Raw genomic sequence first — 108,002 nt, forward strand, 5'->3', positions numbered from 1 at the left:
ATGACCGACTACGAGGCCAGCCTAGGCATCGTAACCAGCGTTACCCAGACCGGCAACCCTCTCCACAACGCTATGGCTGAGCGACTTAACGGAATCATCAAGAACGACTGGCTCTACAACTTCGAGGATAAGCCCATAGATCAAGTTCGGGAGATCCTCTCGCAAACGATTGCTCTCTATAACACAGCGCGTCCTCATCGAGCCCTCAACAAGAAGACTCCGATGCAGATGCGCATACCAGATTACCCCAACCCTCTAACCACACAACCCTCTAAGAAACAGACATCTAAGAACAATTCCCCAACAGCTCCGAGCCTCAAAACTCCGAGTCCATGCCGCCTAACTCCCAACAAAGAGCTATCTTTGTGTACCTCCGCAGTAAAGACGACCACAAGTCGTGTACCCCAGCAGGAGCAAAACTAACAGATGAGTACACTCACAGGACTAACAAAAATAACCCGTGTACCATCTCAGTAACACCTCCCCAACTGTGTACTTTTTTCAGGAAGAGGACACAATTCCTCCGAACTTTGATTTCTTTCTTCCGAAGTTTCATTTCGTTCTTCCGAACTTTTATATCCCGCCTCCGTGGAGATTTTTCGTTTCCTCCCTGACGAATCCCGATTTCCTCGGGAGCTTCGCTAGTTTAGTGAGATCTGCCAGCTGAAAAAAGTGATAAAACGAATCTTCTTAACATGTTTCCAAAAACTTTCCAGCCTTGGAAAATGAAATTTCCAAGGGAGGAAACTTTCCTTTCCACCGTTGGAAAGTTTTGGCATCGGGTGGACAGCGCATCAGCCTTGGGATAGATCATATCGCTACGTCCGCCCACGAAGAAAAAGGGCACCCCCCTAACGAGGAGTGCCCTATATTCAATAATACCTGCTCTCATACGAATAGCTGAGCGACGTAGTGGACGATTGGTATTAGTATGGAGGTGAAGACACCCATGATACCGATAGCCAAGCCTCCGATAGCGCCCTCGAGGGCTCCCATCTGGATGGCTACCGAGGTGCCCACGCCATGCGCTGCTGCACCGAGTGCTAGTCCCTTGGCGATGCTACTCTCTATGCGTAGCCACTTGAAGAGTGGAGGTCCTATGACACCACCGATGATGCCAGAGATGACGACCACGACTGCTGTCAAGGCTGGAATACCGCCCGACTGCTCTGAGAGTGCTATAGCGATAGGGGTCGTGACCGAGCGAGACTCCATCGAGTGGGCTATGGGGGCTCCAGCACCTAGCGCATAGGCTAGCCCGACAGCACTGAGGATGCCGATCAGCGAGCCTACAAAGAGCGAAAACATAATGGAGACAACGCGACCACGGAGATACTTAGACTGTTCGTAGAGGATGTAGCCCAGCGATACGACCGAAGGCCCTAGGAGGAAGTCAATCAGCTGGCTCCCCTCCTTATAATCCTCGTACGAGGTTCCCGATAGGTAGAGCATCAAGATGATGAGTCCTATAGTAACGATGAGCGGGTGAAAGAGCCCGATCCTCACCTTGCGGTATAGGAGTAAGCTGAGGAAGTAGATCCCTATAGTGAGTGGCAAGCAGTAGATAGGCTTGCTCAGGAGCAGTGTGATGAGGTTTATCATGCGTTGTCGTTAGTTTTTTGCTCTTTATGGTGCCGCTCGAAGCGGTGCTGCATCCGTCCCACGACCACCAATACCAGTGCTGTGCTGACGACCATAGAAATAATGATGGCAGCCCAATACTGCTGGATAAGATCGACTTGGGTGATCAGCCCCACGCCAGCTGGCACGAAGAAGAGCCCCATATTGAGCGTAAGAAACTTGGCGACGCTGTCCACCTTGTCAGGCTTGATCAGCTTCGTCTCTAGAGCTAGAAAGAGGAGGATCAGGCCGATCACACTCCCTGGGAGAAAGTGCCCAATCATCATGCCGATCAGTTCACCCACGGCAAAGAAAAAGAGCACCCAAAAGCATTGTACGAGAGACTTCATCTATAAAATCAACATGAACTCAAAAGGAATTGCCTGCAAAGGTAGTAAACTTCACATTACTAAGCTTGCACCTCCTCTGCCATCCGAGGAACTTCGTAGGAACTCTCGTGAGAGGTGTTGCAACATTTACTTTTACAGATCGTCTATAAGACAAGAAGCGAGCAGACCTCTAGCTTCTTTTGGCCGACTAAGCGCTGCTTTAGCCATCCGCAAACGACTATTTAACCAACCAACAACTTATAGTATGAGACGAATCAAACTACCTCTATCACGACTCCTTGCCATGCTACTGGCACTCACGATGACGCTAGGTGCTGTGGCGCAGACTAGCCCCTTCAAGTATGTAGATGCTGAGGCTCTACCCACGGCAGCGGATGGTGTGCAGATCTTCTCCTTCAATGAAAACATGCTGGATATGATCCCTATGGAGAGTATCACGAAGATGATCAAGAAGGATGGTAACTCCTCTGTCATGGCTAACGTCAAGACGCTCCTCAAGAAGCTGAAGTCTCTCAACGTATATATCGCCTCAACGCCTGAGTCTATTGACAAGCTCCAAAAGGCATTCGCTCCGATGCTGACACCTGGGTTGCATCGCTCCATCAAACCACTGCTTGTGGTCAATCAACCAGAAGATAATCTCAAAGTACAGATTGTCTCTCGAGAGTCAGGCATCTGGTGCTGGCGCAAGTGTCCTGAGTTGCTCATCTCTGTCCTAGATGAAGATGAGTACTATGTAGTCGGTCTGACGGGCGACTTTGCCCCGAAGGACATTCAGAAGCTCGTCTCCTCAGCTTTTCCCTCGGGTAAGTAAGCCTAGCGCTAACGCACTTATATAGAAAGAGAGCTCCGCAAGTCAAGGAAGACTTACGGAGCTCTCATCGTATCTATAGCTGTCCTCCAGCTAGTAGGGGCTTTTACCTAGATGAATTGCTGTGCATCACGAGGATAGGTGTCCCTGCGTGGAAGAGCATGCGCCGAGCCATCGTCGGGTTAAAGAGCTTGGCGAGTACACGTCGCTTGTAGGTATTGACCACAATGAGCTCGACTTGATGGTTTGCGACAAATTCCTCTAGAGCGGCATAGAGCTCTCCTTCGCTTAGCTTGGACCACTCGATGTGTGCATCGGGATACTGCTGCTTATTGTACTCCTGAATGGCTTGCAACTGTACGTCTCCCCACTTGCCCTCAGAGCGTGACACGTTGAAGAGTCTGTACTCTGGCGCTAGGGGCTTCATCAGTTGCATCATCTGATCGAAGAGTACGAGGTCTCTCTGGTCGAAGCTGGTCGCCACGCCTACATGCTTGACCTGCATGAGGTCGTCGATAGCAATCTTCTCAGGGACTACCAGGACGGGAGCTTGGGCACGGTCAATGATTTCGGCAGCGACACTACCGACGATGTAGTCGCTATCCTCTGTCTTGCCTCGTGTACCCATGATGATGATGGCTGGGAGGTTGCGCTTAGCATAGCGTAGGATCTCGTCGGCGGGGATGCCGTCACGGATGGTGGTGCGGTAGGTGACCTGGGGTAGTGAGCCGTCAGCCATCTTGGCATCGATCTCCTTCGAGAGCTCAGTCATCTGCTGCTCAGCTTTTCCAGCTTCTTGCTGTGAAGCTTCCTGTATCTGTGGTAGCAGTGCCGTAAAGTCACCATAAGGGAAGTTCATCTGAGGCATTGTGCCCGTATATACGTGCATGAGTAGTACGTGTAGCTCTCGGCGTGCTGCAAAGTGAAAGCCGAGCTTGACGATCTTGTCCGTATAAGAGCTGAAGTCCACGGGGATGAGCACGTATCCCTTGTATGCTGCAACGTGAGCCGTGTCGGGAGATTCGTTGGCTAGGTCAGACTTCTCCTGCAGGACATCGTACGCCTCGTCTAGATCCCACTTGAGATCCTCTATATAGGCTAGTGCGCGAGGTAGGTCACGCTCTGCGATACGTACTCGTACGCCCGTCGAGAAGACTGGCTGTACGGTATTGACATTGTGTAGGGTAGCTGGTATGCCTTGGCTTTGGAGCAGGCTCTGGAGTATCTGCGCCTTTTCGTAGGTATGTATAGCTACAGTCACCAGCTTGGACTGGTCTTTGTCTTGTGGCATAGATGTAGTGATAATGGTTAATGTAAGCGTGGGGTGTCGCTCGGGTGTCGACAACCTTGTGATAGGGTTAAGAAGAGCAGTCAGTGACTGGTCGGCCACTGACTGCTACGAGCTTTTTTCTTTAGAGGACAGGCTCCTCGCCTATGATGGTACGAGCCTGATTGAGGATGGTGTTGTCATCAATGACTACGATACCTCCATCGGGACCTGCCTCGATGTGTACTCCAGCACCACGACCATCTTCGTAGTTAGCACCTCCGAAGTAGTTCCTGACGGTGTCTACGCGGAGACCCAGTTGCTCTGCGATCTTGTGCATGGAGCCATCGGGTAGGCTATCCTTGATGCGTCGCAGTTCGTTGAATGAGATTGTTTCCTTTGCCATAACTGTATGTACTTAGTGATTTGTATTAGTTTCCTTATTCCGCCACTAACTTACAACATTTCTACTAGATATGCAAGGGGTCGAAGGTTCAAGTGGTCAATTGTCCGCATCGGAGAGGAACATTGAGATGGTGCCACCGCCTGCTATCTGGCTGTGCTTGACCCAATAAACGGTGTGTGGTCGCCCTCCGAGGGTAAGGTCTGAGATATACTTATTGACTTGAGAGGCTCCCTGCGCTTTGATCGTCAGATGGCGCCCGCCTCCCATATCAACGTTGATCTCGTTGAAGGAAGGTGCGACGATCGAGTAGCCGTTTATGCCTGGTGCTACAGGGTATAAGCCCATCATGGCGAAGACCAGCGATGCGCTCAGAGAGCCGTAGTCGTCAGGCCCTGGATAGCCGAAAGAACCGACTCCAAAGAAGTAGTCGATGGTGTGACGGACAAACTTCTGCGCATAGTGTGGACGACCCATCAAGTTGTAGGTAAAGAGGAAAGCGAAGAGATCGGGATTGACATTGAGCGAGTGTAGCGAACTACTGAAGAGGCTATCAATATTGATCTGTCCCTCGGGTAGTAGTATAGGAGCCGAGTCACTCGGATGCTCTAGGATAGAGGCGACTTGCTGTGCCGAGAGCCTGCCAGCCACTGGCACATAAGTATCGCTCAGCTCTGAGTACTCTCTAGCAAGAGCCGTGTAGCCCAGACTATTGGCAAGCTGTGAGAGACACCAAAGCTTGTAACCAGAGCGTCGCTCAGGGTCTGCATCGATAGCGGTGCGAAGCACTTCAAAGGCTTGTCTGATATCCTCGTCGAGGAGCCCCTTGGCGAGTGCATCCGTGAGGAGGAAGAGCAGTGGCGACTCCTCCGTGTAGATCACACTTCCCAGGTCAAGCGTCTTCAAGAGTCGTCCTCCAGAGTCACGTATAGCTCGGAGATAGGAGACGATAACTTCATGCATCATGTCTGGCTCATAGAGCATCAGTAGAGGATAGTTGGTCTCATAGGTGTAGCTTAGGTCATCTTGGCTGTACTGAGTGATCCCCTCGTCGCTATGCACCGAGTCATCAATAGGGGAGTAGTACCGCCCATCCTCAGAGATGCTGACGGGCCATAGGTGCGAGCGGTATAGAGCGGTGTAAAACTTACGCATGTTCACCTCTGTACCGCCAGAGACCTCCACTTTGCGCAGGCTCTTCTGCCATTCGTTGCGGGCAGCCTTGACCAGAGGAGCGTACTCGAAGCTTTGGATCTGTGTGGTTAAGTTTCGCTTAGCTTGCTCGCAACTGATGAGCGATATGCCATACTTGGCTACGATACGCTTATTGGGCTTCTGTAGTCGTAGCGTGAGGCACTCATAGGTCGTGTCTCTAGGTGATATGGCACTCGTCATCTGCTCTATATTCGTATTGAGCTGCAAGTATAGGTAGATGCGTGTCGGCGTAGTGCCCCCATAGGAGACCTCAGCCGTGAGCGCATCGTCGGCCACTTGCTCCCAGGTGGTCGAGTCTCGGCGGTCTATATATAAGGAGAGCTGATGCGCATCGCTACCATTGTAGTCGCGTGAGGAGAGGTCATAGAGACCACTCATAGAGGTAAGCGAAAAGTCCACATTGACCTGTAGCTCATCAAGGTAAAGGTGGTAGCTGTACGGGGTAATCTCCTGAAAGTCAAAGCTGAGCCTCCCCGAAGGGTCTTGATTGGCGTGGGCACTCTCAGGGATTAGGTAGAAGAGCGGGCGACCATCTATGTCTGGCGTGTAGAGCGGTAGTCCCTTGATACGAGCCGACCGCAAGCTCTCTTTGAATGGGATGATACGTAGCAGACTATGAGGGAGCTGTACGATGGGAAATATCTCCTCGCTATGCTCAGCGTCCCACGTGCCTTGATGCACATCCACATAGTCTACAAGAAGTGGGGTAGAGCCAAAGACCCCCTCTCCGACCTTGCTACAACTACTGCTGAGGAGTAGCGGGAGCAAAAGTAGCGTAGTCAGGATCGTCCGTCTGGTAGTGTGTAAGAAGTAAGCGAGTCTCTGCTTCATCGGATTATGATTTCGTCTATAAGGTCGTACTGTAGGTGCGCATTGATCTGCTCTAGGAGCTGCTGCTGCGTGAGCCGTATCTCTTGTCGCAGGCCAGCCGAGGTGATGCGCATCCGCAGGGTATGGTCTGAGATCGATAGCTCACGTATCTGTCGTCTGAGCGGGTAGAAGCGTGTGCGCAGGTATTGGAGCGCCTTGAGCTCGAGGAGCCCTTGGTCTACCTCTGGGCTCTCGGAGAGCCAGTCTGATAAGATTTCCCCTAGAGGCTTAGGATCTTTGCGCTGCATGTGAGTTGTCTATCGTTTGCTAGGTGCAAATATAAGAAGAATGCTAGAGATTAGACTTTAGAGGTTAGACTTTAGAGATTAGAAGTTAGAGAGCGAAGGCTAAGTGGTTGACTTGACCGCTTAGCCTTCGCTCTTACTACTGTGCCCAGAGCCGGGATCGAACCGGCACAGGTTTAACCCCATCGGTGTTTGAGACCGACGCGTCTACCAATTCCGCCATCTGGGCGATGCCTCTCGCTAGACGGTTGCAAAGGTACGAAAAAAGAATTTAGAACCACCAGTACCGTAGGAAGGCATACGGCCTCCTCCGCTGTCCGTACGTGGGGTCGTCCTGGTGGTCGTAAGCCTCCTGCTCAAACGAGATAGAGCGGTAGGCTCTATCGGCATTGCGACAGATAGCAAGACGCACCAGCCACTCCATTATATATAAGAGGTAAAAAGGAAGCACTAGTAGCTCCAGCATCTGACGGGTGTGGATACGCTCGTGACGCACGATGGTCTCCAGCCAATGCGTATTCGTCAGGTACTCTTCGGGTAGATCCTTGCGAACGAAGATGACCCCAAAGAGATTGATCGCCGAGAAGCCCCTAAAGGGGATCCACCTACTACGCACTACCCTCATAGCTCTCCTCTGCTTGTGTAGCCTGCCCCCTCGGTGAGCGCATCGGTAGAGAGAGGTCTCGGTGGGAACTGGAGGTTATGTATTAGTGTGGCGGTCGGCATGGGCATTGGGCGAAATTTCTTTCGTGTGAGAAGTGTCTACAGCCTCGTGACACTTTCACTGTGCGAAGGTAGCACTTTTCGCTCAACCCCATTGACCTTTTGCCCCCCACAGGATCGATAAGAGTTTCTTTCCGATGAAACTGGAGTTTCCTCCGTATGAAACTGGAGTTTCTTCCGTATGAAACTGGAGTTTCTTCCGTGTGAAACTGGAGTTTCCTCCGCATGAAACTGGAGTTTCTCCCGTATGAAGATACTTTGTCAGCGCGAGGTGCATACGAAGAGTGGGGTGGTTTGCTGTTTGCGAGGCGGGGGAATGACCGTCTCCGATACCTTTTTTTGTACCTTTGTGGCGGATCTGGGGTGGTCAGCAGGGCGGAAGCCTTGATTTTTGTCCATCGTAGACCACATACAGAGTAGGGTAGTGCCCTCCTCGTAACTATTTGCTCCTAGTATATTCATCTATTTCATAGAGTGATATGATCAATCGGTCTATCGTACGCATCCGCGTCTTCCAGCAACTTTACCAGTCTATCTCTAGCGGTCGTCTAGATGTGGCTCTGGCGGACAAGTCGCTCACGACCTCCCTACGTCACACCTACTATCTCTACTACTATTTACTAGATCTGATACGTGCGCTCGCAGCCTATCAGAGGGAGCTCTTGGAGATACGTGAGCGACGCTTCCTCAAGTCGTCGGACGAGGTGACTCCTCGTAGGCTCTCGGATATGACCCTTGTCAAGGAGATAGCTCGCTGCACGGAGATACAGAATCCGCTAGACGAGATGCAGAGGCGCTGGGAGCAGGATGAGCAGTTGCTCCGTACGCTCTACAATATGGTTGAGACAGACCCTTCCTACAGCGCTCTACCTGAGGATGTCTCCACGCTCTCTATGCAGGAGCAGTGTGACTATTGGGGTAATCTACTCAAGCAACTCTTTCGCACAGCGGAGCTCAATGAGCATCTCGCAGCAAACTCCTTCTACTGGGCCGATGCGACCGCTATCTGCGAGCGCCTAGAGGTCGAGGAGATGCCTACTGTGGATCAGGTGGAGGCGACGGTAGAGCGTCTCAAGGGATCGGACGATTATCGTGTTATCCCCTTCACCAATCAGCCCGTGGTGACGATACAAGACTTTGCGCTGAAGACCTTGCGCCGTGGTGCTAAGGATGGCTTAGAGCTACCAGGCGACCTGCTACCGATGTTTCACAGTGATCGGGATCGTCTCTATGCGCATCAGCTACTCTCGGAGACGCTCCTACATCGTGAGGAGTATGACGCCATGCTGACGCCACGACTAGATAACTGGGAGCAGGATCGTGTGGCGCTGGTCGATATGATCCTGATGGAGATGGCTGTCGCGGAGGCGCTCAGCTGCCCTGACATAGCGCTTGTCGTGACGATCAATGAGTACATCGAACTGGCTAAGGTGTATGACAACGCTAAGAGTGCCTCCTTTATCAATGCTGTGCTAGACAGACTTTTTACAGACCTGAAGGGCGAGGGCAAGCTCCTAAAGTAAAGCTTACAGCTACCTAATCCTACGATCATGCAAGTAAGAGGTATGCGTCTGCGACCGAAGATCATGTACATCTTTATGGTGAGGTCTTTCTTGCCTCTCCTACTGATGACCATCTTGATCTGTTGGTTTGTCGTCTTGATGCAGTTCCTCTGGCAGCATATTGACGACTTGGTCGGCAAGGGTATGGACGTGGGGGTGCTGCTGGAGGTGATCTTCTACGCAGGGCTCTATGTCTTGCCTACAGCTGTCCCGCTGGGAGTCTTGCTGGCATCGCTGATGACCTTCGGCAATCTAGGCGAGCGACTGGAGCTCCTTGCGATGAAGTCGGCTGGAGTGCCTCTGAGCAAGATCATGAAGCCACTGGTGATCCTCGTGACCTGCATTGCTCTGGGGCTCTTCGTCTATCTAGATAGAGGCGTGCAGAAGGCTAGTGTGCGAGTTTATCAGATACTCTTCTCGGCACGCTATGCGCGTCCAGAGCTAGAGCTACCGAAGGGGATCTTCTTCAACGGTATCGATGGCTACAGTATCTACGTAGGGGACAAAGATGTGGCAACGAGCACGCTCTACAATGTGATGATCTATGACCTCTCGGAGCAACGTGCACCACGTATCATCCTAGCCGATACGGGACGCCTGCTGATGGACGACAGCAAGCTCTACCTTATTATGTCGCTCCGGAGTGGTGAGAGCTTTGAGCAGCTCAGTAGTCAGACGACGCTGATCCCTGGCAGCCAAGCTTCGGATGAGCGTCCCGCCTCCTACATTAAGGAGCACTTTACGGAGAAGGTGATCTTCATCCCCTTTGATGCCAACTTTGAGATGATGGGCGATGACTACCTCAAGTCTCAGTTCGTCGGCAAGAACCTTCGAGAGCTCATTAACTACAGCGATAGTACCCGCATGGCGACCGATAGTGTGGGGCGTCAGGTGGGGAGCGACGTACTCTTTGATATACATAGCAAGCTTCAGCCACCTGGACAAGCAGATCTAGGCACGATGATGCCAGGCGCTAATCTGCAAGCTGCTGCTTGGCTAAAGCAGGATCAACTCTCGCATCTTCCCTTTGCGATTGTCTCCGCACGTCGACTGGACCACGACGAGCTACTGGTGTCAGGGTATAGCGACGCTGCGCCAACGCACTACACGCTGGATACGCTAATGGATAGAGCCTCCGATCAGGATAAGTTGATGGGCTACAAGCAAGCCCTAGAGTGGCTCGACAACCTCTCCTCGTCGGTGCAGATAGCGGACACTTACTATGACGATGCCGCCTCGGACTACCGTGTCAATGCGCAGGAGATGCACCGCAAGTTTACCTTCCCAGTGGCTTGTCTGCTCTTCTTCTTTGTAGGCGCTCCGCTAGGAGCCATCGTACGCAAGGGAGGCGTGGGGACACCGATGGTCTTGGCAGTGCTTATCTTCATCATCTACTACGTCATCGATACCTTTGGCCTGAAGATGATCAATAGCGGACAGATCCCCGTCTGGGCGGGTATGTGGCTATCAAGTGCCGTGATTCTACCGTTAGGAGCTTTCCTAACTTACAAGGCTTCGCGAGACTCAGCTACGCTCAATGCCGATGCCTACGTGGTCTTCTTCCGTCGCTTCTTCCACCCGAACTACGCAAGACAGCTGGAGTACAAGGAGATTATCATGGAGCCTGCCACCACAGAGGAGGTGCTACATGATATAAGTCAGCTACAACGTCAGATGGACGCACTGCGCGGTATGACCTATGCGCGGAGTAAGGGTCTAAGACTGGACTGCTTGCCCGACTTTGCCACAGCCTACCAGCAGCTTTACGAGCAGCTAGAGGAGACTGTAGAGACGCTCCACAACTATCCCGACAAGTATGTCTTCGCACAGCTCATCAACATCCCTCTCCTAGGGAAAACATTGGCAAGTAGCCTCTGGCAACGCAAGCTATATGTCTGGATTTGTATACCTTTGCTACCAGTCTCCCTGCCAGTGATGCTATACTTAGCTATCGCTCTACGGCGCAACGAGAGACAACTGAGGCTGATGTCTCCTATACTGAACCATATTGTCAAGCAGATCAAGTCACAGACAGTGTGATCTGTACCTTACACATACTATTCCTGAAACCATGAATCAAGACTTCAAACTAAACTCCATCGAGGAGGCTATAGAAGATTTCAAAGCTGGCAAGTTTGTCATCGTTGTCGATGACGAGGATCGTGAGAACGAAGGCGACTTCATCACGGCTGCCGAACTGATAACGCCCGAGAAGGTCAACTTTATGATGCGCTACGGGCGTGGAGTCCTCTGCACACCTATCACTGAGGACCGTGCAGCCCAGCTTGAGCTTAATATGCAGGTGCATGAGAATACATCGCTACACGAGACTCCCTTTACCGTGACGGTCGACCTCATCGGCCACGGCTGTACGACGGGTGTCTCCATGTATGATCGTGCTATGACCATCAAAGCGCTAGCAGATCCTAATACCAAGCCGACAGACCTAGCTCGTCCAGGTCACGTCAACCCGCTGCGGGCGCGCAATCGTGGCGTGCTACGTCGTGCTGGCCACACAGAGGCAGCTATTGACCTGGCGCGTCTCGCTGGTCTTCAGCCTGTCGGTGCGCTCATCGAGATCATCAATGAGGATGGGACGATGGCGCGTCTCCCTCAGCTCGTGGAGATCGCTAAGCAGTGGAATATGAAGATCATCTCCATTGAGGATCTCATCGCTTACCGCCTCAAGACCGATTGCATCGTCGAGGAGGGCGTAAGGGCTAAGCTTCCGACCGAGTGGGGGATGTTTGACATCATACCATTTCGCCAGAAGAGCAACGGTCTAGAGCACATTGCCCTCATCAAGGGTGACATTTCAACCAATAAACCGACCCTCGTACGTATGCACAGTAGTTGCGCTACGGGCGATATCTTCGGTAGTCTGCGCTGCGAGTGCGGAGAGCAGCTGCATAAGGCTATGGAGATCATCGAGCAGGAGGGTGCTGGTGTCATCGTTTACCTCAACCAAGAGGGACGTGGCATCGGATTGATGGACAAGATCAAGGCATACAAGCTTCAAGACGAGGGACTCGACACAGTCGATGCTAACCTGCACCTCGGGCACAAGGTTGACGAGCGTGACTATGGTGTCGGCGCTCAAATACTTCGTGCTATTGGTGTGACCGAGATGCGCCTGATGACCAATAATCCAGTCAAGCGCGTTGGTCTCGAGGCTTACGGACTGAAAGTTGTGGAGACTGTGCCCCTAGAGATCAAGCCTAATCAGTACAATGCCCACTACCTGCACACCAAGAAGGTGCGTATGGGGCATGATCTGCACAACGTCAAGTAATCACATACAACCAAACCACAATAGAACTATGAAGAAACTCATCTTATCCACCCTGCTACTACTCGGTGTGATGACCTCCGTCTTCGCACAGGAGAAGTACGATCTACGTCTGAACCTCAAGAAGGGACAGACCTTTACCTATCAAGTGACGGCCAACAATCCTATGACCATCTCTATGATGGGGCAGCAGATGGAGATGAAACAAACCCAAACTATCACCTATACCTATAAAGTGCTTGATGTCAAGGATGGAAACTACCTGATGGAGATCAACATCAATCGTGTCCAAGCAACTTCAAGTACTACGGGAGAGGCGATGAATATGAATGTGGATACAGACTCAGACGATAAGGACGAGATGACCAATCAGCTACGTAAGATGGTCAATCAGAAGGTTACTCAGTGGGTGGACGCTAAGCTTAAGCCCCTAGGTGAACCTGAGGGCGAGGCTGTAGATGACCTAGTCAAGAAGGGCGTCATCACTATGGCGATGGTTCCAGCATTCTTCCCTGCAGAGCCGATAGCACAGGGTGAGTCCTTCACGGTCAATAGTCCGCTCTTCTCTGGTGAAGATGCTAGTACAAAGTATGAGGGTGTCGTCACGCTGGTAGCTGTATCTGACACAGACTATACATTCCGTGCCAATGGTAAGACAACCGCCAATTTCGAGGGCTTGGTCATCGAGGGCAATGCCATAGACAATATCATACTTGATCGCAAGACTGGTATGATCAAGAACACCTTCGGGACAGTATCACTTAGAGGTAGTGGTAACGTGCAGGGAGCCCAGACAGAGATCTCTTCAAACACGATCACCTCGATTCGCCTACTCTAGCGCTGCGCTACAAGCTACAGGCGTCGACGCCTCTCGTGGCGTACCTATATAATAAGGAAGGCATCTGCTCCTCGTCTGGGGCAGGTGCCTTCTCTCGTTACGCTGTGTAAGTCTAAAGAAAACATTACCTTTGCAATACCATATGAGGCTGTTACAGTCGACGGCCTCACAAGATTGCAAGCCAAGCCTGCACGCAGAATAGATTTAAGAGACGAGATATGCAATTTAACTACTATTCGGACAACGAAGTGCTGATGCCTCCCATTAGGCGACAGATCGCCAACCGTTGGATGCGTCGTGTATGCGACGAGATGAATCGGACGGTCGGGGAGATCAACTTCCAGTACACTGACGATGAGGGTATTCTGAAGGCAAATAGAGCATTTCTCCAGCATGATTACTATACAGATGTCATAACCTTCCCCCGAGAGAGTGAGCAGGAGGGCGATGATGCCATCTATGGAGATATACTCATCAGCATCGACACCGTTGCGACGAATGCGCAGGAGCTGGGCGTGCCGTTCAAGCAGGAGCTGTACCGTGTGATGATACATGGCATCTTGCACCTCTTGGGCATTGATGACCAGACCCAATCGGAGCGGGAGCTGATGCGCATGGCCGAGGATAGAGCGCTCATGCAGCTCGTTGAGATGCTGGAGGGACGAGACTACTTCCTTGAGCAGGGTGGATCAAAGTTCTTCAAGCATGTCGACAAGGTCTGCGCTGAGGACAAGGCTCGCTAACTAATCTCACGACACAGCATCATGACATCTTCATCTTCTCTCATCTTAGGTATCGAGAGCTCGTGCGACGATACCTCGGCAGCTGTGCTACGGGGCGGGCTCCTCTGTAGCAATGTGATCGCAAGTCAAGAGGTACACAGCAAGTATGGAGGCGTGGTGCCTGAACTGGCGTCACGAGCCCATCTGCAGAACATCGTCCCTGTCGTACAGCAGGCGGTAGCGCGTGCCGGTGTCACGCTGGCCGACCTTGATGCGATCGCCTACACACGTGGTCCAGGGCTTCTCGGTTCGCTCATCGTCGGGACCAACTTTGCCAAGGGGCTGAGCTTAGCACTCCACATCCCACTCGTCGAGGTCAATCACTTGCAGGCTCACGTCCTCGCACATTTCATCGCTAAGCCTGAGGAGCCACACACGCCACCCCCATTTCCCTATCTCTGTCTACTCGTCTCGGGCGGTAACTCACAGATCGTGCAGGTCAATGCGCCTGATGATATGCGCATACTGGGGCAGACGATCGACGATGCGGCTGGTGAAGCCTTTGACAAGTGCGCCAAGGTGATGGGCCTCGGCTATCCTGGAGGCCCGATCGTCAATAAGCTCGCCAATGAGGGCGATGCTGAGCGCTTTCACTTTAGCAAGCCTCAGGTACCAGGGCTGGACTACAGCTTTAGCGGGTTGAAGACCTCGTTCCTCTACACGCTGCGGGATGAGCTTGCCAAGGATGCTGACTTTGTTGCGAAAAACAAAGCGGATCTCTGTGCCTCACTCCAAAAGACGGTCATCGACATCCTCATGAGCAAGCTACTACGCGCCAGCAAGGAGACCGGCATCAAGCACATCGCTGTGGCTGGTGGCGTCTCTGCCAATACGGGGCTGCGTGATGCTTACCACGCTTATGCCGAGCGATACGGCTGGCAGGTCTACATACCGCCCTTTGCCTTTACGACAGACAATGCCGCTATGGTTGCCATGGCGGGAACCTTTGCCTATGAGCGAGGAGCCTACGGATCGATAGATGCCGTTCCTTTTGCCAAGACAACGATCTAACCCACGCTTTATGCCCACTCCTCAGACGACAGAAGAGCAGCTACAGCGTCTCATAGCGCATTGGCTAGAGCAGCACGAGAGCGTCTCAACCTGCGAGAGCTGTACGGGTGGCTATATAGCGAGCCAGCTGACATCTCATGCGGGCAGTTCGCACTGGTTCCAGGGAGCCCTTGTGACTTATCAGATAGAGCTCAAAGAGCGACTAGCCCATGTGCAAGCCGCCACCATCGAGCAGTATGGCGTCGTGAGCCGAGAGGTTGCTGAGGCGATGGCTAGTGGCGCACGTCAAGCTTGTCGTAGCACCATCGGCATAGCGACCACAGGCGTGGCTGGACCAGCTGGCGGTACGGCAGAGACACCCGTCGGGACTGTCTGCATTGCTATAGCGACACCTCAGGGCATCTACTCGGAGCGCTTGCAGCTCACAGGCTCACGGCAAGAGATCATACGGCAGACCTATTGCGAGATTATCAATCGGCTCTACCACTTGGAGCTGGAGTAAACCTTTTCACCAACACACTCAAAGAACAGACTACAATGAAGCGACTATACCACACCACTTTGCTACTCATCCTAGCACTCTGCTCCTTCGCCCTGACAGTGCAAGCTCAGAAAGCTTACGTCGGGCTGGAGTACCAGATGAGCTACAACGACAACTGGGGCGCTAATCGCCCCGTCATCCTGACCGTCTATCCCAATAGCCCCGCAGCACAGACTGGCCTGCGTGAGGGCGACATCATCGAGGCGATCAATGGACATGAAACCATTAAGATGTCCGAGGAGGATATGATTCGCGAGTTGCAAGGCGAGGGGGAAGTCTCTGACGACTTACTCCTAGTTGTTTCCAACTTTGCTTACCACCGTGTGGTGCGTCATCTCAAGTCTACGGCTCAGCCTGCCGATGCGCTCACGGAGCGGGACATGGCTCGTGCCTTTGGCATGTACAGCCTAGAGGACGAGTCCGATATATTGATCTCTTACCCCATCAGCTCAGGCACGGAGGGCAAGACAGACTTGATCAACTATGAGACCTTCGGCTTCGTGCGCACCAACAAGCAGCACACCAATCGGGACGTCCTCATTGAGCAGCAGATCACCGAGGCACTGCAAGCCAAGGGGCTTACCTACGATCCGAAGAATCCTGACCTCCTCATCGACACCTATTATAGTATCTCCGAAAACAGCGCCTACGACGCTGCCGAAGCTCGTCGCTCTGCCGTGCAAACGTCGCTACGCATCGACCCCAAGGCGCGTAAGCTCGTCGAGCTGCCGATCCTACCGATGGGGAGCGACAAGACGCTGGCTCGTTTCTATCTGAAGTTTGGCGTCACCATATATAGTGGTGTCAACGAGCGCAAGATGCTATGGACGAGCGAAGCCGAGGAGCTACTCTCTGACGACTATACACTGACCGACTACACCGCTCTGACGGTGCCAGTGATGCTCTTGCAGTTCCCCTTCACACGTTACTTCAATTCGCTCGTCGTGCGCTTCGCCACCCATAGATATCTGTCGCTGGGGATCAACTATAAGGCAAACAACATCTCGACCATCCACTCGCTCCCGCTACACTCACCAGCTGCTGAGGCGGGGCTGCGTGCTGGAGACGAGATTGTCGCCATCAATGGTCGCCCTCTAGGCACTGCCGATGAGCTCTCTAAGGGTTATCTAGCCTTTGTCAAGAAGAGCATGTCCTACCGCAAGCACGACCATCCTTTTGCGATCAAAGATGGACCAACCAATTGTCGCTATTGGGACTCAGAGGACTACGCTCGAGTTGCTAAGCTCCTGGACAAGGATAAGTACTTCGGAGGCTTTAGCTACCTCTTTGCCTTCAATCCCTGGATCACGACAGCACCCCGCACGGGTGTCACCATCGACTATCTGCGTGACGGTGTGATGCAGCGTGTCGTCGTAGAGCCTAAGCTACAGGAGGCTTGCTACGTGACGCTTGAGTAGTCCTGCAGAGCTAATCAAAGGATCAAAAGTATGTGTGACAAGCCTCATACGCAGCACTGGGTCGATATAGACATCAACGACTACGACTACCCGCTCCCCGACGAGCGTATCGCAGCGCATCCGCTGGCGGAGCGTGACCAGTGCCGGCTCCTCCTGAGCGATGCTACGGGGAGGCTGGAGGACCACACCTTTGCCGAGCTACCAAAGCTACTCCCGCCCCATGCGCTCCTCATTCGTAACAATACGAGAGTCATCAAGGCGCGCATCTTCTTTGTCAAAGCCACGGGTGCCCGCATCGAGATACTCTGCTTAGATCCCTACAAACCTGTCAGCTACGAGGAAAGCTTATCTTCGCTCGGCTCATGCTCCTGGCACTGCCTCGTGGGCAACTCGAAGAAGTGGCGCCCCGAGCAAACTATCTCCTGTACACTCCCGTTAGCTGGTGGACAAACTATCACGCTACAAGCGAATAGGGAGGCGGACACACCAGACGTAGTTACCTTCAGCTGGAGCGACGAGACCAAGAGCTTTGGCGAGATACTAGAGCTGTGCGGTCAGCTACCCATCCCTCCCTATCTCAATCGAGAGACCGAGAGCAGCGACCTCACCGACTATCAGACCGTCTACGCTCGCATTGAGGGCTCCGTGGCGGCACCGACAGCGGGACTACATTTCACGCCAGAGCTAGATGACCAGCTCCTCGCCGAGGGGCACCGCATCACCGAGCTAACGCTCCATGTCGGTGCAGGCACCTTCCTACCCGTCAAGGGTCGTCAGGTCGCTGATCATCAGATGCACAGCGAGTATTGCAGTGTGCCGACAGCAACGCTGGAGACGCTCCTAGAGCATATCGACAGCCCCTTTGTACCCATTGGGACAACTTCTGTACGCACCTTGGAGAGCCTCTACTGGTTTGCCGTTGCGTTGCAACAAGCAGAGCAAGAGGGCAGGGACGTGGCAGAGCCCTTTCACCTAGATCAGTGGTATAGCTACCGAATGCATCAGAGCTGTGGAGCAAGCTTGCCGTCACGTCGTGAGGCTCTAGAGATATTGCTCCGCTATGTTCGCCACAAAGGGCTTGATCGCCTTACCTTCTCCACAGCGCTACTCATTGCCCCTGGCTATCAGTATCAGATGGTAGACATCTTGGTGACCAATTTTCACCAGCCGAAGAGCACGCTCCTGCTACTCGTCTCGGCACTCATAGGACCCCACTGGCGCACGCTCTATGAGCATGCCCTTGCTGATGCGCACTACCGCTTCCTCAGCTATGGCGACGCCTGCCTGCTCTACCGACGGGAGCTATAAATCGAAATCAAATCATACACACCCTTTTCAGCATATCACACACAAATGAAAGTCATCACAACGGTTGCTGCACTACAGCAAGAACTCTCTAAGCTACGCCAAGAGAACCCCTCAGCCCGTGTCGGCCTAGTGCCTACGATGGGTGCCCTGCATGCGGGACACCTGAGTCTAGTGGCTGCTGCTAGAAAGCAGTACGACATAGTCGTCGTGTCGGTATTTGTCAATCCCACGCAGTTCAACAATCCCGAAGACCTGCGCACCTACCCCCGCAAGCCAGAGGAGGACCTAGCACGCCTGCGTGACGGTCAGGTAGACATCGCCTTCCTGCCCACCGTTGAGGAGATGTATCCCGAGGCGGACACCCGTCAGTTTGACTTCGGCTTCCTCGGAGAGACGATGGAGGGAGCGCATCGTCCAGGACACTTCAATGGTGTAGCGCAGATCGTGAGCAAACTCTTTATGCTTGTGCAGCCCGATGGCGCTTTCTTTGGCGAAAAAGACTTCCAGCAGATAGCTATCATACGAGAGATGGTTCGCCAGCTCGCTCTGCCCGTAGAGATACACAGCTGTCCCATCATCCGCGAGGCTGACGGACTAGCGCTGAGCAGTCGCAACCTCCTCCTCACCAGCGAGCAGCGTGACGTAGCGCCACGCATCCACGACACGCTGGTAGCCAGCCAAGCGCTCATCCCTGAGCACTCGCCACGAGAAGTCGTTGACTTCGTCGTCTCACGCCTCGCAGAGCATCCGCTCCTGCGTCCAGAGTACTATCAGATCGTCGATGGCAAGACGCTTCGTCCCCTCGAGTCGTGGAGCGATAGCAGCGACCCCGTCGGCTGCATCGTCTGCTACTGTGGCGAGGTTCGTCTCATCGACAACATTCACTACAAGACCTCAGCCAACTAGCTGACTAACCTACATACGTATCGATAGGGGCGGACCTCGCGGGGTTCACCCCTTTTTTCAGCGTCCTTTGAGCTAACTATCAGTACCACTTGGGTGAAACTTTTCTTCCATCCAGGTGAAACTCCAGTTTCATGGGAATGAAACTCTAGTTTCATACGGGAGAAACTCTAGTTTCATACGGGAGAAACTCTAGTTTCATCAAGAAGCGTCGCTGGAAGGGTGGGGGAATAGACAAAGATAGAGGGCTGAGTCCGTTGTGATGGACCCAGCCCTCTTGTGTTTGGTTGGCGACTTAGTCGCTAGAAGCGGTTGCGTACGGAGCGTGTGGTAGTACTCTTCGACTGCTTCGGTTGCTCTGCCTTGGCAGCTTTGGGAGTAGCCTTCTTGGTGGTGCGACTCTTCTTCTTCGCTTTGGTCACCTTGGCTGCTTTACGTTGGCTCTTGCCCTCGCGAAGCTCTTGTGAGCGACGGGCACGGGCTGTGTCAAGCTCACTGTCGTCCTCGCCGTCACGTCCCTCCTGAAGGTCGCTATCGCTAGCCTCTGGTTTGGTGTACTCGGTGCCGTAGAGGCTCTCCTCAAACTGCTTGAGCTCGCCCTCGATCTGGTTGCTGAAGGCTTGACGCGCAGCCATCGCAGTCGAGTCGCTCATCTCGCTATTGAGCTCAGCGGTCTCACCGCCTAGCGTCATCGAGATCTGTCCGCGGTACAGGTTGAGACTGAAGAAGTCGTCCATCGTGGCGGTCGTGGCGTTATTCTTGGTCGAGAGCATGATAGGTTGCTGCGAGAGGTAGGGCTGCACGTCGGAGTACTTGACCCAAAAGAGCGGTATGCGCACGCTACCCTCCATCGATATCTCGTCGTCCATCACGGGGCAGATCGCTATGATCTGACTGCTCACGTCGCTGGTCTTGACATCGTAGTAGTACTCCTCCTTGACATAGTAGTTGTGTATAGACTGCGTGGGGATGTCTACGGGGAGGATCTTGAAGGCCCGGTTGCCCGTCTGGCTGGGGTCTTTGTCATATACGATGCCAAAGCGGTCGAGGAAGTCTTCAAAGCGTAGCTGTCGCTCTGGAGTTAGGTTTTCGTAGCCTAGGTCTTCGTACTCATAGACGGTGATGCTCCCGTCGTTGAAGCGCTTGAAGAGGAGCGAGAAGAGGCTCTGCAACTGTCCCGACGGACGTACAGGACGGAAGATAGGAGCATTGGCGAGGCTGTCTATCGAGAGCTGTCGGTAGATGACTCGGCGCCAGGGGGCTGTCTCGGTATCTTTGACCTGCTGGTCGGCGTAGTTCTTGGCGCGTATGGAGACGCCATCGGTCTGTGTCTCCTGCTCCTTCTGAGCGCGTCGCTGACGTGCCGTGGGGCGCTGACGTGGTAGCTCCGTGGCAACTCGTGTTGAGTCAGTAGTGGTGGCGGAGAGCGGGTCAAAGTTTTGCGCCTCAGCGGTCAGTGTGAGCGTGAGGGCTAGGAGCACTATGAGTATAGACTGGATGCGTTGCATAGTATAGTGAGATGGGTCTATTCTTAAAGCTGTGAAGACTATCGTACGATTACTTCGATGGCTGGGATCTGTCGCTCGATCCCGTCGGGACCACGAGCAGTCACTTCGCTTACGAAGAAGCGCTTACCCTTTGCCATATTGCGGATCTTGTCTCGCTGTCTAGCGGAGAAAGTGGGGCCATTGGACACCTCGGGGATAACGCCACCGACAGAGTCAAAGAAGAGGAGCTGGAAGCGCACTACCTGGTAGGGCACGTCTAGCAGATCGTCGTCAATAGCAGCTCCGATACCGTTGGCAGTGAGGAGGTCACGCTTGGCGATGCGCCCGCCCTTAAAGCGTTTGGTCGCTCCATTGGCATCGGTGTACTGTATATAAGGGAGTGGATCGGGGAGAGCTCGTACACGTAGCGAGGTCTCGGCCATCTTGAGGTTTCGACCGTCAGCCTGCTTGGCCATAACGGTGATGACGGCGGGAGTGCCTATCTTAGCGGGCTTAGCCATCCAGCTGTTGCCTTTGCGGGTGAGCGTTCCGTTGGTCATCGTGGCGGTCACATTTTGCGAGGGGACACCAGGCACGGCAATACTAATTGGGTTGTTGATGCCCGCATAGAGGACATTCATCATGGTAGGAGCGACCGTCGCAAAAGGCTCGGTGACATAGTACTCCGACTGGAAAGGCTGCTTGACAGCGGTGCCGTCGGGAAGCTCTGTCTCGATGTATCCTGAGATGGGGAAGGTACCTGCTTTGGTCGCTGTGACACGGTAAATGCCCCCAGCGCTCTCAGGAAGGGTGGTGCCATTGACCACAATCTTGGGAACTCGTGTCGAGTCGTAGCTGGAGAGGACGATGCTCGCCTCGTACTGGCTACCCTGCATGACGAGCTGACTGCGTGGGATCACTTGCGCAGCAATCTTATTGACGCGGAGGTCGCCACTGTCGATGTTTTGGACAAGGTCATTCAGTACATCGCCCTCGACGGAGCGTATGTCGCTCTGAAGTTTCGTGAGCATCGTGAGCGAGGCAATGGTGGGGATATTCTCAAAGATCTGCTGCTCCCAGCTGAGCCCTCCCGAACGCTCCGTGCTGAGCATCTCAGAGATATGCTCACGACGGCTGTCGCTACGAACCATCTGCGTGGTGTATGTACGGAAGGCCTCAATCGACTCGCGTAGCTTAGCGCCTCGCCGAGTGATGGGATTGAGCATGACGGTAGTGGGGGCATTCATATCGTCCTTGCGAGCCACATCGTTGGGATTGGCATCCTTACCGTCAGCCTCTTGAGCTATGAGGAGGCGCAACTGGTCTATCTCGTTGTAGAGCGAGTCTGCATAGGCGGTGAGCGCTAGCCCTTTGCGATACCAGGGCTCTGCTTTGCTAGGGTTTTTGGCATAAGCAGCTGAGAGCCCCTTCATGATATTGTCATTGCTCTGCTGAGCTCCCTCGATGGTGTTCGTCAGACTGCGCTCCACGAGGACAAAGCCCGAGAGCACCTCCGAGGAGACATTGAGTGCTACCATCGCAATGAAGACGAGGTACATCAGATTGATCATCTTCTGCCTATTGCGGTTGCCACTGCTTCCTGCTGCCATAATGCCTAGATTGTATTAGATGAATAGCTATCGAGTAGGTGAGGGGAGAGCGATCTACTCTTGTGGCTCTTGTGGTGCGCCCGCATTGCGTGGTGCTTGATAGGGCTGAGAGGCATAGTAGTCGGGACGTGCCGAGGGGTACTCCTGCCGTGGAGCGTAGTAACTAGGCTCGTAGCCTCCCTGATAAGGACGACCCGCCATGCCAGGGGCTCCCATATTGACCGTCAGCGCCTCCAGAATGCGAGCGTAGACACGGTTTAGCTCAGAGAGCTGCATGGTCAAGCGCTCATTTTGCGTGCGGAAGGTGGTACTGTCGATAGCGGAGTCTTGGTACATATTCTTAATATGCTCCAGCCCTTGGTTGATCTGGTCAATGGTAGCGACCTGGCCTGTGATACTAGCCAGCTGCGACTCGTAGATCTGGTTGAGACGAGCCAAATGCTGCGAGGTCGTGTCCATCTGCATCTGATACTCGACGGCGCTCTCACCGAGGGTGCGCCCGTCTTGCTGCATAGCGACCCACTGATCAGTCATTTGTTGAGAAAGCTCGCCCAGTCGGCTGAGCTGCGAGGCGGCATTGGCTAGCTGATCGATGGCTGCGGAGAGACGCTCCACTTGAACTTCCGAAGCTGGTGCACCGTAACCACCCTCAGGGGCAACGTAACCCGCCTGAGCTTGAGGCTGAGGAGCGTAACTGCTAGGTTGCTCGTAGTGTTGCTCCTCTGGATAGGCGTAAGAGGGCGCTGGCGCTGCAGCTGCCTCCTGAGCTTTGCGGAGGAGGTACTGACGGCGAGCCTCCATCTCCTGCTTGTCCATCGGGTTCTTAGAGTCTAGCTCAGGAAAGACCTGCTCCCACTGGTAATGCTCCTCAGGCTGCTCGAAGCCTGAGATGAAGAAGACGAGAAACTCGGTAATCATACCGATGAAAAGCATCTCATTGCCGAAGGGGAGGTGGAGCAACTTAAAGAGAGCTCCGAGGATTACCACTGCGGCACCCCAGCTGTATGCGAAGTTGAGCACTCTGCGCCCTTTCTTGCTGGAGAGATACATCTCCAGCCCATTCTTGTAGCGTCTATATTTCTTTGCCATGAGTCTATCTATCTGAAGGGTAAAGCCGTCGTTAGGGCTATCTGTTGCGTTGCTTATTTGGAGTTGTTGATGATGCTACGCACACAGCGGAAGCCGATGTAAGAGTGCGCCTCATCTTGTGGCGCGTAGATGCGTCTTGTGGACTTGATGAAGCGGAGGACGTCCTTCCACGAGCCACCCTTGGCGACCTTGCGCCGTAGCATCGTGTTGTCCTCGCGAGCTGCGTTGTAGCGCATCTGCGGATTGACATCGTCCATCATCTCGTAGCTAGAGACGAAGTAGCTCGAGCTAGTCCACTCCGCTACGTTGCCCGCCATATCGTAGAGCCCGTAGTCATTGGGCGAGAAAGTACTCACCTGCGAAGTGATCACCTGTCCGTCGGCTGCGTAATCTCCCTCGAAAGGCTTGAAGTTTGCCAAGAAGCAGACATCCTCCGAATCTAGGTCTTCGCTATTCCACGGGTACTTCGTATTCGTCCGTCCAGCACGCGCTGCGTACTCCCACTCCGCCTCTGTGGGCAGTCTAAACTCAGGGATGACGGCTCCATTGGGGAGGTTCAATCCCTTGCGATAGTTGTCCGTGCGCCAGTGACAGAAAGCGGTCGCTTGCTCCCACGAGACACCCACCACGGGGTGATTGTCGTAGCGAGGGTGGTTGAAGTAAGTGCGAGTGTAGATCTCATTCTTAGAGTTGGGGTAGTCGTTGACCCAGACCGTTTCGTCGGGATAGATCGCCACGATGTAGGTATTGAGGAAGTCGTACTCACTAGCGAGCTGACGTGTGATCGTCTCACGGATCACCTCGCCACGGTCATTGACGTAAGCTGTGTCCTTAGAAATCATCACTGGTTCCTGAACACCCTTGCTGGCGCGCACATCCTTTTGTAAGTTGTTGCGGTAGAGCGCCGCTGCGTGGTAGTCGTAGACCTCATACTTGTAGAGCATCTGCTTAGGATCGAGCTTACGCTCGCCCGTCACGGGGTTCGTGTAGTAGACGCTCTCCATCGCCTCCAGCTCCTGCTCTAGTGCACGCTTAGGATTGGGCAGTGGCTGAGACCAGTCTAGATAAGGCTTGACAGGATCCCCATACTTGTCCGTGGTAATCTTGTAAAGCGGGTTACCTCCGTATAGCGGGTCTGCAAGGCGCTCGCGAATGATCGAGTCGCGCACATAGAAGACGAACTGTCTCCACTGCGCATTTGTCACCTCCGTCTGATCCATCCAGAAGGCATCTACCGAGATAGCTTTGTACTCAGCGGGGAGTCCCCACACCGTGTCCGCATCGCGCTCGCCCAGTACGATATGTCCTTGCGGTACTTGCACCATGCCATAGGGGGCTGGCTCGCTCCACGAGGAGAGCCCCACGCCCACCAGCTCGGCACTCACGCCAGAGCCACGCTTGGGAGCGCAGCCCACCATGCTCAGCACGGAGATGAAGAGTAAGAGTAGTGCCAAAGCACCTAGTAGGGGCAAGGCTCCAGCTCTGATTCTGGTCCTAAGCCTTTGTGCGGAACGTGCGTCATGCGCGCTCTCGGATGGACTGCAGTATGTCGGCAAAGCTTCTTTCATAGCTTCTAAGTTGTTTCAGAGTTCTATTTAATAGTGAGACGCATAGGCTAGAGAAGTCGGATACTCTTGTAGCTGTTGGTCCCTTTCTTGTGGCTAGACATCGGGAGTGCATAGGTTATCACCAGTTCGTGACTGCCCCAGTTGCCCCTCGCCAACTGACTCGTAGGCATCTCAAAGAGGTAACCCACGTGACACTTGCCAAAGAGCGCTCCCAGCCGTAGCCCCGCAGCTTGCAAAGGTCGGTACATCAGACCAGCCTCCCATCGCTGAGCCAAGCGTACGTCTAGGTTGACATCCACCCGCCACGACGTTAAGTTTGTCGAGGCAAATAGCGAGGGGTGCCACGATAATAACGCACCCCGTGGTGTAATATTGTACCCACAGACCGCATTGATATGTATCGGCACTTTCTGATAGTAGAGCCTATCGAGCGTGATGCGCGGCACCGTGAGGTGACGCCCCGAGAAGCCGATGAAGTACCGAGGCGTGTGCCATAGGACTCCTGCTGAGAGGTCAAAGGTGCGCCCCGATACGGGTGTTTGTGGTAGCGAAGGGTCATTTGGCGTCATCGCTCCGCCGTCTGGTATGTGCGCCTTGGTGCCGTCATATAGGAGGTTGATCATGCCTAGACCCGTGCCGATGGAGAGGATTTTGTCGCCCTTCCAGCGAAGCTGAAAAGCATACTCCGCCTGCGCCTCTGTGCGGGTGAAGAGTCCAGCACGCTGCGCTGCGACCACCACGCCCACACCGTGGTAACTCTTGCCCCACTGCTGCTCCGTATGAGCCGAGACAAAAAGGTTAGCCGGTGCCCCCTCTATGCCGATCCACTGCTGATGATAAGCAGCTGTCAGGAGCAGATCTTTCTGCAAGCCGATCGCTGCTGGATTGTAGTAGTTTTGTAGTCGTCGGTAGTCCGAGAAGAGCGGATCCACCTGCGCCAGCGAACGCATCGGCAACCAGCAAGCCACAATAAGCAGACATAGCAATAGCCTCCCGAGAGACTTACGCACCCACCTCTCCGTAGCGCATACGCCCCCCTCCGACTGGTGCTCTCTTGGCGCAAGCCGTATAGCGCAGATCCGAAGTGGGCGCGTCTCTTTCATCCTAGGTGGTGTGTAGTCATAAGCTAATAGCTATGCAGAGAGTCTCTGATTATGAGTCAGGGGCTATAGTGGCGAACTAGTACTCCTCCTCGTTGAAGAAGAAGTCCTCCTTGCTAGGGTAGTCTGGCCATATATCCTCAATGGTCTCGTACTCCTCGCCCTCGTCCTCAATCTCCTCAAGGTTTTCGATCACTTCGATGGGCGCACCCGAGCGCTGAGCATAGTCGATAAGCTCATCCTTGGTAGCGGGCCAAGGAGCATCCTCCAGCTTTGAGGCCAATTCTAACGTCCAGTACATAGTAAGTCTATATAAGTGGTTATATAATAAGGTGTATCCTATCGGACAAAACGGCCGTGTCGCTCGATTATTGCACACTTCCGCCGACTTGCCCCAATAGGTAGTCTCCTACGAGCGTGCAAATATAGACAACCTAGACCACATTTACAACTCTTCAGATTCCTAAATCCGAAAATATTACGACCAGCCCGCAGGAAAGTATGAGACGGGTAGCCCCGTGTACGGGCACACGGCTAGTGTCTAGCGGGAGGGCACCCGTTGTATCAAAGGTTACAGCGGCGTGGTTTTAATGGGGACGTACGCACGACCGTATCTTCCGTCAAAGGTTGCCCGTACGAGCTCTCCGATTGCTCTGACACCTTCGATGCACTCCGAAACCCTTCGATACCCTAGACCCCACACCTCCGAGGAAATCAAAAATGCCTCGGTAGAAAACGGAAATCCTCCACGGAGCAATCAAAAAATTCATCGGAACTTTGATTTGCTTCTTCCGAAGTTTCATTTCATTCTTCCGAACTTTTATTTCGCCCCTCCGTGGAGAATATTCGTTTGCTCCCTGGAGATTCTCGATTTCCTCGGTAGACGAGACGAGTAGAGGAAGAAGTTAGAGATTAGAAGTTAGAGAGTAGAAGCTAGAGATTTGAGTAGTTTCTCGAATAGAATTGAGTAGTTTCGCAGAGAGAATTGAGTAAATCTGGAGCCGGAATTGAGTAAAATGCATTAGCGGGTGGAATGTACGGCGGAATTGGTGCTGACCGAAAGGTGGCGTAAGTAAAGTAATTTGTATAACTTTGCGACATCGGTCAGATCCCGTTGCACTCGTTGCTCTCAGCTGGAGGACGAAGTGGGGTGGGGGAATGCCGAGAAACGTGGCGCACGAAGTGGTGTCACGCCTCATAGTGAGACTACTACAGATGTGGTAGTCGTTGCTAATGTGTAACGCAGTAAAATTGTAGTATGTCACACCTCCTACGATAGGGGGTTGGCGCAGTATGATGTCGGATTTGGTGTCGCCCTTTAAGGCTTTTCTCAAGCAGCACGGCTATCAGCTGACTTCTGAGCGAGTGGAGATTGCTCAGGTAGTCGGTACGCAGCGTCGTATCTTTACGACAGAGGAGCTGATGGCTCAGCTTAAGGAGGCGGGTTGTCACCAGAGCCGTGGCACGGTCTATAGTACGGTGCGCCTGCTGGCCGAGTCGGGGCTGATCTTGCAGCTCCCGCAGTCGAGTGAGGCGCGTTACCTGACGAGCGAGCAGGCCAGTCTCTACGCCGTCTGTCGCTGCCGTTGCTGTGGCGCAGAGGTTCTCTATAGACAGCCTCGACGACTCAAGGCTCTCCATCACGCTACGACCTATCGGTATCGACTGACACAGCCACTTCTGATATTTTATGGGGTGTGCCACCGCTGCGAGAGTGATACTGAAAAGACGAATAATAAGAGGTTAGTAAACCAAGCGGGTAGGCTACAGCAAGCCCCCACGAGGCGCTGACCGATAGAGATATATTAAGACATGAACAAGAAAAAGGTAGACGTCCTACTCGGACTACAATGGGGCGATGAGGGCAAAGGCAAGATCGTTGACGTGCTGACCCCAGGCTATCAGATGGTAGCACGCTTTCAAGGTGGCCCTAATGCAGGGCATACACTGGAGTTTGATGGACAGCGCTACGTATTGCGTTCGATCCCCTCAGGTATCTTCCAGGGCAACAAGCTCAATCTGATCGGCAACGGTGTCGTCCTGGACCCTGTCCTACTACGTGAGGAGGCTGAGCAGTTGGCTCAGAGCGGTCATGACATCAAGAAGCGCCTCATCATATCCCGCAAGGCGCACCTTATCCTTCCGACGCACCGCCTGCTGGATGCTGCGCAGGAGCTCTCCAAGGGCGCTGCTAAGATCGGCACTACAGGCAAGGGTATAGGTCCCTGCTATACCGACAAGGTGGCTCGTACGGGACTACGCATCGGTGATATAGAGCGAGACTTTGAGGCTCGCTACAAGGCTGTGCGAGATCGCCATGTGGACCTCCTGCAGAAGATGGGTGCTGACCTATCCAAGCTCCCTGAGATGGAGGAGGCTTTCCACAAAGCCATTGAGTACCTCAAGGACTACCAATTTGTAGATAGCGAGATCCTGATCAATGAGGCACTAGAAGAGGGCTTGAATGTCCTAGCAGAGGGTGCGCAGGGTTCGCTACTGGATGTGGACTTTGGTACCTATCCTTTTGTAACCAGTAGTAACACGGTAAGCGCTGGCTGCTGTATTGGTCTCGGCATCTCGCCCAAGGCGATAGGACGGGTATATGGTATCTTTAAGGCGTACTGTACGCGTGTCGGGTCGGGTCCCTTCCCCACAGAGCTACAAGATGAGGTCGGGCATCTGATGGCAGATCGTGGACATGAGTTTGGCGCAGTCACGGGACGTCCTCGTCGCTGTGGCTGGATAGACCTTGTAGCCCTGCGCTACACAATCATGCTCAGTGGCGTGACTCATCTGATCATGATGAAGAGCGATGTGCTAGATACGCTCTCTACGATCAAGGCTTGTGTCGCCTACCGCATAGGTGATAAGGAGTACAAGCATATGCCGTACTCTCTGGATGCAGATATAGAGCCAATCTATCAGGAGCTACCTGGCTGGCAGACCCCTCTAGATGGTTGTCGCTCGGAGCAGGATCTCCCAGATGCCTTCCGTCACTATGTAGCCTTCCTAGAGGCTCAGCTACGAGTACCCATCTCGATCATATCTGTAGGGCCAGACCGCTCGCAGACTATCATGCGCAAGCTCAACAATGAACTATAAAGAGACGGTAGACTATCTCTACCAAGCGACCCCTTGCTATCAAAATCAAGGGGGCGATGCCTATAAGCCTGGTCTGGAGCGTATGCAGCAGATGTGCGATGCTATAGGTAATCCTCAGCGATACATACGCACTATCCATGTGGGTGGTACTAATGGTAAGGGATCAACCACTTCGCTCATAGCCTCCGTGCTGACAGCTGCTGGCTATAAGGTGGGACTCTTTACCTCGCCACACTTAGTTGACTTCAGAGAGCGTATACGGATCAACGGTGAGATGATCTCCGAGGAGGAGGTGGTCTCTTTTGTGGAGCGGACACGTCCGCTGATTGAATCTGTCGGTCCCTCGTTCTTTGAGTATACGACCCTGATGGCATTTGAGCATTTCCACACCCATGAGGTGGACTACGCTGTCATCGAGGTGGGGCTAGGAGGACGACTAGACAGTACCAATGTGATACTGCCTAAGCTCTCGATCATAACCAATATAAGTCTGGACCACACGCAGTATCTCGGCAACACGCTCGAGGCGATTGCCTACGAGAAGGCGGGCATCATCAAGGAGGGTGTTCATGCGGTCATTGGCAATGCTGGTGGCTCTGTGCGTGAACTCTTTGAGCAGGTGGCTGAGGAACGACATGCTCCGATCACCTTTTGCGAGGATGAGCACACGATCAAGCGATACGATGAGTTACACCCAGGCATGCGACTAGACACCGTCGACTATGGTCTCCTAGAGACACCGCTCTCGGGTGATGCGCAATTGGAAAATGCCCACACAGTCCTGACTGCGCTACGCATCTTGGACGACAAAGTCCTCGACAAGCCTTTGACTCATGATGAGGTGGCGCGAGGCTTCGCTGAGCTATACAAGCTCTCGGGGTTGCGTGGCCGCTGGGAGACGATATCAACCAATCCTCATATCGTCTGTGACACGGCTCACAATCCCGCTGGTATAGCAGTCGTGGCACATCAGCTTGAGGAGGCAACGTATGATCACCTATATATAATAGTAGGTATGAGTGCCGACAAGGATATAGATACCAACTTGGCACTCCTGCCCTCGTCAGCTCGCTACTACTTCTGCACGACAGCGTCACAGCGTACGCTACCTGCCGAAGAGCTACAGCAACGTGCGGAGGCTATCGGCCTGAGGGGTAGAGCTTATCCCTCGGTAGAGGAAGCCCTCCAAGAGGTCTTAGCACATGCCAATGCTGGAGACTTGATCTTCGTCGGCGGTAGCAACTTTATCGTTGCCGAGCTACTCAAGAGTTATCCCATGACACAAAAAGAGCGTCCAACCCATCAATGAGGGCTAGACGCTCTGTCTATAAATACGCATCAACAAATCAAACATACTACATAACGTAATGACTGAATCTACACAACTAAAGACCCTGCGAGACAGCGCAGGAATGAGATGGCTAGCGCTCGCGCTGGTCGCACTCACGATGTTCTTTGCCTACATGTTTGTAGACATCCTCTCACCTGTCAAGACGATGGTAGAGTCAGAGCTTAACTGGAGCTCTACTGTCTTCGGCACTTATGGAGGTAGTGAGTTCTTTATCAATGTATTCTTCTTTTTCCTCATCTTCGCTGGTATCATCCTAGACAAGATGGGGGTACGCTTTACCTTCCTCCTATCAGGCTCTCTGATGGTGATCGGAGCCTTGATCAAGCTGTACGCATTGAGCCCCGCCTTTAATGCTGGAGGCTTCGGATACAGCTTCTTCAATAGCTTCTGGACATCTGTGCCAGCTTCAGCTAAGCTCGCTTGTGTCGGCTTCGCTCTCTTCGGTTGCGGTACTGAGATGGGTGGTGTGACAGTCTCTCGATCCATCGTCAAGTGGTTTGAGGGCAAGGAGATGGCTCTAGCTATGGGTATTGAGATGGCTGTGGCTCGTCTTGGTGTCTTTGCTGTGTTTTGGCTCTCCCCAATGATCGCTGAGCAGTATGGTACTGTACGTGCTTCAGTATTCTTTGGCACTTGTCTCCTTGTAGTGGCCCTACTACTTTACGTAGTTTACTTCTTCATGGATAAGAAGCTCGACCAGCAGCTAGAAGCAGCCCATGCAGCTGTGGAGAAAGAGGAGGAAGAGCCCTTTAAGTTTAGAGACCTCGGTCATGTCTTTGGCAACTCAATGTTTTGGATCGTTGCCATCCTGTGCGTCCTTTACTACTCAGCTATCTTCCCCTTCCAGAAGTTTGCCACGGAGATGCTCGTGAGCAACGTGGGCTTCGAGCAAGATGTGGCTGCTAAGATCTTTAGCCTCTTCCCAGTGGGAGCTATGGTTATAACCCCAATCTTGGGCTTCTACCTAGATGCACGTGGCAAGGGTGCGACGATGCTGATGATCGGTGCTATCCTGATGATTGTCTGCCATGGTACGTTTGCTTTCTTCCCATTCAGTAGTGTCTCTCATGGTCTGGCTACTACTATTGCTATCATAGCCATCGTAGTACTGGGTATCTCCTTCTCACTGGTTCCTGCAGCTCTATGGCCATCCGTACCTAAGATTATCCCAGGTAAGGTGCTAGGCTCTGCTTACTCAGCTATTTTCTGGATCCAGAACATCGGACTAATGTCTGTCCCTATGCTCATAGGCGCCATCCTAGATGCAAACAATCAGAATGTAGCTCCTGGACAGCCTAAGGACTACTTCCAGGCAATGCTTGTATTTACCGCCTTTGGTGTCGTAGCTCTCATCACGGCTATACTTCTCAAGGCTGCTGACAAGAAGAAGGGCTACGGCCTTGAGTTGCCAAACATTAAGAAGTAACTTATCCATCGGAGGAGGGGTTCTTTTGGAGTGTGCTATCACCTCTTTTAGTGAAGACTTAACTAGGAGGTGTAGGCTACTCGCAAAAATCTTCGTACATTTGTGCCGAGAGAGCTAGCTACACGTGATAGCATGCTCCGAGAGAACTACCATTCCACCGAAGAAATAAGATAACTCGCTATATGGAAATCAAGAAATCACCCCACGCAGACCTAAGAAGGACGATACCTTTATCGTTGGCCATGGGTTTGGTCTTAGCTCTAGGTATCCTTTATACCGCTCTAGAGTGGACCTCCGCCAAAAAAGACAATGAAGACGAGAATACTTCGCTCAACATTGCCGACATGGAGGATGCCCTCATCATCAATGAGCAGCAACAAGAGCAACCCGAACCAGAGCCTGAGGCTCCACAAGAGGTCGTAGAGGTTGCACTACCAGAAGAGTTTAAGGTGGTTGATGACAATAAGGAGGTTGCTAAGATTTCAATCGTCTCTGCAGACCAAGATCGTGAGCTACCACCGCCACCTGTTATTGTCCAGCCTGCACAGACAGTTGTTGAGGAGCCTGAGGATCAGATCTTCGAGATTGTTGAGAACCCCGCCGTTCCTCCTACGGGAGATATACCTTCACTGCTTAAATGGATTGCTAGTCACATCGAGTACCCACAGAGTGCTCTAGATAACGGCGTCCAAGGTAAGGTCGTACTCCGCTTTGTCGTGGAGAAGGATGGATCTATCGGAGATATACTTGTAGCTCGCAAGGTAGACCCCGCACGTAGACAAAGAGGCTGTTCGCGTGCTTAAGTCTATGCCTAAGTGGACTCCAGGTAAGCAACGCGGTAAACCTGTACGCTCTTACTTCACACTACCTATCTCCTTTACCATCGGTTAAGGCGAAGAGAGGTGACTACGTACTAAAGAATAAGAACTGTGAGATGGTATAGATGCCTCTCTATACTGCTAGTCGTAGCGAGGCATTTATACCACTCTCATACTGATCAACGAGGAATGTCTAATTCGTCAAAAGCCACGGATCTGAGCGCATATCGTCAGATGGTGCCAGGAGACTCTGCAACGTCTGCAGCTAGATAAGCGCACGCCTCAAGCTCTCTATGCTCCGATACGGTATACGCTGGAGCAAGAAGGAGCTAAGCGAGTGCGCCCCGTCTTGGCACTCTTGATGCAGGCATTTCTTCGTCTAGACGCTCCTCTGGTAGTATCTCCTGCAGTAGCGCTAGAGGTCTTTCACAACTTCACGCTACTCCATGATGATGTGATGGACAACTCTCCCGTACGACGTGGCAAGCCGTCAGTCTACGCTAAGTACGGACTGACCCCAGCCATTCTCTCGGGAGATGCCATGCTGATCCTTGCTTATCAGATGCTTACGGAGGATGTCTCTCCAGAGATGCTCGTCTGACCTGATGCGAGACTTCAATAAGATGGCAACGCTCGTCATGGAGGGACAGCAACTAGACCTCGAATATGAGAGGCTAGACAATGTCTCCAAGGAGCAATACCTAGAGATGATCGGCTACAAGACAGCGGTACTGATAGCGACAGCAACGCGATTTGGGGCAAATCCTCTCAAAGGTGGATACAGAGCAGGTAGAGCACGCCTATAAATTTCGGCTGGAATCTAGGAATAGCTTTTCAGCTTCAGGATGACTATCTGGATCTATACGGGGATAGTGAAACCTTTGGCAAGCCTCTCGGAGGTGATATCCTAGAGGGCAAGAAGACTATCCTTCATACGCTCGCCTATGCTACTGCTTCACAAGCTCAGCAACAAGCACTCACAGAGGCGATGCGGAGACCCAACGAGCAGGCTGATGAGAAGATCTCAAAGGTCAAAGCTCTATATGACGAAATGGAAGTTGCGATTCAAGTGCAAGCACTCGTGCGAGACTACTTGGCGAAAGCGCAAAAGGCTCTAGAGTGTCTAGAGTCATTTACAGGTAGAGAAGCTACGTTGTTGCGAGCATTTGTGAGCAAACTGGCTGAGCGCAACACTTAAGCGTCACGCCCTTAGCGAAGGGGGTGGCAATCTAGAGGCAGATAGGGGAGACCCTATGGCTATACGGAGTAAAGATGCTGATAGATACCCACACACATATATACGGTACCGAGTATGAGGCAGACAGAGACGCTGTCATCTCAGCGGCTCACGAGGCGGGGGTTGGCTATTTAGTCATGCCCAATGTAGATCTCACGTCACTCTCGTTACTAGTCGATACACACCGCTCCTATCCAGATCGCACAGCGATGGCTCTAGGTCTGCATCCTACCTCGGTGGGGACAGACTACGCAGAGCAACTACGTCAGCTACGCCAATACATAGCAGAGTCTAGCGAGGAGATAGTGGCGATAGGCGAGATAGGCCTGGACTTCTACTGGGATCGCACTTATGTGGAGGAGCAACAACGAGCTCTTATTGAGCAAGTCGGATGGGCTATAGAGCTTGACCTGCCAGTGATACTGCATGTACGCTCTGCACTGGATGAGACGATAGATCTATTGCTCTCTCACTTCGCTTCGGATCAGCTCCGCGGAGTCTTTCATTGTTTCGAAGGCGAGGAGGCACAGTTGCAGCGTATTTTGGAGCATTTGCCACTGATGATGATAGGGGTCAATGGCAATGTGACTTATAAGCGCTCTCGCACTGCTCAGTTATTGTCTCAGATACCTCTAGATAAGATGTTGCTAGAGACAGACGCACCCTATTTGGCTCCCATTCCCCAGCGGGGGAAGCGCAATGAGCCAGCATATTTAGTTCATACAGCTAGTTATGTGGCTGATCAGATAGGTATCTCACTAGAGAGCTTGGCAGAGCATACAACAAGCAATGCTATACGGCTCTTTTCGTTGGACTTAATTGCCTAGAAAGGTCTAGACCTCATCGACTGATTAGCTTGTGAAGATGTAGAGATAGTGACCGTGGTACCCTCGAATGTGTGCTAAGTCACCAAAATTCTTTAGATTTGCACTGGTAAACGGACAGTAGGCTCCACGAGATAGGAGATATACTCGGAAGATATAGTTATAAGGACTACGTATGACAGACTGACATATTAAGGAGAGATGCTCGAGTGGCTGAAGAGGCACGCCTGGAAAGCGTGTAAACGTCGAAAACGTTTCGAGGGTTCGAATCCCTCTCTCTCCGCAACAATAATAATCAAACTAGAAATAATCAACTAACACAACTATCGCAATGAAAAAGTTATTTGCAACGTTATCATGCATGGCTCTACTCACACTGGGCCTCACACAGATGACCTACGCACAGGAGGCTGCTCCAGCAGCTGGAGACTCTGCAACCACAGAGGAGGTAACTCCATCTACCGTTGATGAGGCTGTCGAGGCTGACATGGCAGTTGTTATGGAGCAGGATGCTACAGCAGACCAGGATCAAGGCTTCCATCAGGCTCTCAAGAAGAAGTTCATCGAGGGTGGTGCAGACTTCATGGCACTCATCGCACTAGTGCTCATCCTCGGTCTTGTCCTCTGCCTAGAGCGTATCATCTACCTCAACCTAGCAGACAACAACTACGAGGCCTTCCTACGCAAGCTCGAGGAGGCACTCAATCGTGGTGATATGAATGGTGCTAAGGAGATCGCACGTAACACTCGTGGTCCCGTTGCTTCTATCGCTTATCAGGCACTCATGCGCTTTGATCAGGGCATCGATGTTGTTGAGCGCTCTATCGTCTCTTACGGAGGTGTACAGGGTGGACTTCTTGAGAAGAACCTCTCATGGATCACGCTCTTCATCGCTATCGCTCCTTCACTCGGATTCCTTGGTACCGTCGTTGGTATGGTCATGGCATTCGATAAGATCGAGAAGGTCGGTGATATCAGCCCAACGGTCGTCGCAGGTGGTATGAAGGTGGCTCTGATTACGACCATCGGTGGTCTGATCGTTGCTATGATCCTTCAGATCTTCTACAACTACATCCTATCTAAGGTTGAGTCTATCCTCAATCGTATGGAGGATGCCTCTATCACGCTAGTAGACTTTGCTATCAAGTACAACCTCCATAAGTAATACGCAACCATGGCAGTAACCAAAATTCGTAAGATCTCTAGCTGGACGCTACTAGTACTCATAGTAGTCTCCGTTGCGGTCTGCCTTGCGTTTTTCGTCGGGGGAGTCGAGCTAGATGCTTCGGGCAATAAGGTCTATGCCAATACAGACTTAGTCTTGTATTGGGGCTATGCTCTCGTTGCGCTGACGCTCATAGCGACGCTTGTGTTCGCTATCGCCTCCCTAATCCAAGGATTCCGCACTAATCCTAAGAAGGCTCTACAGGGTCTCTTAGTCTTTATCCTATTGATAGTCATACTGGGTGTTTCCTACGCTATAGGTGATAGTACTCCCATGTCTGTCAATGAGGACTCAGCACAGTATAATACTCCAGGGTGGCTCAAGACCATTGATATGTGTATCTACACAGCCTACACGCTCGTGGTTCTTATTATAGTAGGTGTCATCTGGGGTGGTATCCGTAAGAGTCTATCCAAGTAAGTAATCAAACATCAGTAAAGAGCAATGTCTAGAACTAAAAAGAAGGTACCCAGTATCAATGGGTCATCCATGGCCGACATCTCTTTTATTCTTCTGATCTTCTTCTTGATTACTACTTCAATGGACACCGATCAGGGACTAAAGAGGCGCCTACCGCCGTTGGTTCCCCCCGAGCAGCAGCAACAGGATATTGAGATACGTGACCGTAACGTATTGCGTATCCTTGTGAACCGCTCGGATCAGATAGCTATCATCAAGAAAGATGCGTCAGGACGTGACGATATGGCTATCGTACCTCTAGATAGGCTTAAAGATCGTACTGTCGAGTTCATCCTCAACCCCCAGGATCTGCCACATCTCCCAGAGAAGGAGACACGCTACATCGCTGGACTAGGGGATCGCGTTGTGACGACATCATCGTATGCTATCTCGCTCAAGAACGAGGTCGAGACCAGCTACCAGATGTATATCGATGTACAGAACGAGCTACTCCGAGCTTACAATGAGGTATGGGATATCGTCGCTCAGAAAGAGTTTGGTCAGCCATATGATGACCTGACACCTGATAAGCAGAAGATTGTTGTCGACTGCTATCCGATGCACATCTCTGAGATGCCACTCAACTCGTAAACTTCAACTTATAGCGCATAATTATGGGAAAGTTCAAACAAGCTGGAGGGCGTACGATGCCTGAGCTGAATACCTCCTCACTGCCAGACTTGATTTTTGCCTTTCTGTTCTTCATCATGATGGTGACGAGTATCCGAGAGGTGACTCCTAAGGTTGCCTTTCAGAATCTCCCCACAGCGACTGAGCTCACCAAGTTGGAGGAAAAGTCTCTTGTATCCTTTATCTATGTAGGTAAGCCTATCCCTGAGCTACAGGCTAAGTTTGGTACAGCACCAGCTATCCAGCTCAACGATCAGATTACCACAGATCCCTCTGCCGTCTATGGCTTTGTCAAGGACGAAGAGGCTCAGATACAGGATGAGCGTCGCAAGCTGATGACCGTCTCTATCAAGGGCGATGCATCTACCAAGATGAAAATCATAGCAGATATCAAGAATGAGCTACGTCGTGCTGACGCATTGAATATATCATACTCAGCAAGACCTAAGCGAGACAATTAGAAGAGACACATTGCGCTAAGCAATAGACTCTCTCACTCAATAGGAGGAGGGTGCCACTGAAATAAAGCTGGCATCCTCCTCTTCTTTTTCTACTTGCTGTGAGCATCCCGTTTCCAAAGCTGAAGCGTTTTTGGAACTTAACAAATAGGGGAGGAGGGGGTAGGGAGGCTCTGACTTTCTACCGAAGAAATGAGAAATCGCTACGGAGGCGGCGGCAAATTCTTCCGAACTTTGATTTGCTTCTTCCGAAGTTTCATTTCATTCTTCCGAACTTTTATATCCCGTTTCCGTGGGGAATATTTACTTTCTAGCCAGTTATTTCGTCTTTCCTCACTAGAGATCTGGGTGTAGAGGTATCGTTGACCAGCTCAAGTCACTAGCTCCTGATAGATCAAGGAGTGGAAATTCGCTTTAGAGAGCGGTGGATAGGAAGGATAAAGCGCTTTGTCCATCGCTTTTTGCTATCTTTGTGGCATGATTGTAAAGAGTCGGTATGAGGCACCTTGAGAGCCTGTGCACGACTATACGAAACGAAATGACATTGCTCTGAGTAAGCAACAGACAACAATAAAGGAAAAACAGGAATGGTTCGAGTTAGATTTGCACCTAGTCCCACGGGTCCACTACATATAGGTGGCGCACGGACAGCACTCTTTAATTATCTCTTCGCGCGTCATCATGGTGGCACGATGGTGCTACGTATAGAGGATACGGATAGCAAGCGCTTTGTGCCTGGAGCTGAAGACTATATTATCGAGGCGCTACAGTGGCTAGGGATAGAGATCGACGAGGGTATAGGCAGTGACAATCAGCCTTACGGTCCCTATCGCCAGAGTGAGAGACGGGAGATCTATCGTGAGTATGTGCAGCAGCTCATAGAGCGTGGCGCTGCTTACTATGCTTTTGACACTGTTGAGGAGCTGGAGCAGGCACGGCAGGAGATGCCCAACTTTAGCTATGATGCTGCGACTCGCTCTAAGATGCGCAATAGCCTTTCGCTCCTTAGCGAGGAGGTGACTCGTCTGCTAGAGTCTGGTGCGGAGTATGTGGTGCGCTTTAAGGTAGACCCAGACCGAGAGGTTGAGGTCGACGACTTGATCCGTGGCAAGGTGGTCATCAGCTCTACACAACTAGACGACAAGGTCCTCTACAAGAGTGCCGATGACCTGCCTACCTACCATCTAGCCAACATTGTAGATGACCACTTGATGCAGATTACGCATGTGATCCGTGGTGAGGAGTGGCTCCCTAGTGCTCCGTTGCATGTCTTGCTCTACGAGGCTTTCGGCTGGCAGGACTCGATGCCACAGTTTGCCCACCTGTCGCTCCTCTTGAAGCCTCAGGGGAGTGGTAAGCTGAGCAAGCGTGATGGCGATAAGCTAGGCTTCCCGGTCTTCCCATTGGAGTGGTGCAGTCCTGAGGATGGCTCTATCTCGATGGGTTACCGCGAGCAGGGTTATCTACCAGAGGCTGTGAGCAACTTCCTCGCTCTACTGGGGTGGAATCCTGGTACCGATCAAGAGCTCTTTGCAGATCCGCAAAAGGCTATTTCGTCTGAGCTGATCTCCGCTTTTTCGCTAGATCGCTGCAGTAAGAGTGGCGCACGCTTTGACTTTGAAAAGGCCAAGTGGTTCAACCACCAGTACATACAGATCGTCCCCGTAGAGCGTCTCGTTGCATACCTTCGCCCTGCTCTGAGTGAGCGTGGCTTGAACCCTACCGATGAGCAGCTACGAGACGTACTCCTGACGGTGCGAGATAAGGCGCAGCTACTCCCAGACTTACTTCCTGAGGTGCTTTACTTCTTTGTGGCGCCTACTGAGTATGATGCTAAGGGGCTCAAGAAGCACTGGAAGGCGGAGACGCCTGGCTACTTACAGCAGATGATCACGCTCCTGGAGGGACTCCCTAGTGATGCTTCGCTAGAGACGATCGAGCAGGCTCTTTACGACAAGATCAATGGTGATGAGCTTCCCATGGGCAAGGTGATGAATGGTATACGTATGGCGCTCGTGGGCGAACCGCGTGGAGCGCGTATCCATGAGATCATCCACTTGCTGGGTATCCCCGAGAGTGTGCGACGTATGCAACGAGCTATAGCGGAGATTCAGCTATCGCTTACCCGTACGGCAGTAATCAATGAACTAAACTTTAGATATAACGACTGAATCATGAGTTTGCGTATCAACAAACTTCTGAGCGATGCTGGCATCGGATCGCGCCGTGAAGTGGAGAAGTACATCGTCGCTGGACGTGTCATGCTCAATGGCGAGCGAGCTGAGCTAACGGATATCGTGGTAGAAGACGATATCGTCACGCTAGACGGCGAGGAGCTCCCTGTCAATGACATCCTGCGTGAGGCTCTCTCGATGAAGCACTACCTAGAGGCTCAGCAGGAGGACCGAGAGTCTAGAGAGGCTGCTCGAGAGTACTCCTCACGAGGTGGAGGCCGTCCCAATCGCCCTGCTAAGTCTGGTCCTAAGAGAATGAGATCAGACCGATATAGCGATGAGCCTAGAGAGCCTAAGGGACATGCTAAGGGCAATAAACCTTACAAAGCTAAGGGGGGTGATGCCCATGGCCGTCGACGTGACAATCGAGGCAAAGACTTTAACGGTGACGATAGGTGGTGAGACCCATCAACTATCATGTCGCTGGATATGAATAGGTAGAAAAGAGAAGAGTACGAAAGGATGCAGATCACGTTGGTCAGACATACGGCAGTGGCGCCCGAGTGGCAGGTCGTTTGCTATGGCAATACAGATATACCGCTGGCAACTACATTTGAGGAGGAGGCTCCTCGTGTGGCTGCTCAGATAGATCTGTCTCTCTATGACCGCATCCTCTCCAGTCCTCTATCTCGTGCGCTACGGCTGGCGCGCTATTGCGTACCCGAGGGTACCCATATAGAGGTGGACGATCGCCTGAAGGAGATGAACTTTGGCGATTGGGAGGGGCAGCCTTGGACTAGTATCCTGGAGACCGAGCAGGAGGTGTCAGCCTTCTTTGAGTACTTCATTGATCGGCCAGCCCCTAGAGGTGAGTCGCTCCGTGACTTGGCTCAGCGTGTTGCTGATCTACTTGATGAGCTCTACAGATCAGGTGCTCAGCGGGTACTCCTCTTTTCGCATGGCGGTGTCGTCAACGCTGTGCGATCTATGGCGGGGCGCATCACGCTGCAAGAAGCTTTTGCCCAGATCCTACCCTATGGGAGTGTGACAACGATCGAGCTAGATGACCTTATTCATATAGACCAGATAAGGCTCTGATGAAGGTCTCTTGCTTGTGTGCGAAACTAACATCTAGAGGAGGTAACTGACATGGAGAAGCGAATCATCTCGACCATGATCGTCTTGCTTGTTGCTATTGCGACGGTAACTATACTGTTGCAGTTGCGCAACTTCAAGTATATTGCCGATCTCTACAACGAATACTTCGAGACTTTGGCTCAGCGAGCTCTGAGCGAGGTGTCTCGTTCGTTGGAGCAAGATGAGGTGGAGCGTCAGTTGCGCATGCTACTCACGCAAGACGATGTGCAGCGACTAGGACTGAGTGATGATACGCTTCAGTCTCCTGGTGTCGCCTCTAGCGCCTTCTCGTCAAGCTATATGTCCGATGGTAGCGAGGTGTGGAATGGTTACGGCAATGCTGAGCGTGCCACCTGTCCGCCATGGGCCGAGGCTCGTGTGAAGGGGCAGAGCGAGGAACATACGAAAGTGTTGCAGAGCAAGCTACTCAACACCTACTTCTACCATCGTAGCCTCCTTGATGAGACAGTCCTGCGTACCATCCTCCAGCGCAATAATGAGCCCCTCCGTCAGCGCGTCAGTGTGAGCTTTCTGCAGAGAGCACTAGCGCATGAACTGGCTCAGGTGGGTATCACAGAGGCCTTTGAGTTTACCCTCTATGACAGTGACGGTCAAGCGGTCTATACGACGGTCTCTGACAGATATGAGCATTCGCTCAGACCGCCTCTAGTAGTGCGTAAAGACTTATTCGCAAGCTCCAGTGCCTATATAGAGACGGAGTCTGGAGAGTTGGATTTGCCCTATATTGAGGTGACTTTTCCAGAGCACAGCCGGCATATAGGCACGCTCATCTATACGTTGCCCTCGGCGGGTACACTGCTCGTGATTATCGTCCTCAGTGTGCTAGCTGTTACGATCCTCTTACGACACAAGCACTACCTGCGGGAGCGCAAAGACTTCGTCAGCAATATGACGCATGAGCTCAAGACCCCCGTGAGCTCCATACGTCTAGCGTGTGAGATGCTCGAAGACCCCTCACTCGAGCAGTCGGAGGAGCGACGCAAGCGTATCACCCAGACGATGCTTAAGGAGGTAGATCGCCTCACACTACTAGTGGATCAGGTCTTGCAGTCATCTATGATGGAGCGAGGTGTGCTCAAGAGCTACCCTGTAGAGCTTGACGCTCACGAGGAGATCAGAGACCTGAGCAGTGCCTATGCCATGAAGATCAACAGTGCTCATGGCGAGCTGGTCCTGGCGCTGGAGGCGGAGCATCATATGCTCATGTGTGACAGGATAGCCTTTCAGAACGTTATATCTAATGTGATAGACAACAGTCTGAAGTATCGCAAGGAGGACACCCCGCCGATCATCACGCTCACCACGCATAGCGACAATGCCAATCTTATCATTGACATAGAGGACAACGGTATCGGTATCTCTCGTCAGGATAGAGGGCATATCTTCGATCAGTTTTATCGAGTCCATACGGGCGACCGTCATGATGTCAAGGGCTTTGGTCTCGGGCTCGCTTATGTGCAGCGAGCTATCCAGGCTATGGGAGGCGAGGTCAAAGTCTTTAGCAAGCTCGGTGTAGGCACCAAGATGTCGCTACGCATACCTTACCTCACGAAGAGTAAATCAAAGATAGTAAACAAGTAAAAGTAAACTATTCTTATTCACGAACATCTAACTAACTACAAACTAGAGAATTCACAACAAATAAATAAAACCCTATGAATAACAAAGAGATTAGAGTATTCCTCTGTGAAGACGATGAGAGCTTAGGCATTATGCTTCAGGAGTATCTTATAGCTAAGGAGTATGAGGTAGACCTCTTTACAGATGGAGAGATGGGACTAGAGGCCTTTCGCCAGAAGAAGTACGATCTATGTCTCATTGATATTATGATGCCAAAGATGGATGGCTTTGAGCTAGCCAAGGAGATTCGTACCCTTGAGCCCGAGATCCCCATCATCTTTGTCACTGCCAAGGATCAGAAGAAGGACATCCTCGCAGGCTTCAAGCTAGGAGCTGACGACTACATCACGAAGCCCTTTAGCATGCAAGAGCTAGAGGCTCGTATGGAGGCTATCATGCGCCGTATCATCGGTGATGGACATGAGCATCAGCAGTTCTATCAGCTAGGCAAGCTCCTTTATGATACCAAGAAGCAGTCCCTAACGACTGAAGACGGACAGGTCTTCACACTGACTACAAAGGAAAATGAGCTACTGACGCTCTTCTGCGTTTACGCCAATGAGACCCTCGAGAGAGAGTATGCGCTGAGGACGATCTGGTCTGACGCCAACTACTTCAACGCACGTAGCATGGATGTCTATGTGACCAAGCTCCGTAAGATCCTCAAGGTCGATCCCTCACTGGAGATCAAGAACGTACACGGCAAGGGCTATCGTCTCGTCACGCCTATCCAAGAGATAAGCGAGGACCAGATCAAGAGAGTTTAGTCCCCCAGCCAGGTCATCACAAGAGAAGTGGCGACGGAGGTACCCGCGAGTACCTTCGTCGCCACTTGCTTTTTTTTGGGGAGGGGCGAGCGCTTAGTCAGCCCGACTAGTTTGCTTGTTTAGCTTTCCGCCGTTGGTGTCTATTACCCACAGCCAGCACCGTGATATAGCCCACGATACCAGAGATAAGGCTACCCGTCAGGATGCCCAGCTTAGCCTCGCTGAGCCAGTCCAGATGAAGGTGCACATCGTACGACAGGCTGGCGATAAACATGGAGACCGTAAAGCCGATACCGCCCAATATAGATACCGCAAAGAGCATCGCTGGGTAGACCCCATCGCTCCACTTATGTTGCGTCAGTAGGATATAGACATAGGTGAAGAGGAAGATACCCATAGGCTTACCGATGAAGAGCCCCAGCATGACCGCAAAGGGGAGCGTCGAGATGTCACCCATACTGAAGGTTGAGAAGTCAATGCCCGCATTGACAAACGCAAAGACAGGCAGGATCAAGTAGTTCACCCAGCCCGTGAGCGCATGCTCTAGGCGCTGTACTGGAGGGATAGCCGATGCCGCCGCATGGCGCAGACTATTGATCATCGCAATGTCAGCACCCTCTAGATGAGTCGTCTGTCCCTTCTTAGCGCTCTCTTCTGTTGGTAGCATCTTAGAGATAGCACCCGCGAGGCTGCCCAGTTGGTGACGAGATACAGACGTGGTCATAGGCATCGCCAGAGCCACCATCACGCCAGCGATAGTCGTGTGTATACCGCTCTGTAAGAAGAAAAACCATACGACGAAGAGCCCGATCATATAGAGCCCAATGTGGCGTACCCCCGCACGACCTAGGAGTGCTAGGATAGCAACGACAGCGAGGCCCAGACCGAGCATCAGCAGGTTGATCCCTGTAGAGTAAAAGAGCGCTATCACGATGATACCGCCTATATCGTCAGCCACCGCCAGCGTAGTCATAAAGACACGTAGCGAGACTGGCACATGATCCTTGAGCAACATCAGTACAGCCAGTACGAAGGCTATATCCGTAGCCATTGGGATAGCTGCACCTCGGCTCGCATCGCCCGCAGGAGCAATCAGCCAGAAGAGGATGATCGGCATAATCATACCGCCTATAGCCCCCACGACAGGCATCATAGCCTTCTTGACCGAGGAGAGCTCACCCACGAGTAGCTGCTGCTTGATGTCTAGTCCGACGACAAAGAAGAAGAAAACCATCAGGACATCATTGGCAAAAACCAAGAAGCTCATCGGCTCGCCATGAGCCTGGAAGATGTCCAGCCCTAGGACGTTCAGATTGATCGGTATAGCGAGCAACGTGTGGTATAGCTCTCTGAGCGGGCTATTTGCCACGATAAGAGCCACGATGGTTGCGAGAAAAAGTACGACAGACGAGTCCACCTTACGAATGGTAAACCGCCTGACAGGTCTTAAGATACCACTAGATTGAGACATACACTATAGATTACTTAATAGATTACTTAGTTGTTACGACCTCAAAGTTACGCCTTTTTTGCGCACTCAGCAAGATTTAGGTGTGCACGAATTGCCACGTACCTCCCGCCCAATTTCTGTTCCCTCTAGGTGGCAAAAGATTTTCATGCCCATGAAAATCCATTTTCTCCCCCATGAAAATCCATTTTCTTCGGTATGAAACTCTAGTTTCTTCGGTATGAAACTCCAGTTTCTTCGGTATGAAACTGGTGGAAGTGGGGAGGGGACGGTCAAGGAGTGGGGGCGAAGGGCGGGGAGCATGCACATCAAAAGAAAGGGCGACCCGAGCATCCTCAGATCGCCTTCTTCGTTGTGTAGCGCCACCCTAGGGGGGGCTTCGTTTAGTGGGTAGTAAATGCTACTTTAATCGCCATTAACTAGGGGATTAGTAGCCGTATCTGCTCAGCTTCATCAGCTATGCTAGTCATGGTGCGGTGACTAGCGCCTAGCTCTTTGCAGTAGTACTGTAGTAGTCGTGGATGAGGCGCTTTGCCGTAGCGAGGTCGGCCTCTTGGTTGCCTGTGATGCCTACGCTCTGCGGCGAGGGTATCTTGATCTCGGTGCCGAGAGGAATATTGTCGGGGTCCTTGATCTGCTCCTTATTAGCTAGGTAGATGTAGATCCAGTACTCACTACGACCGAGGTAACGATGGGCGTAGCGCGCTAGATAGTCGCCATTGCCAAGGATCACGGTGGTGAGTATCTCCTGCTGGGCGGTCGTATCGGCTACTGGCGCGACACTATCGATGGGTGCGACGGTGTCTATCGTCGGAGTCGCCTCGACGGGTATCATCGTGCTGGGCGGGGGCGTGGTGCGGGAGCTCGGCATCTCTTGCTTGCCGAAGGCGAAGAACCATAGCAACAGCGCCATCACTAGGACAGCGACTAGCGGGATGACGATCCAAAGCCATAGCTTGCGGGGCTTGCGCTCTTGTGGCTCTTCTCTTCGATAAGGTGGTGGCGTGGCGATGACAGCTTCAGGTTCGTTGCTTTCGCTAGCTGGAGGAGGTGGCGGAGTAGTTGCTTTAGCCGTGGGGAGGGAGCTTTCGCTAGCTGAGAAGGGTGGCGGTGTCGGCGTAGCGGGAGTCACGGCTTGAGATTGAGGTGTCCAGGCGGGCGGAGTGCTTGCTGGTTGGGGCGTGGCTGTGCTCTCGGCGATACGACTGGAGATGATGGACGGGCAAGCCTGCTCGAGGCTCTCGGCTGGCTGCTCCTCGACATCGGGCCACTGGACACCCTCCTTGAGTAGCGTGGGGGCAAACATCTCAAAGGGCTTGTTGACCTGTCGGAGCAATTCATCAGAAGGGGTGAAGGCGTAGCTGGTCTCGCTGCTCTCATCTTCGCCAGTTATGGACTGTGGTGCGAAGGTGCCTAGGGGAGTCCACTCGAGGGTGTGTCCTAGTCGCTCGTGCATCTCAAAGAGCTTCGTGACACTGTCGTAGAAGCTTTGGAGGGTCTGCGGTATCTGGATCGCCCCTTTTGCTAGGAGTTCGCCAATCTCCTCGGCAGAGAGCGGTTGCTCTTGGTTGGTGATGCGTGGCATGACGCTTGGGGGCATCAAGTAGCGCTCGCCACTAGGCAGTAGGGCGATGCGGGCGCTGTGGCTCTCGGCGGACCATAAGCCGACGCTACGCATATAGCTACTGCTCCCCTGAGTGAGTCGCCCGATGAGTAGCGAGGTGAGGTCGCTCCATAGTTGCTGGCAGGTGGTCTGTGCGAGCTGGCTCTGCTCGGCGACCTCGAGGAGCCACTGTTCGGTCGTAATCATAGGATGAGATGCTCTGGGGATGTGGTTGCGATGAGGTCGTACTCCTCTACGCCTGTGATTTCAGCTCGGTAGAAGGAGCCTACATGGAGCGGACGGTCGCTGCTGAGTATCACTTCGCCGTCCACCTCGGGAGAGTCGTACTGGGTGCGACCAACGTAGTAGCCTTCTTCCTCTCGGTCAACGATTACCTCCAGCGAGGTGCCGACCCTACGGCTATTGACGCTGGCAGAGATGTTTGCTTGGAGAGACATTAGGGCGTCGTAGCGCTCCTGCTTGACCTCTGGCGGGACATCGTCTTGGTAGTGCTTGTAGGCATAGGTGCCCTCCTCGTGTGAGTATTGGAAAGCGCCAAGTCGCTCGAAGCGCATCTGGCTAACGAAGTCAAGGAGGTCGGCAAAGTCTTCGTCTGTCTCTCCTGGATGCCCGACCATCATCGTGGTACGCAGGGCGATGCCAGGCACTTGCTCGCGGATACGCTCTAGCAGAGCGACGGTCTCCTCACGGGTTATCTGCCGACGCATCAGCTGAAGCATATGATTGCTGCTGTGCTGGAGCGCAAGGTCGAGATACTTGCAGATGTTGTCATGCTGTGCCATCACATCTAGCAACGCAAGGGGAAAGTGGTTTGGATAGGCGTAGTGTAGTCTGAGCCAGTGAACGCCATTTACCTGAGCAAGGCGGTCCAGCAGGGGAGCGATGGCTTGCTCTTGGTAAAGGTCTACACCATAATAAGTGCTATCCTGAGCGATGATCTGAAACTCCCGACAGCCTGCGGAGACGCGCCCCTCGACCTCTCGGACTATCTCCTCCATGGGACGGGAGTGATGACGGCCTGTGATGAGCGGGATGGCGCAGTAAGAGCAGGTGCGGTCGCACCCCTCGGAGATCTTGATGTAGCTGTAGTGTCGAGGCGTGACGCTAGGCGGAGGCGTTCGGTAGGATAGTGGCGTAGCGCTGTCTGCACTGAGTGCCGGTCCTAGATCGCTGATGAGTTGCTTCCAGTCATACTTGCCATAGATCTTGTCCACCTCGGGGAGCTCCGCGGTTAGCTCCTCACGAAAGCGTTCGCCTAGGCAACCCATCACATAGACGGAGCGAATGCGCCCCTCTTTCTTCGCCTCAATGAGAGAGAGGATGAGGTTGATCGACTCCTCCTGAGCTGCCTGTATGAAGCCGCAAGTGTTGACGACGGCTATCTCGCCAGTCAGCTCCTCGGGGTCGTGACGTAGCGTGTAGCCGAACTGTGCGAGCCGACGCATGAGCGCATCGGAGTCAACGAGGTTCTTAGAGCACCCTAGACTGATGACATCGATTTGGTTGGCAATCATCACGGAGCTACTACTGGACTAAAGCTCATCGCCAAAGATGGAGTCGACGAACTCACGCTTGCGAAAGACCTGCAGGTCCTCAATCTTTTCGCCTAGTCCGATATACTTGACTGGTACCTTAAATTGGTCGGAGATACCGATGACGACACCGCCCTTTGCCGTTCCATCAAGCTTCGTGATGGCGAGGGCAGAGACATCGGTGGCTGCGGTAAACTGCTTTGCCTGTTCGAAGGCGTTCTGACCCGTGGAGCCGTCGAGGACGAGGAGTACTTCGTGAGGCGCATCGGGTACTACCTTCGCCATGACACGCTTGATCTTAGAGAGCTCATTCATCAGGCTCACTTGGTTGTGCAGACGACCAGCCGTGTCGATGATGACTACGTCGGCATTCTGAGCGACGGCCGACTGTAAAGTGTCAAAGGCTACCGAAGCGGGATCCGAGCCCATCTGCTGCTTGATGACTGGCACGCCGACACGCTCTCCCCATATCTCTAGCTGCTCGATGGCGGCTGCACGGAAGGTGTCCGCAGCGCCCAGTACGATGCGCTTGCCCTGCTGCTTGAACTGATAGGCGAGCTTGCCGATGGTGGTTGTCTTGCCCACGCCGTTGACACCAACGACCATGATGACGTAAGGATGCGCCTCGGCAGGGAGTGTGAAGCTCTCCCCATCGGTTGTGCCATTCTCCGCAAGGAGCGCTGCCACTTCGTCACGCAGGATGCTTTTGAGCTCGCTCGTGCCGACATATTTGTCCCGAGCCACACGCTCTTCGATACGCTTGATGATCTTGAGCGTCGTGTCCACGCCCACATCACTCGTCACGAGTATATCCTCGAGATCATCGAGGATGGCATCGTCAACCTTGCTCTTGCCAGCTACGGCACGAGTCAGCTTGTCTACCATAGAGGTCTTGCTCTTTTCTAGACCTGTGTCGAGTGTCTCTTTCTTCTTCTTTGAGAATAGTCCGAATAGTCCCATAGTTGGTCTCTTTCTTCTAGGTTAAATGATTAGTCCATGCGAGACTTGTAGTCCGAGTAGTCAAAGCTACGGAGCGTCTCCACGGAGCCGTCGAGATGACGCAGCGCAATGGCGGGATGCTGTACACCATTGAACATGTTGGTCTTGACCGTCGTGTAGTGTAGCATATCCTTGAGGACGAGCGTCTCGCCAATCTCCAGCGGATGGTCAAAGGTCCAGTAGCCCATGTAGTCGCCACTCAGACAGCTGTTGCCCCCTAGGCGGTAGCTGTGCGTGCCAGGCTCGGGCGTGTCGCATTGTGTCGCCCCCTCCACGACTGGATGGTAGGGCATCTCAAGACAGTCAGGCATGTGACAGGCGAAGGAAACGTTCATAATAGCCGTCTTGATGCCATCGTTGGTGACAATGTCCACCACCTGAGCGTAGAGGTCGCCCGTCTGCCAAGCGAAAGCACTGCCTGGCTCCATAATAATTCGCAAGTTGGAGTGCCGCTCACGGAAAGCTCGTAGCAACACTACCAGATGCTCCGTATCGTACTCCCGATGCGTCATCAAGTGTCCGCCCCCGAGGTTGAGCCACTGCACCTTATCTAGGATAAAGCCAAAGCGCTCCTCGAGACGCTCCAGCACTAACTCTAGTTGCTCGTCATCGCCTTCGCAGAGGACATGCAGATGCACACCTTCTAGTCCTATCAAAGCACCCTCTTGCTCCATCTGTTGTAGCGTCTCGGCACTCACGCCGAAGCGTGTTCCTGGCAGGGCGGGGTTGTAGATCTCCGTCTTGACAGGCGAGTAAGCTAAGTTTAGCCGCAGACCGTAAGAGATATGCTCGGCTGCGTAAGGTGAGGCGGGTCCGAAGCGCTGCCACTGGGTGGGCGAGTTGAGCGTGATGTGACTACTGTAGCGCACGAAGTCCGCAATATTCTCCTCACTGTAGGCTGGTGTGTAGGCATGCACGGGCGCTCCCATCTCCTCGTAGCCTAGGCGAGCCTCCCACGGAGAACTAGCCGTACTGGCGTGGATGTACTCCTTAAATATAGGGAAGGTGCGCCAGAGAGCGTACGCCTTGAAGGCTAAGATAATCTCCACGCCCGCCCGCTCTGCTACGGATCGTATCAGCTCTAGGTTACGTCTCAGGAGAGACTCCTCTAGTAGGTAGTAGGGTGTGGTAATCTTGTGGGGTTGCATAGGGAGCATTGTACTTAATCTCCTGCAAAGGTACTAAATAGCAAGAGTAGCACCAAAAAGCGCCCCGACATCGCTCCTGATGGCTATGACGATAGGTTGCTTTTTTGTACCTTTGCGACTGATTCAAGAGGAGAGGTGCAATTCCTTACCGGTGGTATAGTCCACAACTCCCATAGCGGGACTGATATGGTGTAACTCCATAACCGACGGTGATAGTCCGGATGGTATTCGAATCAAGATGCCACTGACCCTGTCGGGGCTTCGGATCTACAGGTCGATGCATCTACTTTTGTGTACCACAGATCCTCGTGCTTTTTATATAAACTCAAAGTAACAAGGAAATGGGACAGACCAAAACAATTTCCCCAGCCGTAGAGGCTCGCATCCAAGCTGCCGTCCAAGCCCTCAGAGATGGGCGTGGCATCCTACTCGTAGATGATGAAAACCGTGAGAACGAGGGCGACATCATCTTCTCCACAGAGAGACTTACTCCACAAAACATCGCACTGATGATCCGTGAGTGCAGTGGCATCATCTGCCTTTGCCTCAAGCCGAAGAAGTGCCAGGAGCTCAACCTCCCTCAGATGGTACAGCACAATACTTGTGTGAACAACACTGCCTTCACAATCTCTATAGAGGCCAAAGAAGGGGTCACGACAGGTGTCTCGGCACATGACCGCTACGTCACCATCACGACGGCAGCACGAGCCGATGCCAAGCCAGAGGACTTAGTGCATCCAGGACACGTCTTCCCGCTACAAGCCAAAGAGGGTGGCGTGCTCGAGCGTCGAGGACATACGGAGGGCAGTATAGATATAGTCTCCATTGCGGGGCTAGGCGATACGGCCATCCTCTGTGAGCTAACCAACGAGGATGGGACGATGGCTCGTATGCCAGAGATTCAGAAGTTTGGTGCAGCGCACGATATGCCAGTCCTCACGATTGAGGATATCGTCGCCTACCGCCAGCAAAGCTAAAACAACAATCAGCAAGACCAATAGAAAAGGAGACTACCGCCCACGAGTGGTAGTCTCCTTCGCTCTGTTTAATCACGCTCCGTATCAGTAGATGCGGTAGGCGTTGCTAATGCCTGGAGCCTGCTTGAGCGCTGCGCAGAGTTGCTCTACCTGCTCAGCTGAGTGTACCTCTAGTCCCACCTTTCCTCCGAAGATACCGTCTTGCGTCTGGAGCTGTACGGAGGCGATATTGATCAGGAAGTCTTCCGTAATCACCTGCACGATCCCATTGAGGATACCCTTAGAGTCGATACCTTCGATCATGATCGAGCCCGTGAAGAGCGTATCTCCCTGATCGCCCCAGATGGTCGAGAGGAGCTTATTGCCCGTGCTACTCTTCAGACGCATAGCCTCGGTGCAGGTGCGCTGATGCACCACTACCTGGTTGTCTATGACGAAGGCGACCACCTCGTCGCCAGGGAGCGGATGGCAGTCGTCAGCCATGACGTAGTTGCTCTTGATAGCATCGCTCTGGAGGAGGTAAGGCTTCTTGTAGTCTATCTCACTGATCTGAGAGATAGATTCTGTAGGCTTGGGCATGGACTCCTGCTTGCCTATGAGAGCCTCCTTGACCGACTTGAAGAAGCGATTGCTCTTGCTCGACTTGATACGCTTGTAGAGCGACTCCACTAGATTGACCGTGCCAGAGCCTACAGCGTAGAAGAGGTCCTCACGCTTGTGAAAGCCAAAGAGCGCTGCCACAAGATCCATATGTCCCGCATCAACAGAGAGATCGTGCTGCTCGAAGTAGTTGATCACGCTCTCCTCGCCTTGGCTGATGAGCTTGCGACGCTCCACACGGAGGAACTCATTGATCTTGCTCTTAGCCTTAGCCGTCTTGACATACTTAAGCCATAGCGCTGAGGGCTTTTGATTATTGCTGGAGATGATCTCCACCTGGTCACCACTCTGTAGCGGATGGCTGAGAGGCACTAGCTTGTGATTGACCTTGGCACCGATACAAGTCTGTCCAAGTGTTGAGTGAAGTGCATAGGCAAAGTCCAGCGGGGTACTCTCGTGAGGGAGCGTGATCGGATCCCCCTTGGGAGTAAAGACCATAATATCATCTCCATAGAGATTGAGCTTGATCGTGTCCAAAAAGTCCATGGCGCTCGAGTCCGGATTCTCCAGTAGCTCGCTGATCTGGTCGAGGAACTTCGTAATCTCTTGATCCTCCTCCACACCGTCCGACTTGTACTTCCAGTGAGCTGCTAGTCCCCGCTCATCTATCTCATCCATCTTGCGGCTACGCACCTGTACCTCGATCCACTTGCCCGTGGGGCCCATGACTGTAAAGTGTAGTGCGCGGTAGCCATTGCTCTTGGGCTGAGCGACCCAGTCACGCGTCCGCTCATTGTTGACACGATAGAGGCTCGTGATGTCGGTATAGATACCCCAGCAAGTCTCCTTGACATTGAGCCCTGGGGTTTCCTCAAAGATAATGCGTACGGCGTAGAGATCGTATATCTCCTGAAAGGGGATCTGCTTCTTCTGCATCTTCTTCCAGATCGAGTAGCAAGACTTGACACGCGTCTTCATCTCGTAGTCCAGCCCACGAGCCTTGAGCAGGGGGTGCACAGGTGTGCTAAACTGCTTGAAGAGCTCCGCACGAGACTGCTCCGTGTCAATAATCTGGTTGCAGATATCCTCGTAAGCCTTCGGGTGCTCATGCTTGAAGACCAGTTCCTCGAGCTCTGTCTTAATAGCGAAAAGCCCTAGACGGTGAGCTAGCGGTGCGTAGATGTAGAGAGTCTCGCCCGTTATCTTGAGCTTCTTATGCTCAGGCATAGAGCTCAGGGTACGCATATTGTGCAGACGGTCGGCAATCTTGATAAGGATCACACGAATGTCTGCATTCATCGTCAGGATCAGCTTGCGAAAGTTCTCCGCCTGTAGGCTCTCTATGTTTCGCTCGGTCAGTATCTCGCTACTAATCTTGGTTAGGCCTACGACTATCTGAGCCACCTTAGGGCCGAAGAGCTGCTCTATATCCTCCTCCGTGTACTCCGTGTCCTCGATCACGTCGTGGAGTAGGGTAGAGACGATCGATGTAGAGCCTAAACCTATTTCACGGCACACGATACGAGCCACTGCGAGCGGGTGCATGATGTAAGGCTCTCCGCTCTTGCGTCTGACCCCCTCGTGAGCCATCCGTGCGAAGGTAAAGGCGCGCTGTATCACCTCCACCTTCTTGCGGTGATTCGAGTGCTCATAGTCATAGATCAGCGCATCGTACTCTCGCTGTATCATCTCCTCGTCGGAGAGTGTCGAGTTACTATAATCTACGGGGTAAATGTCTTCCATATCTTAGGGGAACGAAAAAAGGGGTTAGACAGAAGCTCTATACTATAGGCATCTTCATAAAGAGACACGAGGGCAGATGCTCCTCGAGCCATCCCTGGAGATAGGCAATGGTCTCACGCTCTATCGTCGCGTCCTGCTCAGGGTATACATTATATATAAGGTAGCGCACCTCAATGCCTCGGTGCATGCAAGCATCAATACTGAGTAGCGTGTGATTGATGCTGCCTAGCTTGCCATTGGTGACGAGAGCTACCTGTGGATCTTCCTGCTGAGCTATGTAGTCTATCGTGAGGAGCTGCTCGGTGAGTGGCACCATCAGTCCTCCAGCGCACTCTACAAGCAGAGGCTTAGCGCCCAGCTCTTGCAGATGGCGGGTAGCCTCGTTGAGTCGCTCGGGGTCTATCTCCCCACCATCCATACGTGCTGCCAGGTGAGGTGAGCAGGGGTAACTGTAAAGGTAGGGGCAGGTGAGCCCCTGGCGGTCCCACTCCGAGAGAGGCTCTCCGAGTAGACGACGATGCGTCTCTATATCCTCACTGATCTCATGGCATCCCGTCTGGACCAACTTCATCGAAGTGCAGGCTGTATGACCCGCCTCTCTGAGCGTACGTATGAGGAAGGCAGTCCCATAGGTCTTCCCTATATCGGTGTCGATACCACAGACATAGATCCGATTAGGAGGAGAGACCAATTGCATTGCATCACTATTCATAGCGTTATCTACTAAGTGGAGGAGGGCAATCTCCTCTATCTACAAAGGTACAGAATAGCTATCAATTGGCGAACATGGCTGACGCATTATAATTGCTCCGTTAGGAGTTACACATTAGCGACAAGCGAGACTTGGATGAATTCATTATATAGTATTGCTGTCCGACTACTCAACTTCGACCAAACTACAGTTTTCTTCGTAGGAAACTCTAGTTTCATACCTAGGAAACTCTAGTTTCATACTTAGGAAACTTTAGTTTCATGCCTAGGAAACTTTAGTTTCACCCAAGTGGTACTGATAGTTAGCTCATTTCTGCAGAACGATCTACCCGATGCCCCCTCAAAAAGCTTTCACTGGGCAGCAATAACTATATATAATGCGTCAGCCCTGAATTGGCGAACGGTCGGCCGTTCCTCCCGAGGAATTTGCCTATAGCTCGCTGGAAAACGATTTTTCTTCACGGAGGGCCGAAATAAAAGTTCGGAAGAATGAAATGAAACTTCGGAAGAAAGATTTCGAAGTTCCGAAGAATTTTTTCGTTCCTCACTGAGGAATGAGAGATATCCACGGAGTAATTCTTGATTTCCTCCGTGGTGGCATAAATGAGCCCGCTGAGTACGATGCGTTTGCTAGAATATGGAATAGACAAAATTGTCTATGTCAAAAGATTAGATTAACTTTGTCATCGCAGAGGGGGCTTGTACCACTAAGAAGTCCCCGACGCATGGCTGTTAAGCCAACATTTACGAACTATTAAACACTGAATACTATGGGACTACTTTGGAGTTTGCTAATAGGTCTTGCGGCAGGAGCTATCGCAGGCTGGATCATGCGAGGTCGCTCACTGGGTTGCCTATGGAATATAATCATCGGTATGCTCGGAGGTCTTGTCGGAGGCTGGGTCTACAGCTTCTTCGGAGCCACGGCAGGTGACTCGTGGTGGGCGCAGCTAGTCTGTGCCGTCGTGGGTGCCTGTGTGATACTTCTAGTAGTAGGACTCTTCAATAAAAGGAAAAGGTAGCCCCCGTTCTAACTAACACTCTATTACAAAGAAAGAATTATGAAAAAGTACGTTTGCGATGTATGTGGCCATGTATATGACCCTGCAGAGGGCGATCCCGATAGCGGTATAGCTCCAGGCACACCCTTTGAGGATCTACCTGATGACTGGGAGTGCCCACTCTGTGGTGTCTCCAAGGATCAGTTCTCTCCAATGGAGGACTAAGCCTGTGCCACGTCATCACTAGATGACACAACAACTAACAAAGAGGTGCCCTATGACCAATTACTTGGTTGTAGGGCACCTCTTCTGTTGAGGAGCTAATGACTCCTGCGGCAGGCGAACAGGAAGACGTGGATGAAGTAACTATTTAGCAGTCTCAATATGGGAGGTGAGCTGCTGGAGTGCTTTCTTGAGCGTGATCGGGAGTGCTAGCCACTCGCTCTCATCGTGTAGCGGTACCCACACACCGCCATCGGGCAGCCGTGGGGTGCTACTGTCAGGGAGTATGGTGTAGTAGCAGTCGATGTAGAGCTGTCGGTGCGTGAGCCGATGCTTATATCGTCTGAAAGGGCGTAGCGGGCAATGCGCTAGTGCTGCAGGTGGCTCAGGGAGAGGCTGTAGGAGTAGCTCCTCTTGCGGAGCTACGGGCTGGTCGTATAGTAGTGTGGGCTGGTAGAGCTTGGCCCATATGTCGCCTGTGGGGCGCTGGTAGAGTATCGTCTGCCACTGGTCTAGTCCTCTCTTGAGTACAAAGAGATAGCCTAAGTGTCGGGGCTGGACGGAGAGCTTGAGCGCTTTGCGTGGTAAGCTGGCTCGCTCAGGGCTATCGGCAGAGGGGCATTCGCTGCGGACGGGACAGCGGGTGCAGTCACATAGCTGAGGGGTGCAGATGAGTGCGCCTAGCTCGATCATCGCTTGGTTGTGTAGTCCTGGATGTGGCGCTTTTTCGACCAATTGTCTGGCTAGAGCGGTGTAGTACTTCTTTCCCTGGGTGGTGTCTATCGGTTCCTCAGAGGCATAGAGCCGACTCAGTACGCGGAGCACATTGCCATCGACGGCGGGGTATGGTTGATCATAAGCAAAGGAGAGGACGGCTCCAGCGGTGTAGTCGCCAATGCCAGGGAGGGCGCGGACTGACTGGTAGTCAGCGGGGAAGGTGCCGCCCAACTCATGGACGATGAGCTGAGCTGCACGATGTAAGTTGCGAGCACGGCTGTAGTATCCCAGCCCCTCCCAGAGCTTGAGCACCTCATCAAGCGGTGCTATAGCAAGGTCTGAGACGGTGGGGTAGTGCTCGACAAATCGTAAATAGTAGCTCGTCCCCTGATCTATCCGCGTCTGCTGTAGGATCACCTCACTGAGCCATATACGATAGGGGTCGTGTATGTCTCGCCAGGGGAGCTTACGATGATTCTCTTGGTACCAGCTGTGTAGCTTGGTGAGCAGTGTACTCAAGTGTGGAGCTTCTTTAGATAGAGAGCATGTGTAGCAGGTCGATGAGCTCGGGGTCGATGCGCTTTTGCTTTTTGGTAGCCTTGACAAATGGTACGTAGACGATCTCATCGTTGTCATACCCAATCATCACATTGCGCTGCTCATCAAGGAGCGCCTGCACGGCGGCTGCACCCATTCGGCTACCCATGATACGGTCGGTAGCACACGGTATACCACCTCTCTGTAGGTGCCCTAGGATGGTGACACGGATGTCAAACTTAGGGTAGCGACGCTTGAAGTCATCTGCGATGAAGAGTGTCTGCCCCTCGCGCTCCCCACTCTCGGTGACGAGGATGATGCTGCTGCTCTTGGTCTTGCGGAAGCCACTCTCGATCATCTTCTTGAGCGACTCGGTACTGGTGGGGTCTTCGGGGATGAGAGCGCCCTCAGAGCCAGTAGCGATAGCGCCATTGAGTGCGAGGAAGCCAGACTCACGTCCCATCACCTCGACGAAGAAGATGCGCTCATGGCTTGAGGCGGTGTCTCGCAGCTTGTCAACAGCATCCATAATGGTATTGAGAGCTGTCGTATAACCTATCGTAAGGTCGGTGCCAGCGAGGTCGTTGTCGATGGTGGCTGGGATGCCTACGGTGGGGAGGTTGTGCTCATTGGCTAGTAAGCGTGCACCAGTGAGAGAGCCGTCGCCTCCGATGACGACGAGCCCATCGATCTCATTTTCCTGGATGACTTGGTAGGCGCGAGCACGTCCTTCGGGAGTCTCGAACTCATGGCTTCGGGCTGTCTTGAGGATTGTACCTCCACGCTGTATGATGTTGCTTACGTTCTCGACGGTAAGCTCTATGACATTGTTTTCAATAAGTCCTGTATAGCCTTTGATGATGCCACATACAGAGATACCGTGGTATAGAGAGGCTCTGGCGACGGCACGTATAGCGGCATTCATGCCTGGGGCATCACCGCCCGATGTGAGTACGCCAATTCGTTTGATGCGATTCATGCGTGAGAGTGTTAGTTAGATAGTTATCTATGCCACAAAGGTAGTACTTTTACCTCAAGTGTGGAGCTAGAGCGATGCGAGCAGACCATTGTCCGCAAAGCTCAGGTAGTGGGAGCGCTCGCCGTCAGAGGTGACGGAGGCGTGGTAACGACCGAGGATGAGGTGGTCGTTGAGACGTATGTTGCAGACGGAGGCTACCTGCTTGACCCGCTTAGTGAGGTCCATATCCTCGGCACTGGGCTGTAGGTGACCCGTGGGGTGATTGTGCGCTAGTATGATAGCCGAGGCGTAGTGCGTGATGGCGGGAGCCAAGATAAGGCGCAGATCGGCTACAGCGTGGCTGACTCCTCCTGAGGAGACCAATTCGTCCTTGATGACTCGCCCTGAGGCATCTAGATAGAGGCACCTTAGCTCCTCATGGTCTAAGCTCTCTAGATGACGTCTTAAGACGCGATAAGCGTCTAGGCTACAGGTGATCGGTGTGCGCCGAGGCGGTGGTGTGTCTCGTAGTCTGCGTCCCAGCTCGATGGCTGCGAGTATGGTACAGGCGCGTGCATCACCTAGTCCAGCAAATCGCTTTTTCTTCTCTCCTGGTTCGCAACCTGTAAGGTAGGCATGGTCTATCTCTAGGAGCTGACCTAAGTCGTTATCTAGACCCGTCATGATCTGCTTCGCTAGGTCTAGAGCTGAGTCCTTTTCCGTGCCAGAGTTGATGAAGATAGCCAGCAACTCAGCATCTGAGAGGTGCCGAGCGCCAAGTCTGAGGAGCTTTTCGCGAGGACGGTCCTCCTCGCTCCACTGCTTGATGGTGGTCTTAGTAGAGACCTTGGCTAATGGCTTGGCTGGCTGAAGGGGTGAGTCTGCTTTCATCTGGTGGTCTGTGGCTGGGTGAGTAAGTCTTGCTGGATACGCTCTAGGAGGGGTTCCCAGGGTGTGGACAGGTCAAGCGGAGCGAACTCGTGATGGCGTCGCTGCCAGGTGAGTTGCTTACGGGCAAAGTGGCGACTATTGCGCTGTATGAGTCGTATCGCCTCTGCTAGATCGTATTGCCCATCGAAATGTGCAAAGAGCTCTTTGTATCCTACCGTATTGAGCGCATTGAGCTGACGATGAGGGTAGAGCGCCTTAGCTTCCTCGACCAAGCCCTCCTCAATCATCATCTCCACGCGCTGGTTGATGCGCTGGTAGAGCTCCTCACGGGGACGTGTCAGGGCATAGGTGAGCAGACGGAAGGGGCGGTCGGCATCTTCGCCTGAGTGGTAAGAGGAGAGTGGCGCACCGCTGCTGAGGTACACCTCTAGCGCATGCATCACACGACGATGATTGCAATGGTCTACCTTATTATAGTACAGCGGGTCAACGAGCTGTAGTTCAGCAAGGATGCCTGCCAGACCCTCTCTCTGATAGCGCTCGTGAAGCTGCGCACGTACCGCTAGATCAACAGGGGGGATGTCGTCTATGCCACTACAGATAGCGTCAATGTAGAGCATTGATCCACCGCAAAGGATGACGACGGTCTGCTCCCGAAAGAGTTGCTCTAGGAGCTTTATCACCTCTAGCTCATAGCGCCCAGCACTATACGGTTCAGTGATCTCATGGGTCGCTACGAAGTAATGAGGAGCTAGTCGTCGCTCCTCTTCCGTGGGGGTGGCGGTGCCGATCGGCATGCCACGGTATATCTGCCGAGAGTCTGCCGAGAGGATCGGTAAGGGCTGGGCGGTGGAGCCTAGACGACGAGCCAGTGCTATAGCAAAGGAGGTCTTGCCTACGCCTGTAGCTCCTGTGAGTACGATCAGTGTAGGGGAGACCTCCTTCAGTTTGCCCGTGCAGCAGCTCATCGGAGAGGATGCTAGCTCTTACTCTTCATCTACGATGCTAAAGCCATCGCTGGAGAGCTCGTCAGCATTAAAGAGCTCCTCGCCAAAGGCTTCGTCCATCATCCCTAGAGGAGTATCGCCAGAGAGTGCGTCACCGCCTAGACTGCCGACAAACTCCTCGGGATTCGTCTGCCGAGGCTTCTTGCCCTCTAGAGAGATGATCTGGGGGCTGTACAGCGAGCCACTATGTATCTTGACTAGCTGAAGGCGTAGATAGCGATCCTCAAAGAGGTCAAAGAGATAACGCATCCGCGCTCCTGTCTCGTCAAGCAGATCCTCTAGGCGAGAGCTTTCGATATCATATTGGTTGCCAGCATCGGTCTCAAAGAAGTCGTTAGAGGCTACCTGTCCGATCTCTTCCCAGCGATCGTCGCAGAGATAAAACATACCGATTGATGCTGGGTCAAAGTCTAAGGTGTCTATTAGCAGATCCATGAGCTGAGCAAAGGTGGTGTCAGCTTGTATCTCAAAGTCTAGAGAGAAGGTCTCCTCAGCCTCAGAGGTTACGTGATAGTGATGTATCATAAATGGTTTCGTGCCGTGTGAACTAAGTGAATATGCAGGGCTAACTCTTACGTACTAGGTTGAAAAACTCCTCACGAGTCTTCGACTCTTTGAAGGCTCCCGTGAAGTCGCTCGTCGTAGTGAACGAGTTTTGCTTCTGTACGCCACGCATCTGCATACACATGTGCTGTGCCTCGATGACGACGATGACGCCTAGTGGTGAGAGCGCCTGCTGGATGCAGTCTTTGATCTGTGTGGTCAGTCGCTCCTGCACCTGTAGACGACGGGCGAAGACATCGACGATGCGAGGTATCTTGCTAAGCCCCGTGATATACTTGTTGGGGATGTAGCCTACATGTACCTTGCCAAAGAAAGGTAGCATGTGATGCTCGCAGAGAGAGTAAAAGTCTATATCCCGTACGATGACCATCTGCTGGTAATCCTCTCTAAAAGTAGCAGCACGTAGGATCGCTAAGGGGTCTTCTTGGTAGCCCTTGGTGAGGAAGTGGAGTGCCTTAGAGACTCGCTCGGGAGTCTTGAGTAGCCCTTCACGGGTGGGGTCTTCGCCTAGCTCTGTGAGGAGCGCATTGACGTGACCTTTCATCCGCTCTAGCTGTGACTCAGACAGAAAGTCGCTGACCACGTAGTTCTGATTAGTGTGTAATATCTTCTGGGGCTCTTCCATGTATGTAAAGATGGTTTTCAGGAAAAAGAGTTCTAATGATAAGTCGGTGGATGATACAGATGTGAGTAGATCCTAGTGCGAGCGTAGCTTCTCCCGCACGATGTAGGCTTCTCGCATGAGTCGTGGGTGGGAGGCACGCAAAGCGTTGAGCTGCTGCTGAGCCTCTTGTCGCGAACCGTAGTCGCCGACCGATAGACGCCAGAAGGGGGCGCTATAAGTGACGTAAGCAGAGAGCTCAGGCACAGCACCCCTCACTTGGCTAGCTAAGCGGTAAGCTTCCTGCTTAGCACCACGCATATTGCTCGTGTAGACCTGTATGCGATACCCCGTTCGGACGCTTGACCTAGCGGTATGAAAGGTCGTCTTGCCTACGAGATTGCGCAACCAGTTAGGCTGCGTGATAGTCACGTTGCCTCCACTGCTTTGTGCAGTTATCTGGGCGAATATGTCCTGCTCCTGAGTGCGCTCCTGAGCTACAAGCGAGCCCGAGAGTACGGTCACACTCAAGAGTAGGACGAGTGAATGCCTGATAGGCGCTAGAAGCCTCATTTATTTGCTGTGATAATGGGTAAGAATGTATCGGCCTTGAGTGCAGCTCCTCCGATGAGTCCGCCATCGACGTCGGGTTGTGAGAAGAGCGCCTCAGCATTCGAAGCCTTGCAGCTACCTCCGTATAGGATCGTGGTGAGGTCTGCTAGCTTCTTGTCAAAGAGCGATGCCACCGTCTGGCGAATGTGCTGGTGCATCTCTTGTGCTTGCTCAGGCGTTGCCGTCAGGCCAGTACCGATAGCCCATACAGGCTCGTAAGCCAAGACGATTTGCTCCATCTGCTCGTGAGAGAGATGTCCTAGGGAACCACGTAGCTGCTCATCGACCACCTCGAAGTAGCGGTTTGCCTCACGCTCAGCCTGCTGCTCGCCAACGCAGAAGATGACTTTGAGCCCATGAGCTAGAGCCTGATCAATCTTCTGAGCCAGTAGCTCGGCGCTCTCCTTGTGATAAGCACGGCGCTCGCTATGCCCGATGATGACGTAGGTGCAGCCACAGGAGCGTATCATCTCAGCGGACACCTCGCCAGTGTAAGCACCAGCCTCGTGTGCTGAGCAGTCCTGTGCAGCATACTCTATGCTACTTCCTGCGAGCAGTCCCTTCATCGCTCCCAAGTGAATGTAAGGAGGAGCTAGGATTACCTTACAGGGGTTGCTGAGCTTAGCCACCTGCTCTTTGATCTCTGTGATGAGTTGGAGCCCTGCGTCGAGGGTCATATTCATCTTCCAGTTTCCAGCTACGATGAGTGTTCTCTTGTCCATGATATTGTTGTGTTGGTTATTTAGTCTTGATTTGATACTCGGAGTACTTAGACTTGTCCTCCCACTGTACGCTTTGGATTAGCATGACAAGGCAAAAGATAATCCAAGCAACGAGGAGCCCCCAACGCTCTATGTGCAGTCCAGCGTGAGGTGCTTGTCGTAGTAAGGCGGAGAGCTTTTCGTAATCCTGATCTGTGTATTTGTCGGGCAAGTCTCGAGCAGCTCTCTTGTCTAGGATGACACCGTCAGAGACCAGTATGACAGAGGGCTGCGCCCGTGCCATCGTCTTGATCGTTGTCCCATCGCAAAAGTAGAGCGGATAGGCGGCTGCCGTCTTATTGCGCCAGCGTCCACGCTCTTCGGGCGTACTGCCAGAGATGCCGTACATAGCGACACCGACAGACTCAGCCCAGTCGTAGAGTGCGTTGAGCTTGCGTCCCATCTGTATGGGTATCGTCTCCCAGTTTGGCGTTATGACCCATATCTGCGGACTCTCATTGAGTAGCATCGTCTGAGTCACCTCTCGCTCTGTCGCTTGCTGAGAGCTTCCTCCCGCATAGATCGCAAAGTCCATGACAGGAGGCTTGTAGCCCTCCTTGATGACCCGCTCCTGGCGGTCTATGTAAGTCCATGTGGAGTCGGGGAGCTCCTCCATATTAAATGTCTCTCGCAGCCCATTCTTCTCATAGATAAAGAGGTACTCGATCTCCTCCTGAGGCGCATTCTCAGGGATCATTGTCAGCTCTCGTAGCGAGGCACCGACCTTGTAGGGGCGAAAGTCTATGAGTGGTAGATGCCTTAGGTTTCCTCCCACGAAAATACCCCAGCCCAATAGAAGTAAAGCCGTAGCTACGGAGCCAGTGATACCGCGCAAAGGACGGCTCGCCTTGCGGTAGGTGAGCAGGTAAACTATCGTGACAGCCATGAAGAAGACATTCTTGCCAAAGGTCTGCCAATTGGTCAGCTTGAGCGCATCGCCAAAGCAACCGCAATCGCTGATAGGGTTAAAGAGCGCTAAGTAAAGCGTCACCAGCGTCATCACTCCCATGAAGAGGGTCGTGGCCCAGGCTGTGAACCTCCTCCAGAGTCCCATCAAGAGAAAGCCTCCGAGGAGGAACTCAAAGGAGCAGAGTGCCACCGAAAGTGCGGGAGCCATAGCTTGCAGACTTCCCAGTCCCATCACTCTGAGGTACTCCTCTATCTTGATCGCACCTCCTATAGGGTCTACCCCCTTGACAAATCCCGAGAAGAGTAAGAGAGCTGCTAGTAGGATGCGGGAGAGCTCGGATAGGATGTATTGGACTCGTTGACAGCTCATAGGATTATCTGTAAATGTGGTGTACGCTATGCCTGATCGAAGCGCAACTTGATGAGTGCAAAGATAGCGTAGTTTATCATATCCTGATAATTAGCCGCTATGCCTTCGCTCACCAGCGTCTTGCCTGCGAGGTCTTCGATCTCCTTAGTGCGAAATATCTTTGTCAGTATGATGTCAGTTATCGAGCTAATACGCATCTTGCGCCACGCCTCGTCGTAGTCGTGGTTCTTGTCGACCATCAGCTGGTAAGTCTCCTCGATGAGTTGGTCGTATAGCTCCAGTGCCTCTTCGGGCGATAGGTCAGGTTTGTCGCTCGGTGTGCGCTCTAGCTGTATGAGACCGATGATGCCATAGTTGACGATGCCTATGTACTCGTTGTCTACGTCCTCATCGACACGCTGCTCCGCCTTCGTCTCTAGGGAGCGTATGCGTAGCGCCTTGATCATGATCTGATCCGTGAGTGAGGAGGGACGCAGGATACGCCAGGAAGCTCCGTAGTCATGTAGCTTCTGGGCAAAAAGCGTCCTACACTCTGCGACCACCTTATGATACTGCTGCTCTGTATTCATAGACTCTAAAGTTTTAGGGGCGTGTGGCTAATCGTTGAGCGCTAGGTCCAGCACCTCCTTGATCGTCTCTACATAGGAGAAGGTCAAGCCCTCAATGTATATAGGCTTGATGTCTAAAATGTCCTTCTCATTCTCTTTGCTCAGGATGAGCGTCTTGACGCCAGCCCGCTTGGCAGCTAAGATCTTCTCCTTGATACCACCCACGGGGAGGACACGCCCTGTGAGCGTTATCTCACCACTCATGGCGATGCGTGGCTTGACCGTGCGCCTGGTCAAAGTCGATACGAGCGAAGTTGCCATCGTGATACCAGCACTCGGACCATCCTTCGGAATAGCCCCCTCGGGGACGTGTAGATGTATCTCCAGCTTGTCAAAGGTGCTCTCAGGTATCTCCAGCTCCTCGCAGTGAGCCTTGATATAGTCTAGAGCGATGACGGCGCTCTCCTTCATCACATCTCCTAGATTGCCCGTGAGAGTCACTTTGCCCTCCTTGCCACGATGCGTAGAGCTCTCAATGAAAAGGATTTCTCCACCTACCTCAGTCCAGGCTAGACCCGTGACGATGCCTGGCATGCCAAAGTCCTGCCATATGTCTCGTGTGTAGGGTGGCGTGCGAAGGTCTTGCTGTATGATCTCAGGAGTGATCTGTACGCTGTACTTCTGGCCCATGGCGACACGCTTAGCCTGCTTACGCATGAGCGCTGCGAGGTTCTTCTGTAGTGACCTCACGCCACTCTCTCGTGTATAGCCCTCGATGAGATAGGTCAGAGCGTCGGTGTCTATAGCAAACTGGTCGCTCGTCAGTCCGTGCGCCTCCAGCTCCTTAGGTACGAGATGACGATGAGCTATCTCGACCTTTTCCTCCAGTAGATAGCCCGACACCTGTATCAGCTCCATACGGTCTAGGAGCGGACGCGAGATGGTGCTGAGCGTATTCGCCGTAGCGATGAAGAGCACCTTGCTCAGGTCATAGTCTACGTCTAGGTAGTTATCGTGGAAGGCCACATTCTGCTCTGGGTCTAGCACCTCTAGGAGCGCTGCTGCGGGGTCGCCCTTGTAGTCTGACGAGATCTTGTCTATCTCATCTAGTACGAAGACTGGATTGCTCGTCCCCGCCTTCTTGATGCTGTCTATGATACGTCCGCACATTGCTCCTATGTAGGTGCGTCGGTGTCCACGTATCTCCGCCTCGTCGTGCAGACCTCCGAGGGAGATTCGCACATACTTACGCCCGAGGCTCTCGGCGATGCTCTTACCCAGTGAAGTCTTACCCACACCTGGAGGGCCGTAGAGACAGAGTATCGGGGACTTGAGGTCGTTCTTGAGCTTGATGACGGCTAGATGCTCTAGGATACGCTCCTTGACACGCTCTAGGCCGAAGTGGTCACGGTTTAGTATCTCCTCCGCATGCTTGAGGTCAAACTGATCCTGACTATACTCCTGCCACGGCAGGTCAATCATCAGGCGCAGGTACTGTAGCTGTATCGAGTACTCGGGAGCTTGCGTCGGGATGCGCTCTAGATTGCCCAGCTCACGGTCGAAGGTTTTCTGCACCGCTTCGCTCCACTGCTTTTTCGTCGCAGCCTCACGTAGCTCTGCGATTGTTTGGTCGGCAAAGTCTCCCTCGCCCAGTTCCTCGCGGATGGTACGTATCTGCTGCTCTAGAAAGTGCTTGCGCTGCATCTCGTCCATGTCAGACTGAGTCTGCTTGGCAATCTTCTCATTGATCTGTACGAGCTCGCTCGTCTGGCGCACATAGCTGATCAGCTCCATGACCAGTTCCGTCGTATCGGCGATCTTCAGTAGCTCCAGCTTAGCTCGATAGACTAGTGAGAGATAAGCTGCAGTAAAGTTGATGAGGAAGGGGAGATTGTTCTTAGCATTGAGTGCCTCGACAAAGTCCTCAGCACCCTCCATGTGTCGTATTTTGACCAGCTCGACCAGTTCGTAGCGTAGCTTATTGAACGCAACAAAAAGCTCCGTGTCGTTTGTCAGACAATTCTCCGTATTGGGTAGTAATCGTGGTGACTCGACCCGGCAGCGCAGGTAGGGATTCGTCTGCGTATAGTTGCTGGTGTGGACACGTATGACGCCTCGTATGATCGCTACGACATTGTCTGGCGAGGGGTGAATCATATCCTCGACGATACAGAGTACGCCTACCTTGGCGAGCGAGCTGGGTGTGATGGGGGTGTCGGGGTCTGATCCGATGTAAGTCGTGGCAACGATGTATTGCCCCTTAGACATGGCGTTGCTCACGGCATCTATCTGCTTGTCCTCAGTCAGCATGACTGCCTGCAAGACACAGGGAAAGAGGACAGCGTTGAAGACGGGTAGCACGGGAAAGGTACTATGAAAGAGTACCTTAAGAGCGTCATGCTCATCGTCAAGTATCTCATCTTCATCTATAACGTTCGGCAAGGGAATGACCATGCCCCCTGAGCCAACGTTGGGCAATGCGGTCTCCACAAAGTCGTAATTGTCTTCTTTCATATCGGCGATATTAGCTATCTATTGCTTAAATCTGCTTGTAACGTTTGCAAATATACCACATTTATCCGAGTAGACGTGGGAAGGGGAGCGACCAAAGCTACCTCACGGTGCCTATAAATAGCAATCTCCACGGAGGAATAGACAGATAGCTCCGTGGAAAGCGGATATTCTCCACGGAGGCGCGAAATAAAAGTTCGGAAGAATGAAATGAAAGTTCGGAAGAAAGATTTCGAAGTTCGGAGGAATTTGCCGTTTGCTCCCTGGAGAATCTCAATTTCCTCGGTAGAAAGTTCGTTTCTTCGACAATTCGCCGAAATAGGTCCAGGATAGCTCAACACTATAAATACGAGGAAATCCAATTCCCATCGGATGAAAATCCATTTTCATGCGGATGAAAATCCATTTTTATGCGGGAGAAAATCCATTTTCATAGGCATGAAAATAAATTCTCATAGGGGGGTGGCAAAGTTTCCTCATAGGGTGACGCCAGCTGACACGCAGAGATAAAGCAACAGGCTCAACCGCCTCGACGAAGCGATTGAGCCTGCTCTAGTTGCTCTGTGTGCCTGAAGTTAGATAGCGATTAGTGCGATAGGCGTGCTATCCGATGTGCTGAGGCGGAGGGCACTACTTGACGACTACTCTTCGGCACGAAACATAGGACTCCACGGGGGTAGTAGCTTGGGTGTCTTGCCCTGAAGCTCCTTGGCACGTGGCGTGAGGTACTTTTTATTGACTACTAAACGGAAGGTGTATGCGTCAAACCATGCGTCCGTCATGATCAGATGCCCCTGATGTCCAGAGGTGGCGCCCCAGCTGTTCTCGACCATCCACTTGGTCGGCTTGCCCGACTTGTCTAGGTCTACTGCTACGAGTGTCATAGCGTGTGTGGAGCCACTGTCAAAGGATGCGATGCGCTCGCCCTTTGTCATAGTCATCGGTACGCCCGTAATAGCTTCGTAGTCATCGTAGCCGAGGGTGAGTAGGCCAGACTCTTTATTGAGCTCCTTGCCTACGTCACAAGAGTAGTACATCATGCTGCCATCCTTGAGGGATGCGATGGCCATCTGTTTGATCTCCTCCATCGGGAGGTTGATGTAGGTCCAGTCCTTGCCGTCCCATGCGTGGCGATCATACTCGATAGCGTAGGTCTCGTAGTAGGGCTGCGAGGGGTCGTTCATAATCATCACGTAGTCATCCTTGAGATTGAGACCGATATGCTCCTTGTAGAAGCTTAGCGGGGTGTACTCCTTGGTTGAGAGGACCTTGCCGTCAGCATCTCTGAGGGTGTACTCAAAGGTGGTGGGCGGTGTGCCAAGGTTGAGGCAGAGGAGACGGTAGATGGCTTGGAGGGTAGTCTCCTTCACCTTGCGCAGATCAGCCAGTGTGGCGCCTTGCTCGGCCTTGGCGCGGAGCTCCATACCACCCTGTCGGAGGAGCTTGGCTATGAGTGAGGAGAGGCGTGAGGTGTTGTTGCTACTGTAGGTCTCGGGCATCACGTCACTGGGCACGACACCGTACTTGAGGAGGTTGTCCGAGATACCGGTGAACTGCCCGCCGTCATTGATCGGGTGCTGGAAGAGCCACTCCACCTTGCGGTCAGTGATGGGGAGCGTGCGAGTCTCGAGGATGCCCTCGAGGAAGAGGTTGGCCTTCTCTAGCTGATCCCAAAAGAAGGAGTAGCAGTGGGAGAAGTAAAACTCTCCGAGGTTGTTGTCCTTGATGAACTTAGCCCGCAGGACGTTGAGTCCGGTGAAGAGCCAGCAGCGCCCAGATCTCTTCTGATCCGTAATCCCCTTCGTGGGTACTCGGTAGGTGAAGTGGTCATCGGGCGGTGTCGCGAGTTCGGCATTGGCGAGTACCATGCCGTTCTGTACGATACTATTGTGGAGGGCTCGCTCGGCAGGAGCTTTTGGAGTAGCTTGCTGGAGCTTCTGTAGGAGCTTGGGTGTGATGGCACCTTCGCTGCGGTTGGAGCTTTGACTCTGTGCTAGTAGCATGACGCTGGATAGTAATAGGAGTAAGGGAAAGAGAAGTTTCTTCATAAAAGCGATATAGATTATATGACGGCAAAGGGTATGGAGTAGCTGTGCTTGCCCTCGCTGTCGGATAGTAATGCGTGGTAAATGCCTGAGGGGTAGCGCTCACCGCTCGGTAGGCGGGTGGTGATGGTGAGTTCGCCTGTCTGCGCTACCTCCTGATAGATCAGATTGCCCGCACCGTCTAGGATGCGTACGGTAGTGCCGGCGGGGAGCTGGGTGAGGGTGATGAGGTCTGGGTCCTCGGGGCGTAGCGGGTTGGGGTAGATGTAGACCTCTTTGCTCTGTGCGGACCAGTCACTCGTCTGACCTATATAGAGGGAGACGAGTCCTGCCGAGGTGGCGATGTAGAGGACTCCTCGCTCCTTGTCGATGGCGAGGGAGAGGACATCGTTGGTGAGTAGGGGACTATTGTCCTTGGTGTAGTGTGCTAGGAGCTTGGTGCCATCGGAGGAGAGGAGGTAGAGCCCGTCTGATCCAGTGCCACACCATTTATTGCCGAGCGCATCGATGGCGATGGCGGTGATGGGCATATTGTCGAGGACGTAGTAAAGGTTGGGCTCCTGTCCCCCTACGGGTCTAGAGGCTAGCGGGGTGCTTTGCGAGATGAAGCTACTGGGATTGGCGACGCAGATGGGCCCTTTGTCAGTAGCTATCCAAAGGCTACCCGATGGATCTAGAGCTAGGTCGTAGTAGCGCTTGGCGGCAATCTCCTTGCCAGTACGATCGACAAACTTAGAGACGAGGCGATACTCGTCGTCTGACTGATCTAGCGGTGTACCCTTGTCGTCAAAGATGAAGACACCGTTATTGCCATCAGCACTGCGGTGGTATATGAGTAGCCACTTGACACCATTGGGTAGCGCCAGCATAGGACCGAAAGCGTTGACCAACTCTATGTCTGGGTACGAGATAGCTTTCATCGTGCCATCAGGAGTGCGCACTACGAGGGGGTTGGCTACCAACCCTTGACCTTGCGCCATCCATAGGTTGCCACGAGGGTCGTAGCAGAGGGAGCCGACACGGACGTTGTGTGCTGTGGGTGAGTCATTGTCCCAAGCTCTGACGAATGGAGCATTGTCTGGAGTGTATCGATTGAGGATCAAGCGCCCTTGGATCTCATAGAGTCCTTCGCCCCAAGAACCAACGAAGTAGTGGTTAGCGTCATGCGGGTCAACGGCGATGGAGACGAGGTCGTAGACGGGGATGTAGTTGGTCTGCTCGACGATCTGCCAGTAGGTCCAGTTGTCCCATCGCGGTGGGGTGTAGATCTGGATGTGACCTGGTATCCAGAAGGCGTTGTAGTTACGCCCTCCGCTGACGGAGTAGAGCCTGCCATGCTGAAAGGTGATGTAGAAGTGCTTATTGACCTTTGGGGCATTGGCTTCAAGGGATAGCTTGTCGAGAGAGACTTTGCCCTCGGAGGCGGAGGCGAGATTGGCTTTGTAGAGAGAGCCCCCCGCTGTGAACCATAGCCGATCTGCTGAGCTGTCGCCTGAAAGACTCTGCAGACGGGCGGGTAGATCAATGCGTATGCGTTCGCCTCCAGATCGCCATACGAGTAGCGAGTCAGCGCCTGCGACGGCAACGCCATCGGCTAGCGGGAAGAGACGCTGTGCCCAGCCACTCTGCGCCATCATCTGAGGGGTAGCACTGGCTTGGGTTAGCGTGGTGCGATAGAGGTTCTTCAGGCTGTCTATGTACCAGAGCGAGCCATCGGGTAGGGCGGTGATGGAGGTCATTTCCTTTGCTGGTAGACCGCTGATGAGGCTCCATGAGGCGGGGTCTTGGAGATTTTGCGAGAGGGTACTAGAGCGTAGCCCTTCCTTGGTTAGCGCATAGAGCTTTTCGTCTAGAGCAAAGGCGTCTAGCACCTCTTTGCCTAGGAAGGCTGTGGCAACGATCTGATGATTGTTGAGATCGATCTGCATGAGCCCAAAGTGACCAGCGATGAAGGCGTACTCCTTATAATAGAAGATGCGCGTGGCGGTCTTGTCGTTGAGGTTGCTATTGTCGCTGATGCCTACAAGGTTGTAGATGTGGTCACTGTAGATGAGGTCAATACGCCCCGAAGCGTAGTAGACGGTGGTGACCTTGTGGCTAGGCGAGTAGCGGATCATACGAGCGTCGAGGTCGCTGATAGGGGTCAAGCCATCAAGGAGGTGGATCTCATTGGGATGCTCTGGAGAGACGGTGCCGATGACGCCCTCGGTGGTGAAGAGTACCTGCTCGGGCAGATCAGCGACAAGCTCTACATCTCCTACGGCTAGATGCCACTGCCACAGTGGCTCTTGAGCTGTTAGCGGGAGGGTGCACAGAAGGAGCGGGAGGAGGAGTAGGTGTATGGAGGCTTTCATAGGCTGTGCTGGGTAAGGTATGTGCGGAGCTGGTCAACGGCTCGTGTGCGGTGGCTGATGGCATTCTTCTCTTGTGGACTCATCATGGCAAAGGTCTTGTCAAAGTCCTCTGGTACGAAGAGGCTGTCGTAGCCAAAGCCTTCGGTGCCCTCCTCGTGGTCAATGATCCGTCCTGCGACATGACCTACGAAATGGTGCTGCTCTCCCTGACTATCGATCAATACGATAACGCACTCGAAGTAAGCGCGCCACGGCTCGGGGTGTGAGGCTAAGGAGTCCAGGAGGTGCTTCCTATTGGCCACGTCGTCACCGTCACGACCAGCGTATCGAGCTGAGTGCACGCCTGGGTCACCGCCTAGCGCCTCGACAAAGAGCCCCCGTATCATCTGCAATGCAGGGCTTGTGGTAGAGGTCGTAGAGCCGCTTGCGCCTTGATGGTGGCATTGCCTAGGAGCGTGGAGGCGCTTTCGTCGGGAGCTGTGTAGTGTCCTAGCGAAGAGGCTGAGCGCACTTCGCAAGTATCTCCGAGCATCGACTGGATTTCGAGGAGCTTGTGAGCGTTGTGTGTGGCAAGGTAAAGGACTTTCATCGTAACTTTGTGGAGGTTCTACATAAGGTTGGTTACAAAAGTACTGAAATGAATGGGATAAGCCAAATAGATGAGCTCTGTCGTCAGTTGCCCTACTGCGAGGTGGACGCGCCTTTTGGTCCAGAGGTGGTGACCTACCGTCTATCGCGACGCATCTTTGCGCTGCTGTGGCTGGAGCATGATCCAGGCATGGTGTCGCTCAAGGTGAACCCTGATTTGATAGAGCCATTGCTGGGTCGGCATAGTGACCTGCAGCCCGCCTTTCACCTGAATAAGAAGCACTGGGTACAGCTGGAGCTGCCGACTAGTGAGTCTGAGGAGTGGATCGCTCGGCTCTTACGTCACTCCTATGCGCAGGTGTGGCGCAAGCTCCCGAAGATCCAGCAGCGTCTCCTGCCCCTCGGAATAGAAATCTATAACCAAGCACAGAATGAGCAAGATCTCCTTTGAGATAACCGAACTAGGCCACCCGATAGAGAGCACCTACGACTACCTGGTCAAGCTTCTACAGGAGAGGCCCAGCCTCCCCTCGGGGACAGTCATACATACGGACTATCAGACGGCAGGACGAGGACAGCTAAACAATAGTTGGTTTAGTAGTCCTCGGCTCAATGCGCTCCCTTCAATATACCTCCGTCTAGATCGACCTTTGCAGCAGATTTGGTCTATCAGTGAGGCGACCGCCCTTGCGGTTTATAAGAGCTACAAGGAGCAGCTTTCTAGCGAGGATACGATTGAGATCAAGTGGCCGAACGACATCTTCGTCAATGGCCACAAGATAGCTGGCATCCTGATCCACAACGCTCTGGCCGAGGGCTCGGTCGCAGAGACGATTATTGGGATCGGAATGAATATCAACGAGGAGGCTTTCCCGCCTGAGCTCCCGCAAGCGATCTCTTTGCACCTTGTGACGGGGCAGACCTATGATGTGAAAGCTTTTCTCCGCCAGATGCTCCGTCATCTAGGAGAGCAGCTTGCTCGTCAAGACTATGCGGCACTGCACGCAGAGTACAACGATCTCCTTTACCAGCGAGGCATTCGGGCTCGCTACTGTGATGTCGCCACGGAGGAGCCGTTTGAAGCAACGATCCAGGAGGTAAGCCCTCAGGGACAGCTCGTCCTAACGACCACTACGGGGGAGGAGCGACGCTACGCCTTCAAAGAGATTGTCTACCTATAATATAAGAGTATGTCTGAGCGCACGAAAATAGAGCACCGCCCTCTCACCCATGCAGAGGTGAAGCTGATTAAAAGCTTGCAGCTGGCGAAGTATCGTCGGCAGTCCAACCTATTTATCGCTGAGGGTGAGAAGTTGATCGGCGAGATGCTACCAGCTTATCGCTGCCAGCTACTCGTTGGTACAGCGGAGCTAGTCGAGCCTCTGCTAGAGCGATGCCCAGCGAGCATTGCCGAGGCTGTAACCCTGCCTGACCCGAAGCAGATAGAGCGGGTGAGTGGACTGAAGAGCCCTCGTCCGCTACTGGCGCTTTGCGAGATCCCAACCATAGAGGCTCCCCAAGCGTTGCTACAACCCACGCTCCTTCTAGACGATGTGCAGGACCCAGGCAATGTCGGGACGCTCCTACGCACTTGCGACTGGATGGGCATTAGACAGGTTCTCTGCACAGAGGGATGCGCAGACATCTATTCGCCCAAGGTGCTACAAGCGACTATGGGCGCTTTGGCACGTGTGCAGGTTTATCGCTACACCGATAGGACAGCTCTGCTCACGATGCTGAAGAAGACGGAGATACCTGTGATAGGGACCTTCATCGATGGCGTACCGCTTCGCACATTGCGGCTGGCATCTGAGCAACCTTATATATTGGTACTAGGCAATGAGGGTAATGGTATCTCGCCCGAGCTCTCGGCTCTAGTCTCTCAGAGGATTACGATCCCGTCGCCCGTCGATAGCCATTGCGAGTCGCTCAACGTAGCGGTCGCCGGCGCTATCGTTATGGCGCATCTGATGCTTTAGCCTAGCTAGCCCTCCGTCTGAGGAAGCAGAGGCTCCACCTGCGCTAGCACATCGTCCAGGTCGGCTAGGGTGGGGGCTTGGAGCATCGCTATGCGTAGCGCACGGAAGTTGGGGATGCCCTTAAAGAGTGGTGTGGCGGCTAGGTGGCGACGACTATGCAGGATGCCTCGGCGCTCGTCCAGCTTCTCAATATTCTTATGCACGATTTCTTTTAGGATCTCTAGTTGTTGCTGAGAGCTTAGCTTTGGTGCTGTAAAGGTTGGGTCGACGGCAGCACGCATTTCGCCAAAGATCCATGGCTGTCCGATAGCTGCTCGTCCGACCATCACCCCATCCACGCCATAGGTGTCAAAAGCGTGCCGCACCTCCTCGCCTGTCGTTATATCGCCATTGCCGATGATCGGGATCTGAATCTCAGGATTGGAGCGCACCTCTCCGATCAAAGTCCAGTCAGCGCTCCCCTTGTACATATCGCTGCGCGTACGCCCGTGTATGGTCAAAGCTGCGATGCCACAAGCCTGTAAGCGTGGCGCCAGCTCGGTAATGATAAGACTGTTGTGATCCCACCCTAGACGTGTCTTGACCGTTACGGGGCAATTGGCCGCAGCGACCACTGCAGCGGTGATCTCTAGGAGCAGCTCGGGCTCACGAAGCATACCACTGCCAGCACCTTTGCCCGCTACCCGCTTGACGGGACAGCCGAAGTTGAGATCGAGTAAGTCAGGCTCCAATTGGCAGGCTATACGTGCCGCCTCGCACATCGTCTCCACATCACGACCGTAGATCTGTATGGCTACGGGACGTTCTGCCGGGTCTATACGCATCTTGCGCATTGTACTGGGAACGTAGCGTACGAGCGCATCGGCACTGATGAACTCGGTGTAGACGAGGCTCGCGCCAAACTGCTTACAGAGCAGGCGAAAGGGCGCATCGCTCACATCCTCCATCGGTGCGAGCAGTAGCGGGCGAGAGCCTAAGTCAAGGGTGCTTATCTGCATAGCTATTCTTCTGTCGGAGCGAAGCAGGTAAACTGTACGGCGCTGTAGGACTTGTGCCAAGCGAAACGAGCGGACCTAGCAAAGTCCACCGTGTCGGGGTGCTCTAGTACGAAGATAGAGCTAGGACACCACGCTTTACTGGCGAAGAGTAAGTCGGGTATATCCTTTATCCACGGCAAGTTGTAGGGTGGATCGGCAAAGATCAGGTCGTAAGGCTCCCCATCGTACTGACGTAAGTACTGCTCTACGGAGCGATTGAGGACGAGGAGTTGCTTGCTCGAGAGGATCTCTTTGTCTAGCGTGTCAGCGGCCGACCTAATGAAGGCTGCATGCTTAGGATGCTTCTCGATTGATGTCACCGAGGCTGCTCCTCGAGAGACGAACTCGAGGGAAATACTTCCGATACCCGCAAAGAGATCCAACACCCGCATACCCTCCACATCATATTGTGCCGAGAGACTGTTAAAGAGCGCCTCCTTGGCAATGTCTGTCGTGGGGCGGAGCGTCAACCCTTTCGGCGGGGAGAGACGACGGCGACCATATTTGCCTGCTATAATGCGCATCGCGATAACTCTATCAAGCGTACCAATAGTCTGTCGGCATGACAGACACGTCCCAGTCGGCAGTCGTGAACTGTCGGTAAAGCGCCTGTAGGAGCTCACCTACCAAGCTATCTGCACCAGCCGTCCCGTCAGATAGTATGATGGATACGGGAGCCGCATGATCTACGGAGCTGTCCAAGTATACTTTACTTAAGAAGTAGAGGACCTGGTAGAGATGATGCTGCCAGGAGCGGTAGCGAGGCCAACTGTAATGATTAGCCCGAAGCAAGTTCCCCGACTGACATAGTACCAGATCGCAACCACCCTCCACTAGTTCGACACCTAGCGAGAGCCCCGTCTGAAGGGACGACTGTCGCAATACCCGCTGGGCAAAGGGTAGGATCGTCGGAATAAACTGGCAAGCTACGAAGCTACGCTGTAGGAAGCCTTTGACTAGATGACTAAAGCCTACAGCTAGACTAGGCTTACCATCGCCCAGTGTGTACGAGTTGCTGTAGTACTGCTCTTCATCCGCAAAGATAGGAGCCGTCAGTCGCCACCAGTGTACATCCTGCTCTCCACTCATGCCACTCGGTATGACCACATAGTGAGAGGCGGGGTAGAGCACGCGGACCGCTCCCTCAGGATCACTGAGGAGAGGGTGCTGTGCGATGATGTCTCCCCACAGAGCAGAGACACGAGACCACTCTACTGGTACAAACTGGCTTTGAATCTTAGTGTGATAGCTTTCCTGTGCACCCGCCTCTTTCTCTTCGCCCGAGAGACCATATAGATAGACAAAGCCATCTGCAGTCAGTCGCAATGCGAGCGATGGGACTGCAGATGCTAATGTATCTGTAGGTAGTGCTGGAGGCTGCTGCATAGTAGCTATATATAATATAGAGTCAGACAACAGACTTCAAGCTCTGCGATTCTTCTGTCCTCATACGAGGAGCGAGATGAGAGTCAGCAGACTGCACTCAAAGTCTATTGCCTAAATCTGTAGAACCGTGTCACAGTATCTAACGGTGTGGCGGTAGGAACAGAGAGTTTTCCAAAGGGGAATTACTCCCAGTTGCCCGTGCTCTTAACCTCCTTGAGAGAGCCTAGAGCTAGACCAGGATATCCAGTGCCCTGGTAGCGAGCCTCTGCCTCCTTGATAGCTGCGTTGAGGAGTCGATGATCCTGATCAGCCAAGTAGACTGATAGAGGTACAGCCGTGCGGAAGACGGGCACCATCACGACATCATCGCCGATCTCCTGAGCGACAGATGCTGTATCAATCTCTATGATAGACTCAGGGAAGCCAGGTACCTGTAGAAATTCCTCAGGCGTCATGCCACCCTTGAGTAGTGAGTCGCGTGCGCTCAGCCATACGGTATCACGTACGATCAACCCCTTGGCAGCAGCCTGGCGCTCATTCATACCGGCCTCACGCATAGCGTCTGTGTAGTCGCCCTCAGAGCGAACGTAAAAGAGCTTACCATCAGTGAGGAACTGACGCAGCTCATCCACGGGAGCGTAGCGGTTGTAGACATCGTGGAAAGCATTCTCCACAAGAGCTATCTGCTTCAGACGTGCTTGGATAGGAGCCTCACGAGCAACACGAATCTGGGAGAATCGCTCTGGTGTCAAGATGCTCATGACTGCTAGATAGCCCACGATAACTGCCGCTACGAGCAGAATGACGGTCATTAGTTTTCTCATAATATCGCCTATAAGTTTTGTGTTGATTACGCTAGTTCGGTAATGGTTTGGACACCTCTAGAGAGTATAAATCAAGAGAGGACGAACCAATCACAGCGCAAATATACGCTTTTCTCAATAGATAGAGCACATCGTCAGCTGTCCGTCATAGGGCTGACACCCGATGATCTGGCTCTCAGAAACAGAGAAAGCAGATAAGCAAAAAGACCTGATTCATGATTGGCTACACAGCGCTAGAGATCCACTCTAATCTCTCCGACATGTCTGAGGGTTTTGGGTTTCTACGGAGAAATTTGCGAATAGCTCGGTGGAGAATGAACTTTCTTCACGGAGGGGCGAAATAAAAGTTCGGAAGAATGAAATGAAACTTCGGAAGAAAGATTTCGAAGTTCCGATGAATTTTTTGATTGCTCGGTGGGGGATTCCTATTTTCTACCGAGGCATTTGCGATTTCCTCGGAGGTGTGCTGTCGGGGTCATCGAAGGGTCTCGTAGTGCATCGAGGGAATTAGAGGTTAGAAATGAGAGATTAGAGGTTAGAAGTTAGAGCGAGACGAGTAACGGCTGTCCTCTTGCTAGACACTAGTCGTGCGTCCTTACACGGGCTACTTGAGGAGGTCTTTGAGATAGTTCCAGCGGTAAAAGTTGGTCGCTTTGCGGAGTGAGCGATAGTCTATAGCGTCCACAAGGTCTAGTAGGAGCCTGCTCCTAGTGATATGCTGTATCGTATGACGTAGCTCTACACGGGAGAGGACAGGCTTTGTATTAGGGCTCTCCTGAATGGCGAAAGTACACTTCAACAAGCTTCCCATCCAGTGGTTGGGGTTGTGATTGAGGTAGCAATAGTTACCGAGAGATGTTGCCAAGACAGAGCTCTCAGACAGATATACTGGCTGGGGCGTGTGGGCGTGATTGCCAATGACACTATCATAGATTGCTGGGACGATGCTATGGTACAGCGCTATCTGCTCTTGCGTGGGGGAGAGGTGCATCTCATAGCCCCAGTGTGGCATAAAGATATTGTAGGTGTGTTGCAACAGTCTCCATTCGTGTGAAATTGATGGATGAGTGAGGCTAAGCGTCTCGATAATAGGTGGCTGATTGCTTAGGAATGTTCTAGCAGAGAGTGTGATTTGGTCTTCAATCGTAAGTGGTGTAGGGGTATCTCCGATGACTAAGAAGCCTTGATCTCTAAGCCGTTGGTTTTGCAGACTGAACGCTTTGCGCCCGAAGTCCGAGGCGTGGTTGTTGGCTACGTTTAGGATTACTCCTCGTCCGAACGAAGTGTGCAGATAGTCGTAGAGTGGGGTGTGGCTATGGGATAGAGCGAGGAAGCGTCGTCTATCTGTGACAACGCCCTCGAGATTAAAAACAATATAGTCCGCCGATGCTAGGAACTGCTCCAGTGCTATCGTGTGGCTTGGCTTAGTATCGCCAAAGGGCATTAGATCTCCAGTGAAGATCATTGAGATTTCCTTCCCCTTTTCAGAAGCTTCGGGTCTAAAGGTGTAATCAGAGACGAGGGGCTGCATACCTTCAGGAGCTTTGACCTCGGAAGGTTCCTTGGGTGAGAGGATCCTATATTTAAGGAAGTCCATTTTCTCACTAAAGGTATAGGGCGATCCCCACCAGTGTGTCCCTTGTTTACTCATAGTCGGCGAGGTGTCCTACTCAGCTTGGAGAGTCTTGAGACAAGGTGTGGCGTACTTGGCGTAGTGGCGTATGTACTGCTCGATCTCATCGGGGGATAAGTATGTGCGTTGCTTGAACGCTTTGTACTCTTCACTAGCTATCTGGTTATCATACATAGCGTACTTAGCCCAGTCATAGAGCTGCCAGCCTAAACCATGCTGGATGGTCGTGAGATCTGTTGTCTTCTCGAAGTATGCCTTCCCGTGAGACTTGTCAGAGTATAGTAACAAGCAGTCTAGAAGACCTAAGAGGGTCTTGGTCTCGTACTCCACGATGTGTGCTAGCTCATGCCCGACGATGCCAACAGCTGCGTTGTAGGGAATAGAGTCAAAAGGTATCCCCTTGAACTGTGGGTCGTTGTTGATAACTATCTTATATCGCCTAGGAGAGAAAACGGACGCTGGTCGGGAAGCCATAGTCGTTTGCTCGCTTGAATATTCAAATTTGATATGCGTAGACTGTAGCTCAGGGTAGTAGGATAGAGCTACGATTAAGACATCTGAGTACTCTGGGAGTAAGTCCTTGTTGCGACCATAAATAGCGACTAAGCTATCGACCTCTGCTTGTGATGGTCTCGTAAGACATCGTTGTCCTACTGGACTAGCTATCAAATTATAGGTTGGAAGTGTTGACTTTGTTCTTGTTGCACAGGATGATGCCACAAGTCCGATGGTCACAAACCCGATGAGGAGGGCGAGGAGTGTCCACGCTACCTGTCTGTCTGTGCAGAGAGATTGATTGCGATTACTCATTTAATCCATTGAGATAGTGCTGGCAAAGGTAGTGTATTTCTTTTTGAATGGCTAATTCTAGCTATTACAGAATTATTAAGTACCTTTGTGGAGCGATTTTGAGGAAGGGTGAAGATTGACTCTCTTTATCTCTTCCGAAAGGATCGTCTTACATGACTTTACTGCACCCCCAAAACAGTGAGGCCATGTAAAGAGGTGTAGGTGGCGTGGTGGCTCATCCCCCAAAAAGGGATTTCCATGGCTCCTATGTCTCATACTATAGCTCAATCACCAACAAAAAACGTGGTAACACGTACATCCCCTATTATGAATCAAAAAACTATAGTCACGGGTGTGATTGGTGCTGATGCGCATGCTGTCGGCAACAAGATCATCGCCTATGCCCTCAACAATGCAGGGTACAAAGTGGTTAACCTCGGTGTCATGGTCTCTCAGGAAGAGTACATAGAGGCCGCTCTCGAGACCAAAGCTGATGCTATCCTCGTCTCCTCGCTCTATGGACACGGTGAGATAGACTGTCAGGGTCTGCGCGAGAAGTGCGACGAGGCTGGTCTCAAGGGCATCCCACTACTTGCTGGAGGCAACCTAGTCGTTGGTAAGCAGGACTTTGCCGATGTGGAGTCTCGCTTTATGGCGATGGGCTTTACCAAGGTTTATCCTCCTGGCACACCGATCGAGACTACCATCGCTTATCTAGACTCAATCCTCGCAGACAAGTAGTATGCACTATCTTACGGTAGACTTCGGTAGTACCTACACGAAGTTGACTCTGATAGATGTAGCCAATGCTGAGATAGTAGCGACAGCCTCTGCCTTTACCACCATCACGACGGATGTGCTGGAGGGCTTTAACAATGCCTGGCAGAAAATCTTAGCACAGCACCCCGATGCTCACTACGACCGCCTGCTCTCCTGCAGTAGTGCGGCTGGTGGACTCAAGATGGTGGCTCTGGGGCTAGTGCCCTCGCTCACCTCTAAGGCGGCCAAGATGGCTGCCTCCTCGGCGGGCGCTAAAGTGGTCAAGACCTACGCCTATGAGATCTCTCATGCGGAGCAGGAGGAGATCTATGAGATCAATCCGGATCTGGTACTCCTATGCGGTGGTACCGACGGGGGCAACAAGGAGGTGATCCTCGCTAATGCACGTCGTCTGGCAGAGATCGATAGGCCCTTTGCGATTATCGCTGCGGGCAATAAGTCGGCTTCTTATGATCTAGAGGAGATCTTCGCTCAGTGCGACAAGAAGTGCGTCGTCACGGAGAATGTGATGCCTGAGTTTGGTCAGATCAATATTTTGCCCGCTCGTCAGTGTATCATGGATCTCTTCATCAGTCGCATCATCGATGCCAAGGGACTGGGCGAGGTGCAGAAGCGTGCCGAGCTGGAGATTATCCCGACTCCCTTTGCGGTCCTCAAGGCGTGCGAGCTACTGAGCAAGGGCATTGACGAGGAACACCTTGGCTGGGGTGACCTGATGGCGGTGGATCTAGGTGGCGCGACGACCGATATTTACTCGATGACTGACGGAGCTCCGTCGATGGACAATGTCCTGATCAAAGGCATCCCCGAGCCTTACAGCAAGCGTACCGTAGAGGGTGACCTCGGTATGCGCTACAGCTTGAAGGCGCTGGAGGACGAGACCGATGTCAAGGCTCTAGCACGAGCTTACGGGGTCACGCCTGAGGCGATCGTCGACTGGGTCGAGCGCTGTGCGGCTAGTCCTGACACGGTTGCTGAGCCTGGTTCACAGGAGCAGGTGATCGAGGAGGCTCTAGCTTACAGTGCCGTAGACATAGCGGTGGAGCGCCACGCTGGAATCATTAGCAAGGTCTACACGCCGATAGGCGAGATGTTTACCCTCGTTGGCAAGGACTTGACGCAAGTGCCACGACTCATTGGCATCGGTGGCGCATTGATCAACAGCTCTGACCCGGCTCGTATCCTCTCGGGAAGCCGCTTTAACCCTCAGAGATACGAGTATGCGAAGCCCCAGGATCCGCATTTTTACCTAGACAAGCGCTACATCATAGCGAGCATGGGACTACTCAGTCAGGTAGCTCCCGAGGTGGCTCTCACGATTCTCCAGCGAGAGGTACTACCTATATAATATAGACACACACACACTCAAAGACTCAATCACTCATACAGATTCCCCTATCACATGGAACTTAGGAATAAGCGCATAGACAACGATACCTTCTACAAGGAGCGCAAGGAGGTTCTCGCCTCATGGCCTACGGGCAAAGATGTCAACTTTGAAGAGGCTGTCGAATTTCAAAAGTCAATCCCCGAGGAGAAGATCTTCGGACGCAAGCTTGCTCAGGCAGATGCTGAGGGGCGTACGCTCATACAGCCTCGTGCTGGTGTGGCTCTATACACGGAGCACATACGGCTCTTGCAGTTTCTAGAAGAGGAGGGTGGGGCAGACCTGCTCCCCTCGACGGTCGATAGCTACACGCGTCTCAACCGCTACCACGAAGCTGAGAACGGTATCATCAAGAGTAAGGAGTCGGGACGATCGATGCTCAACGGCTTCCCAATCGTCAACTACGGTACGAAGATCTGCCGTACGGTCACCTCTGCACTCAAAAACCCGGTGCAGGTGCGCCACGGTACGCCTGACGCGCGTCTCTTGACGGAGATCTCTATCGCTGGTGGCTTTACCTCTTATGAGGGTGGCGGTATCTCGTACAATATCCCTTACTCTAAGAACTTCTCCCTCGAGAAGACTATCATGTACTGGCAGTACACGGACCGCCTCGTCGGCATGTACGAGGAGGCTGGCGTAAGTATCAACCGCGAGCCCTTTGGCCCTCTGACTGGTACGCTCATTCCTCCCTGTATATCCAGTGCTGTGGCTGTCATCGAGACACTCCTCGCCGCTGAGCAGGGTGTCAAGGATATAACCGTGGGCTATGGTCAGTGCGGTAATGTCATCCAGGATGTCGCAGCTATTCGCTCGCTCCGTGAGTTGACCAATAGCTATCTCAAGGAGTACGGCTACGACGATGTACGTGTCACGACCGTCTTCCACCAGTGGATGGGCGGCTTCCCACAGGACGAGGCAAAGGCTTTTGGCGTCATCTCGTGGGGCTCAGCTACGGCTGCTCTGGCGAAGGCTACCAAGGTTATTGTCAAGACTCCACACGAGGCGATGGGCGTCCCCACCAAGGAGGCAAACGCTGCTGGACTACGTGCTACCAAGCAGGTTATATCGATGCTTCGTGACCAGTCACTCGTAGACATCCCTGTGGTAGAGCAGGAGTCTGACATCATCGTTCGAGAGACGAAGTGCATCCTTGACAAGGTCTTCGAGCTGGGCAAGGGCGATCTAGCTGTCGGTACGGTTGCTGCCTTTGAGGCAGGCGTGCTGGACATCCCCTTTGCGCCTAGTCGCTACAATGCGGGCAAGGTACTACCTGCTCGTGATGACAATGGTGCGGTACGTATCCTCGACACGGGTCATCTGCCCTTTACGGAGGATCTCAAGGCGTTCCACCGTGAGAAGCTCGAGGAGCGTTCACGCTTCGAGCATCGTCCCGTGAGCTTCCAGATGGTTATCGACGATGTCTACGCCATTGGCAAGGGCTTCCTCGTCGGCAGACCGTAAGCCTTAATCTATAATAGTGCTATCCCTGTGGGGGTAGCACTCTTTCTAGCAAACAATTCCAATAAACCAATAAATCCAAGTAATATGAAGATCAAGAAGGTAGTCTGTGCCCCAGGCAAGACAGGATTCTTCTTTGACGACCAGAAGGCCATCAAGAAGGGCGCTAAAAACGATGGAGCCTTTTACTCTGGCGATCCCGTGACTCCAGGCTTTACGTCTGTGCGTCAGGCAGGTGAGTCCATCTCTGTCCTCTTTATCCTAGAGGATGGCTCTATAGCTCATGGTGACTGTGCAGCTGTACAGTACTCAGGGGCCGGAGGTCGTGATCCACTGTTCCTCGCTGAGAACTTTATCCCCGTCATCATGAAGGAGATTGCTCCGCTCTATGAGGGCAAGGAGATAACCACGTTCCGCCAGATGGCCGACCTCGTTGACAAGCACGTCAATGCAGACGGTAAGAAGTACCACACGGCAATCCGCTACGGTGTCACACAGGCTTGTCTAGACGCTGTCGCTAAGAGCCAGCACAAGCTGATGGCTCAGGTCGTTGCTGACGAGTATGGTACGAAGATATCAGACACGATGGTCCCCATCTTCTCGCAGAGTGGCGATGACCGCTATCTCAACGTCGATAAGATGATCATGAAGGAGGTGGGAGTACTGCCACACGCTCTCTTTAATAATGTAGAAACGAAGGTAGGTCTCAAGGGTGAGAAGATTAAGGAGTACCTTCAGTGGCTCCGTGACCGTATCGTCACAAAGCGTCAGAACCCCAACTACCAGCCCGCTATCCATATCGACGTGTATGGTACGCTGAGCATCGTCTTCAACAACGACTTCCAGCGCATCGCTGACTATCTGCATGAGCTCTCTGAGATCGTTGCTCCTTTCGAGCTTCGTGTCGAGGGACCCGTAGATATGGACGCTCGTGAGCCACAGATCGAGGCTTTGGCTAAGATCCGTGAGCTACTAGATGCCAAGGGCTCTAAGTGCCAGATCGTCGCTGACGAGTGGTGCAACACGCTCGAGGATATCATCGCTTTCTCTGAGCGCAAGGCTGGACACATGGTTCAGATCAAGACGCCTGACCTCGGTGGTGTCAACAATGCTATCGAGGCTGTCCTCTACTGCAAGCAGCACAACATGCGCGCTTATTTGGGTGGTACTTGCAATGAGACCAACCGCTCAGCAGAGGTTTGCGCCAATATCGCTATGGCTACCTCTCCCTGCCAGTGCCTCGCAAAGCCTGGTATGGGTGTCGATGAGGGATACATGATCATCTTCAACGAGATGAGCCGTGTACTCGCTCTCAAGGATGTGCTGAAGTAGATTTTAGAGATTAGAAGTTAGAGGTTAGCTTTTAGACTTTAGAAGTTAGAGCCTCTACCTAGGGTCACTAGTGCCACTAGAATCACTAGAGCCACTAGTGTCCCTAGCTAACAGTAAAAAGAATATCGAGATATGACTCCAATAACAGACGAAATAAGAGTACTCTCCACGACAGCGATCCTCGGATATGGATTTCCCGAGGCATCCTTTCGTGAGGGAATGAAGCGCAAGCCCCACGTCATCGCAGCAGATGCTGGTTCGACAGATCCAGGTCCTTACTATCTAGGGGCTGGCGTTAGCTTTACTGATCGCAACTCCGTGAAGCGTGACCTAGAGATCATGATCCAGGCCGGTGTTGAGAACAAAGTCCCCGTAGTCGTCGGCTCTGCTGGTGGCTCTGGTGCCAATGCTCATGTGGACTGGGTGCTAGAGATCGTACGAGAGATCATTGCTGACAAGAAGCTCTCGCTACGCCTGGCCGTCATCCGCTCTGAGTTTGACAAAGAGACCATCCTCCGCGAGTTTGACGAGGGACACATCACGCCTCTAGCACCAGCTCCCGAGGCTACAAAGAAGGACATCGAAGAGTCCGTCCGCATCGTCGCTCAGATGGGCGAGGAGCCTTTTGTAGAGGCTCTCAAGGGTGGCGCTGATGTCATCATCGCAGGCCGTTCGTACGATCCTAGCGTCTTCGCTTGTCTACCGATCAAGGAGGGCTTCGACCGTGCGCTCGCACTGCACATGGGTAAGATCCTCGAGTGCGCTGCTATCTGCGCATTGCCTGGTAGCGGTAGTGACTGTATGTTTGGCTATCTGCGCAAGGATCACTTCGTCCTTGAGCCACTTTCCAAGGATCGTAAGTGTACGACCCTCTCCGTAGCTGGTCACACGCTCTACGAGAAGACTGATCCTTACCATCTCCCTGGTCCTGGTGGTGCGCTCAATCTGCACGGATGTCACTTCGAGCAGATTGACGACAACAAGGTCAAGATCTCCGGTACCGTCTTCGAGCCCACCGATGGCTACTTCCTCAAGCTCGAGGGTACCCGTCTCGTAGGCTACCGCACTATCTCTGTTGCGGCTACGACAGACCCGATCATGATTAGCAAGATCGACTCCATCATCGAGAGTGTCAAGGCGCGTGTCAAGGACAACTTCGACAACTACGGTATCAAGGATTACTACCTTGACTTCAAGATCTACGGCAAGAACGGTGTCATGAGCATGTTCGAGGGTATCGATGGACATATAGGCTCAGAGCTTATGGTCGTCATCGAGGCAGTGGCTAAGACACAGAAGGAGGCCGACACGATCTGTAGCTTCGCACGTAGTACGATGCTACACTTCGGCTACGAGGGACGTATCGCTACGGCGGGCAACCTCGCCTTCCCCTTCTCGCCCTCTGACTGTCACATGGGTGAGGTCTACGAGTTTAGCCTCTATCATCTGCTCCAGGTGAAGGACCCCAAGCAGTACTTCCCTGTCGAGTATGTAGAGTATGCTGATGGTCAGCGTAAATAGTGAACCTTTAGATCGTATCAAGCAATGACACAGCACAAGTTAATGGATATAGCCTCCGTCATCCGGAGCAAGAACTCGGGTCCCTATGAGATCACCTTTGATATCATCTTCAAGGACTTCGACATATACAATCAGGTGAAGGCAGCGAAGGCGATTACTGAGCAGACTTTCTGTGACCTCTATCACATCAAGCCTGACCACATCGTCAAGATTGTCTACTTCGATCCAGCCAAGGCGATCAAGTGTACCATCGTCCGCCCCATCCCTTCGGGCAATCTCGGTGAGCGTGACGTCTATGGTGCGCAGCAACATGCGCCTCTGATGGGTCTCTCCATCCAGTACTAAGCCTGACCGCTTAGCGGACATTAAATGAGACTGTTGCAACAGTCAACAGTCTCTAAATAGGGATTTAATAGCTCCTAAATATAACGTTAGCCCCCACACGCTCTCATCGTAGAGTCGTGTGGGGGCTAACTGTTGTTGGACTGATGGAGAGGTTAGTACCAGGTGAAGCGCTGCTCGTAGCTGTCGAAGGTAAGCTTGCCCAAATGGTACAACTTCTCCGCCATATTGATGAAACGAAAGTTTCTTCCACATGAAACTAAGAAGAGGAGTATGGGGCTATGCCCTTTTTCGCTAACTTTGCTGACGTATGAAGGGTGATCCATTTGATATTCGCGAGGAGCGTACGCCCCCGCAGAGCTTGTCTGATCTACAGCAGGAGGAGCAGTTGCGCCCCTCCTACTTTGATAGTTTCCGAGGTCAGGGACATGTAGTGGACAATCTGAAGGTCTTCGTCGAGGCGGCTCGTCGCCGTGACGAAGCGCTTGACCACGTCCTCCTCTACGGTCCTCCTGGACTGGGCAAGACAACTCTCTCGCACATTATCTCGCACGAGCTAGGAGTCGGCATGAAGATTACTTCGGGGCCTGTCTTGGAGAAGGCGGGAGACTTAGCGGGACTGCTCACTTCGCTAGAGCCTCGTGACGTGCTTTTTATCGATGAGATCCATCGCCTGAGCCACACCGTGGAGGAGTATCTCTACTCGGCTATGGAGGACTTTCGGATCGATCTGATGATTGACAAAGGGCCAGGAGCGCGCTCCATACAGATAGACCTCAACCCCTTTACACTAGTGGGGGCAACCACTCGCAGCGGTCTGCTGACGGCTCCACTGCGGGACCGCTTTGGCATCAACCTACATCTAGAGTACTACGACGTGGATACGCTCACGGACATCGTGCTGCGCTCGGCTCGCATCCTAGAGGTGCCGTGCGAGGAGGAGGCCGCTCGGGGTATCGCTCTGCGTAGTCGAGGCACGCCTCGTATCGCCAATGCGCTCCTAAAGCGTGTGCGAGACTTTGCGCAGGTCAAGGGTAACGGGGTGATTGATAGCAATATTACGACGGTGGCGCTCGAAGCGCTACACATAGATAAGCATGGACTGGATCATACGGATCACAAGTTGCTGAAGACCATCATCGACAAGTTTGACGGAGGTCCCGTCGGACTGAGCACCATAGCTACAGCCATGGGCGAGGACCCTGGCACGATCGAGGAGGTGTATGAGCCATTTCTCATTCAGGAGGGCTTCATACAGCGTACTCGTACGGGACGACAAGCGACACGCTTGGCGTATGCTCACTTGGGGCGTACCTATCGGCAGGATTTGCCTCCAGAGGTGTCACTCTTTGACTAACTAAAAGCCTTTTCTCCCTGCGCCATGTCTTCACTAGAGATGCAAGCCTCAGAGTTAGTAGCCAAGCGGTACACGCTGACGGAGCTACTAGGCTCGTTGCAGCGCTGCATTGACCACTATTACAATCGGCTCTACTACGTGACGGGCGAGGTGAGTGGCTACCGAGGACGCAGTCAGCGGGGGCATTGCTACTTTAACCTAATAGACAAGGTGTCGGACCCGCTACACCCAGAGGCGGGTGGAGGAGAGCTATCGGCGCAGATCTCGGCCGTGATATGGGCTAGTCGCTACAATCAGATCGCGCAGCACTTCCAGCAGGTGACGGGGCAGCCACTCACGGACGGAATCAAGATATTGGCGCTCGTGGAGCTCAAGTACGATCCACGCTACGGGCTACAACTAGACATACAGGACATCGATCCGAGCTACACACTGGGCGAGGTGGCACGACAGCGACGTGAGACGCTCCAGCTCCTAGAGCGTATGGGGCTGATGGAGCGCAACAAGCAGCACCCGATGCCGAGACCTTTGCGACGCATCGCCATCATCTCCTCGCCGACGGCTGCTGGTTACCAAGACTTCACGAGACATCTGGAGGAGAGTGCGGTGGCTCCTTTTATAGAGAAAGCGCTCTTTCGAGCTACGATGCAGGGCAAGAGTGCGCCGCAGTCTATCGTCGCAGCACTCGAAAGGGTGCGCCAGCACGAGACGCTCTTTGACCTTGTGGTCATCATACGAGGCGGGGGAGCTACGGCTGATTTGGGTACCTTCGACGACTTCGGAGTAGCTCGTGCAGTGGCGGAGTTTTCGCTCCCTGTGTGGAGCGGCATTGGGCACGATCGGGACGAGAGCGTCGTGGACTTAGTTTCGCACAGAGCCTTCAAAACCCCTACGGCAGTGGCTACCGCTGTGATTGATGCTTGGTGCGCAGAGTACACGCTCCTCGAGGAGGCGCATCAGCGACTGGAGCGATCTTGGCTGGAGGCGAGACAGACGGCGCAGACAGGGCTGGAGCGCTTGGCTCAGCTGCTCCGCCAGACGACGCTAGAGCAGCTACACCGTGAGGAGCGCCAGATGCTATTGCTACGCGAGCAGCTCTCCGTCTCTCCTCGTACACTACTGCACAATCAGCACACGCTACTGGAGTCACAACGAGAGCGCTTGGCAGGCGCTGCGCGTTATCTGCCGAAGAGCTATCGGCACGAGTGGGATACGCTCTTGAGTCTCTTTAGGCATCGCTATGCGAGTTACCTCACGGCTCAGCTCAACGAGTGGCAAGCTAGACAGCAGAGCCTGCAGGAGAAGCGCAAGATTACGACCACACAGCGCACGCAGATAGAGCATCTGGCGCAGATCATCCGAGCAATGGACCCGCAGACGGTTCTGCAGCGAGGCTACGCTATCGTGCACCACAAGGGCGACCTGGTTAAAAGCCCCTCGCAGCTCCGTGAGGGCGACGACATAGAGCTTCGCCTAGCTGAGGGTACGCTCTCGGCTACGCTAAGCCAATTGAAAGAACCATAACAAAGCATTCCTAGATTATGAGAAAGACCTTTAACTATACACTTTACGGTGCGCTACTTCTGCTCCTCGTGGGGAGCCTGTCGGCTTGCCGTGTCAAGCAGCAGGCACAGCCGAGTGGTGTGTCGACGCTTGCTGTCGTAGGACTCAATGATATCCATGCCAACATTGATCAGTTGCCCCGCATCGCCTTTATGGTCGATAGTATGCGGGCGATCTATCCCAACCTGCTCCTGTTAGCAGCGGGAGACCTACAGACGGGCAACCCGATCAATGACAACTTCCAGCCGAAGGGGCTACCGATCATTGAGCTGATGAATGAGATGCACTTTGACGCTTCGGCTTTGGGAAATCATGAGTTTGACCTGGGGCAGCACGGGCTGGGCGACATTTCGCATCGTGCGAAGTTCCCCTTCCTCTCGGCTAATGTCTTTCCCTCGCCCTCCTATGGCATTGCCCTGAAGCCCTACAAGATCTTCACGATGCCTGACGGTACGCGGGTCTCTGTCGTGGGGCTACTTCAGCTGGGCGAGTTGGGCATTCCCGATTCGCACCCGAAGAATGTACGGGGTGTAGCTTTCACCCAGCCACTCGAGGAGATTAAGAACTACCGCTACTTGGCGGGTTGCTCAGATCTGCAGATAGCTGTGACGCATATTGGCGTGCAGGAGGATACGATACTGGCGCGGGTGGCTCCTTACCTAGATCTCATCGTGGGCGGACACTCGCACACGCTCATTGATCACCCGAACAATCTGCACTCGTCCGTTCCCATCGTGCAGTCTGGCTACAAGGCGCACTACATCTCCCTCGCATTGATACGACATAGAGGTGGGCAGGTGCTCTCGCACCAAGAGATGCTCCTCCCAGCCGACCCTCACGCTGGTGGGGTCAATGAGAAGATGCAACGCATGGTGGAGGGCTACAATGCTAATCCGCTCTTTGCCGAAGTGGTGACGACCAATCCGCACCCGATCCAAGACAAATACACGCTGGGCGCTATCTTTGCTGATGCACAGCGCTGGTATAGCCATGCGGACTTTGCGATGCAAAACCCAGGCGGCGTACGCATCGGTGAATTGCCACAGGGCAATATTACGCTCAAAGACATCCTTCGTCTAGATCCCTTTGGCAATGAACTGACCGTGCTCACGATGACGGGACGACAGCTCAAGGAGTTCTTCCTCCGCGCCTGGACGACCGACAGCAATACGCCAGCTCATACGTCGGGGCTACGGGTGGACTACCAGCTTGACGACACGGGTGTGCTGCTCGACTGCACCGTCTATCCCGCTGGTAGCGACACACCGATCGATCCAGACAAACTCTACACGCTAGCTACGAGCTCTTACGTGCAGGCGGCCTACACCTACCATACTTCGGCTCCTGACAAGAACCAAGGCATCACGACTGCCGAGGTGATTGTCCAGTACCTTAAGTCACTTCCCGAGATGCCCCAGGTGGACTACAAGAGTCGCTACAACATCCGTGTGACCCGCTAAAGGAATACTCATCAGCCCCCATGCCTTTACTGGCAAAACATGAGGAGACTCAACCGCTTCGAGTTGCGATTGAGTCTCCTTTTTCTAGATTTCGTCCCAAGTAGACGAACGCATATAAGCTCTACTTTGGCAGGTCAAGCGGTGGCTGTCCGACGGCTTGGCGTAGCGTGTTAACCAGTAGTGCTAAGTCCACACCGCCCATCTGAGCTGCGAGCTTGAGCGGAGTACGAGGTGCTACAGTCTTGCGCAGTATCGGATTAGTCAGATTCCTATATCGATCCGAGAGCGATACAAGCGTATCGATGAGCTCTGGGTAGCGGTCCAGCATCGCCCCTACTTTGGTCTCAGGGGTGATGAGTAGAGGTGTCGTATCAGTCATAATTCAGAAGAGTCCTAGAGCCTTCCAGTTGCCGTAGCTCAGTAATATCTTGAGAACACTCGACGACCCCTAGATAGTTACCCTCGGGGTCACGCACAGCCGTGTACTCTATATAGATAAATCGCCCACGGAAGTTGCCAATCCAAAACTTAGCACAGCTCTGGCGACCACTCTTGAAGTCCGCAAGGATAGTCTCTACGACATGGACACTTTCGGGCGGATGACACATACGCACATCTCTACCGATGATGGATCTATTGCGAGCGAAGACTCGCTTGGGGCTGTGAGAGTAGAAGCGCACCTTATCGTCTTTGTCCACAAAGGTGATGTCTATCGGGAGGTGGATAAGTAGAGCCTCTAGCTCCGCTACGCTAAAGGCCCCAGTGGACAGCCGTATAGCATCATGGCTCTCGTACTGAAAGTGCAGGTTGTCCGCCTCCACGTCTGGTTTCCATACAGTCTGTGGGTCATATAGGCAGTATCCAAACTCAGGGGTCTCCTGATAAATGTGATACCACTCAGCCTCCGACAGTAGGTCCAGTGTCATGGGGAAGAGGATCATCTCCTCTTTGGTGATCATACTGTCCAGCATCTCCACTGCGGGGTCAAAAGTCTCCACGATGTGAGCTTTCAGAGATGCCATATCTGAAGTCTCCCCAGAGAGTACTGCTATGGCACTCTTGAGTAGCTTCCTAATCTCATCGTGCTTGCCCCACATGACTACAGGAGGTCCAGTCACTCCATGCTGCTCTAAGTATGGGAAGAGGAGGTACTCCTTGCGCAGATAGTGCTTGTCTACATCCATCAGTCGGTTGAAGATAGATCTCAGACTTAGCAAGAGCTCCGAGAGAGGACGCTCGCAGTGCTCTTCTTTGACCTCCTTTGCCAAAGCATAGTACTCGGAGACTACTTCTCCTAGGGCTACATTCTCAGCTCTAAAGGTGTCTATGGGATGCCCCGCTGGCACCTCTTTAGCTCCACTCACATCTATAGCTCCCTCTAGGATCTCTGAGTGGTGGTCGCAAAAGAGCTGGATCTCATCTGTCGATAGTAGTCCCTGAGCTATCAGCTCCTCCTCGACGGCGACGACCTCTTGGTAGGGGATAGCGTGGAGGAGTGTAGAGAGCTGTCGCTTGAGAGCTTCGGGTTGCTCTCCTTGATGTAAGCGCAGGAGTATCTCCTTGAGCATCGCCTTGCGCTCATCTGGTGTGTTATGTAAGAATTCGCTCATATTTCACTGATTGTTTAAAGTGAATTTATATTAGTCTAATCAAGACTGGCTGGCCACCCCCTTAGGGTTAACCAGTCGTCAGCAAATGTACATATTTTGGTCAGAATATAAGACGTATATCCCCCGTAGATTCAATCATCAAATGCGGGGTGGTGCACGATCTAGAATGAGTTCGTTGATGCTACTATCAAGGAAATCGGCCAATTCCTCGGTGTAGATTGGAGATTATTCAGTGAGGAACGAACAAATTCTTCGGAACTTCGAAATCTTTCTTCCGAAGTTTCATTTCATTCTTCCGAACTTTTATTTCGGCCCTCCGTGGAGAATTTTCATTTGCTCCGTGGAGCTTTCCGATTTCCTCGGGAGGAATTGGAATTAGCGGAGATGTAAGAGTCGCTACGGAGTTCGGTTATAGCGCCGTATTATGATGACTTATTCGTACATTTGTCTCTAACCACGCATGAATTCACCTTAAAGGAGACAAGACATGATGAATGAATTGAGATACAAGCGAATCTATGAAACTCCAGTTGAAGCAGATGGTTTTCGTGTTCTTGTGGACAAACTATGGCCACGAGGGATGAAAAAGGAAAATGCTAAAATTGATCTATGGGCTAAGGAGATCGCTCCATCAGATGAACTTCGAAGATGGTTTTCCCATACTCCTGAAAGATATGATGAGTTTAAACAGAGATACAGACAGGAATTGTCCGAGAACTCAGCGTCACAGGAGTTTAAAGATTTGTGTGTTCAGAAGTTGCACGATCATAACGTGACCCTGCTGTATGGCGCAAAAAACGAGAAATATAACCATGCTGTTGTTTTGAAAGAATGGTTGGCAGAACAGATGCATCCTTAGTTGAATCTACGCGTAATGCGCCAGCTCGGCCTATGTCCCCTTACTTTCGTATATTTGCCCACGCAAATTAGATATTCCCTAACTCATAAATAACTATCACGATGAGCAACAAGTACTACGGGAACTTGATCCCCAATACATTCTTCACGACCAAAGGAAGCGGTGAGTCTGACCTCGAGAAGCATGCTGGCTCCTACCACATGGCACTCTACGATGCGGGTATCGCCGACTATAATATAATGGTCTACTCCTCCGTCCTACCAGCTACGGCTCGGCTCGTTTCGCCTGATGAGGTGGATATGCCTCCCTTTGGCTCAGAGCTCAAGACGATCATGTCTGTCTCGCACGGTATCCAAGATGAGTTCGTCAGTGCTGGTGTCGTCTATGCCTGGATGTACAAGGATGAGAACTTCGACGAGAAGGCTGGAGGCCTCGTCTGCGAGGTGAGCGGTCGCTACCGTATCGAGGAGCTGGAGTCTCGTCTGATACGTGTCATCAATGATCTGCACCAGAACACTTACAGCCAGTACTACCTTGGTGAGCTCAACTTCATCACGGAGGGTATCACGGTGACCAAGCGCTACGGTACGGCACTGGCTGGCCTTTGCTTCGTGGACTTCGTGCTTCCTGAGTCTCCTATGAAGGATGAGGATTGATCAAAAACAATATAGAGAAATAGTCTTATGAAACTAGGTGTTTGCTCAGACCACGCTGGCTATCAGCTCAAAGAACAGGTCAAGGAGTGGCTTGCAGCCATGCAGATCGAGTGTGTCGACTACGGTACTCATTCGGAGGAGCGCTGTGACTATCCAGACTATGCGCATCAGCTTGCTTTTGCCATACAGATGGGTACGGTAGATCGTGGTATCGCTATCTGCGGTACGGGCAATGGTATGGCTATGACGCTCAATAAGTACAACGTCATCCGTGCTGGTCTCGCTTGGAACGAGGATATTGCTAAGCTCATCCGTGCGCACAATGACGCTAATGTGCTGGTCATGCCAGCACGCTTCATAGAGACGGCGGAGGCTGAGCGCTGTCTGCATGCGTTCCTTGATACTCCCTTTGAGGGCGGTCGTCACAAGGAGCGGATTGACAAGATGGTGCTACCCACCTGCTAGTGCCTTTTGAAGCTGAGCTATGGAGGCTCTAGAGATCTTTTTTCTATCCATAGCGATAGGACTGATCGTGCATCTGCTCGTTCGCTGGTCGGAGCGACAGAAGGCTCGTAAGAAGGACGGCACCACTACACAGCAAGGCTCGCAGACGACTGGAGAGACTGCTCTAGGCTCTGCCCTTGGCGAGGTGGAGCGCGAACTGAGAGAGTCTCTCTCTGGCGAGTCGGACACGAGTCGCTGTGCTGATGATGCGACCGCTTGTGCCAGCTGTACAGACTCTTGCTCCGAAGCTGAGAGAGCGGTGAGACGTGCCCCGCAAATCGTCTACTACGATGACGAGGAGCTGGATGTGCTGGCGCATCGTCCTGTAGAGAGCTACACGGATGCGGAGCTGGCGATGCTCCGTGAGGTGGCTGAGACACTCCTAGAGACTGACTATGAGGGGTGGCTCAAGAGCCTCTCGATGCGTGGTATCCTGCTCCCGCCTGAGATCTTGCAGCTGGTCACACCGTAGGACGCTCAGTACAATATATATAAGGTCTGGTACGTTTGTGAGAGTAGGGGATAGGAGCATAGAGGCTCTCCCTGAGGATTAGAACTTAATAGTAAGCGTGGCAGACAGAGATACATCTTATCGTGGTAAGCTACCACTGCGCACTAAGCATTGTCTAGGCGTAGTGGTAGCTTTGCTGTGCGTCTTGGGTAGCGCCGTGGGCTGTAGTACCAAGCGCAACGATAGTGCTTCGCGCTTTTACCACAATCTGACCACACGCTATAACGTCTATCACAACGGTCAGCTTGCTTTCAACGAGGGCTACAAAGCACTCTACCACGACCTTTCGGAGAGCTACACCGAACTGCTAGTACCCGATCCTATCACACGTACAGCGGGACAGGAGTCGTCGGAAGAGACAGCTGTGGGCGGTTCGCTAGGCAAAGCGATCGAAAAGGGACAAAAGGCGATCCGTGAGCACTCAATCCGTACGAAGCCAAAGGTGTCGCGAGAGGATCTGCTGCGCAATCCGAAGAAGAAGGCTTTCTACAACAAGATGGAGTACAACCCCTTCCTGCACAATGCCTGGATGATGGTGGGGGAGTCGCAGTTTTATGGCGGGCACTTCATGGAGGCGCTGGCGACCTTCTCCTATATGACGCGGCTCTACAGTACGGAGGATAAGGTGCGGGACGAAGCGCGCATTTGGCAGGCTCGCTGCTACCTCGCTCTGGGCTGGGTAGACGAGGCGAACGAGATACTGAGCAACCTACCCGAAGATGGCATCTACAAAAGTCGTAGCAAGGCCTATCCGCTAGCGGAGACGGAGCTGGCTCTCAAGCAGGGCGACACGCTCTCAGCCATCTCTTACCTGCAGCAGACGATCGATCGCAAGCCGATCAAGGCTCAGCGAGCTAGGCTGTACTATCTCCTAGGGCAGCTTTACAGCAATGAAGGACGGTGGGGCGAAGCCTCTCGAGCTTTCGGACGTGTGATACGTCTGGCGCCACCTTATCCATTGGAGTTTGCCGCCACGATGCGTCGCCTAGAGATCGAGGCTCAGGGTAATCCGCAGCGAGTCATACAGCGTCTGGAGCGCTTGGCGCATAGAGATAAGAACAAAGAGCTCGTTGATCAGATATACCTTACGCAGGGACGCCTTTACTTGGCTATGCCCGACACGACACATGCCGTCACCGCCTTCACGCATGGCGTGGCGCAGAGCACGCAGCGTAGCTTTGACTATATGCTCTGTCAGCTTCACTTAGGCGACATTTACTTAGCGCAAAACAACTACCTCAAGGCTCAGGAGGCGTATGCTGGCGCAGCGGGAGTGATCGAGAAAAGCCACCCGCGCTACGAGGCTGTGACCAAGCTCTCGGCCGACCTAGACCAGCTGGTTTCCTTTGCGCAACAAGTCTACGAGCAGGACAGCTTGAGACGCATCGCTGCGCTCCCAGAGGCGGAGCAATTGGCCTATGCGGACAGCCTCATCACCGCTTACAAGAAGGCTCAGGAGGAGACTCGCAAGCAGGAGCTGCTCGCTCAGCAACAGGGACAAAACGAAGCGCTCAACCAGCAGGCCGACATTAATATGCCTAGCAGAGGTCGCCCTGGAGGTGTTGGTACGCCTCCCCCGATGGCGGGTGGTGGCAATGGCAAGAGCTACTTCTACAATCCTACGCTAGTGGCTCAGGGTAAGGACCTCTTCGAGCGCAAGTGGGGCAAGCGTCCACTGGCGGACGACTGGCGGAGACGTAATAAGCAGATCGCCATTGATGCGGGCGACCCCGCGGCTCAGATGGGGGAGCGTGGCGAACAGCCCGCTGACTCGTTGTCTTCGGTGGCATCGCCTACGGATAGCCTCACCTCGTCTACCGATAGTTTGCCCGCAGATCAAGATCCGCTCCAGCGGGCGTATTACCTCTCCAAGCTCCCCACAACGCCCGAGCAGATCGCTGCTTCGGATGAGATTATCCAGACGGCGCTGGTCGGTATGGGCAAAGCTTTCAACGAACAGATGGAACGCTTTGAGGAGTCGGTCAAGAGCTACGAAGACCTCCTCAGACGCTATCCTGAGTACGCCGACAGAGCCTCCATATACTACACGCTCTACATGCTCTATCAGCGACTAGAGCGGGCAGACCTCGCTGAGCCGTGGAGACGTAAGTTGCTGGCTGAACTGCCCGAAGACCCACTTGCCGTCACGCTACAAGATCCCAACTACATAGCCAAGCTACGGGCCAACATTGGGGCTGACGAGCGACTCTACGACCAAGCTTTCAACGCCTACTTAGCGGGCCGATCACGAGAGGTGCAGCAACTGTACCGTGAGACGGCTGAGTCTTATCCGCTTTCAGAGACCTTGCCACAGTTTGCCTTCGTCAATGCGCTCAGCTATGTTTTGCAAGGTGACGAAGCGTCCTTCAGAAAGGGACTCGAGTCGCTCACCGCTTCTTATCCTAAAGAGGAAGTTTCCGTGCTCGCTCAGGAGATGCTCCAGCGTCTCTTGCGTGGAGTGCACATCGCTCAGGGCGGCTACCAAGGCATGGCTTGGGATCTGCGCATTGCTTCGCAGGATAGTATAGCAGGAACATTGGCGGAGCAACCTTTTACCATCGGAAAGCGTAGTGATAAGTATCAAGCTCTGCTCATCTTACCTCGAAAAGGTGACGCTCTGGAGCGCTCTCTGCGCTTTGCCGTCGAGAGCTTCAACTACGCTCAGTTCACCGACTACATCCTCCCCGTAGCCTTTGCCCCATCGGAGCATGAGACCCTCATGACCATCAGCGACCTCCCCACGGCCACTGTCGCATGGCAGTACGTAACTCGGACTTATAGTCCTGAGGGCTACCTCTCCGCTTTGGACAGTTCGGCGCTGCTCCTCGTCATGACGGAGGATAATTACCGTCAGGTCGCCACGGGCGCCAAGAGCATTGGCGACTATATGACCTTCGTGGCTGATAGCTTGGTCGAGCTTTACCCCGCAGCGCACTATCTCCTTGACCGCTGGCTCCTCCTCACAGGTTCACAAGCAGAGAAGCCTGTGAAGACCGATACGGTTCCTTCGCCCGCACTGCCCGCCGTTAACAAGCCGATCACCTTTGAGATAGATCGTTCGCAGATTGCTCTGCCGGCTGTGGAGCTGCAGCTGGACAGCTTGTTGCAAAAGCCTGAGGAGACGAAGCCCGTAGAGAATCAACGCACCACGATTCAAAAGGCTCGACAAGTGACTCCCGAGGATCTGAAGCAGATGGAGCGCGAGCGCAAAGCGCAAGAGCGTCAGGCGAAGCGTGAGCGTGAGGAGCAACTCAAGGAGCGTCAGCGCCAGCGTGATGCGGAGCTTAAGGCTCGTCGTGAAGAGCAGCGTCGCCAGGAGCAACTGCGTCAGGAACAGATCAAGCGTGTGGAGGCTGAGCGCCGTGCTCAGGAGAAAGCCCGCAAGGAGCAACTACGCCAGCAGGAGCAAGAGCGTCAGAAGCGTCTCAAGGCACTCGAAGAGGAGCGCCGTCGCAAGCTCAAAGAGCGAGAGGCACAGCAGAAAGAGCAACAGAAGCAACGTCGCTAGTTAGCGCTGACGGCAGAAGAGGAAGCTGACGTGTCGTGTTAGGGCGGTGAACCAGCCGTACCTCCGAGCCATAATACGGAGCCGCTCGAGGAGCGAGGCTCGATGGTTGCGTGTGGTGACCCCTTCGTTAAGGTAGTTGACGAGATAGTCGTCGATGCGGTACTGGCTATGGATAGCGTTGATGATCTTGATGCACCAGTCGTAGTCTGCCGAGTAGCGGTAGCGCAGATCATAGAGCGGAGCTAGCGAGCGTCGTGGTATAAAGGCTTGGTGGCAGATGAGCATGCCATTGGCAAAGGAGCGCTGCGTCAGTTGATGTGGCGGGCGCAACCGACGAGGATGAAGGTCTTGGTAAGCACCGTCTACAATCATCGTATCGCCATAGAGAAGGTCAGGCTGGTGCGTCTCAAGAGCAGCACAGACGGTGCGGACCGTGTCAGACGTGCGGAGCGTATCGCCTGCGTTGAGATACCAGATGTAGGTGCCATGGGCTTGGCGCAACCCTTTATTCATTGCATCGTAGAGCCCATGATCGGGCTCGGAGTGGACGATAGCACGAGGGTAAAGCGTCTGGACGAGCGAGAGCGTTTTGTCTTGGGAAGCTCCGTCTATGACGAGGTACTCGAAGCTTTGGTCTCTCTGCTCGGCAAGGCTATGCAGCGTGGGCGCAATGGTTGCCTCCGCATTGTAGCAGATGGTGATGATGGTTAGTAGTGGCGTGGTGGTCATCGGTTTGCTCGCTGGGTGTCATCTATTAACTGTGCGTAAAGCTGGGCATACTGCTGGGCAATGGCTGTCGGTGTAAAACGCAAGGCGGAAGCCCGGCACGCTTCGGACTGATAAGCTGTGGCTTCGGTGAAGTGCTGCCAGAGAGCGGTCGCCATCTCTTGCGGTTTGTCGTGCGCCACGAGAGCTCCATTTACCCCATTGATGAGTATATCAGCGGGACCTCCTGAGTCTCTGGCGATGACAGGCGTGCCGCAGGCAAGAGCCTCTAGGAGTGTCTGCCCAAAGCTCTCGCGCTCGCTGGTTGATATGAGGACGGAGCTCTCAGTGTAAAGGGAGCGCAGTCGCTCTGCATCGGAGATACTGCCCAGATGCTGTACGGGAATGGGGATCTGCTTGAGGAGTGTGCGGTCGGATAGGGCACCGACGAGTGTGAGCTGCATTTGTGCTCTCAGCTCGCCCGCTAGCTCGGCTAGTTGTTGCATGGCTGCGGTGAGGTAGCTCCACCCTTTGATCGGATCATCCACACGTGTCGCTACGAAGAGAATTTGATAAGGTGCTTGCTCGTTGGAGGCTTTTGTCTCCTGCATCTGTGCCTGCTGATAGTACTGAGCGGAGAGAACATTGCCGATGGTGCTGATTCCTAGGCGAGGCACGATGGGGGAGCGTGACACCTCATTGGTAAGGCTACTGGAGACGGTGACCCAGTGAATAGGGTAGTGCGCCATGAGCTCCGCTTTGCGCTGCCGAACTTGTCGGTCTAGTAGGCGCAGGGGGGGTGACAGTTCGCCAGGTTTAGTTGCCATCTGCTCGATACCCTGCGCCCACCAGTAGTCATGGAGCGTGATGACGACGGGTAACCCGAGTTTGCAGAGCTCCTCGAGGGTGCGGAGCGAGAGGAAGGCGTGCTGCGTCCAGTGCAGATGGATGAGATCCACCTTTGCGAGGTAAGGACGCAGGGCGCTCATGGAGATGCCGAGTCGGCCTAGAGAGGTTTTGAAAACTTGCTCACGGTTGAAGCCATTGAGCAGAGCAACAAGGGCACGCTCGCTCCAGAGCTTACATTGCCAAGCTCGGTAAAGCCTCCGATCATTGCCAAGGGCGTGTACACCAGTTAGGGGCTCCGAGCTAGGAGCCATCAGTAGTAGTTCAGCGTCTAAGCCGTAGCTCCGCTCCGCCTCTAGCAGTCGCAGCGCTGCGACGCCAGCACCGCTGTTAGCCCCATAAGTGCTAAGGTGTAGGACCCTTGTCACAGTTACTTCTTGAAGTAGCGCAGGTAGTCGCCATACCCCTCAGCCTCCAGACTGTCTAGGGGAATGAAGCGCAGCGCCGCACTATTGATACAGTAGCGCAGTCCGCCAAGCTCGGCGGGACCATCCTCAAAGAGATGCCCGAGGTGAGCATTCGAATCTTTGCTGCGCACCTCCGTACGCACCATGCCGTGTGAGCGGTCGGTCGACTCCTTGATCAGTTGGTCATCAATAGGCTTTGCAAAGGCAGGCCACCCGCAACCAGAGTCAAACTTATCCAAGCTGAGGAAGAGTGGCTTGCCAGAGACAACGTCCACGTAGATACCCGCCTCGGTTAGGTCGTAGTACTCATTGTCAAAGGGTGGCTCCGTGCCAGCCTCCTGCGTCACGTGATACTGCATCGGTGTGAGCCGCTTGCGGAGCGCCTCGTGGTCTACGTAGCGAACGTAGCTCTCACGTGCTATCTGTGTACGGCCGATGTGACAGTAGCCCCCAGGGTTCTTGCGCAGATACTCCTGATGGTATTGCTCGGCGGGGTAGTAATTGTCCAAAAGCTTGCACTCGACCACGATGGGGTCAGCGTAAGCCTGCTGTAGCGAAGTGAGCGCCTTCTCAATGATCGGACGCTGCTCCTCTTTAGTATAGTAGATGCCCGTGCGGTACTGCGTGCCTTGGTCGGCTCCTTGGCGGTTGAGCGTGGTCGGGTTGATGACGGTGAAGTAGCGCTCTAGGATAAAGCTTAGTGGCACACGCCCTGCATCGTAAACTACCTGCAGTGTTTCGGCAAAGCCCGTTTCGCCTGTGCAAACTTCCTCGTAGGAGGGCTGTCGACCGAGCGTGCCATTGGCATAGCCCACCTCGGTAGAGACGACTCCGTCAACCTCCTCAAAGAAGGCTTGCATACCCCAGAAGCACCCCCCAGCGAGGTAGACGGTGTCTAGCTCTTGAAGCTGTGCGGTTTCTCTAGACATAGCGTTAGTGAGGATAATGGTCGTGCAACTTATAATCAATGCAAGTGCGACCCACTTTGTACGGCTTGATAAGGTCATTTACTATCTGGACATGTGCGGGGTGTGTGGCGTAAGCTGAGAGAGCCTCTAGGTCCTCTACGTCAGCCTGAAGCATGAAGGTAGACTCCTCACTGGGGTTGCAGTTGAAGAAGACCTCCATCGACTCCAGCTCAAGGATCTGCTCGGGGAGGTTCTCGAGGAGGTTCTCGATCTGCTTCAGATGAGCCAGCTGCTCCTCAGCGGAGCCAGGTAGTTGTAGCGTGAAGATGACGCAATGACGTATCATGTGTTATGGGAGAAGTAAAGGGTTAGACGATTAGTGGTGTGGAAAGAGTGTCGAGCAGGTGCCATCCTTCATGCACTCTATCATCTGCTCATCAAAGAGCGAGTCCTTGTAGCCTAGGAAGTAAAGGATGCCATCAAGACCAACGGACGAAATGCGCTGCTCGGCACTTGCCTTGACCTTGGGCTTAGCGTGAAAGGCGATACCAAGTCCTGCTAGCGAAAGCATTGGCAGGTCGTTGGCGCCATCGCCTACAGCTACCGTCTGCAAGAGGTCCACACGCTCTACCTGAGCGATCAGACGAAGGAGGTCAGCCTTGCGACGCCCATCGACCACGTCACCCACGTAGCGACCCGTGAGCTTGCCATCGGCCACCTCTAGTTCGTTGGCATAAACATAATCTATGTCAAACTTCTTCTGCAAGTAATGACCGAAGTAGGTGAAGCCACCCGAGAGGATAGCGGTCTTGTAGCCCATCACCTTGAGCGTGCGCATAAGTCGCTCACAACCCTCCGTGATAGGGAGGTTGTGTGCTATATCCTCCATGACAGAGACATCTAGCCCCTTGAGTAGTGCTACACGCTCAGTAAAGCTCTCGATGAAGTCTATCTCACCACGCATAGCTCGCTCGGTGATTGCCTTGACCTGGTCGCCTACGCCAGCTCTCATGGCCAGCTCGTCGATCACCTCGGTCTGGATCAGCGTCGAGTCCATATCAAAGCAGATCAGGCGACGCATACGGCGAAACATACTTTCCCTCTGGAAGGAGATGTCCATGTCAAGCTCGCCACTCATCTGTAGGAGGTCTAGCTGGAAGGTGTGGACATCTTTGATATTGCCACGCATGGAGAACTCAATGCTCGCCATCGGAGCCTGCTGCGTTTGGTCTAGCGGGATACGACCCGTGAGGCGACGGATGTTATCAATGTTAAGTCCCTGCTCCGCAGCCGCTCCAGCGACAGCCGAGAGCATGCCAGCGGTCATCTTGCGTGCTACGACAGTAATGATGTAGCGGTTCTTGCCCTGCGCATTGACCCATTCGCCATATTCATTTGTAGAGATTGGGGTAAAGCGTATCTGTACGTTGAGCTCGTACCCCTTGAAGAGTAGATCCTTCAGTACGGAGCCCGAGTCATCTTCATTCATCTGGAAGAGTATGCCCAGGTTCAGGTGACTATGTATGTCTGACTGACCAATGTCTAGGATATATGCGCCATGCTCTGCGAGGACGCCCATGAGCGAGGCGGTCACGCCAGGGCGATCGTAGCCCTGTATGGTCGCCAGCATCAGCTTGCCTCGTTCATTTAGTGTTGGTGTATTCATCTGATTAGGTTAAGATAAGTCGTTAGTATAATGGTTTTACGCTTCAAAGGTAGTGAAAAATCCAAACTCTTGTAGCTCTACTTTGTTTTCCACCGTTGGAACTGAAAAGGTCCTCCCTTGGAACCGAAGAGTTCCTGCCTTGGAACTAAAAAGTTCCAAAAGGGGAACCATTTTTGGAACTCGTAAGTGATACAAGGAGAGTGCGATGCGAATGATGCGTAGTGCGGTGAGGCAAAGAAATAGGGGCCGCCGACCGATAAGCCGACTGCCCCTAAGCTTCTTAAGTTAGTGTACTGAGTTAGATCGCGTTGGGTCCAGAGACGTACTCGAAGTTGCCACCACCGAGACCCTTGTAGGTGAAGGTTACGGTGCTATTAGAGGTCTGTCGCAAGACTGTCGTGATGATGTACATTTGGTCTATGCCATTGGTCTGTGCGGGTTTGTCCGCATAGCGCGCCTTGAGGATGAGCTTGAGACCCTCCTTGATGCGCTCTAGGCGTAGCTTAGTGAGTTCCTCGGCAGACTTGCCCTCCTCATCGGGACGAGGACCAACGCTCGTGCCACCAGTGAGGGTGAAGTTCTTGTATTTAGCATTACCGCAGAACCACCACTCCGAATCACTGGAGTGCTTCTCGCTGATATAGTCGGGCTTATTAGCCTTGACCCAAGCGTGTAGTGTCATAAAGTCATCGGCTGTCAGCGTGAAGCGGATCGTCGGATCGAAGACCCACTGCTTGCCAAGGTTGACAAACTGGCTTGTGGTCTGAGCCATACGCCACTGATTACCCTCAAGCTTGAAGCTCTGGTACTCAGGCGTGGTGAACTTGTTTTCAAACCACTCGTAGACCACGATAAGCTGGTTACCTGGCTGAGCGTATGGCATGCTCTGCTGCAGTAGCTGCGGAATGTACCGCTCGGGTAGCATCGAGCTGCTGAAGTTGTCGTGCGTACTGCCCATAGCTTGGTACTCTGCGGGTGAGATGACCCTGTAGGTGTGGCTATCCGCAAGACGCTCTCCAATGAAGAGCATATTGCGCTTTCCCTCGGCGAGAGCAACTTTCGCTAGGTAGCTGGCACCCTTGTCCGCATAGGTCGTTGCGAGGTACTTGCCGAGCTTAGTGATCTCATCTTTGGAGAGCTTGTTAGGGTCTTTTGCCGTGAGGCCAGCTTTGGTAGCATCGTCGGCTGAGACCTTGACTGATATGAGTTTGTCCAAAGTGGCATCCTGCTGCATGGCGTAAGAGACGGTCACGGCAAAGCCCTTGCCCCACTCGGGGTACATCTTAGCTATGAGGGCTGGGACGTACTTGTCGGGAGAGACCCAAGCGGTGAGCGTGCGGTTCGTCTTGACATAGTTCGCCTCACGCTGTACTTCCTTTGCAAACTCCTCCTTGCTGGAGCCTGTATAACCTGCGACCTCATCTTTGGCAAAAGTTGTGGCAATCGTCTTGTAGTCGGCATCGGTGAGGGCGTAGACGATGCTCTTCTGGATCGGATGATCGACCGAGTCAAGCTGCTTATAGATAGGCTCCATGGGATTGCAGGCGGTGAGCAACAGGAGTGCTGCGACTGCGAGGAGCTGTGTGATCTGTTTCATATTGTATGCGTGTCTGAGAGTTAGAAGTTAATGCGTAGACCAGTAGCCCAGTTGGTTCCGAAGCCGTAGTAGACGAGAGCCGACTGCATATCGTGGTTCTTACCATCACGAGCATCGGAGATGTACTCGGTGTTGGTCACATTGTTGACGTTGACGTAGACGGTAGCGTTGCAAGAGCCAATGTTGAAGCGATAGTTAGCGCCAAGGTCGAGCGTGACGTAGTCGGGTAGGCGCCAAGCGTCCACCTTGTCGGTCTCCTTGGTGCGGTTCGTCGGGTCAAAGTCAGCGTAGTTCTTGCCAGCGTAGTTAAGGTCAGCCTTGAGACGGAAGTCCTTGAGCGCCTCCCAAGAGATACCGAGGGCAGAGGTCATCTGAGCTGAGTTGCCCACGTGTACGCCCTTGACAAAAGCATTGATCGTGCCGAGATACTGCTGAGCATCATCAAAGACATCAGCCTTGACATCATCAGACCAGATCCAGTCACCCCAAGAGAACATGAAGCGAATGTCAAGTGGCTTGATCGGTGTGTAGGTAGCCTCGAGCTCGACACCCGCATGGCGAGCATCTAGACCAGAGATATTGGCCGTAGTGTTGTTGCCAAGGTTGCGTGTGAGACTCTTGTCGAGCCACTTGGTATAGTAGCCGTTGATGTCGATGCGGAGGTTGCGCATCTTGAAGCCGTAGCCTACCTCGCCCGTGAAGACGCGCTCATACTTGGCTCCCGTATTGATCGTCGTATTGTAGCGGAAGAAGACATTGCGGAAGTATGGCGCAATGGTGAAGTAACCCGCATTGAGGAAGACGTTGCTGTGCTCGAGGAACTTGTAGCTCGCACCAGCCTTGACGCTCCAAGGGAGGTAAGTAGCCCACGGAGAGACAATCTTGTCGGGAGGGGTCAGAGCATCGTACTTTTCGCCCGTACCGCCTAGGTTGACGTAGCGGTAACCTTTGTGCGAGATAGCACCAGAGATGAAGGCGTTGAAGTTTTCGCCTGTGAACTCACCCTGTGCGAAGAGTCCGTTCCACAAGACCTCGCCGATATTGTCAAACTGGACCTTGTCGCCCACCTTGAGAGGTTGGTAGGGCTTGTGGTACATGAGCTTGGTTGATGAGTTCTGTGGCTCGATGTAGTAGTCTCCGCCAAGTAGGTTGTCAATGACTTCGCGGTGGATGCCCTGATAGAAGCGTCCGTCGAAGCCTGCAGTCAGCTTGAAGAGGTCGCTAAACTTATTGGTGTAGTAGGAGAGTAGACCGTACCAGTTGTGCGAGTTTACCGCATTACTGAAGATGAGCTGAGAGCCGTTGTTTGAAGCTCTATTGGCCTCCATGACACGAGCGTAGTCTAGCAAGCCATCGGGAGTACCCATGAAGGCTGCGGGGTCTTTCGGGCGACCCGTGTTGTAGTCGAGTGCGAGCCAGTCTGTCTTAGCACCACGGATGCGACGACCACCACCATTGGATATGGAAGCGTAGATGGAGGTGTAGATGCTGCTCTCCTTATTGATATCCCAGTAGTGGTTGAGGGAGATCTGGGGCTTGTGGTAATAGTTGCGACCATAAGCGCCACCCTCAATTTGTCCGTTCATATATCCGTAGCTACGGTTGAGGCGACGACCCTCAGCTGCGTTGTGATAGTCCTCGATGAGGTACATCTGTCCACGCTGGTTGTGCCACTGGGGTGCTCCAAAGGCGGTGAAGGATAGACGGTGGTGGTCGTTGATACGCTTGGAAACGTTGACGAAGTAGCTCCAGCCGACGAAGTTCGTACCACGGACGTAGCCGTCGCCTTGGCTACGAGAGCCTGCGAGAGAGATAGCCCAGCCGTTGTCCATGAGCCCCGTAGAGACATTGAACGAGGTCTTGAGGAAGCCATCGTTACCTACGCCAGTGTAGATGCTACCGCCCTTCTTGGCATCGGTGCTCTTGGTCACCATGTTGATGGTACCACCGACGGAGGAGAGCCCTAGCTTAGAGGCGCCTAGACCACGCTGTACCTGGATGAAGCTACTGACATCGTTGAGCCCAGCCCAGTTGGACCAGTAGACCTTGCCTGACTCCATATCATTGATAGGTACACCGTTGATCAGGACACCTATATTATTAGAGTCAAAGCCACGCAGGTTGATGCGGGAGTCACCAAAGCCACCGCCACCCTTGGTCACATAGACTGAAGGAGTCGCTTTGAGTAGCTCGGGGAACTCAATGTTTGGTGCTTGCGTCTGGATAGCTTTCATCGTAACGTTGGATACGGGCACTGGTGTCAGTCGATCCTTTGGCACGACTGAAGCGATGACACGTACCTCGTCTAGTCCGATGGCATTGGTCTCCATATAGACCTTTCCAAAGTCGTAGTGTCCCTGAGCAGAGGCTGGCACACGCAGTTGCGTCGTCTCATAGCCGACGAAGCTCAGCGTGAGCTGACTGCCAGCCGAGACACTGAGCTTGAAGGAGCCATCGAGCTCGGAGTAAGTACCAGAGGTCCCGCCATCGGTGTAGACGGTCACGCTAGGCATAGGCTCGTCCGAACCCTTCTCAAGGATTTTGCCCGTCACCTGCACCTGCGCAAGCGACGAGAAGCTACTCGCTAGTAAGAGTGCGAGCGCTGTAGTGATAAGCAATAAACGGTTCACGATAAATTAACTGTTAGTGATTAGTATCTTCTAGTGTAGCAACGGCTTAGAGCTGGTTAGCAGTATCGACATGAGCTCTAGCTACTGGCAAAAGTAACTAAAAGTCTTAACAAAACTCGCTCTTGGCTGTTTCATATCTGTTAAACTCAGACGTGATGACACAATAAAGCCCAGCACCTCTCAATATATACGAATGAGTAGTACTGGGTACAGAAGACGTAGGAAGCACCCCCATCTGGGGACTTCCTACGTAAATATTCTATATCATCATCGTAGAGGCACTACCTATCTAGTGAGCCTGTATAGAGAACACGAAGGCTCTCATAGGAGCAGGCTCGTAGTAGGGTAGTCCTCGATGGGTCTTAAGCGTCTAGCTCTTCCTGGCGGAGTGACTGCACGTAGCAAGCCTTCTCCATCATACGGCGCTTGACGTCTGAGGGCTTCTGAAATGCCTGAAGCTTGCGTAGTCTGCGGACGATACCAGTGTCGTTGTACTTACGCTTATAACGCTTGAGCGCACGCTCGATGTTCTCGCCCTCTTTGATTGGTACAATTATCATACTTGTCTAACTGTTCTTTGTGTGTTATATTTGTTTGATGAGAATATTTTCTGGACAATCTGCTTGTCCTTTACTTCGGTGGGCAAAGGTACGAACTTTATTTGAACTAGTCAACACTTCCGTTGGCTAGAGCAGGGCTGACGCATTATAATTGCTCCGTTAGGAGCTACACATTAGCGACAAGCGAGACTTGGATGAATTCATTATATAGTATTGCTGTCCGACTACTCGACTTCGACCAATCTACAGTTTTCTTCGTAGGAAACTCTAGTTTCATACCTAGGAAACTCTAGTTTCATACCTAGGAAACTTTAGTTTCATGCCTAGGAAACTCTAGTTTCACCCCGTATGGATGTCCTCTTCCTGAAAAAAGTACACAGTTGGGGAGGTGTTACTGAGATGGTACTCGGGTTATTTTTGTTATTCCTGTGAGTGTACTCATCTGTTAGTTTTGCTCCTGCTGGGGTACACGACTTGTGGTCGTCTTTACTGCGGAGGTACACAAAGATAGCTCTTTGTTGGGAGTTGGGCGGCATGGGCTCGGAGTTTTGAGGCTCGGAGCTGTTGGTGAATCGTTTTTAGATATCTGGTTCTTAGGCGGTTGTGTGGTTAGAGGGTTGGGGTAATCTGGTATGAGCATCTGCATCGGAGTCTTCTTGTTGAGGGCTCGATGAGGACGCGCTGTGTTATAGAGAGCAATCGTTTGCGAGAGGATCTCCCGAACTTGATCTATGGGCTTATCCTCGAAGTTGTAGAGCCAGTCGTTCTTGATGATTCCGTTAAGTCGCTCAGCCATAGCGTTGTGGAGAGGGTTGCCGGTCTGGGTAACGCTGGTTACGATGCCTAGGCTGGCCTCGTAGTCGGTCA

The 108,002-nt window shown here is 53.0% G+C and carries 103 protein-coding genes, 2 tRNA genes and 1 riboswitch; of the genes, 52 read left to right on the forward strand and 53 right to left on the reverse strand.

Annotated features, from left to right (window positions below; translation table 11 throughout):
* Positions 1–423, forward strand: a 423-nt coding sequence (locus tag PORUE0001_RS09795) for an integrase core domain-containing protein (RefSeq protein ID WP_007365064.1), incomplete at its 5' end; no start/stop codon positions are given.
* 465 nt (positions 424–888) lie between these two features.
* On the opposite strand, the gene PORUE0001_RS03175 is transcribed toward PORUE0001_RS09795, so the two are convergent.
* Together PORUE0001_RS03175 and PORUE0001_RS03180 are read right to left on the reverse strand one after the other, a co-directional pair.
* A complete protein-coding gene (locus PORUE0001_RS03175) occupies positions 889–1,602 on the reverse strand; it encodes an LrgB family protein (protein ID WP_007365087.1) in 714 nt (237 codons plus the stop codon).
* Complete coding sequence (locus tag PORUE0001_RS03180; RefSeq protein ID WP_007365090.1) at positions 1,599–1,970, reverse strand: CidA/LrgA family protein; 372 nt, start codon at positions 1,968–1,970, stop codon at positions 1,599–1,601. Before PORUE0001_RS03180 ends, PORUE0001_RS03175 begins: the two co-directional genes overlap by 4 nt.
* 244 nt (positions 1,971–2,214) lie before the next feature.
* Between PORUE0001_RS03180 and PORUE0001_RS03185 the strand changes: the two genes are divergently transcribed.
* Positions 2,215–2,784 carry a DUF4252 domain-containing protein gene (locus PORUE0001_RS03185; RefSeq protein WP_007365103.1) on the forward strand — a complete coding sequence of 190 codons (570 nt, stop codon included), beginning with the start codon at positions 2,215–2,217 and terminating at the stop codon, positions 2,782–2,784.
* A 103-nt stretch (positions 2,785–2,887) separates the two neighbouring features.
* Here the strand turns inward: PORUE0001_RS03185 and PORUE0001_RS03190 are convergent, their stop codons facing one another.
* The 6 genes from PORUE0001_RS03190 to PORUE0001_RS03215 form a co-directional block, all read right to left on the reverse strand.
* Positions 2,888–4,072, reverse strand: a complete 1,185-nt coding sequence (locus tag PORUE0001_RS03190) for a universal stress protein (protein ID WP_007365037.1) — start codon at positions 4,070–4,072, stop codon at positions 2,888–2,890.
* A 121-nt stretch (positions 4,073–4,193) separates the two neighbouring features.
* On the reverse strand, positions 4,194–4,454 hold the full coding sequence (locus PORUE0001_RS03195; RefSeq protein WP_007365048.1) for a hypothetical protein: 261 nt from the start codon (positions 4,452–4,454) through the stop codon (positions 4,194–4,196).
* A 96-nt stretch (positions 4,455–4,550) separates the two neighbouring features.
* Positions 4,551–6,497 (reverse strand): glycoside hydrolase domain-containing protein, encoded by a 1,947-nt coding sequence (locus PORUE0001_RS03200; RefSeq protein WP_039865469.1) that lies wholly within the window; start codon positions 6,495–6,497, stop codon positions 4,551–4,553.
* Positions 6,494–6,784 carry a DciA family protein gene (locus PORUE0001_RS03205; protein ID WP_007365039.1) on the reverse strand — a complete coding sequence of 97 codons (291 nt, stop codon included), beginning with the start codon at positions 6,782–6,784 and terminating at the stop codon, positions 6,494–6,496. The genes PORUE0001_RS03200 and PORUE0001_RS03205 overlap by 4 nt, the downstream gene beginning before the upstream one ends.
* Positions 6,785–6,926: 142 nt before the next feature.
* A tRNA-Leu gene (locus tag PORUE0001_RS03210) sits at positions 6,927–7,010 on the reverse strand.
* A 42-nt stretch (positions 7,011–7,052) separates the two neighbouring features.
* A complete protein-coding gene (locus PORUE0001_RS03215; protein WP_007365045.1) occupies positions 7,053–7,406 on the reverse strand; it encodes a hypothetical protein in 354 nt (117 codons plus the stop codon).
* Positions 7,407–7,983: 577 nt separating this feature from the next.
* Between PORUE0001_RS03215 and PORUE0001_RS03220 the strand changes: the two genes are divergently transcribed.
* From PORUE0001_RS03220 to panC, 10 genes are all read left to right on the forward strand, one after another.
* Positions 7,984–9,027, forward strand: a complete 1,044-nt coding sequence (locus tag PORUE0001_RS03220; protein ID WP_007365092.1) for a transcription antitermination protein NusB — start codon at positions 7,984–7,986, stop codon at positions 9,025–9,027.
* 42 nt (positions 9,028–9,069) lie between these two features.
* A complete protein-coding gene (locus PORUE0001_RS03225; protein ID WP_039865472.1) occupies positions 9,070–11,106 on the forward strand; it encodes an LptF/LptG family permease in 2,037 nt (678 codons plus the stop codon).
* A gap of 31 nt (positions 11,107–11,137) precedes the next feature.
* On the forward strand, positions 11,138–12,358 hold the full coding sequence (locus tag PORUE0001_RS03230) for a bifunctional 3,4-dihydroxy-2-butanone-4-phosphate synthase/GTP cyclohydrolase II (protein WP_007365085.1): 1,221 nt from the start codon (positions 11,138–11,140) through the stop codon (positions 12,356–12,358).
* Between the two features lie 28 nt (positions 12,359–12,386).
* Positions 12,387–13,193: a hypothetical protein gene (locus PORUE0001_RS03235; RefSeq protein WP_007365109.1), complete on the forward strand. Its 807-nt coding sequence runs from the start codon at positions 12,387–12,389 to the stop codon at positions 13,191–13,193.
* A gap of 218 nt (positions 13,194–13,411) precedes the next feature.
* Complete coding sequence (gene ybeY, locus PORUE0001_RS03240) at positions 13,412–13,936, forward strand: rRNA maturation RNase YbeY (protein ID WP_039865474.1); 525 nt, start codon at positions 13,412–13,414, stop codon at positions 13,934–13,936.
* Between the two features lie 21 nt (positions 13,937–13,957).
* Positions 13,958–14,986: a tRNA (adenosine(37)-N6)-threonylcarbamoyltransferase complex transferase subunit TsaD gene (gene tsaD, locus PORUE0001_RS03245; RefSeq protein WP_007365061.1), complete on the forward strand. Its 1,029-nt coding sequence runs from the start codon at positions 13,958–13,960 to the stop codon at positions 14,984–14,986.
* Entirely contained in the window at positions 14,967–15,488 is a 522-nt protein-coding gene (locus PORUE0001_RS03250) for a CinA family protein (protein ID WP_232501409.1), read from the forward strand. Before tsaD ends, PORUE0001_RS03250 begins: the two co-directional genes overlap by 20 nt.
* A gap of 35 nt (positions 15,489–15,523) precedes the next feature.
* Positions 15,524–16,945 carry a PDZ domain-containing protein gene (locus tag PORUE0001_RS03255; RefSeq protein WP_007365099.1) on the forward strand — a complete coding sequence of 474 codons (1,422 nt, stop codon included), beginning with the start codon at positions 15,524–15,526 and terminating at the stop codon, positions 16,943–16,945.
* 30 nt (positions 16,946–16,975) lie between these two features.
* On the forward strand, positions 16,976–18,253 hold the full coding sequence (locus PORUE0001_RS03260) for an S-adenosylmethionine:tRNA ribosyltransferase-isomerase (RefSeq protein WP_007365118.1): 1,278 nt from the start codon (positions 16,976–16,978) through the stop codon (positions 18,251–18,253).
* 45 nt (positions 18,254–18,298) lie between these two features.
* Entirely contained in the window at positions 18,299–19,159 is an 861-nt protein-coding gene (panC, locus tag PORUE0001_RS03265; protein WP_007365060.1) for a pantoate--beta-alanine ligase, read from the forward strand.
* Positions 19,160–19,458: 299 nt separating this feature from the next.
* Here panC and gldN read toward each other — a convergent pair whose 3' ends face one another.
* The 6 genes from gldN to PORUE0001_RS03295 form a co-directional block, all read right to left on the reverse strand.
* Positions 19,459–20,664, reverse strand: a complete 1,206-nt coding sequence (gene gldN / locus PORUE0001_RS03270) for a gliding motility protein GldN (RefSeq protein WP_007365038.1) — start codon at positions 20,662–20,664, stop codon at positions 19,459–19,461.
* 38 nt (positions 20,665–20,702) lie between these two features.
* Complete coding sequence (gldM, locus tag PORUE0001_RS03275; RefSeq protein ID WP_007365091.1) at positions 20,703–22,253, reverse strand: gliding motility protein GldM; 1,551 nt, start codon at positions 22,251–22,253, stop codon at positions 20,703–20,705.
* A 54-nt stretch (positions 22,254–22,307) separates the two neighbouring features.
* Positions 22,308–23,342 (reverse strand): gliding motility protein GldL, encoded by a 1,035-nt coding sequence (gene gldL, locus PORUE0001_RS03280; RefSeq protein ID WP_007365080.1) that lies wholly within the window; start codon positions 23,340–23,342, stop codon positions 22,308–22,310.
* A 53-nt stretch (positions 23,343–23,395) separates the two neighbouring features.
* Positions 23,396–24,760 (reverse strand): SUMF1/EgtB/PvdO family nonheme iron enzyme, encoded by a 1,365-nt coding sequence (locus PORUE0001_RS03285; RefSeq protein ID WP_232501412.1) that lies wholly within the window; start codon positions 24,758–24,760, stop codon positions 23,396–23,398.
* 197 nt (positions 24,761–24,957) lie between these two features.
* Complete coding sequence (locus PORUE0001_RS03290; RefSeq protein ID WP_007365074.1) at positions 24,958–26,013, reverse strand: PorP/SprF family type IX secretion system membrane protein; 1,056 nt, start codon at positions 26,011–26,013, stop codon at positions 24,958–24,960.
* A gap of 76 nt (positions 26,014–26,089) precedes the next feature.
* Complete coding sequence (locus tag PORUE0001_RS03295) at positions 26,090–26,311, reverse strand: DUF2795 domain-containing protein (RefSeq protein WP_004331394.1); 222 nt, start codon at positions 26,309–26,311, stop codon at positions 26,090–26,092.
* A 992-nt stretch (positions 26,312–27,303) separates the two neighbouring features.
* On the opposite strand from PORUE0001_RS03295, the gene PORUE0001_RS03300 reads away from it, so the two are divergent.
* The 20 genes from PORUE0001_RS03300 (at position 27,304) to PORUE0001_RS03380 (ending at position 43,259) form a co-directional block, all read left to right on the forward strand.
* Positions 27,304–27,801 carry a Fur family transcriptional regulator gene (locus PORUE0001_RS03300; RefSeq protein ID WP_039865478.1) on the forward strand — a complete coding sequence of 166 codons (498 nt, stop codon included), beginning with the start codon at positions 27,304–27,306 and terminating at the stop codon, positions 27,799–27,801.
* A 21-nt stretch (positions 27,802–27,822) separates the two neighbouring features.
* Entirely contained in the window at positions 27,823–29,112 is a 1,290-nt protein-coding gene (locus PORUE0001_RS03305) for an adenylosuccinate synthase (RefSeq protein ID WP_007365124.1), read from the forward strand.
* A complete protein-coding gene (locus PORUE0001_RS03310; protein ID WP_007365093.1) occupies positions 29,102–30,421 on the forward strand; it encodes a bifunctional folylpolyglutamate synthase/dihydrofolate synthase in 1,320 nt (439 codons plus the stop codon). Before PORUE0001_RS03305 ends, PORUE0001_RS03310 begins: the two co-directional genes overlap by 11 nt.
* Before the next feature lie 58 nt (positions 30,422–30,479).
* On the forward strand, positions 30,480–31,889 hold the full coding sequence (locus PORUE0001_RS03315) for an MFS transporter (protein ID WP_007365071.1): 1,410 nt from the start codon (positions 30,480–30,482) through the stop codon (positions 31,887–31,889).
* Between the two features lie 182 nt (positions 31,890–32,071).
* A complete protein-coding gene (locus tag PORUE0001_RS03320) occupies positions 32,072–32,692 on the forward strand; it encodes an energy transducer TonB (protein WP_262498085.1) in 621 nt (206 codons plus the stop codon).
* Between the two features lie 4 nt (positions 32,693–32,696).
* Positions 32,697–32,780 (forward strand): energy transducer TonB, encoded by an 84-nt coding sequence (locus PORUE0001_RS11035; protein ID WP_262498086.1) that lies wholly within the window; start codon positions 32,697–32,699, stop codon positions 32,778–32,780.
* A 264-nt stretch (positions 32,781–33,044) separates the two neighbouring features.
* A complete protein-coding gene (locus PORUE0001_RS11040; protein ID WP_007365094.1) occupies positions 33,045–33,308 on the forward strand; it encodes a polyprenyl synthetase family protein in 264 nt (87 codons plus the stop codon).
* 4 nt (positions 33,309–33,312) lie between these two features.
* Positions 33,313–33,513 (forward strand): polyprenyl synthetase family protein, encoded by a 201-nt coding sequence (locus tag PORUE0001_RS11045; protein ID WP_007365105.1) that lies wholly within the window; start codon positions 33,313–33,315, stop codon positions 33,511–33,513.
* A gap of 47 nt (positions 33,514–33,560) precedes the next feature.
* Positions 33,561–33,905 (forward strand): polyprenyl synthetase family protein, encoded by a 345-nt coding sequence (locus PORUE0001_RS11050; protein WP_262498087.1) that lies wholly within the window; start codon positions 33,561–33,563, stop codon positions 33,903–33,905.
* A 74-nt stretch (positions 33,906–33,979) separates the two neighbouring features.
* The gene (locus tag PORUE0001_RS03330; RefSeq protein ID WP_007365035.1) at positions 33,980–34,771 is read left to right on the forward strand and encodes a TatD family hydrolase; all 792 of its coding nucleotides are present in this window, start codon (positions 33,980–33,982) and stop codon (positions 34,769–34,771) included.
* Positions 34,772–34,963: 192 nt separating this feature from the next.
* Positions 34,964–35,051, forward strand: a tRNA-Ser gene (locus tag PORUE0001_RS03335).
* 78 nt (positions 35,052–35,129) lie between these two features.
* A complete protein-coding gene (locus tag PORUE0001_RS03340) occupies positions 35,130–35,933 on the forward strand; it encodes a MotA/TolQ/ExbB proton channel family protein (protein WP_007365068.1) in 804 nt (267 codons plus the stop codon).
* 9 nt (positions 35,934–35,942) lie between these two features.
* Complete coding sequence (locus tag PORUE0001_RS03345) at positions 35,943–36,413, forward strand: hypothetical protein (RefSeq protein WP_007365084.1); 471 nt, start codon at positions 35,943–35,945, stop codon at positions 36,411–36,413.
* A gap of 24 nt (positions 36,414–36,437) precedes the next feature.
* On the forward strand, positions 36,438–37,043 hold the full coding sequence (locus tag PORUE0001_RS03350) for an ExbD/TolR family protein (RefSeq protein ID WP_039865484.1): 606 nt from the start codon (positions 36,438–36,440) through the stop codon (positions 37,041–37,043).
* 23 nt (positions 37,044–37,066) lie between these two features.
* Entirely contained in the window at positions 37,067–37,543 is a 477-nt protein-coding gene (locus tag PORUE0001_RS03355) for an ExbD/TolR family protein (protein ID WP_007365070.1), read from the forward strand.
* Between the two features lie 584 nt (positions 37,544–38,127).
* Positions 38,128–39,711, forward strand: coding sequence for a glutamate--tRNA ligase (gene gltX, locus PORUE0001_RS03360; protein WP_007365050.1), 1,584 nt, complete (start codon positions 38,128–38,130; stop codon positions 39,709–39,711).
* A gap of 3 nt (positions 39,712–39,714) precedes the next feature.
* Complete coding sequence (locus tag PORUE0001_RS03365) at positions 39,715–40,176, forward strand: S4 domain-containing protein (protein WP_007365065.1); 462 nt, start codon at positions 39,715–39,717, stop codon at positions 40,174–40,176.
* A gap of 60 nt (positions 40,177–40,236) precedes the next feature.
* Entirely contained in the window at positions 40,237–40,812 is a 576-nt protein-coding gene (locus tag PORUE0001_RS03370; protein WP_007365120.1) for a histidine phosphatase family protein, read from the forward strand.
* 51 nt (positions 40,813–40,863) lie between these two features.
* Entirely contained in the window at positions 40,864–42,453 is a 1,590-nt protein-coding gene (locus PORUE0001_RS03375) for a sensor histidine kinase (RefSeq protein ID WP_007365121.1), read from the forward strand.
* A gap of 74 nt (positions 42,454–42,527) precedes the next feature.
* Positions 42,528–43,259 (forward strand): response regulator transcription factor, encoded by a 732-nt coding sequence (locus PORUE0001_RS03380; RefSeq protein ID WP_007365034.1) that lies wholly within the window; start codon positions 42,528–42,530, stop codon positions 43,257–43,259.
* 106 nt (positions 43,260–43,365) lie between these two features.
* Here PORUE0001_RS03380 and nhaA read toward each other — a convergent pair whose 3' ends face one another.
* The 5 genes from nhaA to nspC all read right to left on the reverse strand — a co-directional run bounded on the left by nhaA (position 43,366) and on the right by nspC (position 50,039).
* Positions 43,366–44,730: a Na+/H+ antiporter NhaA gene (gene nhaA, locus PORUE0001_RS03385; protein WP_007365108.1), complete on the reverse strand. Its 1,365-nt coding sequence runs from the start codon at positions 44,728–44,730 to the stop codon at positions 43,366–43,368.
* A gap of 484 nt (positions 44,731–45,214) precedes the next feature.
* Positions 45,215–46,537: a LysM peptidoglycan-binding domain-containing protein gene (locus PORUE0001_RS03390; RefSeq protein WP_007365059.1), complete on the reverse strand. Its 1,323-nt coding sequence runs from the start codon at positions 46,535–46,537 to the stop codon at positions 45,215–45,217.
* Entirely contained in the window at positions 46,534–47,865 is a 1,332-nt protein-coding gene (gene rimO / locus PORUE0001_RS03395; RefSeq protein ID WP_007365123.1) for a 30S ribosomal protein S12 methylthiotransferase RimO, read from the reverse strand. Before rimO ends, PORUE0001_RS03390 begins: the two co-directional genes overlap by 4 nt.
* Before the next feature lie 18 nt (positions 47,866–47,883).
* Positions 47,884–48,843: a signal recognition particle-docking protein FtsY gene (gene ftsY, locus PORUE0001_RS03400; RefSeq protein ID WP_007365033.1), complete on the reverse strand. Its 960-nt coding sequence runs from the start codon at positions 48,841–48,843 to the stop codon at positions 47,884–47,886.
* Between the two features lie 29 nt (positions 48,844–48,872).
* Positions 48,873–50,039 (reverse strand): carboxynorspermidine decarboxylase, encoded by a 1,167-nt coding sequence (gene nspC, locus PORUE0001_RS03405; RefSeq protein WP_007365036.1) that lies wholly within the window; start codon positions 50,037–50,039, stop codon positions 48,873–48,875.
* 108 nt (positions 50,040–50,147) lie between these two features.
* Positions 50,148–50,268, forward strand: a riboswitch (FMN riboswitch).
* Between the two features lie 103 nt (positions 50,269–50,371).
* On the opposite strand from nspC, the gene ribB reads away from it, so the two are divergent.
* The gene (gene ribB / locus PORUE0001_RS03410) at positions 50,372–51,007 is read left to right on the forward strand and encodes a 3,4-dihydroxy-2-butanone-4-phosphate synthase (RefSeq protein WP_007365056.1); all 636 of its coding nucleotides are present in this window, start codon (positions 50,372–50,374) and stop codon (positions 51,005–51,007) included.
* Positions 51,008–51,091: 84 nt separating this feature from the next.
* Here ribB and PORUE0001_RS03415 read toward each other — a convergent pair whose 3' ends face one another.
* Together PORUE0001_RS03415 and bioD are read right to left on the reverse strand one after the other, a co-directional pair.
* Complete coding sequence (locus PORUE0001_RS03415) at positions 51,092–53,350, reverse strand: RelA/SpoT family protein (protein ID WP_007365044.1); 2,259 nt, start codon at positions 53,348–53,350, stop codon at positions 51,092–51,094.
* Positions 53,351–53,387: 37 nt separating this feature from the next.
* Positions 53,388–54,062: a dethiobiotin synthase gene (gene bioD / locus PORUE0001_RS03420; RefSeq protein ID WP_007365069.1), complete on the reverse strand. Its 675-nt coding sequence runs from the start codon at positions 54,060–54,062 to the stop codon at positions 53,388–53,390.
* Between the two features lie 769 nt (positions 54,063–54,831).
* On the opposite strand from bioD, the gene PORUE0001_RS03425 reads away from it, so the two are divergent.
* Together PORUE0001_RS03425 and rd are read left to right on the forward strand one after the other, a co-directional pair.
* Positions 54,832–55,083, forward strand: a complete 252-nt coding sequence (locus PORUE0001_RS03425) for a GlsB/YeaQ/YmgE family stress response membrane protein (RefSeq protein WP_007365028.1) — start codon at positions 54,832–54,834, stop codon at positions 55,081–55,083.
* 39 nt (positions 55,084–55,122) lie between these two features.
* Positions 55,123–55,287: a rubredoxin gene (rd, locus tag PORUE0001_RS03430; protein WP_004330944.1), complete on the forward strand. Its 165-nt coding sequence runs from the start codon at positions 55,123–55,125 to the stop codon at positions 55,285–55,287.
* 141 nt (positions 55,288–55,428) lie between these two features.
* Here rd and mutY read toward each other — a convergent pair whose 3' ends face one another.
* From mutY to PORUE0001_RS11085, 15 genes are all read right to left on the reverse strand, one after another.
* A complete protein-coding gene (mutY, locus tag PORUE0001_RS03435; RefSeq protein ID WP_007365031.1) occupies positions 55,429–56,520 on the reverse strand; it encodes an A/G-specific adenine glycosylase in 1,092 nt (363 codons plus the stop codon).
* 13 nt (positions 56,521–56,533) lie between these two features.
* Positions 56,534–57,517: a 6-phosphofructokinase gene (gene pfkA, locus PORUE0001_RS03440; RefSeq protein ID WP_007365081.1), complete on the reverse strand. Its 984-nt coding sequence runs from the start codon at positions 57,515–57,517 to the stop codon at positions 56,534–56,536.
* 66 nt (positions 57,518–57,583) lie between these two features.
* Complete coding sequence (gene radC, locus PORUE0001_RS03445; protein WP_007365102.1) at positions 57,584–58,387, reverse strand: RadC family protein; 804 nt, start codon at positions 58,385–58,387, stop codon at positions 57,584–57,586.
* Positions 58,384–59,355, reverse strand: coding sequence for a tRNA (adenosine(37)-N6)-dimethylallyltransferase MiaA (gene miaA, locus PORUE0001_RS03450; RefSeq protein WP_007365032.1), 972 nt, complete (start codon positions 59,353–59,355; stop codon positions 58,384–58,386). Before miaA ends, radC begins: the two co-directional genes overlap by 4 nt.
* Before the next feature lie 18 nt (positions 59,356–59,373).
* Positions 59,374–59,919 carry an IS1096 element passenger TnpR family protein gene (locus PORUE0001_RS03455; protein ID WP_007365046.1) on the reverse strand — a complete coding sequence of 182 codons (546 nt, stop codon included), beginning with the start codon at positions 59,917–59,919 and terminating at the stop codon, positions 59,374–59,376.
* 40 nt (positions 59,920–59,959) lie between these two features.
* Positions 59,960–60,502: a GTP cyclohydrolase I FolE gene (gene folE, locus PORUE0001_RS03460; protein ID WP_232501413.1), complete on the reverse strand. Its 543-nt coding sequence runs from the start codon at positions 60,500–60,502 to the stop codon at positions 59,960–59,962.
* 153 nt (positions 60,503–60,655) lie between these two features.
* On the reverse strand, positions 60,656–61,084 hold the full coding sequence (locus tag PORUE0001_RS03465; protein ID WP_232501410.1) for an SPOR domain-containing protein: 429 nt from the start codon (positions 61,082–61,084) through the stop codon (positions 60,656–60,658).
* A gap of 44 nt (positions 61,085–61,128) precedes the next feature.
* The gene (gene tpiA, locus PORUE0001_RS03470; RefSeq protein ID WP_007365104.1) at positions 61,129–61,893 is read right to left on the reverse strand and encodes a triose-phosphate isomerase; all 765 of its coding nucleotides are present in this window, start codon (positions 61,891–61,893) and stop codon (positions 61,129–61,131) included.
* A gap of 16 nt (positions 61,894–61,909) precedes the next feature.
* Positions 61,910–63,211, reverse strand: coding sequence for a BT_3928 family protein (locus PORUE0001_RS03475; RefSeq protein ID WP_007365106.1), 1,302 nt, complete (start codon positions 63,209–63,211; stop codon positions 61,910–61,912).
* Positions 63,212–63,237: 26 nt separating this feature from the next.
* Entirely contained in the window at positions 63,238–63,780 is a 543-nt protein-coding gene (locus PORUE0001_RS03480; RefSeq protein WP_007365101.1) for a DUF1599 domain-containing protein, read from the reverse strand.
* Between the two features lie 27 nt (positions 63,781–63,807).
* On the reverse strand, positions 63,808–66,273 hold the full coding sequence (gene lon, locus PORUE0001_RS03485) for an endopeptidase La (protein WP_007365052.1): 2,466 nt from the start codon (positions 66,271–66,273) through the stop codon (positions 63,808–63,810).
* A gap of 638 nt (positions 66,274–66,911) precedes the next feature.
* Positions 66,912–68,318 carry an aminopeptidase C gene (locus PORUE0001_RS03490; protein ID WP_007365047.1) on the reverse strand — a complete coding sequence of 469 codons (1,407 nt, stop codon included), beginning with the start codon at positions 68,316–68,318 and terminating at the stop codon, positions 66,912–66,914.
* A gap of 14 nt (positions 68,319–68,332) precedes the next feature.
* Positions 68,333–70,669 carry a hypothetical protein gene (locus tag PORUE0001_RS03495; protein WP_007365119.1) on the reverse strand — a complete coding sequence of 779 codons (2,337 nt, stop codon included), beginning with the start codon at positions 70,667–70,669 and terminating at the stop codon, positions 68,333–68,335.
* Positions 70,666–71,055: a non-canonical purine NTP pyrophosphatase gene (locus PORUE0001_RS03500; RefSeq protein ID WP_316902726.1), complete on the reverse strand. Its 390-nt coding sequence runs from the start codon at positions 71,053–71,055 to the stop codon at positions 70,666–70,668. The genes PORUE0001_RS03495 and PORUE0001_RS03500 overlap by 4 nt, the downstream gene beginning before the upstream one ends.
* On the reverse strand, positions 71,052–71,258 hold the full coding sequence (locus PORUE0001_RS11085) for a non-canonical purine NTP pyrophosphatase (protein WP_316902729.1): 207 nt from the start codon (positions 71,256–71,258) through the stop codon (positions 71,052–71,054). The genes PORUE0001_RS03500 and PORUE0001_RS11085 overlap by 4 nt, the downstream gene beginning before the upstream one ends.
* 48 nt (positions 71,259–71,306) lie before the next feature.
* Between PORUE0001_RS11085 and PORUE0001_RS03505 the strand changes: the two genes are divergently transcribed.
* Genes PORUE0001_RS03505 through PORUE0001_RS03515 form a run of 3 tightly spaced genes read left to right on the forward strand, consistent with a single transcriptional unit; the run spans position 71,307 to position 73,236 of the window.
* Positions 71,307–71,708 carry an MmcQ/YjbR family DNA-binding protein gene (locus tag PORUE0001_RS03505; protein WP_007365055.1) on the forward strand — a complete coding sequence of 134 codons (402 nt, stop codon included), beginning with the start codon at positions 71,307–71,309 and terminating at the stop codon, positions 71,706–71,708.
* Positions 71,689–72,438 (forward strand): biotin--[acetyl-CoA-carboxylase] ligase, encoded by a 750-nt coding sequence (locus PORUE0001_RS03510; RefSeq protein WP_007365115.1) that lies wholly within the window; start codon positions 71,689–71,691, stop codon positions 72,436–72,438. The genes PORUE0001_RS03505 and PORUE0001_RS03510 overlap by 20 nt, the downstream gene beginning before the upstream one ends.
* Positions 72,439–72,447: 9 nt before the next feature.
* A complete protein-coding gene (locus PORUE0001_RS03515) occupies positions 72,448–73,236 on the forward strand; it encodes a TrmH family RNA methyltransferase (RefSeq protein WP_007365116.1) in 789 nt (262 codons plus the stop codon).
* Between the two features lie 5 nt (positions 73,237–73,241).
* On the opposite strand, the gene dusB is transcribed toward PORUE0001_RS03515, so the two are convergent.
* From dusB to PORUE0001_RS03545, 6 genes are all read right to left on the reverse strand, one after another.
* On the reverse strand, positions 73,242–74,234 hold the full coding sequence (gene dusB / locus PORUE0001_RS03520) for a tRNA dihydrouridine synthase DusB (RefSeq protein WP_007365122.1): 993 nt from the start codon (positions 74,232–74,234) through the stop codon (positions 73,242–73,244).
* A gap of 2 nt (positions 74,235–74,236) precedes the next feature.
* Positions 74,237–74,797, reverse strand: a complete 561-nt coding sequence (locus PORUE0001_RS03525; RefSeq protein WP_007365041.1) for an RsmD family RNA methyltransferase — start codon at positions 74,795–74,797, stop codon at positions 74,237–74,239.
* A 13-nt stretch (positions 74,798–74,810) separates the two neighbouring features.
* Positions 74,811–75,659: a DUF3822 family protein gene (locus PORUE0001_RS03530; RefSeq protein WP_007365062.1), complete on the reverse strand. Its 849-nt coding sequence runs from the start codon at positions 75,657–75,659 to the stop codon at positions 74,811–74,813.
* A gap of 182 nt (positions 75,660–75,841) precedes the next feature.
* Positions 75,842–76,483 carry a hypothetical protein gene (locus tag PORUE0001_RS03535; RefSeq protein WP_232501411.1) on the reverse strand — a complete coding sequence of 214 codons (642 nt, stop codon included), beginning with the start codon at positions 76,481–76,483 and terminating at the stop codon, positions 75,842–75,844.
* A gap of 604 nt (positions 76,484–77,087) precedes the next feature.
* Entirely contained in the window at positions 77,088–78,134 is a 1,047-nt protein-coding gene (locus tag PORUE0001_RS03540; protein ID WP_081454299.1) for a CapA family protein, read from the reverse strand.
* A 15-nt stretch (positions 78,135–78,149) separates the two neighbouring features.
* The gene (locus PORUE0001_RS03545) at positions 78,150–78,590 is read right to left on the reverse strand and encodes a hypothetical protein (RefSeq protein ID WP_157750192.1); all 441 of its coding nucleotides are present in this window, start codon (positions 78,588–78,590) and stop codon (positions 78,150–78,152) included.
* A gap of 642 nt (positions 78,591–79,232) precedes the next feature.
* Between PORUE0001_RS03545 and glmS the strand changes: the two genes are divergently transcribed.
* The 9 genes from glmS to PORUE0001_RS03590 all read left to right on the forward strand — a co-directional run bounded on the left by glmS (position 79,233) and on the right by PORUE0001_RS03590 (position 90,108).
* Positions 79,233–79,646, forward strand: a complete 414-nt coding sequence (gene glmS, locus PORUE0001_RS03550) for a methylaspartate mutase subunit S (RefSeq protein ID WP_007365098.1) — start codon at positions 79,233–79,235, stop codon at positions 79,644–79,646.
* A gap of 1 nt (position 79,647) precedes the next feature.
* Positions 79,648–81,033 carry a methylaspartate mutase accessory protein GlmL gene (gene glmL / locus PORUE0001_RS03555; RefSeq protein ID WP_007365030.1) on the forward strand — a complete coding sequence of 462 codons (1,386 nt, stop codon included), beginning with the start codon at positions 79,648–79,650 and terminating at the stop codon, positions 81,031–81,033.
* A gap of 54 nt (positions 81,034–81,087) precedes the next feature.
* Positions 81,088–82,536: a methylaspartate mutase subunit E gene (locus PORUE0001_RS03560; RefSeq protein ID WP_007365027.1), complete on the forward strand. Its 1,449-nt coding sequence runs from the start codon at positions 81,088–81,090 to the stop codon at positions 82,534–82,536.
* Positions 82,537–82,620: 84 nt separating this feature from the next.
* Complete coding sequence (locus tag PORUE0001_RS03565) at positions 82,621–83,865, forward strand: methylaspartate ammonia-lyase (protein WP_007365096.1); 1,245 nt, start codon at positions 82,621–82,623, stop codon at positions 83,863–83,865.
* Between the two features lie 132 nt (positions 83,866–83,997).
* A complete protein-coding gene (locus PORUE0001_RS03570; protein ID WP_007365073.1) occupies positions 83,998–85,386 on the forward strand; it encodes an acyclic terpene utilization AtuA family protein in 1,389 nt (462 codons plus the stop codon).
* Positions 85,387–85,410: 24 nt separating this feature from the next.
* Positions 85,411–85,731 (forward strand): DUF4387 domain-containing protein, encoded by a 321-nt coding sequence (locus PORUE0001_RS03575; RefSeq protein WP_007365112.1) that lies wholly within the window; start codon positions 85,411–85,413, stop codon positions 85,729–85,731.
* Between the two features lie 307 nt (positions 85,732–86,038).
* Positions 86,039–87,085, forward strand: a complete 1,047-nt coding sequence (gene ruvB / locus PORUE0001_RS03580) for a Holliday junction branch migration DNA helicase RuvB (protein ID WP_007365117.1) — start codon at positions 86,039–86,041, stop codon at positions 87,083–87,085.
* 24 nt (positions 87,086–87,109) lie between these two features.
* Complete coding sequence (xseA, locus tag PORUE0001_RS03585; RefSeq protein ID WP_039865501.1) at positions 87,110–88,609, forward strand: exodeoxyribonuclease VII large subunit; 1,500 nt, start codon at positions 87,110–87,112, stop codon at positions 88,607–88,609.
* Between the two features lie 17 nt (positions 88,610–88,626).
* Positions 88,627–90,108: a bifunctional metallophosphatase/5'-nucleotidase gene (locus tag PORUE0001_RS03590; RefSeq protein ID WP_007365066.1), complete on the forward strand. Its 1,482-nt coding sequence runs from the start codon at positions 88,627–88,629 to the stop codon at positions 90,106–90,108.
* Positions 90,109–90,229: 121 nt separating this feature from the next.
* On the opposite strand, the gene PORUE0001_RS03595 is transcribed toward PORUE0001_RS03590, so the two are convergent.
* Both PORUE0001_RS03595 and PORUE0001_RS03600 read right to left on the reverse strand, forming a co-directional pair.
* The gene (locus PORUE0001_RS03595; protein WP_007365125.1) at positions 90,230–90,487 is read right to left on the reverse strand and encodes a DUF1858 domain-containing protein; all 258 of its coding nucleotides are present in this window, start codon (positions 90,485–90,487) and stop codon (positions 90,230–90,232) included.
* Positions 90,480–91,718, reverse strand: a complete 1,239-nt coding sequence (locus tag PORUE0001_RS03600) for a DUF438 domain-containing protein (RefSeq protein WP_007365089.1) — start codon at positions 91,716–91,718, stop codon at positions 90,480–90,482. The genes PORUE0001_RS03595 and PORUE0001_RS03600 overlap by 8 nt, the downstream gene beginning before the upstream one ends.
* Before the next feature lie 490 nt (positions 91,719–92,208).
* Here PORUE0001_RS03600 and PORUE0001_RS03605 point away from each other — a divergent pair, with 490 nt between their 5' ends.
* The 5 genes from PORUE0001_RS03605 (at position 92,209) to PORUE0001_RS03625 (ending at position 97,756) form a co-directional block, all read left to right on the forward strand.
* Positions 92,209–92,577, forward strand: a complete 369-nt coding sequence (locus PORUE0001_RS03605) for a DUF488 domain-containing protein (protein WP_039865517.1) — start codon at positions 92,209–92,211, stop codon at positions 92,575–92,577.
* 101 nt (positions 92,578–92,678) lie between these two features.
* Positions 92,679–93,233 carry a pyruvoyl-dependent arginine decarboxylase gene (locus PORUE0001_RS03610; RefSeq protein WP_004331580.1) on the forward strand — a complete coding sequence of 185 codons (555 nt, stop codon included), beginning with the start codon at positions 92,679–92,681 and terminating at the stop codon, positions 93,231–93,233.
* A gap of 27 nt (positions 93,234–93,260) precedes the next feature.
* A complete protein-coding gene (gene rpiB / locus PORUE0001_RS03615) occupies positions 93,261–93,698 on the forward strand; it encodes a ribose 5-phosphate isomerase B (protein WP_007365111.1) in 438 nt (145 codons plus the stop codon).
* A 19-nt stretch (positions 93,699–93,717) separates the two neighbouring features.
* The gene (locus tag PORUE0001_RS03620) at positions 93,718–94,209 is read left to right on the forward strand and encodes a hypothetical protein (RefSeq protein ID WP_007365086.1); all 492 of its coding nucleotides are present in this window, start codon (positions 93,718–93,720) and stop codon (positions 94,207–94,209) included.
* A 97-nt stretch (positions 94,210–94,306) separates the two neighbouring features.
* Positions 94,307–97,756: a tetratricopeptide repeat protein gene (locus PORUE0001_RS03625; protein WP_007365072.1), complete on the forward strand. Its 3,450-nt coding sequence runs from the start codon at positions 94,307–94,309 to the stop codon at positions 97,754–97,756.
* Here the strand turns inward: PORUE0001_RS03625 and PORUE0001_RS03630 are convergent, their stop codons facing one another.
* The 9 genes from PORUE0001_RS03630 to PORUE0001_RS09800 all read right to left on the reverse strand — a co-directional run.
* Entirely contained in the window at positions 97,757–98,485 is a 729-nt protein-coding gene (locus PORUE0001_RS03630; protein ID WP_007365042.1) for a glycosyltransferase family 2 protein, read from the reverse strand.
* Entirely contained in the window at positions 98,482–99,735 is a 1,254-nt protein-coding gene (locus PORUE0001_RS03635) for a glycosyltransferase (RefSeq protein WP_007365054.1), read from the reverse strand. Before PORUE0001_RS03635 ends, PORUE0001_RS03630 begins: the two co-directional genes overlap by 4 nt.
* A 2-nt stretch (positions 99,736–99,737) precedes the next feature.
* A complete protein-coding gene (msrB, locus tag PORUE0001_RS03640) occupies positions 99,738–100,703 on the reverse strand; it encodes a peptide-methionine (R)-S-oxide reductase MsrB (protein WP_007365058.1) in 966 nt (321 codons plus the stop codon).
* Positions 100,704–100,707: 4 nt separating this feature from the next.
* Entirely contained in the window at positions 100,708–101,028 is a 321-nt protein-coding gene (locus PORUE0001_RS03645; RefSeq protein ID WP_007365095.1) for a Dabb family protein, read from the reverse strand.
* Between the two features lie 30 nt (positions 101,029–101,058).
* The gene (gene serB, locus PORUE0001_RS03650; protein WP_007365088.1) at positions 101,059–102,348 is read right to left on the reverse strand and encodes a phosphoserine phosphatase SerB; all 1,290 of its coding nucleotides are present in this window, start codon (positions 102,346–102,348) and stop codon (positions 101,059–101,061) included.
* Positions 102,349–102,646: 298 nt separating this feature from the next.
* Positions 102,647–103,945, reverse strand: coding sequence for a hypothetical protein (locus PORUE0001_RS03655; protein WP_007365049.1), 1,299 nt, complete (start codon positions 103,943–103,945; stop codon positions 102,647–102,649).
* 20 nt (positions 103,946–103,965) lie between these two features.
* A complete protein-coding gene (locus PORUE0001_RS03660; protein ID WP_039865509.1) occupies positions 103,966–106,578 on the reverse strand; it encodes a TonB-dependent receptor in 2,613 nt (870 codons plus the stop codon).
* Positions 106,579–106,937: 359 nt separating this feature from the next.
* Positions 106,938–107,135 (reverse strand): 30S ribosomal protein S21, encoded by a 198-nt coding sequence (rpsU, locus tag PORUE0001_RS03665; RefSeq protein ID WP_007365051.1) that lies wholly within the window; start codon positions 107,133–107,135, stop codon positions 106,938–106,940.
* 445 nt (positions 107,136–107,580) lie between these two features.
* Positions 107,581–108,002: integrase core domain-containing protein (locus PORUE0001_RS09800; protein WP_007365063.1), on the reverse strand; the 422-nt coding region annotated here is incomplete at its 5' end.

Origin of the sequence: Porphyromonas uenonis 60-3, from assembly GCF_000174775.1 — a bacterium.
In the GTDB taxonomy this organism is placed as follows: Bacteria; Bacteroidota; Bacteroidia; order Bacteroidales; family Porphyromonadaceae; genus Porphyromonas; species Porphyromonas uenonis_A.

Bases quoted from the DNA above. Each gene is read 5' to 3' on its own strand.
- PORUE0001_RS03195 (WP_007365048.1), bottom strand. From the start codon at position 4,454: ATGGCAAAGGAAACAATCTCATTCAACGAACTGCGACGCATCAAGGAT.
- miaA (WP_007365032.1), bottom strand. From the start codon at position 59,355: ATGAGCTGCTGCACGGGCAAACTGAAGGAGGTCTCCCCTACACTGATC.
- serB (WP_007365088.1), bottom strand. From the start codon at position 102,348: ATGAATACACCAACACTAAATGAACGAGGCAAGCTGATGCTGGCGACC.
- PORUE0001_RS03565 (WP_007365096.1), top strand. From the start codon at position 82,621: ATGAAGATCAAGAAGGTAGTCTGTGCCCCAGGCAAGACAGGATTCTTC.
- ybeY (WP_039865474.1), top strand. From the start codon at position 13,412: ATGCAATTTAACTACTATTCGGACAACGAAGTGCTGATGCCTCCCATT.
- msrB (WP_007365058.1), bottom strand. From the start codon at position 100,703: ATGTCTAGAGAAACCGCACAGCTTCAAGAGCTAGACACCGTCTACCTC.
- folE (WP_232501413.1), bottom strand. From the start codon at position 60,502: ATGAAAGGTCACGTCAATGCGCTCCTCACAGAGCTAGGCGAAGACCCC.
- PORUE0001_RS03205 (WP_007365039.1), bottom strand. From the start codon at position 6,784: ATGCAGCGCAAAGATCCTAAGCCTCTAGGGGAAATCTTATCAGACTGG.
- PORUE0001_RS11045 (WP_007365105.1), top strand. From the start codon at position 33,313: ATGCGAGACTTCAATAAGATGGCAACGCTCGTCATGGAGGGACAGCAA.
- pfkA (WP_007365081.1), bottom strand. From the start codon at position 57,517: ATGAATCGCATCAAACGAATTGGCGTACTCACATCGGGCGGTGATGCC.
- xseA (WP_039865501.1), top strand. From the start codon at position 87,110: ATGTCTTCACTAGAGATGCAAGCCTCAGAGTTAGTAGCCAAGCGGTAC.
- PORUE0001_RS03300 (WP_039865478.1), top strand. From the start codon at position 27,304: ATGATGTCGGATTTGGTGTCGCCCTTTAAGGCTTTTCTCAAGCAGCAC.
- PORUE0001_RS03380 (WP_007365034.1), top strand. From the start codon at position 42,528: ATGAATAACAAAGAGATTAGAGTATTCCTCTGTGAAGACGATGAGAGC.
- bioD (WP_007365069.1), bottom strand. From the start codon at position 54,062: ATGAATAGTGATGCAATGCAATTGGTCTCTCCTCCTAATCGGATCTAT.
- PORUE0001_RS03235 (WP_007365109.1), top strand. From the start codon at position 12,387: ATGAAGAAACTCATCTTATCCACCCTGCTACTACTCGGTGTGATGACC.
- PORUE0001_RS03180 (WP_007365090.1), bottom strand. From the start codon at position 1,970: ATGAAGTCTCTCGTACAATGCTTTTGGGTGCTCTTTTTCTTTGCCGTG.
- ruvB (WP_007365117.1), top strand. From the start codon at position 86,039: ATGAAGGGTGATCCATTTGATATTCGCGAGGAGCGTACGCCCCCGCAG.
- PORUE0001_RS03535 (WP_232501411.1), bottom strand. From the start codon at position 76,483: ATGAGAAAACTAATGACCGTCATTCTGCTCGTAGCGGCAGTTATCGTG.
- rd (WP_004330944.1), top strand. From the start codon at position 55,123: ATGAAAAAGTACGTTTGCGATGTATGTGGCCATGTATATGACCCTGCA.
- PORUE0001_RS03455 (WP_007365046.1), bottom strand. From the start codon at position 59,919: ATGATACATCACTATCACGTAACCTCTGAGGCTGAGGAGACCTTCTCT.
- PORUE0001_RS03620 (WP_007365086.1), top strand. From the start codon at position 93,718: ATGGAGGCTCTAGAGATCTTTTTTCTATCCATAGCGATAGGACTGATC.
- gltX (WP_007365050.1), top strand. From the start codon at position 38,128: ATGGTTCGAGTTAGATTTGCACCTAGTCCCACGGGTCCACTACATATA.
- PORUE0001_RS03500 (WP_316902726.1), bottom strand. From the start codon at position 71,055: ATGATACGGGGGCTCTTTGTCGAGGCGCTAGGCGGTGACCCAGGCGTG.
- gldL (WP_007365080.1), bottom strand. From the start codon at position 23,342: ATGGCAAAGAAATATAGACGCTACAAGAATGGGCTGGAGATGTATCTC.
- PORUE0001_RS03540 (WP_081454299.1), bottom strand. From the start codon at position 78,134: ATGAGTAAACAAGGGACACACTGGTGGGGATCGCCCTATACCTTTAGT.
- PORUE0001_RS03375 (WP_007365121.1), top strand. From the start codon at position 40,864: ATGGAGAAGCGAATCATCTCGACCATGATCGTCTTGCTTGTTGCTATT.
- rpsU (WP_007365051.1), bottom strand. From the start codon at position 107,135: ATGATAATTGTACCAATCAAAGAGGGCGAGAACATCGAGCGTGCGCTC.
- PORUE0001_RS03415 (WP_007365044.1), bottom strand. From the start codon at position 53,350: ATGGAAGACATTTACCCCGTAGATTATAGTAACTCGACACTCTCCGAC.
- PORUE0001_RS03330 (WP_007365035.1), top strand. From the start codon at position 33,980: ATGCTGATAGATACCCACACACATATATACGGTACCGAGTATGAGGCA.
- PORUE0001_RS03295 (WP_004331394.1), bottom strand. From the start codon at position 26,311: ATGTACTGGACGTTAGAATTGGCCTCAAAGCTGGAGGATGCTCCTTGG.
- PORUE0001_RS03190 (WP_007365037.1), bottom strand. From the start codon at position 4,072: ATGCCACAAGACAAAGACCAGTCCAAGCTGGTGACTGTAGCTATACAT.
- PORUE0001_RS03305 (WP_007365124.1), top strand. From the start codon at position 27,823: ATGAACAAGAAAAAGGTAGACGTCCTACTCGGACTACAATGGGGCGAT.
- PORUE0001_RS03575 (WP_007365112.1), top strand. From the start codon at position 85,411: ATGACACAGCACAAGTTAATGGATATAGCCTCCGTCATCCGGAGCAAG.
- PORUE0001_RS03505 (WP_007365055.1), top strand. From the start codon at position 71,307: ATGAATGGGATAAGCCAAATAGATGAGCTCTGTCGTCAGTTGCCCTAC.
- PORUE0001_RS03370 (WP_007365120.1), top strand. From the start codon at position 40,237: ATGCAGATCACGTTGGTCAGACATACGGCAGTGGCGCCCGAGTGGCAG.
- PORUE0001_RS03595 (WP_007365125.1), bottom strand. From the start codon at position 90,487: ATGACTGATACGACACCTCTACTCATCACCCCTGAGACCAAAGTAGGG.
- PORUE0001_RS03480 (WP_007365101.1), bottom strand. From the start codon at position 63,780: ATGAATACAGAGCAGCAGTATCATAAGGTGGTCGCAGAGTGTAGGACG.
- glmL (WP_007365030.1), top strand. From the start codon at position 79,648: ATGCACTATCTTACGGTAGACTTCGGTAGTACCTACACGAAGTTGACT.
- PORUE0001_RS03425 (WP_007365028.1), top strand. From the start codon at position 54,832: ATGGGACTACTTTGGAGTTTGCTAATAGGTCTTGCGGCAGGAGCTATC.
- PORUE0001_RS03340 (WP_007365068.1), top strand. From the start codon at position 35,130: ATGGCTCTACTCACACTGGGCCTCACACAGATGACCTACGCACAGGAG.
- PORUE0001_RS03255 (WP_007365099.1), top strand. From the start codon at position 15,524: ATGAAGCGACTATACCACACCACTTTGCTACTCATCCTAGCACTCTGC.
- PORUE0001_RS11085 (WP_316902729.1), bottom strand. From the start codon at position 71,258: ATGAAAGTCCTTTACCTTGCCACACACAACGCTCACAAGCTCCTCGAA.
- PORUE0001_RS03365 (WP_007365065.1), top strand. From the start codon at position 39,715: ATGAGTTTGCGTATCAACAAACTTCTGAGCGATGCTGGCATCGGATCG.
- PORUE0001_RS03390 (WP_007365059.1), bottom strand. From the start codon at position 46,537: ATGATTACGACCGAACAGTGGCTCCTCGAGGTCGCCGAGCAGAGCCAG.
- PORUE0001_RS03350 (WP_039865484.1), top strand. From the start codon at position 36,438: ATGTCTAGAACTAAAAAGAAGGTACCCAGTATCAATGGGTCATCCATG.
- lon (WP_007365052.1), bottom strand. From the start codon at position 66,273: ATGAAAGAAGACAATTACGACTTTGTGGAGACCGCATTGCCCAACGTT.
- PORUE0001_RS03515 (WP_007365116.1), top strand. From the start codon at position 72,448: ATGTCTGAGCGCACGAAAATAGAGCACCGCCCTCTCACCCATGCAGAG.
- PORUE0001_RS03315 (WP_007365071.1), top strand. From the start codon at position 30,480: ATGACTGAATCTACACAACTAAAGACCCTGCGAGACAGCGCAGGAATG.
- PORUE0001_RS03545 (WP_157750192.1), bottom strand. From the start codon at position 78,590: ATGGCTTCCCGACCAGCGTCCGTTTTCTCTCCTAGGCGATATAAGATA.
- PORUE0001_RS03200 (WP_039865469.1), bottom strand. From the start codon at position 6,497: ATGAAGCAGAGACTCGCTTACTTCTTACACACTACCAGACGGACGATC.
- PORUE0001_RS03475 (WP_007365106.1), bottom strand. From the start codon at position 63,211: ATGAGCTGTCAACGAGTCCAATACATCCTATCCGAGCTCTCCCGCATC.
- PORUE0001_RS03655 (WP_007365049.1), bottom strand. From the start codon at position 103,945: ATGAAACAGATCACACAGCTCCTCGCAGTCGCAGCACTCCTGTTGCTC.
- PORUE0001_RS03185 (WP_007365103.1), top strand. From the start codon at position 2,215: ATGAGACGAATCAAACTACCTCTATCACGACTCCTTGCCATGCTACTG.
- rimO (WP_007365123.1), bottom strand. From the start codon at position 47,865: ATGATTGCCAACCAAATCGATGTCATCAGTCTAGGGTGCTCTAAGAAC.
- PORUE0001_RS11035 (WP_262498086.1), top strand. From the start codon at position 32,697: ATGCCTAAGTGGACTCCAGGTAAGCAACGCGGTAAACCTGTACGCTCT.
- PORUE0001_RS03310 (WP_007365093.1), top strand. From the start codon at position 29,102: ATGAACTATAAAGAGACGGTAGACTATCTCTACCAAGCGACCCCTTGC.
- PORUE0001_RS03570 (WP_007365073.1), top strand. From the start codon at position 83,998: ATGACTCCAATAACAGACGAAATAAGAGTACTCTCCACGACAGCGATC.
- PORUE0001_RS03495 (WP_007365119.1), bottom strand. From the start codon at position 70,669: ATGAAAGCCTCCATACACCTACTCCTCCTCCCGCTCCTTCTGTGCACC.
- PORUE0001_RS03605 (WP_039865517.1), top strand. From the start codon at position 92,209: ATGAATGAATTGAGATACAAGCGAATCTATGAAACTCCAGTTGAAGCA.
- PORUE0001_RS03225 (WP_039865472.1), top strand. From the start codon at position 9,070: ATGCGTCTGCGACCGAAGATCATGTACATCTTTATGGTGAGGTCTTTC.
- rpiB (WP_007365111.1), top strand. From the start codon at position 93,261: ATGAAACTAGGTGTTTGCTCAGACCACGCTGGCTATCAGCTCAAAGAA.
- PORUE0001_RS03610 (WP_004331580.1), top strand. From the start codon at position 92,679: ATGAGCAACAAGTACTACGGGAACTTGATCCCCAATACATTCTTCACG.
- PORUE0001_RS03320 (WP_262498085.1), top strand. From the start codon at position 32,072: ATGGAAATCAAGAAATCACCCCACGCAGACCTAAGAAGGACGATACCT.
- PORUE0001_RS03560 (WP_007365027.1), top strand. From the start codon at position 81,088: ATGGAACTTAGGAATAAGCGCATAGACAACGATACCTTCTACAAGGAG.
- gldN (WP_007365038.1), bottom strand. From the start codon at position 20,664: ATGCAACGCATCCAGTCTATACTCATAGTGCTCCTAGCCCTCACGCTC.
- PORUE0001_RS03525 (WP_007365041.1), bottom strand. From the start codon at position 74,797: ATGCGCATTATAGCAGGCAAATATGGTCGCCGTCGTCTCTCCCCGCCG.
- dusB (WP_007365122.1), bottom strand. From the start codon at position 74,234: ATGCAGATAAGCACCCTTGACTTAGGCTCTCGCCCGCTACTGCTCGCA.
- PORUE0001_RS03510 (WP_007365115.1), top strand. From the start codon at position 71,689: ATGAGCAAGATCTCCTTTGAGATAACCGAACTAGGCCACCCGATAGAG.
- PORUE0001_RS03590 (WP_007365066.1), top strand. From the start codon at position 88,627: ATGAGAAAGACCTTTAACTATACACTTTACGGTGCGCTACTTCTGCTC.
- tsaD (WP_007365061.1), top strand. From the start codon at position 13,958: ATGACATCTTCATCTTCTCTCATCTTAGGTATCGAGAGCTCGTGCGAC.
- PORUE0001_RS03630 (WP_007365042.1), bottom strand. From the start codon at position 98,485: ATGACCACCACGCCACTACTAACCATCATCACCATCTGCTACAATGCG.
- PORUE0001_RS03600 (WP_007365089.1), bottom strand. From the start codon at position 91,718: ATGAGCGAATTCTTACATAACACACCAGATGAGCGCAAGGCGATGCTC.
- PORUE0001_RS03530 (WP_007365062.1), bottom strand. From the start codon at position 75,659: ATGCAGCAGCCTCCAGCACTACCTACAGATACATTAGCATCTGCAGTC.
- radC (WP_007365102.1), bottom strand. From the start codon at position 58,387: ATGAAAGCAGACTCACCCCTTCAGCCAGCCAAGCCATTAGCCAAGGTC.
- PORUE0001_RS03220 (WP_007365092.1), top strand. From the start codon at position 7,984: ATGATCAATCGGTCTATCGTACGCATCCGCGTCTTCCAGCAACTTTAC.
- PORUE0001_RS03230 (WP_007365085.1), top strand. From the start codon at position 11,138: ATGAATCAAGACTTCAAACTAAACTCCATCGAGGAGGCTATAGAAGAT.
- PORUE0001_RS03290 (WP_007365074.1), bottom strand. From the start codon at position 26,013: ATGAAAGAGACGCGCCCACTTCGGATCTGCGCTATACGGCTTGCGCCA.
- ribB (WP_007365056.1), top strand. From the start codon at position 50,372: ATGGGACAGACCAAAACAATTTCCCCAGCCGTAGAGGCTCGCATCCAA.
- gldM (WP_007365091.1), bottom strand. From the start codon at position 22,253: ATGGCAGCAGGAAGCAGTGGCAACCGCAATAGGCAGAAGATGATCAAT.
- PORUE0001_RS03355 (WP_007365070.1), top strand. From the start codon at position 37,067: ATGGGAAAGTTCAAACAAGCTGGAGGGCGTACGATGCCTGAGCTGAAT.
- PORUE0001_RS03260 (WP_007365118.1), top strand. From the start codon at position 16,976: ATGTGTGACAAGCCTCATACGCAGCACTGGGTCGATATAGACATCAAC.
- PORUE0001_RS03175 (WP_007365087.1), bottom strand. From the start codon at position 1,602: ATGATAAACCTCATCACACTGCTCCTGAGCAAGCCTATCTACTGCTTG.
- ftsY (WP_007365033.1), bottom strand. From the start codon at position 48,843: ATGGGACTATTCGGACTATTCTCAAAGAAGAAGAAAGAGACACTCGAC.
- PORUE0001_RS03215 (WP_007365045.1), bottom strand. From the start codon at position 7,406: ATGAGGGTAGTGCGTAGTAGGTGGATCCCCTTTAGGGGCTTCTCGGCG.
- PORUE0001_RS03285 (WP_232501412.1), bottom strand. From the start codon at position 24,760: ATGGTGGGCTGCGCTCCCAAGCGTGGCTCTGGCGTGAGTGCCGAGCTG.
- panC (WP_007365060.1), top strand. From the start codon at position 18,299: ATGAAAGTCATCACAACGGTTGCTGCACTACAGCAAGAACTCTCTAAG.
- nspC (WP_007365036.1), bottom strand. From the start codon at position 50,039: ATGCTCCCTATGCAACCCCACAAGATTACCACACCCTACTACCTACTA.
- nhaA (WP_007365108.1), bottom strand. From the start codon at position 44,730: ATGTCTCAATCTAGTGGTATCTTAAGACCTGTCAGGCGGTTTACCATT.
- glmS (WP_007365098.1), top strand. From the start codon at position 79,233: ATGAATCAAAAAACTATAGTCACGGGTGTGATTGGTGCTGATGCGCAT.
- tpiA (WP_007365104.1), bottom strand. From the start codon at position 61,893: ATGGACAAGAGAACACTCATCGTAGCTGGAAACTGGAAGATGAATATG.
- PORUE0001_RS03490 (WP_007365047.1), bottom strand. From the start codon at position 68,318: ATGAAGAAACTTCTCTTTCCCTTACTCCTATTACTATCCAGCGTCATG.
- PORUE0001_RS03345 (WP_007365084.1), top strand. From the start codon at position 35,943: ATGGCAGTAACCAAAATTCGTAAGATCTCTAGCTGGACGCTACTAGTA.
- PORUE0001_RS03645 (WP_007365095.1), bottom strand. From the start codon at position 101,028: ATGATACGTCATTGCGTCATCTTCACGCTACAACTACCTGGCTCCGCT.